Source organism: Microbacterium lacus, from assembly GCF_044794305.1.
Taxonomy (GTDB): Bacteria; Actinomycetota; Actinomycetes; order Actinomycetales; family Microbacteriaceae; genus Microbacterium; species Microbacterium lacus_B.
In genome coordinates this window covers 1,607,820-1,722,885 of the sequence record NZ_CP084996.1, presented here as the reverse complement: position 1 = coordinate 1,722,885, position 115,066 = coordinate 1,607,820, and the positions used below count along the sequence as shown (strand labels likewise).

Annotated in this window: 104 protein-coding genes and 2 tRNA genes (2 of these 106 only partly in view); 55 read left to right on the top strand and 51 right to left on the bottom strand. The window is 65.7% G+C overall.

What is annotated here, in order from left to right; genetic code table 11:
• A protein-coding gene (locus LG299_RS08375) for a helix-turn-helix domain-containing protein (RefSeq protein WP_404434684.1) crosses the window boundary here: on the bottom strand, positions 1-104 show its beginning. It extends 817 nt beyond the left edge of the window; 104 of the gene's 921 nt are visible here — the first part of the coding sequence; its start codon is at positions 102-104; its stop codon lies beyond the left edge, outside the window.
• Positions 105-139: 35 nt separating this feature from the next.
• Between LG299_RS08375 and LG299_RS08370 the strand changes: the two genes are divergently transcribed.
• Complete coding sequence (locus LG299_RS08370; RefSeq protein ID WP_404434682.1) at positions 140-3,400, top strand: DUF5107 domain-containing protein; 3,261 nt, start codon at positions 140-142, stop codon at positions 3,398-3,400.
• A complete protein-coding gene (locus LG299_RS08365) occupies positions 3,397-4,701 on the top strand; it encodes a cellulase-like family protein (protein WP_404434681.1) in 1,305 nt (434 codons plus the stop codon). Before LG299_RS08370 ends, LG299_RS08365 begins: the two co-directional genes overlap by 4 nt.
• A 1-nt stretch (position 4,702) precedes the next feature.
• On the opposite strand, the gene pgm is transcribed toward LG299_RS08365, so the two are convergent.
• Both pgm and LG299_RS08355 read right to left on the bottom strand, forming a co-directional pair.
• Complete coding sequence (pgm, locus tag LG299_RS08360) at positions 4,703-6,346, bottom strand: phosphoglucomutase (alpha-D-glucose-1,6-bisphosphate-dependent) (RefSeq protein ID WP_404434680.1); 1,644 nt, start codon at positions 6,344-6,346, stop codon at positions 4,703-4,705.
• 161 nt (positions 6,347-6,507) lie between these two features.
• Positions 6,508-7,143 carry a hypothetical protein gene (locus LG299_RS08355; protein WP_404434679.1) on the bottom strand — a complete coding sequence of 212 codons (636 nt, stop codon included), beginning with the start codon at positions 7,141-7,143 and terminating at the stop codon, positions 6,508-6,510.
• Between the two features lie 100 nt (positions 7,144-7,243).
• On the opposite strand from LG299_RS08355, the gene pheA reads away from it, so the two are divergent.
• Positions 7,244-8,203, top strand: a complete 960-nt coding sequence (gene pheA, locus LG299_RS08350; protein ID WP_404434678.1) for a prephenate dehydratase — start codon at positions 7,244-7,246, stop codon at positions 8,201-8,203.
• A gap of 9 nt (positions 8,204-8,212) precedes the next feature.
• Here pheA and LG299_RS08345 read toward each other — a convergent pair whose 3' ends face one another.
• Genes LG299_RS08345 through LG299_RS08335 form a run of 3 tightly spaced genes read right to left on the bottom strand, consistent with a single transcriptional unit; the run spans position 8,213 to position 11,701 of the window.
• Positions 8,213-9,265 carry an LLM class flavin-dependent oxidoreductase gene (locus LG299_RS08345; RefSeq protein ID WP_404434677.1) on the bottom strand — a complete coding sequence of 351 codons (1,053 nt, stop codon included), beginning with the start codon at positions 9,263-9,265 and terminating at the stop codon, positions 8,213-8,215.
• A 30-nt stretch (positions 9,266-9,295) separates the two neighbouring features.
• The gene (locus LG299_RS08340) at positions 9,296-10,645 is read right to left on the bottom strand and encodes a cryptochrome/photolyase family protein (RefSeq protein WP_404434676.1); all 1,350 of its coding nucleotides are present in this window, start codon (positions 10,643-10,645) and stop codon (positions 9,296-9,298) included.
• Between the two features lie 57 nt (positions 10,646-10,702).
• On the bottom strand, positions 10,703-11,701 hold the full coding sequence (locus LG299_RS08335) for a diacylglycerol/lipid kinase family protein (protein WP_404434674.1): 999 nt from the start codon (positions 11,699-11,701) through the stop codon (positions 10,703-10,705).
• A gap of 59 nt (positions 11,702-11,760) precedes the next feature.
• Here LG299_RS08335 and serS point away from each other — a divergent pair, with 59 nt between their 5' ends.
• The 10 genes from serS (at position 11,761) to LG299_RS08285 (ending at position 23,598) form a co-directional block, all read left to right on the top strand.
• Positions 11,761-13,044: a serine--tRNA ligase gene (serS, locus tag LG299_RS08330; protein WP_404434673.1), complete on the top strand. Its 1,284-nt coding sequence runs from the start codon at positions 11,761-11,763 to the stop codon at positions 13,042-13,044.
• Positions 13,041-13,844, top strand: a complete 804-nt coding sequence (locus LG299_RS08325; protein WP_404434671.1) for an HAD family hydrolase — start codon at positions 13,041-13,043, stop codon at positions 13,842-13,844. Before serS ends, LG299_RS08325 begins: the two co-directional genes overlap by 4 nt.
• A gap of 129 nt (positions 13,845-13,973) precedes the next feature.
• Positions 13,974-14,058: transfer RNA gene (locus LG299_RS08320), tRNA-Ser, on the top strand.
• Between the two features lie 121 nt (positions 14,059-14,179).
• On the top strand, positions 14,180-15,364 hold the full coding sequence (locus tag LG299_RS08315) for an LCP family protein (protein ID WP_404434670.1): 1,185 nt from the start codon (positions 14,180-14,182) through the stop codon (positions 15,362-15,364).
• Positions 15,364-16,659: an LCP family protein gene (locus tag LG299_RS08310; RefSeq protein ID WP_404434668.1), complete on the top strand. Its 1,296-nt coding sequence runs from the start codon at positions 15,364-15,366 to the stop codon at positions 16,657-16,659. The genes LG299_RS08315 and LG299_RS08310 overlap by 1 nt, the downstream gene beginning before the upstream one ends.
• A gap of 114 nt (positions 16,660-16,773) precedes the next feature.
• Positions 16,774-16,862, top strand: a tRNA-Ser gene (locus LG299_RS08305).
• Positions 16,863-17,396: 534 nt separating this feature from the next.
• Positions 17,397-18,749, top strand: a complete 1,353-nt coding sequence (locus tag LG299_RS08300; protein WP_404434667.1) for an MFS transporter — start codon at positions 17,397-17,399, stop codon at positions 18,747-18,749.
• A 41-nt stretch (positions 18,750-18,790) separates the two neighbouring features.
• A complete protein-coding gene (locus tag LG299_RS08295; protein WP_404434666.1) occupies positions 18,791-21,235 on the top strand; it encodes a glycoside hydrolase family 2 TIM barrel-domain containing protein in 2,445 nt (814 codons plus the stop codon).
• Positions 21,236-21,246: 11 nt separating this feature from the next.
• Positions 21,247-22,740, top strand: a complete 1,494-nt coding sequence (locus LG299_RS08290; RefSeq protein WP_404434664.1) for a family 43 glycosylhydrolase — start codon at positions 21,247-21,249, stop codon at positions 22,738-22,740.
• Between the two features lie 66 nt (positions 22,741-22,806).
• Positions 22,807-23,598 (top strand): coniferyl-alcohol dehydrogenase, encoded by a 792-nt coding sequence (locus tag LG299_RS08285; protein WP_404434663.1) that lies wholly within the window; start codon positions 22,807-22,809, stop codon positions 23,596-23,598.
• 66 nt (positions 23,599-23,664) lie between these two features.
• On the opposite strand, the gene LG299_RS08280 is transcribed toward LG299_RS08285, so the two are convergent.
• The 6 genes from LG299_RS08280 to LG299_RS08255 form a co-directional block, all read right to left on the bottom strand.
• Entirely contained in the window at positions 23,665-24,639 is a 975-nt protein-coding gene (locus LG299_RS08280) for an SDR family NAD(P)-dependent oxidoreductase (RefSeq protein WP_404434662.1), read from the bottom strand.
• A 50-nt stretch (positions 24,640-24,689) separates the two neighbouring features.
• On the bottom strand, positions 24,690-25,529 hold the full coding sequence (locus tag LG299_RS08275; RefSeq protein WP_404434660.1) for an ATP-binding cassette domain-containing protein: 840 nt from the start codon (positions 25,527-25,529) through the stop codon (positions 24,690-24,692).
• Entirely contained in the window at positions 25,526-27,352 is a 1,827-nt protein-coding gene (locus LG299_RS08270) for a dipeptide/oligopeptide/nickel ABC transporter permease/ATP-binding protein (protein ID WP_404434659.1), read from the bottom strand. The genes LG299_RS08275 and LG299_RS08270 overlap by 4 nt, the downstream gene beginning before the upstream one ends.
• On the bottom strand, positions 27,349-28,290 hold the full coding sequence (locus LG299_RS08265) for an ABC transporter permease (RefSeq protein ID WP_404434658.1): 942 nt from the start codon (positions 28,288-28,290) through the stop codon (positions 27,349-27,351). Before LG299_RS08265 ends, LG299_RS08270 begins: the two co-directional genes overlap by 4 nt.
• 59 nt (positions 28,291-28,349) lie before the next feature.
• On the bottom strand, positions 28,350-29,870 hold the full coding sequence (locus LG299_RS08260) for an ABC transporter substrate-binding protein (protein WP_404434656.1): 1,521 nt from the start codon (positions 29,868-29,870) through the stop codon (positions 28,350-28,352).
• 239 nt (positions 29,871-30,109) lie between these two features.
• Positions 30,110-31,066 (bottom strand): LacI family DNA-binding transcriptional regulator, encoded by a 957-nt coding sequence (locus LG299_RS08255; protein ID WP_404434655.1) that lies wholly within the window; start codon positions 31,064-31,066, stop codon positions 30,110-30,112.
• A 127-nt stretch (positions 31,067-31,193) separates the two neighbouring features.
• Between LG299_RS08255 and LG299_RS08250 the strand changes: the two genes are divergently transcribed.
• The 7 genes from LG299_RS08250 to LG299_RS08220 all read left to right on the top strand — a co-directional run bounded on the left by LG299_RS08250 (position 31,194) and on the right by LG299_RS08220 (position 38,973).
• Positions 31,194-33,473: a glycoside hydrolase family 3 N-terminal domain-containing protein gene (locus tag LG299_RS08250; protein ID WP_404434654.1), complete on the top strand. Its 2,280-nt coding sequence runs from the start codon at positions 31,194-31,196 to the stop codon at positions 33,471-33,473.
• The gene (locus LG299_RS08245; protein ID WP_404434653.1) at positions 33,470-34,726 is read left to right on the top strand and encodes a glycoside hydrolase family 1 protein; all 1,257 of its coding nucleotides are present in this window, start codon (positions 33,470-33,472) and stop codon (positions 34,724-34,726) included. Before LG299_RS08250 ends, LG299_RS08245 begins: the two co-directional genes overlap by 4 nt.
• 60 nt (positions 34,727-34,786) lie before the next feature.
• The gene (locus LG299_RS08240) at positions 34,787-35,770 is read left to right on the top strand and encodes a Gfo/Idh/MocA family protein (protein WP_404434652.1); all 984 of its coding nucleotides are present in this window, start codon (positions 34,787-34,789) and stop codon (positions 35,768-35,770) included.
• A 768-nt stretch (positions 35,771-36,538) separates the two neighbouring features.
• On the top strand, positions 36,539-37,315 hold the full coding sequence (locus LG299_RS08235; RefSeq protein ID WP_404434651.1) for a hypothetical protein: 777 nt from the start codon (positions 36,539-36,541) through the stop codon (positions 37,313-37,315).
• Positions 37,316-37,590: 275 nt separating this feature from the next.
• A complete protein-coding gene (locus LG299_RS08230) occupies positions 37,591-37,917 on the top strand; it encodes an ArsR/SmtB family transcription factor (RefSeq protein WP_404434650.1) in 327 nt (108 codons plus the stop codon).
• Positions 37,914-38,420 carry an SRPBCC domain-containing protein gene (locus LG299_RS08225; protein WP_404434649.1) on the top strand — a complete coding sequence of 169 codons (507 nt, stop codon included), beginning with the start codon at positions 37,914-37,916 and terminating at the stop codon, positions 38,418-38,420. Before LG299_RS08230 ends, LG299_RS08225 begins: the two co-directional genes overlap by 4 nt.
• Positions 38,421-38,436: 16 nt before the next feature.
• Positions 38,437-38,973 carry an RBBP9/YdeN family alpha/beta hydrolase gene (locus LG299_RS08220; RefSeq protein WP_404434648.1) on the top strand — a complete coding sequence of 179 codons (537 nt, stop codon included), beginning with the start codon at positions 38,437-38,439 and terminating at the stop codon, positions 38,971-38,973.
• 133 nt (positions 38,974-39,106) lie between these two features.
• Here LG299_RS08220 and LG299_RS08215 read toward each other — a convergent pair whose 3' ends face one another.
• Together LG299_RS08215 and LG299_RS08210 are read right to left on the bottom strand one after the other, a co-directional pair.
• Positions 39,107-39,877 (bottom strand): class I SAM-dependent methyltransferase, encoded by a 771-nt coding sequence (locus LG299_RS08215; protein WP_404434647.1) that lies wholly within the window; start codon positions 39,875-39,877, stop codon positions 39,107-39,109.
• Positions 39,878-40,167: 290 nt separating this feature from the next.
• Positions 40,168-41,373, bottom strand: a complete 1,206-nt coding sequence (locus LG299_RS08210) for an MFS transporter (RefSeq protein ID WP_404434645.1) — start codon at positions 41,371-41,373, stop codon at positions 40,168-40,170.
• 1,130 nt (positions 41,374-42,503) lie between these two features.
• Here LG299_RS08210 and LG299_RS08205 point away from each other — a divergent pair.
• A complete protein-coding gene (locus LG299_RS08205) occupies positions 42,504-43,280 on the top strand; it encodes an alpha/beta fold hydrolase (protein ID WP_404434644.1) in 777 nt (258 codons plus the stop codon).
• A gap of 352 nt (positions 43,281-43,632) precedes the next feature.
• Here LG299_RS08205 and LG299_RS08200 read toward each other — a convergent pair whose 3' ends face one another.
• The 5 genes from LG299_RS08200 to LG299_RS08180 all read right to left on the bottom strand — a co-directional run bounded on the left by LG299_RS08200 (position 43,633) and on the right by LG299_RS08180 (position 47,643).
• Complete coding sequence (locus tag LG299_RS08200) at positions 43,633-44,091, bottom strand: Lrp/AsnC family transcriptional regulator (RefSeq protein WP_404434642.1); 459 nt, start codon at positions 44,089-44,091, stop codon at positions 43,633-43,635.
• 88 nt (positions 44,092-44,179) lie between these two features.
• On the bottom strand, positions 44,180-45,175 hold the full coding sequence (locus LG299_RS08195) for an agmatinase family protein (RefSeq protein ID WP_404434641.1): 996 nt from the start codon (positions 45,173-45,175) through the stop codon (positions 44,180-44,182).
• Positions 45,172-46,644, bottom strand: coding sequence for an APC family permease (locus LG299_RS08190; protein WP_404434640.1), 1,473 nt, complete (start codon positions 46,642-46,644; stop codon positions 45,172-45,174). Before LG299_RS08190 ends, LG299_RS08195 begins: the two co-directional genes overlap by 4 nt.
• A 107-nt stretch (positions 46,645-46,751) precedes the next feature.
• Positions 46,752-47,144, bottom strand: a complete 393-nt coding sequence (locus LG299_RS08185; RefSeq protein WP_404434639.1) for a hypothetical protein — start codon at positions 47,142-47,144, stop codon at positions 46,752-46,754.
• 133 nt (positions 47,145-47,277) lie between these two features.
• Positions 47,278-47,643, bottom strand: coding sequence for a TraR/DksA family transcriptional regulator (locus tag LG299_RS08180; RefSeq protein ID WP_404434637.1), 366 nt, complete (start codon positions 47,641-47,643; stop codon positions 47,278-47,280).
• A gap of 107 nt (positions 47,644-47,750) precedes the next feature.
• On the opposite strand from LG299_RS08180, the gene LG299_RS08175 reads away from it, so the two are divergent.
• The 4 genes from LG299_RS08175 (at position 47,751) to LG299_RS08160 (ending at position 50,218) form a co-directional block, all read left to right on the top strand.
• Complete coding sequence (locus LG299_RS08175) at positions 47,751-48,368, top strand: nucleotidyltransferase domain-containing protein (protein WP_404434635.1); 618 nt, start codon at positions 47,751-47,753, stop codon at positions 48,366-48,368.
• The gene (locus LG299_RS08170) at positions 48,365-48,679 is read left to right on the top strand and encodes a DUF86 domain-containing protein (protein ID WP_404434633.1); all 315 of its coding nucleotides are present in this window, start codon (positions 48,365-48,367) and stop codon (positions 48,677-48,679) included. Before LG299_RS08175 ends, LG299_RS08170 begins: the two co-directional genes overlap by 4 nt.
• A gap of 125 nt (positions 48,680-48,804) precedes the next feature.
• Entirely contained in the window at positions 48,805-49,626 is an 822-nt protein-coding gene (locus LG299_RS08165; RefSeq protein ID WP_404434631.1) for an alpha/beta fold hydrolase, read from the top strand.
• Between the two features lie 43 nt (positions 49,627-49,669).
• Positions 49,670-50,218, top strand: coding sequence for a WHG domain-containing protein (locus LG299_RS08160; protein WP_404434630.1), 549 nt, complete (start codon positions 49,670-49,672; stop codon positions 50,216-50,218).
• A gap of 63 nt (positions 50,219-50,281) precedes the next feature.
• On the opposite strand, the gene LG299_RS08155 is transcribed toward LG299_RS08160, so the two are convergent.
• The 4 genes from LG299_RS08155 to LG299_RS08140 are packed head-to-tail and all read right to left on the bottom strand — an operon-like array spanning position 50,282 to position 57,084.
• Complete coding sequence (locus LG299_RS08155) at positions 50,282-53,044, bottom strand: TIM barrel protein (RefSeq protein ID WP_404434628.1); 2,763 nt, start codon at positions 53,042-53,044, stop codon at positions 50,282-50,284.
• Positions 53,028-54,791 (bottom strand): thiamine pyrophosphate-binding protein, encoded by a 1,764-nt coding sequence (locus tag LG299_RS08150; protein WP_404434627.1) that lies wholly within the window; start codon positions 54,789-54,791, stop codon positions 53,028-53,030. The genes LG299_RS08155 and LG299_RS08150 overlap by 17 nt, the downstream gene beginning before the upstream one ends.
• An 11-nt stretch (positions 54,792-54,802) precedes the next feature.
• Positions 54,803-55,648, bottom strand: a complete 846-nt coding sequence (locus LG299_RS08145) for a citryl-CoA lyase (protein ID WP_404434626.1) — start codon at positions 55,646-55,648, stop codon at positions 54,803-54,805.
• Positions 55,645-57,084, bottom strand: coding sequence for an aldehyde dehydrogenase family protein (locus tag LG299_RS08140; protein WP_404434624.1), 1,440 nt, complete (start codon positions 57,082-57,084; stop codon positions 55,645-55,647). Before LG299_RS08140 ends, LG299_RS08145 begins: the two co-directional genes overlap by 4 nt.
• 268 nt (positions 57,085-57,352) lie before the next feature.
• On the opposite strand from LG299_RS08140, the gene LG299_RS08135 reads away from it, so the two are divergent.
• From LG299_RS08135 to LG299_RS08125, 3 genes are all read left to right on the top strand, one after another.
• The gene (locus LG299_RS08135; protein ID WP_404434623.1) at positions 57,353-60,334 is read left to right on the top strand and encodes a PQQ-binding-like beta-propeller repeat protein; all 2,982 of its coding nucleotides are present in this window, start codon (positions 57,353-57,355) and stop codon (positions 60,332-60,334) included.
• A 131-nt stretch (positions 60,335-60,465) separates the two neighbouring features.
• Entirely contained in the window at positions 60,466-61,077 is a 612-nt protein-coding gene (locus tag LG299_RS08130) for a hypothetical protein (protein WP_404434621.1), read from the top strand.
• Positions 61,078-61,152: 75 nt separating this feature from the next.
• Positions 61,153-62,187: a hypothetical protein gene (locus tag LG299_RS08125; protein ID WP_404434620.1), complete on the top strand. Its 1,035-nt coding sequence runs from the start codon at positions 61,153-61,155 to the stop codon at positions 62,185-62,187.
• Here LG299_RS08125 and LG299_RS08120 read toward each other — a convergent pair.
• The 3 genes from LG299_RS08120 to LG299_RS08110 all read right to left on the bottom strand — a co-directional run bounded on the left by LG299_RS08120 (position 62,176) and on the right by LG299_RS08110 (position 65,859).
• Positions 62,176-62,940 carry an IclR family transcriptional regulator gene (locus LG299_RS08120; RefSeq protein WP_404434843.1) on the bottom strand — a complete coding sequence of 255 codons (765 nt, stop codon included), beginning with the start codon at positions 62,938-62,940 and terminating at the stop codon, positions 62,176-62,178. The genes LG299_RS08125 and LG299_RS08120 overlap by 12 nt on opposite strands.
• On the bottom strand, positions 62,940-63,683 hold the full coding sequence (locus LG299_RS08115) for an IclR family transcriptional regulator (RefSeq protein WP_404434618.1): 744 nt from the start codon (positions 63,681-63,683) through the stop codon (positions 62,940-62,942). Before LG299_RS08115 ends, LG299_RS08120 begins: the two co-directional genes overlap by 1 nt.
• A 127-nt stretch (positions 63,684-63,810) precedes the next feature.
• A complete protein-coding gene (locus LG299_RS08110) occupies positions 63,811-65,859 on the bottom strand; it encodes a ThuA domain-containing protein (protein WP_404434617.1) in 2,049 nt (682 codons plus the stop codon).
• A 290-nt stretch (positions 65,860-66,149) separates the two neighbouring features.
• Between LG299_RS08110 and LG299_RS08105 the strand changes: the two genes are divergently transcribed.
• The 3 genes from LG299_RS08105 to LG299_RS08095 are packed head-to-tail and all read left to right on the top strand — an operon-like array spanning position 66,150 to position 68,585.
• On the top strand, positions 66,150-66,818 hold the full coding sequence (locus LG299_RS08105) for a TRAP transporter small permease (protein WP_404434616.1): 669 nt from the start codon (positions 66,150-66,152) through the stop codon (positions 66,816-66,818).
• 3 nt (positions 66,819-66,821) lie between these two features.
• Positions 66,822-68,102 (top strand): TRAP transporter large permease, encoded by a 1,281-nt coding sequence (locus tag LG299_RS08100; protein WP_404434615.1) that lies wholly within the window; start codon positions 66,822-66,824, stop codon positions 68,100-68,102.
• Between the two features lie 33 nt (positions 68,103-68,135).
• Complete coding sequence (locus LG299_RS08095; RefSeq protein ID WP_404434613.1) at positions 68,136-68,585, top strand: type II 3-dehydroquinate dehydratase; 450 nt, start codon at positions 68,136-68,138, stop codon at positions 68,583-68,585.
• Here LG299_RS08095 and LG299_RS08090 read toward each other — a convergent pair.
• Positions 68,569-69,957, bottom strand: a complete 1,389-nt coding sequence (locus LG299_RS08090; RefSeq protein ID WP_404434612.1) for an FAD-dependent oxidoreductase — start codon at positions 69,955-69,957, stop codon at positions 68,569-68,571. The two genes, LG299_RS08095 and LG299_RS08090, sit on opposite strands and share 17 nt — an antisense overlap.
• Positions 69,954-71,039 (bottom strand): Gfo/Idh/MocA family protein, encoded by a 1,086-nt coding sequence (locus LG299_RS08085; RefSeq protein ID WP_404434611.1) that lies wholly within the window; start codon positions 71,037-71,039, stop codon positions 69,954-69,956. The genes LG299_RS08090 and LG299_RS08085 overlap by 4 nt, the downstream gene beginning before the upstream one ends.
• A gap of 318 nt (positions 71,040-71,357) precedes the next feature.
• Here LG299_RS08085 and dctP point away from each other — a divergent pair, with 318 nt between their 5' ends.
• Entirely contained in the window at positions 71,358-72,419 is a 1,062-nt protein-coding gene (dctP, locus tag LG299_RS08080; RefSeq protein ID WP_404434609.1) for a TRAP transporter substrate-binding protein DctP, read from the top strand.
• 62 nt (positions 72,420-72,481) lie between these two features.
• Here the strand turns inward: dctP and LG299_RS08075 are convergent, their stop codons facing one another.
• Both LG299_RS08075 and LG299_RS08070 read right to left on the bottom strand, forming a co-directional pair.
• Positions 72,482-73,246, bottom strand: a complete 765-nt coding sequence (locus tag LG299_RS08075; RefSeq protein WP_404434608.1) for an IclR family transcriptional regulator — start codon at positions 73,244-73,246, stop codon at positions 72,482-72,484.
• A 4-nt stretch (positions 73,247-73,250) separates the two neighbouring features.
• On the bottom strand, positions 73,251-74,009 hold the full coding sequence (locus tag LG299_RS08070) for an IclR family transcriptional regulator (RefSeq protein WP_404434607.1): 759 nt from the start codon (positions 74,007-74,009) through the stop codon (positions 73,251-73,253).
• 164 nt (positions 74,010-74,173) lie between these two features.
• Here LG299_RS08070 and LG299_RS08065 point away from each other — a divergent pair, with 164 nt between their 5' ends.
• The 3 genes from LG299_RS08065 to LG299_RS08055 are packed head-to-tail and all read left to right on the top strand — an operon-like array spanning position 74,174 to position 76,726.
• Complete coding sequence (locus tag LG299_RS08065; RefSeq protein ID WP_404434605.1) at positions 74,174-75,079, top strand: shikimate dehydrogenase; 906 nt, start codon at positions 74,174-74,176, stop codon at positions 75,077-75,079.
• On the top strand, positions 75,076-75,738 hold the full coding sequence (locus LG299_RS08060; protein WP_404434604.1) for a TetR family transcriptional regulator: 663 nt from the start codon (positions 75,076-75,078) through the stop codon (positions 75,736-75,738). The genes LG299_RS08065 and LG299_RS08060 overlap by 4 nt, the downstream gene beginning before the upstream one ends.
• Entirely contained in the window at positions 75,728-76,726 is a 999-nt protein-coding gene (locus LG299_RS08055; RefSeq protein WP_404434603.1) for a YncE family protein, read from the top strand. Before LG299_RS08060 ends, LG299_RS08055 begins: the two co-directional genes overlap by 11 nt.
• Before the next feature lie 2 nt (positions 76,727-76,728).
• On the opposite strand, the gene LG299_RS08050 is transcribed toward LG299_RS08055, so the two are convergent.
• A complete protein-coding gene (locus LG299_RS08050; RefSeq protein ID WP_404434602.1) occupies positions 76,729-77,631 on the bottom strand; it encodes a hypothetical protein in 903 nt (300 codons plus the stop codon).
• Between the two features lie 85 nt (positions 77,632-77,716).
• Here LG299_RS08050 and LG299_RS08045 point away from each other — a divergent pair, with 85 nt between their 5' ends.
• Complete coding sequence (locus LG299_RS08045; RefSeq protein ID WP_404434600.1) at positions 77,717-77,935, top strand: three-helix bundle dimerization domain-containing protein; 219 nt, start codon at positions 77,717-77,719, stop codon at positions 77,933-77,935.
• Positions 77,936-78,088: 153 nt separating this feature from the next.
• Complete coding sequence (locus LG299_RS08040) at positions 78,089-79,510, top strand: protein kinase (RefSeq protein WP_404434599.1); 1,422 nt, start codon at positions 78,089-78,091, stop codon at positions 79,508-79,510.
• 25 nt (positions 79,511-79,535) lie between these two features.
• On the opposite strand, the gene LG299_RS08035 is transcribed toward LG299_RS08040, so the two are convergent.
• A complete protein-coding gene (locus LG299_RS08035) occupies positions 79,536-80,693 on the bottom strand; it encodes an acyl-CoA dehydrogenase family protein (RefSeq protein WP_404434598.1) in 1,158 nt (385 codons plus the stop codon).
• 148 nt (positions 80,694-80,841) lie between these two features.
• On the opposite strand from LG299_RS08035, the gene LG299_RS08030 reads away from it, so the two are divergent.
• Entirely contained in the window at positions 80,842-81,981 is a 1,140-nt protein-coding gene (locus LG299_RS08030; protein WP_404434596.1) for a CaiB/BaiF CoA transferase family protein, read from the top strand.
• A gap of 10 nt (positions 81,982-81,991) precedes the next feature.
• Here LG299_RS08030 and LG299_RS08025 read toward each other — a convergent pair whose 3' ends face one another.
• On the bottom strand, positions 81,992-83,299 hold the full coding sequence (locus tag LG299_RS08025) for an ABC transporter permease (RefSeq protein ID WP_404434595.1): 1,308 nt from the start codon (positions 83,297-83,299) through the stop codon (positions 81,992-81,994).
• Positions 83,296-84,021, bottom strand: coding sequence for an ABC transporter ATP-binding protein (locus tag LG299_RS08020; RefSeq protein WP_404434593.1), 726 nt, complete (start codon positions 84,019-84,021; stop codon positions 83,296-83,298). The genes LG299_RS08025 and LG299_RS08020 overlap by 4 nt, the downstream gene beginning before the upstream one ends.
• Before the next feature lie 96 nt (positions 84,022-84,117).
• On the opposite strand from LG299_RS08020, the gene LG299_RS08015 reads away from it, so the two are divergent.
• From LG299_RS08015 to LG299_RS07980, 8 genes are all read left to right on the top strand, one after another.
• A complete protein-coding gene (locus tag LG299_RS08015) occupies positions 84,118-85,392 on the top strand; it encodes a sensor histidine kinase (protein ID WP_404434591.1) in 1,275 nt (424 codons plus the stop codon).
• The gene (locus LG299_RS08010; protein WP_404434589.1) at positions 85,389-86,069 is read left to right on the top strand and encodes a response regulator; all 681 of its coding nucleotides are present in this window, start codon (positions 85,389-85,391) and stop codon (positions 86,067-86,069) included. Before LG299_RS08015 ends, LG299_RS08010 begins: the two co-directional genes overlap by 4 nt.
• A 114-nt stretch (positions 86,070-86,183) precedes the next feature.
• On the top strand, positions 86,184-86,396 hold the full coding sequence (locus tag LG299_RS08005) for a hypothetical protein (protein WP_404434587.1): 213 nt from the start codon (positions 86,184-86,186) through the stop codon (positions 86,394-86,396).
• Positions 86,396-86,791, top strand: a complete 396-nt coding sequence (locus LG299_RS08000; protein ID WP_404434586.1) for a hypothetical protein — start codon at positions 86,396-86,398, stop codon at positions 86,789-86,791. The genes LG299_RS08005 and LG299_RS08000 overlap by 1 nt, the downstream gene beginning before the upstream one ends.
• Before the next feature lie 47 nt (positions 86,792-86,838).
• Positions 86,839-87,471, top strand: coding sequence for an NAD(P)-dependent oxidoreductase (locus tag LG299_RS07995; RefSeq protein WP_404434584.1), 633 nt, complete (start codon positions 86,839-86,841; stop codon positions 87,469-87,471).
• 7 nt (positions 87,472-87,478) lie between these two features.
• On the top strand, positions 87,479-87,922 hold the full coding sequence (locus LG299_RS07990) for a MarR family winged helix-turn-helix transcriptional regulator (RefSeq protein ID WP_404434582.1): 444 nt from the start codon (positions 87,479-87,481) through the stop codon (positions 87,920-87,922).
• 33 nt (positions 87,923-87,955) lie between these two features.
• Positions 87,956-88,189 (top strand): GMC family oxidoreductase N-terminal domain-containing protein, encoded by a 234-nt coding sequence (locus LG299_RS07985; RefSeq protein ID WP_404434842.1) that lies wholly within the window; start codon positions 87,956-87,958, stop codon positions 88,187-88,189.
• A gap of 38 nt (positions 88,190-88,227) precedes the next feature.
• The gene (locus tag LG299_RS07980; protein ID WP_404434580.1) at positions 88,228-88,440 is read left to right on the top strand and encodes a GMC oxidoreductase; all 213 of its coding nucleotides are present in this window, start codon (positions 88,228-88,230) and stop codon (positions 88,438-88,440) included.
• Here LG299_RS07980 and pdxH read toward each other — a convergent pair.
• Both pdxH and LG299_RS07970 read right to left on the bottom strand, forming a co-directional pair.
• Positions 88,420-89,079 (bottom strand): pyridoxamine 5'-phosphate oxidase, encoded by a 660-nt coding sequence (pdxH, locus tag LG299_RS07975; RefSeq protein WP_404434579.1) that lies wholly within the window; start codon positions 89,077-89,079, stop codon positions 88,420-88,422. The two genes, LG299_RS07980 and pdxH, sit on opposite strands and share 21 nt — an antisense overlap.
• Before the next feature lie 44 nt (positions 89,080-89,123).
• Entirely contained in the window at positions 89,124-91,271 is a 2,148-nt protein-coding gene (locus LG299_RS07970) for an MMPL family transporter (RefSeq protein WP_404434578.1), read from the bottom strand.
• A gap of 91 nt (positions 91,272-91,362) precedes the next feature.
• Between LG299_RS07970 and LG299_RS07965 the strand changes: the two genes are divergently transcribed.
• The gene (locus tag LG299_RS07965) at positions 91,363-91,839 is read left to right on the top strand and encodes a MarR family winged helix-turn-helix transcriptional regulator (RefSeq protein WP_404434576.1); all 477 of its coding nucleotides are present in this window, start codon (positions 91,363-91,365) and stop codon (positions 91,837-91,839) included.
• 12 nt (positions 91,840-91,851) lie between these two features.
• Here LG299_RS07965 and LG299_RS07960 read toward each other — a convergent pair whose 3' ends face one another.
• Complete coding sequence (locus tag LG299_RS07960) at positions 91,852-92,991, bottom strand: Gfo/Idh/MocA family protein (protein ID WP_404434575.1); 1,140 nt, start codon at positions 92,989-92,991, stop codon at positions 91,852-91,854.
• On the bottom strand, positions 92,991-93,806 hold the full coding sequence (locus LG299_RS07955) for a sugar phosphate isomerase/epimerase family protein (RefSeq protein WP_404434573.1): 816 nt from the start codon (positions 93,804-93,806) through the stop codon (positions 92,991-92,993). Before LG299_RS07955 ends, LG299_RS07960 begins: the two co-directional genes overlap by 1 nt.
• Positions 93,807-93,923: 117 nt before the next feature.
• Between LG299_RS07955 and LG299_RS07950 the strand changes: the two genes are divergently transcribed.
• The gene (locus LG299_RS07950; protein ID WP_404434572.1) at positions 93,924-94,580 is read left to right on the top strand and encodes a TetR/AcrR family transcriptional regulator; all 657 of its coding nucleotides are present in this window, start codon (positions 93,924-93,926) and stop codon (positions 94,578-94,580) included.
• A 1-nt stretch (position 94,581) separates the two neighbouring features.
• Here LG299_RS07950 and LG299_RS07945 read toward each other — a convergent pair whose 3' ends face one another.
• A complete protein-coding gene (locus LG299_RS07945; RefSeq protein ID WP_404434571.1) occupies positions 94,582-95,106 on the bottom strand; it encodes a ribonuclease H in 525 nt (174 codons plus the stop codon).
• Between the two features lie 110 nt (positions 95,107-95,216).
• Here LG299_RS07945 and LG299_RS07940 point away from each other — a divergent pair, with 110 nt between their 5' ends.
• A complete protein-coding gene (locus LG299_RS07940) occupies positions 95,217-96,131 on the top strand; it encodes an alpha/beta hydrolase (RefSeq protein ID WP_404434570.1) in 915 nt (304 codons plus the stop codon).
• 26 nt (positions 96,132-96,157) lie between these two features.
• On the opposite strand, the gene LG299_RS07935 is transcribed toward LG299_RS07940, so the two are convergent.
• From LG299_RS07935 to LG299_RS07925, 3 genes are read right to left on the bottom strand one after another with little or no spacing between them, the layout of a single operon-like run.
• The gene (locus tag LG299_RS07935) at positions 96,158-97,342 is read right to left on the bottom strand and encodes an acetyl-CoA C-acetyltransferase (protein ID WP_404434569.1); all 1,185 of its coding nucleotides are present in this window, start codon (positions 97,340-97,342) and stop codon (positions 96,158-96,160) included.
• Positions 97,339-97,992, bottom strand: a complete 654-nt coding sequence (locus tag LG299_RS07930; protein WP_404434568.1) for a CoA transferase subunit B — start codon at positions 97,990-97,992, stop codon at positions 97,339-97,341. Before LG299_RS07930 ends, LG299_RS07935 begins: the two co-directional genes overlap by 4 nt.
• A gap of 1 nt (position 97,993) precedes the next feature.
• Complete coding sequence (locus LG299_RS07925; RefSeq protein ID WP_404434567.1) at positions 97,994-98,812, bottom strand: CoA transferase subunit A; 819 nt, start codon at positions 98,810-98,812, stop codon at positions 97,994-97,996.
• A gap of 106 nt (positions 98,813-98,918) precedes the next feature.
• Here LG299_RS07925 and LG299_RS07920 point away from each other — a divergent pair, with 106 nt between their 5' ends.
• Positions 98,919-99,710 (top strand): IclR family transcriptional regulator, encoded by a 792-nt coding sequence (locus tag LG299_RS07920; RefSeq protein WP_404434565.1) that lies wholly within the window; start codon positions 98,919-98,921, stop codon positions 99,708-99,710.
• A 95-nt stretch (positions 99,711-99,805) separates the two neighbouring features.
• Here LG299_RS07920 and LG299_RS07915 read toward each other — a convergent pair whose 3' ends face one another.
• From LG299_RS07915 to LG299_RS07875, 9 genes are all read right to left on the bottom strand, one after another.
• Positions 99,806-100,159, bottom strand: a complete 354-nt coding sequence (locus LG299_RS07915) for a DUF2834 domain-containing protein (RefSeq protein ID WP_404434564.1) — start codon at positions 100,157-100,159, stop codon at positions 99,806-99,808.
• A gap of 22 nt (positions 100,160-100,181) precedes the next feature.
• Positions 100,182-101,219, bottom strand: coding sequence for a LacI family DNA-binding transcriptional regulator (locus LG299_RS07910; RefSeq protein WP_404434563.1), 1,038 nt, complete (start codon positions 101,217-101,219; stop codon positions 100,182-100,184).
• Positions 101,212-102,735, bottom strand: a complete 1,524-nt coding sequence (locus LG299_RS07905; RefSeq protein ID WP_404434561.1) for a sugar ABC transporter ATP-binding protein — start codon at positions 102,733-102,735, stop codon at positions 101,212-101,214. Before LG299_RS07905 ends, LG299_RS07910 begins: the two co-directional genes overlap by 8 nt.
• 61 nt (positions 102,736-102,796) lie before the next feature.
• Complete coding sequence (locus LG299_RS07900; RefSeq protein WP_404434560.1) at positions 102,797-103,822, bottom strand: sugar ABC transporter permease YjfF; 1,026 nt, start codon at positions 103,820-103,822, stop codon at positions 102,797-102,799.
• Positions 103,822-104,865, bottom strand: a complete 1,044-nt coding sequence (locus tag LG299_RS07895; RefSeq protein ID WP_404434559.1) for an ABC transporter permease — start codon at positions 104,863-104,865, stop codon at positions 103,822-103,824. Before LG299_RS07895 ends, LG299_RS07900 begins: the two co-directional genes overlap by 1 nt.
• Complete coding sequence (locus LG299_RS07890; protein WP_404434558.1) at positions 104,862-106,412, bottom strand: sugar ABC transporter ATP-binding protein; 1,551 nt, start codon at positions 106,410-106,412, stop codon at positions 104,862-104,864. The genes LG299_RS07895 and LG299_RS07890 overlap by 4 nt, the downstream gene beginning before the upstream one ends.
• Positions 106,413-106,506: 94 nt before the next feature.
• Positions 106,507-107,499, bottom strand: coding sequence for an ABC transporter substrate-binding protein (locus tag LG299_RS07885; RefSeq protein WP_404434557.1), 993 nt, complete (start codon positions 107,497-107,499; stop codon positions 106,507-106,509).
• A gap of 202 nt (positions 107,500-107,701) precedes the next feature.
• Positions 107,702-108,625, bottom strand: coding sequence for an oxygenase MpaB family protein (locus LG299_RS07880; protein ID WP_404434556.1), 924 nt, complete (start codon positions 108,623-108,625; stop codon positions 107,702-107,704).
• Positions 108,622-109,467 (bottom strand): NAD-dependent epimerase/dehydratase family protein, encoded by an 846-nt coding sequence (locus LG299_RS07875; protein WP_404434555.1) that lies wholly within the window; start codon positions 109,465-109,467, stop codon positions 108,622-108,624. The genes LG299_RS07880 and LG299_RS07875 overlap by 4 nt, the downstream gene beginning before the upstream one ends.
• Positions 109,468-109,524: 57 nt before the next feature.
• Between LG299_RS07875 and LG299_RS07870 the strand changes: the two genes are divergently transcribed.
• The 5 genes from LG299_RS07870 to LG299_RS07850 form a co-directional block, all read left to right on the top strand.
• Positions 109,525-110,544 carry a LacI family DNA-binding transcriptional regulator gene (locus LG299_RS07870; RefSeq protein ID WP_404434554.1) on the top strand — a complete coding sequence of 340 codons (1,020 nt, stop codon included), beginning with the start codon at positions 109,525-109,527 and terminating at the stop codon, positions 110,542-110,544.
• Positions 110,545-110,623: 79 nt separating this feature from the next.
• Positions 110,624-111,361, top strand: a complete 738-nt coding sequence (locus LG299_RS07865) for an L-ribulose-5-phosphate 4-epimerase (RefSeq protein WP_404434841.1) — start codon at positions 110,624-110,626, stop codon at positions 111,359-111,361.
• Complete coding sequence (locus tag LG299_RS07860; protein WP_404434552.1) at positions 111,358-112,938, top strand: xylulokinase; 1,581 nt, start codon at positions 111,358-111,360, stop codon at positions 112,936-112,938. Before LG299_RS07865 ends, LG299_RS07860 begins: the two co-directional genes overlap by 4 nt.
• A gap of 18 nt (positions 112,939-112,956) precedes the next feature.
• Positions 112,957-114,468, top strand: a complete 1,512-nt coding sequence (araA, locus tag LG299_RS07855; protein ID WP_404434551.1) for an L-arabinose isomerase — start codon at positions 112,957-112,959, stop codon at positions 114,466-114,468.
• 4 nt (positions 114,469-114,472) lie between these two features.
• Positions 114,473-115,066: the 5' portion of an aldose 1-epimerase family protein gene (locus LG299_RS07850; protein ID WP_404434549.1), read on the top strand. Its footprint extends 351 nt past the window's final position; the window shows 594 of its 945 coding nt (coding positions 1-594); it begins with the start codon at positions 114,473-114,475; the stop codon falls past the right edge of the window.

Sequence of the window (115,066 nt, the reverse complement as noted above, 5' to 3'; positions counted from 1 at the left end):
GGCACGACGGTGAGGCGCTGACGATCGAATCCGTCGGGTCGCTGCATCCGTCCATACTGCGGCAAGATCAGCGAATCGTCCAGGTGGATCGCGAGATCAGCCATGGTGACGGATGCCTCGATCTGTCAGTGTCTTTCTCGTGCCAAGAGACGCCGACATCCCGAGCCGCATCCAGCTGCCCGACGCGCCCGCCGGTCAGCAGGCGGTGCTCGATGCCGGCGGCGTCGCGTGCTGGTCCGAAGCCGTCACCATTGACACCTACGAGGTGGGACAGCCTGACAGATACCCGCTCTTTCTCGACCGGCGGGTCTACCAGGGCTCGAGCGGCCGCACGTACCCGATGCCGATGATCGACTCGGTCTCGCACGAGAAGAAGCCGCGGCAGTGGCGAGCGATCCACCTGGAGAACGCCTCCGTGCGCCTCATGCTGCTCCCCGAACTCGGGGGGCGCATCCACATCGGCTATGACAAGGTCGCCGGCTACGACTTCTTCTATCGCAACAACGTGATCAAGCCGGCTCTCGTTGGTCTCGCGGGTCCCTGGATCTCGGGCGGTGTGGAGTTCAACTGGCCTCAGCATCACCGGCCCGCGACATTCCTTCCGGTCGACACCCGTATCGAGCAGGAGGACGACGGCGCCGTCGTCGTGTGGCACAGCGATCTCGATCCGTTGCAGCGAATGCGCAGTGTCCACGGCGTGCGCCTTCGACCGGGCTCGTCGCTCATAGAGGCCGAAGTTCGTCTGCACAACCGCACCGACGTGCCGCAGACGTTCCTCTGGTGGGCCAACGTCGCGGCGCGCGCGCACGATGAGTATCAGTCGTTCTTTCCCGACGACGTCGCTTACGTCGCCGACCACGCTCGCCGCGCGATCACGGCGTTCCCGCGGGCTGATCGCCCCTACTACGGCGTCGACTACCCGGCCCTCGCGGCCGAGAATGCCCACGCCGATCGCATCGACTTCTACGCCAACATTCCCGTGCCGACGTCGTACATGATCACCGACACCGAAGATGCGTTCTTCGGTGGGTACGACCATGCAGCCGACGCCGGCTTCGTGCATTGGGCCGACCGAGCGGTCTCGCCGGGCAAGAAGCAGTGGACATGGGGAACGGGCGCGATCGGTACCGCGTGGGACGCTCAGCTCACCGATGAGGACGGCCCGTATGTCGAACTCATGGCTGGCGTCTACACAGACAATCAGCCCGACTTCGCCTGGCTCGCGCCCGGCGAGACGAAGCGCTTCAGCCAGTTCTGGTACCCGATCCACGCGATCGGCCCGGCGCGGCAGGCGACGACGGATGCCGCGATCTCGGTGTCACACGATGGATCGCGAGTGGGGGTCATTGCCACGAGCCGTCGCGAGGTGGCGATCGTCGCTCGCACCGATGAAGGCGAGGCCGTCGAGTGGACCGACACGGTCGGACCCGATCGGCCCTTCGCTCGGGTCGTCGATTCGGGGCGGATCGTGCAGGTCGACGTCGTGTCGGGGGAGCGTGTCATCGCGTCGTGGCGTGAGCGATCCCGTCTGAGTGATGAGCCCTGGGTTGCGACGGCCCCGCCCGCCCCGAGTGAGATCGACGGTACCGACGAGCTGTACCTCACCGCCACGCATCTCGAGCAGTATCGGCATCCGACCCGATCTGCCGTGCCGTACCTGCGCGAGGCGCTCGAGCGTGACCCGGCCGACGTGCGGGCGGCAACCGCGCTGGCCGCGACGCACCTGCGCCACGGGGAGTACGACACTGCCGCATCTCTGCTCGAGAGTGCGATCGAGCGTCTGACGCGCCGCAACCTCAACCCGCGCGACGGCGAGGCGCTGTACATGCTGGCCCTCGTGCGCGAACGTCAGGGCGCGACCGCCGATGCCGACAGTCGCTACTCTCGCGCTGCCTGGAACGCGGCGTGGGCAGTTCCGGCGAACCTCGCACGCGCCCGCCTCGCCCTGCGAGACGGGCGACCCGGCGACGCGCTCCGTCTCGCCGAAGATGCAGGGTCGGTCCCCGAGGCGCGGCGTCTGGGTGTGCTCGCCCTTCGTGCGCTCGGCCGAAGCAGCGAAGCGGATGCGGCTCTCGCCGCTCTGCGCGCCACCGACCCCCTCGACTCCGCCACCGCAGGGCTCGCGAGAGCGCTCGGAGAGAATGCGCCGCTTCCCGCCGATCCTCGCACCCTCCTCGACATCGGTGCCGAACTCGCGCGTGCCGGCGCGTACGCCGAGGCACTCGCCGTGACGGCGCAGCCCGCGCAGCGTGCCGCCCCCGCCTTCGGCAATGCCGAGCCGCTGCGCCATGTCCTGCGCTCGCAGTGGATGCAGGAATCCGGTGCCGTGGATGCCGCCGCGGGTGAACTTGCAGCCCTTGAGGGCCTTCCGCTCGACCTGGCCTTCCCGGCCGGGCTCGATCAGTTGGATGCGCTCATCGCGGCGGTATCTCGAGGGGCGGGCGCTGCTGTTCGCGCGCTGCTCGGCATGTGGTTGCTCGACGCCGGACGCGATCAAGATGCGCTCGCTGAGCTGTCTGCGGCGACGAGCGCCGGCATCCTCGATCCGGTCGCGTGGCGCAATCTGGCGCTGGCGATCATGCGCACGACGGCGGATGCCTCGGCCGCCGACGCCGCGTACGCACACGCTCTGTCGCTGAGCGCCGATGCCCGGCTCGTCTTCGAGCGGGATCTTCTGGCACGGCTCACCGGCACGTCGGCCGCTGACCGTCTCGCCCTGTGCGAGGAGCATTCGTCGCTGCTGGGCATACGCGACGACCTGGCGCTGGCGCACGTGAAGCTGCTTCTCGACGTCGGTCGCATCGACGAGGCGTGGGAGATCCTGGCGACGCGCGTGTTCCGCCCGTTCGAGGGAGGAGAGGGACAGGTCATCGCTGCCTACGACCGTGCCGCGTGCGCGCGTGCGCGCGCATTCCTCGCCGTGGGCGACGGCGAGAGTGCGATCGCGCTCCTGCGGTCGGGGGTCGATGCTCCCGCCAACCTCGGTGAAGGTCGGCATCCCGCGGTCCCGCTGGCCGAGCGGATGGTCCTGCTCGGTGACGCACTCGCTCTGGCCGGCGATGCGTCGGGTGCGTGCGAGGCCTGGGGCAGGGCGTGTGCGCCGACTCCGCTGGCCGTTGCAGAGCGCCCCGCCGAGGCATCCGACCGTTGGATCGGTGTTGCGTACCTGCGCCTCGATGACTACGCGGCCGCCGAACGCGTATGGCGCCGACTCGAGGCGCGAGCCGACGAACTCGGTCGCGCCCGAGACGCCGTCGACTACTTCACCACGTCGTTGCCTGAGCTTCTTGTCTTCGATACCGATACGGTCGCCGCTCGGCATGCCCTCGCGACCTCGCTGCGGGCTGCGGCGGCCGACGGGCGTGCGGCACAGACTGCCACCGAAAGGACGAACGAATGAATGAGCGCTATCGCGGTTCGGGGACGACGCCCGAGACGCACACGGGACTGACCGGCCCGGTGCCCGCACATCTTCCTCAGCGATTGACCATCACGCTCTGGGACTTCTCCTGGTACACACGAGCCGGCGACACAGAGCCCTACGCCGATCTTGACGCCGCCGTCGCGGACGCGGCATCGCTCGGCTACAACGCCATCCGCATCTGCGCGGCGCCCCTGCTTCTGTTCGGAGGGCTAGGGCTCGAAGAACTCGCCGGCGATCTCGAAATCGAAGGTCTCGGCCCAGCGCCCGGCGGTGGGTACTACGGGCAGCGCACACGGTGGTATGACACCCCCGGTGGCTATTCGATCGACCTGCGCGCGCGACTGATCGAGCTCTTCGATGCTGCCGCGCGGCACGGGCTGGTCATCATCCTGGCGAGCTGGGAGTACCAGCAGTCACCGTCGTTCGCCGCAACGCCTGCCTGGTTCGACGCGATCGATGCGGTGCCGCTAGACGATCGCTATCGTGTCCTCGCCGGAGCGTGGGACCGCATGATCGAGTTCCTCACCGCGCACGGCCATCGAGATCACATCGCCCTGGTCGAACTCCACAACGAGATCGATTTCTCGATTCTCCCCGCCCTGGCAGACGGCGGTACCGAGCAAGTGGGCTGGCTGGGGTCGAAGCATCCGGATCTTCTCATCACCGCCAGCTACGGCAAGCCGCCTCATCTCGCGATGCATCAGGTGCCCGGCGGTCTCGGCGCCGCGCAGTTCCACGTCTACAGCTACGGCGTGCTCGACGCCCTGCAACAGGTCGTCGACATTCGCTCGGAGGGCAACACCGGCTTTCCGAACGATGCGCTGCGCGCGATGCTGCGGCCCGATGCCCCCAGCATCGAGGAGTATGGCCGCGCCGCGGAATGGAAATACCAGGCGACGCTCGTCACCGACCGGATGCTCTACGGGTACGACTGGGTCGATGCGGATGCGTGGGATACCTGGCTCTTGGAGGAGTACGGCAGGTACCGCGAGGTCATGCGCCGAGAGATCGAGTCTCGAGTGATCGCGATCGCCGAGTGGGCTCGGTCGCAGGGCACACCTGCGCTGGTAGGCGAGGGATGGGTCGGCTACACACCGTTACACGGCACCTTCGAAGAGGGGCCGATCGGTCGCGCGCTCGCTGAGCACGGCATCGACACCGCCCTTGAGCGGGGGGTGTGGGGAGTGGTGTTGTGCTCGAATGCCGCGCCGCACCACCCGATGTGGCAGCTTCGTGACTGGCAACGGGCGCAGAACGCCCGCGTCCTGGCGTCGTGAGCTAGGAGCCGCCGAGCGCCTCCGCGACCACGGCGCGCGCCTCGGCCTGCACCTCGGCCAAGTGTTCAGGCCCGCGCAATGACTCAGCGTAGAGCTTGTAAACGTCTTCGGTTCCCGAGGGGCGCGCGGCGAACCAGGCGTGCTCGGTCTGCACCTTGAGCCCGCCGATGGCCGCTCCGTTGCCGGGGGCGTGCGAAAGCTTCGCGGTGATCGGCTCGCCGGCGAGCTCGGTCGCGGTCACCGCTTCGGGCGCGAGTCTGCCCAGCTGTGCCTTCTGCGCGGGAGTGGCCGGCGCATCCACTCGTTGGTAGGCGGATGCTCCGTACTCGGCCTCGAGCTCGGCGTAACGCTGTGACGGGGTCTTGCCGGTGACGGCGAGGATCTCGGCGGCGAGGAGGCACAGCAGGAGGCCGTCCTTGTCTGTGGTCCACACCGTGCCGTCCTTGCGGAGGAACGAGGCCCCGGCGGACTCTTCGCCGCCGAAGCCGACCGAGCCGTCCAGGAGTCCGGGAACGAACCACTTGAACCCGACCGGAACCTCCAGCAGAGTGCGGCCGAGTGCTTCCACGACTCGGTCGATGATCATCGACGAAACGAGGGTCTTGCCGACCGCGGCATCCTGCGGCCATCCGTCTCGGTGCGAGTACAGGTAGTCGATCGCGACCGCGAGGTAGTGGTTCGGGTTCATCAGCCCGGCGTCGGGGGTGACGATGCCGTGACGGTCGGCGTCGGCATCGTTTCCCGTGAGGATGTCATAGTCGTGGCGCTTGGCGACGAGCGATGCCATCGCCGAGGGCGAGGACGGATCCATCCGGATCTTCTCGTCCCAGTCCAGCGTCATGAACTTCCACGTCGGGTCGACGTCGGGATTGACCACCGTGAGGTTGAGGCCGTAGTGCTCGGCGATCAGCGCCCAGTATTCGACGGATGCCCCACCCAGCGGGTCGGCGCCGATACGCACGCCCGCGGAGCGGATCGCATCGATGTCGATGATGTTCTCGAGGTCGGCGACATAGCCCTGACGGAAGTCGTAGTTGCCCAGCGCGTCGATGTCGATGTCGGCCGAGGGGGTGCGCTGCACGCCCGCAAGGCCCGCCGCGATCAGCTCGTTCGCACGGTTCGCGATCCAGCCGGTTGCGTCCGTGTCGGCAGGTCCCCCGTTCGGCGGGTTGTACTTGAAGCCGCCGTCGCGCGGCGGGTTGTGGCTCGGGGTGATGACGATTCCGTCGGAGCGGCCCGGGTCATCAAGCGCGCGACCCCGGTTGTGGGCGAGGATCGCGTGGCTGAGCGCCGGAGTCGGCACCCACGAGTCGCGGGAATCCACTCGAACATCGATGCCGTTCGCGACGAGCACCTCGATCGCGGTGCGCTCGGCGGGGCGTGAAAGGCCGTGCGTATCGCGTCCGATGAAGAGCGGGCCAGTGATCCCCTCGCCGAGGCGATAGTCGACGATCGCCTGGGTCGTGGCAAGGATGTGGTCTTCGTTGAAGCTCGTGCTCAACGACGATCCGCGGTGACCGCTGGTGCCGAAGGCCACCCGCTGCTCGGGCACGCTCGCATCGGGTTTGAGGTCGTAGTAGGCGTTGATCAGTTCATCGATATCGATGAGGTCGGATGCTTCGGCTGGCTGTCCTGCGCGGCTCATGTCCTTAGTCTGCCCCGTTGGGGCGGTGAGCGGCAGTTGTTTCGGCAGGTTGTGCGCGCGGCGGAACATTCGAGGCGACGGGCGCCCCGCGGAAGCACCTGTCACAGGTTTCGCATCCGAGGTGCCGAAGCGACCAGACGCGACACTTTCTCGAGGCGTACTCAGCGGGTGAGCGACGTGGCGACGGATGCCCCGGCGACGGTCGTCGTCAACTCGAGTGTGGTCTCGCCGCAGACGTACTTCGAATCGCCGATCGGCGACATGCTGATCTGTGCGGCGACCGCACTCGGGTCGATCTCGACACCGCCTACGGTCGCGCTGATCTGCAGCTGATTGTCGATCTCAGGGTCGGTGAAGATGACGCCCGGTGAGGCCGTGTAGGTACCGCTCAGGATCCCGTTCATGGTGACGATCATCTCTTGGTCGGCGATGTTCGCCGTGGTCACGGTGGTGGGCATCCAGTCGTACGTTCCGGCCTCATCGATCACGAGTTGCGCCGAGCCTTCGGGCGTGAACTCGACCACCGCTCCCTGTGCGGCCATGATCTGGTTGATCTGGTCGAAGTACGACACAAGCCCTGCCTGGTCGAGCGTCCAGGTTCCATAGATGCATTCCAGGTCCTCGGTCGCGGTATCGGTCGTCGGCTCGGGAGCTGGGGTGGGCGTTCTCGACGCGGAGGAGCTGTCGGGCGACGAACTGGTGTCCGCATCGCCCCCGCCGCTGCATCCGGCGAGTGCGAAGACGGCGAGCGTGGCGGTCAGTACCAGGGCGGTGCGTGTGAAGCGACGGTCGTTCATGGTTTCCCCCCAGAACATGCATCGGATGCCTGAATCTAGCGCGGTCGCGGCCCGCGCACGAGAGGGTGTGGGTCACAGCTCGACAACTAGGCTGGCATCCGTGACTTTCGAGCCGGATTCCGTACCCCGCCGCACCTACAGCTACCTCGGTCCTGCCGGGACGTTCACCGAGGCTGCGCTGGCGCAGGTTCCGGAGGCGCGGGGGCAGGACTGGCGTCCGGTGCGCAACGTCGGCGAGGCACTCGCCGACGTCGTCGAAGGACGATCGGATGCCGCGATGATCGCGATCGAGAACTCGGTGGATGGCGGGGTTTCGACCGCGCAAGACGCGCTGGCGACGATGCCGGGCCTGCGCATCGTGGGGGAGTACCTCGTTCCGGTCGAGTTCGTGCTCGTCGGTCGTCCGGGCATGAAGCTCGAGGATGTCTCGGTCCTCACGGCGCACCCCGTCGCGTACGCGCAGTGTCTGGTGTGGCTGGGCGCGAACCTGCCGGCTCACGCGCACATTCCCGCTGCGAGCAACGTGGCAAGCGCCGTGTCTCTGATTGATGGGACGAGCGAGGCGGATGCTGCGATCGCACCCCCGGGAATTCTCGAGCACCACGACCTGCAGCTGCTCGCGAGCAACATCGGCGACAACGTCAACGCGATCACGAGGTTTGTGCTGGTCAGCCGTACCGTCGCGCCGCCGGCGCCCACCGGAGCCGACAAGACCTCGCTCATCGCCGAGTTGCCCGACGATCACCCGGGTGGCCTGCTCGAGATGCTCGAGCAGTTCGCGACCCGCGGCATAAACCTCTCGCTGTTGGCCTCGCGGCCGATCGGCGACGAACTCGGTCGGTACCGGTTCGTCATCGACGCGGACGGCCATATTCATGACGAGCGGATGGCCGATGCGCTGCTCGGCCTTCGCCGGTTCAGCCCGAAGGTGATCTTCTTGGGCTCGTACCCGCGAGCTGATCGGGCGGTCGTGCACTACCCCGAGCGTTACTCCGACGATGTGTTCGTCGAAGCCCGCGATTGGTTGCGAGCCCTCGTCAGCGGAGAACCCGAGGAATGATGTCCGCCCTCAGGCTGCGCTGAGCAGTTCGAGCGTCTGTACGCGGCCGGGGGAAGCATCCATCGGCTCTTCGTCGTACGAGCCCGCCACCGGCGAGATCATGATCTCGTCGACCCCGTGCTGCGCGGCGAATGCGGTGAGCCGTGCCGACACATCGGCGGCGGCGCCGATGAACCACTTGGCGCGCAGCGCGCCGATGAGTGGTGTCGCGAGAGTGTCGGATGCTTCGGCCGCTGCCGCTTGCTCGACGCTCTCGAGCGGGGTGAGCGGGAAGTTGCCGCGCAGCCGCGCCATCATGCGCGCCTGCGGCAGCGCACGGGCCTCGGCTTCCTCGGCTGTCGCGGCGGCAACCGCGTTCGCGGTGAGGAAAGTCCGCGGTTCAGCGAGGCCCTCGGAGGCGCGGAACTGCGAGCGATACAGATCGAGCGCGCGTTCGAGTCCCTCGCCCGAGAAGTGGTTCGCGAAGACGTAGGGCAGCCCCATCGACGCGGCGAGCTGTGCCGAGTAGTCGCTCGATCCGAGCAACCAGACCTCCGGTGCAGATGTCGCTGCGGGCGTTGCGTGTACGTCATACGAGCGCCCGGACGTGAACTGCAACGCAGCACCCTCGGGTGAGACGATCGCTCGGATGTCGCGCACATGATCGGGGAATCGTTCGACGTCGCTGGTCGTGCCGCTCTGGCGCAGCAGTTGGGTGATCACCGGGTCGGATCCGGGTGCGCGACCGAGGCCGAGGTCGATGCGGCCGGGCGCAATCGCCTCGAGGGCCGCGAACTGTTCGGCAACGACGAGTGGAGAGTGGTTGGGCAGCATGACGCCGCCCGAGCCCACCCGAATGCGGGAGGTGCGGCTTGCAGCCGCAGCGATGAGCACCGGCGGCGTGGTCGAGGCGACCGCGGGCATGTTGTGGTGTTCGGCGAACCAGAAGCGCGCGAAGCCCAGTTCATCCGCACGGACGGCGAGGGCGAGGGATGCGGCAATCGCCTGCGCACTCGATTGCCCCGCGCGCACCGGCACCAGGTCGAGGATGGACAGGGCCGGGGGAGAAGCAGTGGAGGACATCACAGGGAGCAACCCGTCGAGCATCCTCTCCTATTCCGCCCGGTTCTGCTTCACCTTCTCGTAGGCCTCCAGGGCGCGGTTGCGTGTGGCGTACAGATCGACGATCGGCTCGGGCGGTTCATCGCCCGCGTGCTCCGCCGCCCATCGACGGATGTATACCGCGTCGGGATCGAACTTCTTGGCCTGGAGCTCGGGATTGAAGATGCGGAAGTACGGGGCTGCGTCGGCGCCCGACCCCGCGACCCATTGCCAACTGAACGGGTTGCTCGCCGAGTCGGCGTCGACCAGGGTGTCCCAGAACCACTCCTCGCCCTGTCGCCAGTCGATCAGCAGGTTCTTGATCAGGTACGACGCGACGATCATCCGCACGCGGTTGTGCATGTAGCCGGTGTGCCAGAGCTCGCGCATACCGGCGTCCACGAGCGGGACGCCGGTGTTCCCTCTTTGCCACGCCGCGAGGTGATCTTCGTCCAGCTCTGGCCAGGGGAAGGCGTCGAAGTCGCTCCGCAGGTTCTTCGTCGCGAGGTCGGGAAAGTGAAAGAGCGTGTGCCAGGCGAACTCGCGCCACCCGACTTCTGAGAGGAACTTCGCCCCACGACCCGTCGCCACCGTTTCGTGCCAGATCGTGAAGGGACTGATCTCGCCCCACCGCAGTGACGGCGACAACCGCGACGTGGCCTCTTCGGACGGAACATCACGGCCGCGGTCGTACCGGTCGAGGTCTTCTGCGAGAAACTCCCGCAAACGTGCGCGGGCACCGGGTTCGCCCGGCTCCCAGTTCTCGCGCAACCCCTCAGCCCAGTCGGGGCGGGTGGGCAAGAGCCCCCAATCCTCGAGAGCGTCGGAAGCGATCGCCTGTGCAGGCCCCGGCACCTCGCGCGGCTCGGGGAGCGGTGCGCGAGGTGCAGGGAGCGCCAGGCATGCTCGCCAGAACGGCGTGAACACCGAGAAGTGAGTTCCGCCCCCGGTCTTCACCGTCCACGGCTCGAAGAGCAACGAACCAGCGAACGAGGCTACCGCGATGCTCTCTTCGCGAAGGGATGCTTTGAGCCCGGCGTCGATTTCACGCTCGGGGCCGGCGTACCGGCGGTTCCAGAAGATCGCGGTGGCCGAGGCATCCGCCAGTACCTCGCGGACAACTCGATCGGCTGGTCCCCGGCGCAAGATCAGCGTGCCGCCGCGCTCGCGTAAGCGCTCACCGAGCGACGCGAGCGAGTGGTGCAACCACCATCGCGCCGCTCCGCCGAGGCGGCGGATCCCCGGAGATTCCTCGTCGAGGACATAGAGTCCGACGACGGGTTCGGCGCGGTCAAGGGCGGCGCGTAGCGCGGGATTGTCGGCGAGGCGAAGGTCGTCGCGAAACCACACGATCGAGGTCATAGACCCAGTCTGCCGTCGGCGCACAGGCACCCGGGCCATCGGTGACCGGTCGGTCGGTCAGAGCTCAGAAGTCTTGTGGCCTCGGGGCACCGTGATCAGCAGGGCGGCCGCATCCACCCGCGCCACCACCGAAGTGGCCTCGCCGAACTGGTCGCCGTCCAGCTGAACCGGCTGCGGTTCGACCGCGGCGATCTCCATCCGGGTGCCGCGCGAATAGCGCACGGCATTGTCTTTCGTGCGCAGGGCGAGCACGCGTCGTCCTGCGCGGAATCGCCGCAACACGCTGTTGTCCCACGCGACGCGTCGCCAGACGAAGATCCACCCGAGCGGACCTTTGGGTTGGAAGATCACGATGTCGAGCGCGCCATCGGTGACGGATGCCTCGGGAATCAGTTCGAGTCCCGCGGGAAGCGACCCGCAATTGGCGAACAGTACGCTCTGCACTTTCGCCGAATGCAGGCGTCCGTGCGAGAGCTGATACATCACGCGGAAGGGCTTCGCATTCACGAGCGAGCGCGCGGCGCCATCGACGTAAGCGACCCATCCGACGGTTTTCTTCAGTTGAGGGTTCGTGTTCGCGATCATCGCGGCATCCAGCCCGATTCCGCCCATCACGACGAACGCGCGCTCTTGCGTCGTGCCGTCCTTGCGGGTGAGATTCGCCCACCCCACATCCATGGGCAACACGTCGCCGTCGAAGGTCGCTTGCACCATTCGCGCGGGTTCCGTGAGCGGGAGCTGCAGGTTACGTGCCAACAGGTTGCCGGTACCTGAGGGCACGATCGTCAGCGGAATGCCCGAACCACTCATCGCTTCAGAGACCGCGCGCACCGTGCCGTCGCCGCCCGCGACCAAGACGGCCTCGGCTCCGGTGGCCAGGGCTTCGCGCGCGACTTCGTCGCCCCAGTCGTCGACCGTTGTTTCGAAGAAAAGCGGATGCTGCCACCCGGCCTCGGCCGAAAGCTTTTCGACGGTGGCTCGAAGGTGCTTCGCGTCGACTTTGATCGGGTTGTAAACGAGCGCGGCGCGCTTCGCAGCGGCATCAGCGGTCGTCATGGGGCAACGATAGCCCCTCCGTCGGGGGGCCCCGACAGGGTGCGGACTAGACTCGACGGGTGATTGATCCCGTACTTCTTCGCGAAAACCCTGACCTGGTCAAGCGCTCGCAGGAGGCGCGCGGGGAGTCTGCTGACACGGTGGATGCTGCGCTCGCCGCCGACGCCGCACGGAGGGCCGCGATCACGGCTTTCGAAGAGCTCCGTGCTGCGCAGAACGCCCACGGAAAGCTCGTCGCACAAGCGCCCAAAGAAGAGAAGGCCGCGCTCGTTGCAGAGGCGAAGGAGCTGAGCGAGCGAGTCAAGCTTGCCCAGCACGCGGTCACCGCGGCGGAGGAGGCATCCGACCTCGCCCTTTCGGCAGTCGAGAACATCGTCATCGATGGAGTTCCTGCCGGTGGCGAGGATGACTTCGTCACCCTGCGCACGCACGGCGAGACGCCCACCTTCGACTTCGAGCCGCGTGACCACCTTGCCCTCGGAGAACTCCTCGGCGCTATCGACATGGAGCGCGGAGCGAAGGTCTCGGGGGCACGGTTCACCTTCCTCACCGGAATCGGCGCTCGCCTCGAGTTCGCCCTGATGAATCTCGGTCTCGAGCGCGCGCTCGGAGCCGGCTTCATCCCGATGATTCCGCCGACGCTGGTGCGCTCCGAGGTCATGCGCGGCACCGGCTTTCTCGGTCAGCACGCCGCCGAGGTCTACCACCTCGCCGACGACGACCTCTACCTCGTCGGCACCAGCGAAGTGCCGCTCGCGGGCTACCACATGGACGAGATCCTCTCGTTCGAGCACGGCCCGAAGCGGTACGCCGGGTGGTCGACCTGCTACCGCCGCGAGGCCGGGTCGGGCGGCAAAGACACGCGCGGCATCATCCGCCTGCACCAGTTCAACAAGCTCGAGATGTTCGTCTACACGACGCCGGAGGATGCCGAGGCTGAGCACCTTCGTCTTGTGGAAATGCAGGAACGGATGCTGCAGGACCTCGGTCTCAGCTACCGCGTCATCGACGTCGCCGCCGGAGACCTCGGGTCCAGCGCCGCGCGCAAGTACGACGTCGAAGCTTGGGTTCCGACGCAGGGCGCGTACCGTGAGCTCACGTCGACGTCGAACTGCACGACCTACCAGGCGCGCAGGCTCGACATCCGTCATCGCCTTCCTGCAGACCCCGGTGGTAAGCCGGGCAAGACTCAGCACGTGGCCACCCTGAACGGGACTCTGGCCACGACCCGCTGGATCGTCGCGCTCCTCGAGACCCACCAGCGCGCCGACGGCTCGGTCACCGTGCCCGAGGTGCTGCGGCCCTTCCTGGGCGGCCTCGAGGTCATCGAGCCGATCGCGTGAGTGTGAGCCCCGACGGTCTGCTCATCGCCCTCGACATCGATGGCACGGTGATTCTCGAGGACGAATCCTTCAGCCCCGGTGTCGTTGATGCGATCACCGACACCGTTGCCGGCGGGAACGAAGTGATGCTCGCGACGGGGCGGTCGTGGGAGGGCACGATCGACATCCTCGCTGCGATCGGTATCGCGCCGCAGTACGTGGTGTGTTCCAACGGCGCGGTGGTCCTCAAGCGCTCTGCGGAAGGCGTGTACGAGCGATTCGTCGTCGAGACCTTCGACGCGACCGAGGTGCTCACCCTGCTTCAGGCGCACTTGCCCGACGCGCACTACATGGTCGAACTCGCAAACGGCAGCCGACTCTTCACCGAGCACCTCGACTACTGGACGTTGACCAATGCCGAGCAGGTGCCGTTCGCGCGCCTCGCCGAGGAGCGTGTGTGCCGCGTCGTGGTCGTGCAGCCGGGCAAGAGTGAAGAAGAGTTCGTCGAACTCGTCTCGCGAATCGGACTCAACCATGTCTCCTACGCGGTCGGTTGGACGGCGTGGCTGGACATCGCTCCGCTCGGCATCGACAAGGGCACCGCTCTCGAGCGGGTGCGCGCCGAACTCGGGGTCGACGGGGGTCGCGTGATCGTCATCGGTGACGGACGTAACGACGTCGGCATGTTCGCCTGGGCTCAGGCCGGCGGTGGCCGAGCGATCGCTATGGAGCAGGGTCCGGATGAGGTTCGGGATGCCGCGGGCGAAGTGACCGCGTCGGTCGAAGCCGGCGGGGTCGCGGCGGTGTTGCGCGCGCTCTGAGCGCTCGATTTCGGTCGTTCGCGCGGGTCGCGGGCGGATACAGCACCTCTTCAGGCGACGCTGGGACAATGGAGAGATCGCTGTCGGATAGACTCGACGCCGTTCGACGTGGTGTTTGACACTGTGTCGGGAGGGTTGTCCGAGCGGCCGATGGACCTGGTCTTGAAAACCAGTGGGCAGAAATGTCCCGTGGGTTCGAATCCCACACCCTCCGCAGATGGCGGATCCACCCCGAGAGGACCCGAGTGACCCAGACGACCAAGCCCGCAAAGCGTGGCCGTCGCACTGTGGCGAGGCACGGACAGCTGGCGTCGCCGCATCCGTTCGCTTCACTCATGAAGGTCCTCGGAATCGTCCTCGCCGTCGTGCTCGTGTCGGGCGCCGGTGTTGCGGCGTATGCCGCAATCGACATCACCACCAGCTTCTCTGAGGGTGCGGTCCCTCTCGAAGGACAGTCCGCCGTCCCGCCCGACATCGGAGCGATCGAGGGTGGCGTCAACCTGTTCCTTGCCGGAACGGATGCGTGTGAGCCCGAGTATGCCGAAATCTTCGGTGACCGCTGCACTGGCCCCGATGCCGGCGGCGAGCTCAACGACGTCAACATGCTCGTCCACATCTCGGATGCCCCGCGTCGGGTCACCGTCATCTCCTTCCCGCGTGACCTGATGATCCCGATCCCTTCGTGCACGCGCGAAGACGGCTCTGTCACGAGCGAGATGAGCAAGCAGCCGATCAACTCGGCGTTCGACGTCGGCGGCCTCGCGTGCGTTGTGAAGACCGTGTCGGCGTTGAGTGGACAAAACATTCCGTTCGCCGCCAAGGTGACCTGGGGTGGCGTGATCGAGATCACGAACGCCGTCGGCCCCGTCGAAGTGTGCTTGGCCTCAGGCATCCGTGACAAGTACACCGGCATCGACTGGCCGGCAGGCAACCGCGAAGTCGTCGGTGTCGATGCGCTCCAGTTCTTGCGCACCCGCCACGGTGTCGGCGACGGCTCCGACCTTGGCCGTATCGCCAACCAGCAGCAGTACATGTCGCGCTTGGCCCGCAAGCTCGTGAGCGGCGACGTGCTGGGTAACCCTGCGACGCTGTACAAGCTCGCGACCACCGCGGTCGACAACGTGACGCCGAGCCAGAGCCTCACGAACCCCCTGACGCTCGCCCAGATCGCGCTCGCGGTCAAGGACGTGCCGTTCGACGAGATCGTCTTCGTGCAGTTTCCCGTCGCCGATGACCCGGCCGACCCCAACAAGGTCGTCCCGAACCAGCGACTCGCCGAGCAACTCTGGGCGGCGCTCGAGGCGAACAAGCCGCTGGTCCTCACCGGCGAAGCCGGATCTAACGGGGGAGTGGTCGTGGACCCGAACGCACCAGTGGTCACTCCTTCGCCTTCCGTCACGCCCGCACCGGGTGAGACCGCGGCTCCTGTTGACGAAGCCATCGAGCTCGACTCGGGCATCTCGGGCTCTACCGCGGCGGAAGCGACCTGCTCCAACGGAAACCTTCGAGGCAACGGCTGATGCCCGGGCGTTCACCGGCCACGAACGATGGCCGTAGCACCATCGCGCGCCACGCACACCGGCGGCCGCAGCATCCGTTCCTTCAGATCTTGGCAATGTTCGCGATCGCGGTCGGCGTCATCAGCGTGAGCGTGATCGGAGTCAGCGCATTCGCCGTCGTCGACGCTGCGCGAGCCGCGACCGAGAACTCCATCGCGCTCGGGGGCGAAGATCAGTTGCCCCCGACGCTCGGAGCGATCGAAGGTGGCGTGAACGTGCTGCTGGTCGGCACCGACTCGTGCGAAGGGCAAAGCCTCGCGCTCTTTCCTCGGTGCGCTGAAGACGAGGGCGGTGAGCGCAACGACGTCACGATGCTCGTGAACATCAGCGACAACCCTCGCCGAGTGACCGTCGTGTCGTTCCCGCGCGACATGATCGTGCCCATCCCCGAGTGCACCAACGCCGCCGGCGAGGTCTACTCGGCCAAGACCGCGCAGATGATCAATGCCTCCTATGTCGAGGGAGGGCTCGGATGCTCGGTCGCGACGGTGGAGGCGCTCACGGATGTCGACATTCAGTTCGCCGCAGCCATCCGCTGGACCGGCGTCATCAACATGTCGGATGCCATCGGCGGCGTTGACGTCTGCGTCAGCGGAGACATCAGCGACGGGCACACCGGCCTCTCGCTCACCGCGGGAACGCACACGCTCAAGGGTGAGCAGGCGCTGCAGTTCTTGCGCATCCGCCACGGAATCGGTGACGGCTCCGACCTGGGGCGTATCTCGAACCAGCAGCAGTTCATGTCCTCCATGGTGCGCAAGTTGCAGAGCGAAGCCGTGCTGTCGAACCCCGGCACCCTTTTCAACATCGCGACGACTGCCATCGCGCAGGTCAACCAGCAGCAGCTCGTGCTCACCCAGGGCCTCGCGAACCCCACGCGCATGGTGCAGATCGCGATGGCCGTCAAAGACGTCCCGTACGAAGACATCGTCTTCGTGCAGTACCCGACGGTCTACGGATCGGCTGCGCAGGGTGGCCGGGTCTACCCGGTGACCGATGACGCGGACGCTCTGTTCGCCGCGATCGCCGCGAACCAGCCGCTGACCCTCACCGGCGAAGCCAGCGGTGGGTACGGCGTCGAGGTCACGGGGGAGGCGTCCAAGCCGGCTCCTTCTGCGTCTGAGTCGCCCGACCCGACTGCATCGCCCTCTGCCTCGGCCTCTGCTTCGGCCGTGCCGGAGGTGCGGGTCGAACTGCCGTCGTCGATCACCGGCACCACGGCAGCTCAAGTCACCTGCACCGTTCCTGAGGGCTGAGGCTCTTAGGTTTACGGTTCGGGCGGTTCTGTGGTTCTGCGCGGGTTCGGCGCTCGGCGGCCGAGCGGTTATGATTGCTGGGCGCATCCGGTTGGTTTCGGTCGATGGATGCCTGGAGACGTCGCATAGTTCGGCCTAGTGCACCACCCTGCTAAGGTGGAGACCCCGTAAGGGGTCCGAGGGTTCAAATCCCTCCGTCTCCGCGTTTGACCTTTCCCGGGTGTGCACCACTTTCCCCGGCGGTGCTTGCTTACGCGTTTTGAGCGATCTGCTGATTCCCATCGTTTCTCACTGAGCACTATTCGTGCGCGGAGACGGAGGGATTTCGTTTCTCACATCAGCTCTCGCGCTCATGCTCCCGCGAGATCCCGCGGTTAATGGCGTTTCGATCAGCTGACGCCAGGCAAACGAGAAAGAAGTGAGAAAGGGACACCGAGGGATAAAGACCCTCGGTACGAGCTCGCCGGTTCTGGTCGGTCCACTTGGCCTCGGCCGCCAAGCTCGCAGACGCGTGGCGCCGCGCGAACAGCAAGCACCGGGTGTCTGGGCCGAGACGCCTGGCGTCGCGCTAAGGAAAAAGTCGAAGCGGGTGGACCAGTTCGTACTCATTGACACGCGACAATGGGTTGTGGTCTAATCGTTGTCGCGCGTCAATTCACTTTTGGATGTCAGACGAGCCGCCCATTCCAGGTCCTTCGCTCTCGCGATGCGACCTGACAGACGACAAAGGAGTCTTCATGTCAGACAACCCGATCGCGCCCGCGACACCCGGCGCTTCGATCTCGCCAGCTCAGCAAGCCTTGGCTGCCGACACGCAGGAAGAACTCACCCCGACCGGAACGATTCGTACGCCGGTCAAGGGGAAGTACATCACCTTCTTGCTGTTGGCCATGCTCGGTGCGTACGTGGCACTGGTCGCGCCCATTGGCTTCTCGCTGTCGTTGCGCGTTCAGGAACTGGCCCCGTCAAACGTCGAGGTCCTTGGCTACATCATCGGTATCGGTGCCATCGTCACGACGATCACCGGTCCGCTGATCGGTATGTGGAGTGACCGCACACGTTCCCGGTTGGGTCGGCGCCGACAGTTCGCGCTCGGTGGCGCAGTGGTCGGTCTGATCGGTCTCGCGGTCATCGCGACCGCCGGGACCGTCCCGATCGTCCTCGTCGGTTGGGTGATCACCTCTGTCGGGTGGGTCTCCACGATGAACTCGCTGATCCAGTCGCAGGCCGATCGCCTCCCGGAAGCGCAGTACGGCAAGGTCGCCGGCATGACGGGCTTCGTGCAGATGGCTGCACCTGTCGTCGGCGTCGGGCTCGCTGCATCCTTCGTCGGCAACAACTTCCTCGTTTTCCTCGTCCCTGGTGCCGTAGGCCTCATCCTGACTCTCTGCTGGTTCCTTTTCATTCCCGAACGCGACACACGCGACGCGCAGTTCACCGACGCGATGAGCGTCCGCCACGTGCTCAGCAACATGGTGTTCAACCCGCGCAAGTACCCCGACTTCGCATGGAACTGGCTCGCCCGCCTGCTCTTCATGATGGGTGTGACCTTCTCCACGACCTTCACCACCCTGTTCTTCGCCTCCCGACTGAGCGACGGGGGTCAGGTCTCCGACATCGGTGGAGTCATCGTGATCCTCTCCATGGTCAGTCTTGTCGTGACAGGCGTCGGCGCGCTCGCCGGCGGATTCCTCTCGGACAAACTCGGTCGTCGCAAGATCTTCGTGCTCGCGTCCGGCATCGTCTACACGATCGGCGCGCTCGTGCTGGCATTCGGCGGCAGCAACTTCGGGATCCTCATCGCCGGCTCCGCCCTGACCGGGCTTGCGCTCGGCGTCTTCTCGTCGGTCGACCAGGCTCTCGTGCTCACGGTCCTCCCCGAGAAGGACACCGCCGCAGGACGCTACCTGGGCATCAATGGCTACTCCACCTCGATCGCGCAGGCCGTCGCGCCGCTGATGGCTGCTCCGCTCATCTTGATCGGCGTGACCGGTGACGAGAAGAACTACGGACTGCTGTTCATCGTCGCGGCCGTGCTCACCATCGTCGCGGGCATCATCGTGCAGTTGAAGGTGCGCAGCGTCCGCTGAGCACCGCCCGCCGACCGCACACATCTTCTGGAGCTGAACTGATGACGACGACTCTCTTCACTGAGGGGTGGACCTTCCACCGCGGGGATGCGGAACCGGGCGCTCCGGTGCGACTCCCTCACGACGCAATGATCGGTGAGCCGCGATCCCCAGAGTCGGGCACCGACAACCACGGAGGATTCTTCTCCGGTGGCATATACGTGTACCGCAAGCAGTGGGCGGTTCCCCAGAACGCCCTCCGCCAGACTTATGCCCTGACATTCGAGGGGGTCTACGGGAAGACGCGCGTTCTGGTTAATGGGCGGGAGGTCGCACGTAACGACAGCCCCTACCGTGGGTTCGGCGTTCCGCTCGAGGGCGTAACGCCGGGAGGCACCGCGCTCATCGAAGTCGAAGTCGACAACCGCGATGTGCCGAACAGCCGCTGGTACACCGGCTCCGGAATCTACCGTCCGGTGTGGCTCGAGTCGGCTGGCGCGGTCAGGATCGCGCGCGATGGCGTGAGCCTCGTGTCGCGCAGCATCACTGCCGGACCCGCGCGAACAGATGCGACCGTGGATGTGGCGGTGCAGATAGACGGACCCGTCCCGGCGGGCGCGAAGGTTGTCGTGGAGTTCGCCTTCGATGGGCAGCCGGTGGCGCGCCGAAAGGCGGATGTCGACGCGGGCATTGCGCCTCTCGACATCTCTGTTTCTGGAGCGCAACTCTGGTCGGCGGAGCACCCCCACCTGTACGACGTGCGGGTAAGCCTGGTCGTGAACGACGAAACGGTGGACGAGCGGGATCTCCGCACGGGACTGCGGACTGTCGAGGTCGATGCTCGCAGGGGGTTGCGCGTCAACGGCGAAACCGTTCTCCTGCGCGGCACGGCCGTCCACCACGACAACGGGCCGCTCGGCGCGGCGACGTTCTCCGCGGCTGAGTGGCGACGGGCCCGCCTCCTCAAGGAAGCCGGCTACAACGCGATCCGCAGCGCCCACAATCCACTCTCTCGTGCGTTTCTGGACGCCTGCGATGAGCTGGGGCTCTACGTCATGGACGAACTGACCGATGTCTGGTTCGCCCGAAAGACACCCCACGATGGTGCCCCGCAGTTCCGCGACGAATGGCGTGAAGACGCTGCCGCGATGATCGCCGAGGATCGCAACCGGCCCTCGGTAATCATGTACTCGATCGGCAACGAGATCGCAGAGGCGGCTTCTGCGCCCGGTGTCGAACTGGCGCAGGAGATTCACGCGTTCTTCGCCGAGCTCGATCCGACTCGACCGACGACCATCGCCGTCAACCCGTTGCTTGCGATGATGGCTGCTCGCGCGAAGCCGTCAAAGAATGGTGACGACAGCCCTCCCGAGCGCACCTCGGCAACGAGCACGGCCGCGAACATGGTCACGGCCAAGCTTGGCCGGATGATGGTGCTTGCATCCACTTTGCCCGCTGCGGATAAGGCCACACGTGACATCTTCGCCAGCGTCGATATCGCCGGATACAACTACGGCTACGCCAGCTACGCGCGTGCTCGCAAGCGATACCCCGATCGTGTCATCGTGGGCACCGAGTCGATGCACGGTGACCTCCCCGCCATCTGGAAGCGCGTCACCTCCGTTCCCGGCGTCATCGGCGACTTCAGCTGGACAGGGTGGGACTACCTCGGTGAGGTCGGGCTCGGCTACTGGACCTACGGCACCGAGGCGGGCGGCATCGCCAAGCCCTACCCGGGCGTTCTCGCCGGGTGTGGCGCATTCGACATCACCGGTGCACCCGGCGCGACGGTCCTCCTTGCCCAGGCGGTCTGGGGCATCACCGGTGTTCCCGGGATTGCCGTCCGCCCCGTTGACCGTGCCGGTCAGCGGCCGAACAAGACCCCGTGGCTGTCGACGGATGCCGTCACGAGTTGGTCGTGGCGCGGACTCGAGGGCGTCGCAGACGTAGAGGTGTACTCGGCCGCCGAGAAAGTCGAGCTTCTCCTCAATGGGCGTTCGCTGGGCCGTCGAACGGCCGGCCCGAAGAAGGGCTTCGTTGCACGGTTCCGAGTGCCGTACGAGCCCGGCGAGCTGGTTGCCGTTGCGTACACCAACGGCATCGAGACCGGTCGCAGCTCCCTCCGTTCGGCCGCCGAGACCCGTCTGCGGCTCCGTGCCGAAACCGCAGTGCTACACGGCCCGGATGACCTTGCCTACGTCTGGGTGGAGCTTGCCGATGAAGACGGGATCGTGGATGCTGCGACCGACGATCGGGTCACCGTAAGTATCGACGGCCCTGGCACGATCGCCGCACTGGGGAGCGCAACGCCCTCCACCCTCGAGAGTTTCGTCGCCAGCACCCGCACCACATTCCGTGGCCGCGCGCTGGCGATCGTGCGCGGTGCAGACGCGAGCGGTCAGATCGTTGTCCGGGTGTCCTCGGAGCGGCACGGCGATGCCGAACTCATCCTCTCTGCAACGGGCTCCGCTGACGCCCCAGCGCCCAGCATCGCCACCGCACCCTGAAGGGACTCATCATGACCGAACTGGAACCGATCCTCGCCGGCTTCTACCCGGACCCATCCATATGTCGCGTGGGCGACACGTACTACCTCATCACGTCGAGCTTCGAGTACCTGCCCGGCATCCCCATCCACTCCAGCAACGACCTCGTCACCTGGACGCCTATAGGTAACGTGCTCACGCGGCCCAGCCAGATCGCCGAGCACGCCGGGTACCCCAGCGCGGGTATCTTCGCGCCCACGATCCGCCATCACGACGGCGAGTTCTGGGTCATCGGCACCGACGTCAACGGCATCCCGCTGGGCCAGGGTCACTTTCTCCTCAGGGCCGCGGATCCCGCCGGGCCGTGGTCGGACCCCGTCTACATCACCGGCGCCATCGGCATCGACCCCGACATCGCCTGGGACGACGACGGCACCGCGCACGTCACCTGGTGCTCACTGAACCCCGGTCAACCGGGCATCCTCTCCGCCCCCATAGACACCGCGACCGGCGAGTTCCTCGCACCACCGCGAGAGCTCTGGCAAGGCACCGGCCTGTCCTTTCCTGAGGGGCCGCATCTGTACCGGATCGACGGCTGGTGGTACCTCCTCCTTGCCGAGGGCGGGACCGAACGCGGACACGCAGCGACGATCGCTCGCTCACGCACTCTTGACGGACCGTTCGAATCCGCACCGCAGAACCCGTTCCTTAGCCACCGCAGCTTGCCGCACCCCGTGCAGAACACGGGGCACGCCGACTTGATCCAGCTCCCCGACGACACTTGGGCGGCGGTGCACCTCGGTGTTCGGCCCCGCGGGCAGTCTCCCGGGTTCCACGTGAACGGGCGTGAGTCCTTCCTCGTCGGTATTGACTGGGTCGACGGCTGGCCGGTTGTCGACGAGGGCCGCTTCAGCATTCCACCGACGAACGGCTCCTTTAAAGACCGATTTGACGCCCCCGATCTCGATCCCCGCTGGCTCGGCGTCGGGCGATTCCCCGCATCGTTCACACGCCATGAGGTTGGCGGCGGGCTCATCATCGACGCGGCGGCGGGGGAGGGTCGAGCTTTGCTCGTGGCTCGTTCAACCGATCTGGTGTGGAGTGCGACGACCACCTTCGACGCATCGTCGGGCACGGGCCGGCTGCTGGTGCGCATTGATGACCGGCACTGGTACGGCCTCACCTACGACGGAACATCAGTCGAGGCAACGCTCACCATCGGCCCTGTCGAGCACACAGTGGGAAGGTGGGATGCGCCGGCTCCCATCGCGCCGACACTCCGAATCCGCGCGAAGAAGCCCCGCCCACTCCCGCACGGCATCTCACTCGAGCCTGACCGCGTCGAGCTCTCGGTCTTGGCTGACGGTGCCGAGCACATCTTTGGCGAGTTCGACGGTCGCTACCTCTCCACGGAGGTCGCCGGCGGATTCACGGGCCGCGTATTCGGTATCGAAGCCGTATCGGGACAGATCAGAGTGCACGGAGTTCGGTACGACGCGAACGCGGAGGATGACTCGGCAGAGTGAGTGGTTGGTCTGTCGAGCTCGTGATCAGGGGCGGAGCAATACGCGCCAGTGCGACAGGAGAATGAAATGACCTTCACCGAATACGAGGGCAAGCGAGTCGTCGTCACGGGCTGCTCGTCTGGGGTCGGTTACGCCACCGCGCTCCGGCTTCTCGATCTCGGCGCCGAGGTGATCGGGATTAGCCGGCGAGAGCCAGCGATCGGTCTCACCGAGTTCCATTCCGTGGATCTAGCCTCATGCGACTCGATCAACTCCGCTGCGGTGCGCATTGCTGGCGATATAGATGCGCTTTTCAACTGCGCCGGCGCTCCGCCTGTGCTTCCGTCTCTCGAGATCCTCAAGGTCAACTTCTTGGGACCGAGGCTGCTGACCGAGTGCCTGGTCGACAGAATGCCGCCAGGCAGCGCGATCGTGAGCGTGTCTTCGAGCATCGCCGGGGCGTGGCGTCGGAACTTCGACCACGTCCGAGAGTTCGTCGCTACACCCGGCTACGACGGCGGTGTCTCCTGGTACGAACGGAACGCCGACCTGGCCGGACACGGATATCCCTTCAGTAAGGAGGCGCTGACGGTGTGGACCCTGGAGCAGTCGCGCAGACTCGTCAAGCGGGGGGTGCGCATCAACTCCACCAGTCCCGGAGCAGTGCAGACTCCGATGCTCGACATAAGTGAGCGCGCTTTTCCTCAGGAGTTGCTCGCCGCGACGCTGCAGCCGATCGGACGAGTTTCGACGGTTGACGAGCAGGTTCAGCCGCTGCTGTTCCTGAACAGCAAGGGCGCCTCCTACATCAATGGTGCCGATCTGGCCGTCGACGGCGGTCACGTCGCGATGATGTCCGGCGCCGGATCGACCTGGTGAGCGGAGGCGAGTCGGAGAGCGCAAACGGCTCAGATTCAGGGGTAGCCACTCGCCGCCCACACGCGGTCAGGTCGTCGCGATCGTTGATCGAGCAATGTCCAACTCTGACAGCAGCTCACCGGGCACCCGGTCCCGGAGCGTGTCGATGGTCCACACGCCGTCGTCGGCCATAATGTGACGGATGACCTCTGGGCTTGACCACACGCCGATCTCACCGTCGGCGGTCAGCCGGAACAAGCGCCCCGAGATCGCGGCGGCCTCGTCGGATGCCAAGTAGGCGAGAAAAGGGACCATACCCTCCGGGGTGCGCTTCATCGCGTCGGGAGCGCCGGCGTCGATCGCCTCAGAGCTCACTCCGCGGAGTCGATACGTCGCGGCCGCGTTCATCCACGATCGAGTTTTCGCCAACGGCGTGTAGGCGTTCACAGTGATCCCGGTGCCGCGGAGGTCCTCGGCTGCCGCTTTGGAGAGTGCCACGATCCCGGCGTTGGCCGCACTGTAGGCAGCCAGTCCCTCAAGGCCGAGGAAGGCGTCGGATGACGAGTTCAGGATGCGTCCGAAGCCCTGTTCTTTCATCTGCGGGAGTGCGTGGTGCATCAGGTTGAAGGCGCCTTTGAGCTTGGACGTCACGCTGATATCCCACAGTTCTTCGTCCATGTCTAGGATCGAGCCCGACCAGTTTGATGACGCGTTGTTGACGATGATGTCGACGCGCCCGAAGTTGTCGACAGCGGTGTCGATCATTCGACCAGCGGTGGCGAAGTCGCCGACATCGCCGAAGAAGGGGACTGCCCGACCGCCGTCTCGCAGGATCTGGTCTGCCGTGGTCTGCGCATCTCCGGTGACGGACTCGATGGCTTCGCGCTCTTCGTCAGTGAACTCAATGCGGGTCTTCTCGTACGCGTCTAGCGATGAGCCGGGCTTGCGATTGTTCGTGACGATCATCGCGCCGTGCCGGGCCATGCATAGTGCGACGTCGCGCCCGATGCCCTGCCCAGAGCCGGTGACGATTGCTACTTTTCCTTCGAGCAAAGCGGACATAGGGTTCTCTCTCCCTTGGTATCGGTGGTTGGAGCGCGGACAGCGACGGTCTACGCGGAAGCGGCGGCCGCTCTGCGCATTTCGCGCCGCAGCTCTCGTCGCTCACGCTGGCGATCTGGGTCGGACGTGGGGGCAGCGAGCAGAAGACTCTGCGTGTACTCGTGCTGCGGTTTCGACGTCACGTCGGCCGCAGTGCCGGTTTCGACGAGTTCGCCTCGGTACATGACGGCGACTCGATGGCTGATGTGGCGGACCACATGTAGGTCGTGGGTGATGAACAGGTACGCCACCCCGGTGCTGCGCTGGATCTCAATGAGAAGATCAAGCACCCGTGCTTGCGTGGTCAGGTCAAGGGCAGAGACGGGTTCGTCGCACACGATCAGCCGCGGTTTAAGCGCCAGTGCCCGCGCGATCGCGACACGCTGCCGCTGTCCGCCGCTGAACTCTCGCGGGTACCGCTCTGCGGAGTCCGCGGGAAGACCCACCTGGTCGAGCAGTGTTTTCACAGACCGGCGAGCGTCGGCCCGTGATGTGCCTTGCGCGAGGACAGGCTCGGTGAGGATGTCGGCGATCTGCATCGCCGGGTTGAGCGAGGAGTACGGGTCTTGGAAGATGACCTGGATCTGCTTCGCGAATGATCGACGTTTTTGGCCGGTCAGGTGGGTGATGTCTGCGCCGTCGAAAGTGATTTTCCCTGCTGTCGGCGCGGCCAGACCCAGGACTGCTCGGCCGAGCGTGGACTTGCCCGAACCGGACTCGCCGACCAGGCCCAGTGTCTCTCCTTCTGCGATCTCTAGGGAGACTCCGCGTAGCACCTCGGGCGCAGTCGATTTGAATCCCCGTCCGGGGTAGCGGAGCCGAAGGTCGGCAACCGTGAGTAGCGCAGTCATCGGGTTTCTCCCTCCAGCGTTGCGCGGGGAACCGTGGGCGGATCTGTTCGCACCGATTCCTCGTCGAGGATCGCGGCGATCAGTTCCTGGGTGTATTGCTCCGCGGGGGAGTGGAAGATCGCGCGCACGTTGCCGGTCTCCACCACTTTCCCTGAGCGCATCACGACGACGCGATCGCAGAGGTCAGCAACCACTCCGAAGTTGTGCGTGACCATCAGAACGCCCATTCCCAGTTCGTTCTGAAGATCACGGAGCAGGTCGAGGATCTCGGCTTGAACGGTCACGTCGAGCGCCGTCGTCGGTTCGTCGGCGATCAGCAGCTTGGGGCGGCTTGCCACGGCACCGGCGATCAGCACGCGCTGGGCCATCCCGCCAGAGATCTGATGGGGGTAGGAGGTGAACACCCGTGGCGGGTTCTCGATGCCCACGCGATCCAACAGCTCGAGGATCGTCCTTTTCGCCTCGCGGCGCGGCATGGCTGCTTTGAGCCCCTTCATGAGCTGGCTCCCGATCGTGTACGAGGGGTCCAGGTTCGACATGGGCTCCTGCGGGATGTAGGCGATCACCCCTCCCCGCAGGCGGCGAAGTTCGGTGGGACTGAGCCCCAGCAGGGAGTCGCCCGCCAGGGTCAGAGCGTCCGCGTCGACGGTCGCCTCGGGTGGGAGGAGACCGAGGATGGAGAACGCCGTCTGTGTCTTGCCCGAGCCGGACTCGCCGACGAGTCCCACAACTTCGCCAGTGGCGATGTCGAGCGACACGCCGTCGACAACCAGCTTCGTCGTGCCGTCCGTCTGCGGGTAGCCGACCTTCAGATTTCTCACGGAGAGCAGTGTCGAACGGTCCGCGGTTTCGCGAAGGTCTGGCGAGTCAACAGAGGCCACGGCTGTCTCGCCAGCGATCCTCACAGGCAGGTTCTCTGCCCGGTTCTTCTTCGACGCGGGAGTTTGGGGTCCGGCGAGTGCATCGCGGTAGGCGTTGCCCAGCAGGATGATCGAGCCGATGAGCAGCGCAAGCAGCAGGGACGGCCAGACGAGCTGCACGGGATGGAGATAGATGTTTGCGAAGGCGTCACTGGTCATTCCGCCGAAGCTCGGCACGAGCGGCGAGCCCAGACCGAGGAATGCGAGCCCTGCTTGAATGCCGATCGCGCTGCTTGCGAGGAAGGCCACCGAGATGATGATCGGGCCGCGGATGACGTAGAAGACGTGTCGCGACAGTATGCGCCAGTTCGAGAGTCCAGACACGCGGGCGGCGTCGACGTACAACTCGTTCCTGACACCGATCACCATGTTGCGGACGAGTCGGAAGGTGCCGGGGGCGAGGAACAAGCCGAAGATCACCATCATGGCTTGATACGAGCCGCCGGTGACGGGATAGAGCACGATGACCAGCACCAGAGCCGGAAACGTCATCAGCAGATTGAATGTCCAGGACGTCACCGCATCTGTCCTCTTGCCCACGTATCCCGCGAGCAAGCCGAACACGGTTCCGATGATGACGGCGACGCCGGCACCGATCGCACCGGAGATGAGTGAGACATTGATCGATGCGAGCAACCTCGCCCAGATGTCGCGACCGTACTGGTCGCCGCCGAGTGGGTACTCGGGACTGCCGACGGGCAGGTTGATCGCGTCGAGTGACGAGAAGTTTGGATCGTGCGCGCTCAGCAGTGGCGCCAGCTGGCCGAGTACCACGACGGCGAGGAAGACGATCAGCGCACTCAGGCCGAGCGGGTTTGTGAGGACGCGGCGCACCGCGCCGGCGCGCCTCCTGGTACCGGCGTCGGGCGCGGGGACAAGATTGTCAAGTTCGGTGGTGGTCATGACGTGCGCGCTTTCGGGTTGAGCCAGCCGCTGACGAGGTCGACGATCAGGTTCACGATGACGACGAGTACGACGCTGAACAGGGTGAGTCCGAGCATCACGGGCAGGTCGCCTTGAATCGTCGCGGTGAAGCCGTACGTCCCGAGCCCGGGGAGCGCGAAAATCTTCTCCACGAAAAGCGCGGCCCCGAAGAGACTGATGAACAGGAGCGAGAATGTCGTGAACGCCGGACCGGAGGCGTTGCGAAGGGCGTGGAGGGTCAGGATCTCGCGCTCGGCAACACCACGGCTGCGGAGGGTGCGGACGTAATCCTTGCCGAGCTCATCGATCATCGAACCGCGGATCTGGGCTGACAGAGACGCGATTCCGCCGATCGACAAGACCACGGCGGGGAGGATGACCGACGCGAACCAGTCCGAGGGCGATTCCGTCAGTGGTGTGTAGCCGATCGCGGGTACCCACCGCAGGGTGATCGCGAAGACGAAGACCATCACGATGCCCAGGATGATCGCGGGGAACACATACGAGATGGTCGAGATGGCCTGGATCACGACGTCGAGCGCACCCCGCCGCGACGCGGCAGCCACACCAAGGAACACGCTCACGAGAAGAGTGATGAGCATCGCAACGACGACGATCGACAAGGTCGGCGGGAGTCGGCTTGCCATCGCGTCCACAACGGGTTCGTTCGTAAAATACGACGTTCCGAGGTCCCCGGTAAGGGCCCCGCCCAGCCAACTGACGTACTGCTCGAAGATCGGCCGGTCAAGGCCCAGATCGGCGTTGATCGCGGCGATCTGCTCGGGAGTGGCGTTCGGCCCGGCCAGATTGATCGCGATGGGAATGCTTGCCGCGCTCGTGAGGAAGAAGGTGATGGCTGTGACGACGAAGATCAGAACGAGTCCTGATCCGAATCTCTTGATGATGAACGTGAACATTTGGTGCCTCCGTAGGGTGCGGGGTCCAAGACCCCGCACCCTGTCAGGGATGGGCTACGTCACTCGGCGGGTTGCCACGCGAGCAGGGAGCCTCCGTAGACGACCGGCGGCGTGTAGGTGATGGTGTTCGATGCCACCCACAGTCCGGTTGCGGCGTTGACGGGAGCGAACCAGGCCTCGTTGACGTAGTACGCGTTCACCGCGCCGAATGCTTGGCCCTGCTCGTCCAGCGGTGCAGCGTTCGCCGCGTCGAGGAGACCCTCCAGCTCAGGAGTCATCGTGGCCTGCGGGTTGACGGCACCCGAAAGGATCTGGTTCATATCCTTGGCGTCGCTGCCTCCGTAGCCGTTGTAGAACCAGAACATGCCGTACGCGCCGGCGTAGAGCTTGGCGTAGAGGTCCTGGAAGGGCACAGTTTCGTAGTTCACGGTGATCCCGATGTCGGCGAGCTGCTGCGCGATCGTCGCGTCGAATGTCTGCGACAGGACGGTGCTCGGCATCGTCAGGCTGAATCCATCCGCAAAGCCCGCATCCGCCATCAGTTCCTTCGCGGTGTCGACGTTGTACTCGTAGATGTCGTTCAGCGCCGCGTCGTACGCGTCACCGGCAGGGCTCGCCATTTGTGCTGTTGCTGCACCGACGCCGGGGGTGAGCTTTTCGGCGATGGTGTTGCGATCGATCGCGATGTTGAGCGCCTGGCGAACGCGAACGTCGGCGAGCGCGGGAACGACCAGACCCTCCCGGTCGACGATGAACAGACCGCCCACGGCGGTGGGCTTGGCTTCGCCAGTGGTGAAGTCACTCTCCGGGAACTGGGTAGCCAGGTCGGGCGAGGTGAGGTTGGCGAAGTCGAGCTGACCCGTCTTCATGGCGTTCTGGACAGCGGTCGGGTCGGCGATCACGGTGATCGTGACGGTCTCGAACGGGTATGCCTCTGCGTTCCAGTGGTCCGGGTTCCTCGTCAGTTCGTACACCGACCCGACTGTTCCGGCGTCGGGGTCGAGCACGTAGGGTCCTGATCCGATGGGTTCGAGCTTCGCGCTCTCCTCCGCAAGAACGCCGGGGGCGGAGATCGCGCCGTTGGAGCCCGCGAGCTGCCAGATCAGCGCACCGTCGGGCTGCGCCAGAGTGATCACAACGGTCGACGCGTCGGGCGCTTCGACGGAAGCGATCGAGGCAAGTTGCGCGGAGCTTGCCGGGCCGACGCGCTGGGCTTCGATCGAGGCGACGACGGCGTCTGCATCGAGGTCCTCTCCGTTGCTGAAGGTCTGACCCTCGCGGATTTTGAACGTGAGAACGGTGTTGTCTTCGGAGTACTCCCACGACTCGGCCGCCGAGGGGACGAGCGCGCCGTCGAGATCCTGAACGACCAGCCTGTCGTAGACCGCGAAGTAGATCGTCGTGTCGCCGCCGCCGAAGTTTCCGACCGACAGGTCGGCGGTGGGCGCTTGTACTGAGAGCTGAAGGTCGTCCTTCGTAGGCTCACTACTCTCGGGTGAGCTCTGGCTCGCGCATCCGGAGAGTGCGAGCACCCCCGCTAACGCGACGGCCGCAACGCGGATGCCAATTGCCTTCTTCATGTGGACTCCCTTGTCTGTGCTGTGTTGACCCGCCGGCTCCGACGGTTCCTGCCCTGTCGTCAGATCAAGTTCACGGATCTGACAGGCGATCCTGCCCTTGACGCGCGTTAAATTCGGGTTGTCGCGCGTCAATGGATGCTAAAGCATCAAGAGCGACCTTGTCTACCCTCAGGATGAGATCAGCACCGAGCGTGTTGACGCGTGACAACCGGCTCAGGCGGGCGCCGGTCGTGTCGTGCCTACGCGCTCGCTCGTTCGATGACTTCCACCCGCACGTCCACGCTCGTCCGAGCATCGTCGGACTTGTCGAGCCGAGAGAGCACTGACCGGACGGAGGCGGCGATCACCTCGGAGGCGTCGTAGCCGACGGTGGTCAGCGGTGGTGTGGTAAGTCGCGAAAGTGCGGTGTTGTCCATGCCGACCAAGGCGAGGTCGTCAGGCACCTTCCAGCCGCGCTGGGTTGCGGCGTGCAAGAGCGCTGTCGCGACGTCGTCGTTGTAGCAGGCGACAGCGAACCCTCGACCGCCTAGCTGGTCGAGCGCCGCATCCGCGGACTCGGGATTGATTCCGAGGTGGAGCACGCGCGGCTCCGGAAGTCCGCTCGATCGACATTCCTGGGCGAACATCAGCTCGCGCGGAGTTCCGAACGGATCATTGCGCTCGTCATGCAAGTGGGCGTACGCAAGACTTCGATATCCCTTGTCGATGAGGTAGCGCGCCTGCAACTCACCGATCTGCGCGTTGACGTCAGCGCCCGATGAGTTGTCGGGCTCGATGACCTCAATTCCACGGGTCGCGAGTGCAGCTTTCTGATCTTCGGGCATGGCCGTCAGCGTGATCACCGCTCGAGGCTTCAGCCCCATCGCGAGACGATCCAGCGACTCCGCGCTGTCTTGCGAAAGCCGTAGTACCAAGGTCAAGCCCCGCTGCGCCAGTTCATTCGTCAACGCACCGTAGATGTCCTGCAGATTGCTGCCGAACGTTGTGTTCGGGATCAGCGCAATCACGATGTCGCTCGAGCCGCGCGCGAGAGTGCGCCCCGCGGCGGAGGGCTGATAGCCGAGTTCCGCAACTGCATCGGCGACCCGCGCTCGCGTCTCGTCCGTGAACAGCTCGGCATGCCCGTTGAGAATCTGACTGACGGTCGATCTCGAGACCCCCGCCCGTTCGGCGACGTCTTTGCTGCGAGGGATCATGCGGGGTGCTTTCCTGTGTCGGATGCGGGAGATCAGACTATCCGAATTGACGCGCGACAGTCCGCATTGCATACTATTGACGCGCGACAATTGCGCTCAGTGCCGACAATGAGGTTCAAGGACGACGATGACCGACTTCGCTTTTCAGGATGCTTCCCTCTCGACTGACGCGCGCGTCGAGGACCTGCTCTCCCGTATGACGATTGAGGAGAAGGCCGGGCAACTGACCCAGTACTTCTGCTTCGGGGAGGTGCCGGAAGGGCTGGACGTCGACTCGTTGCCTCCGGAGCACCAGGCGTTCTTGCGCCAGCCGCAGATGGTCGAGGCTGCCGCAGCTCGTGGCGGCGTCGGGTCATTGCTGTTCATCAAGGATGCCGCGGTGGCCAACCGCTACCAGCGCAAAGTGATTGACGGGAGCCGTCACGGCATCCCTCTGCTGTTCGGGTTCGATGTGATCCATGGGTTGCGCACCGTGTTTCCGGTGCCTCTTGCCCAAGCGGCGTCCTGGGACCCGGCCATCATCGAAGCAGCACAACAGGTCGCGGCCCGAGAAGCACGTGCGTCCGGCATCCATTGGTCATTTGCACCCATGATCGACATCGCCCGCGACCCCCGCTGGGGCCGAATCGTGGAGAGCATCGGCGAAGACCCTCACCTCGGCTCTGCCGTCGCAGCCGCACAGGTCCGGGGATTCCAAGGCGACCTTGGGGCTGACAGAGTGCTCGCCGGCCCCAAGCACTTCGCCGGGTACGGAGCGGCCCGCGGTGGCCGTGACTACGAAGATGCTGACGTCTCCGACGCCGAGTTGCGCAACGTCTATCTGCCTCCGTTCAAGGCCGCGATCGATGCGGGCGCTGCCAACATCATGAGTGCCTACATGGACCTCAATGGCGTCCCCGCCAGCGGCAACGCCTGGCTCCTGACCGACGTCCTGCGGGACGAGCTCGAATTCACCGGGTTCGTCGTCTCGGACGCCAACGCCGTGAAGTCCATGGAGGCGCAGCACTTCGCCGAAGACAGTACCGACGCGGCGGCCCGGGCGATCCGCGCCGGCCTCGACATGGAAATGGCCGTCATGGACCCGGCCTTCGACACACTTCCGACCGCCCTCGAGAAGGGGCTCATCACCGAAGAGCAGCTCGACACCGCAGTGCGACGCGTGCTGTCCGCCAAGTTCCGACTTGGTCTGTTCGAGAACCCCTTCGTCGACGAGGACACCTCCGAGGCGATTCTCACCGCGACAAGTCACCGTGACCTCGCCCAGCATGTCGCTGAACGCTCGGTCGTCTTGCTCAAGAATGAAAGCGCACTTCCACTTCGCGATGCCGCGTCGATTGCCGTCGTAGGTCAGCTTGCCGACAGCAAACGCGACACCCTCGGCCCATGGGTGTTCGGACACGTCACCGAGGAGACCGTCAGCATCCTCGAAGGAATTCGCTCGCGCGCGGGTGACGGCATCCGCGTCGACTATGCGCCAGGTGTCGGCATCCCCGACCGCGTCTTTCCCTCGCCCTTCGACGCTCAGGACCCCGACCCCGGCGGTCAGGACATCGGGGTGGTCGACAACGATGACGCTGGCATCGAGAACGCGGCAACCGTCGCGGCCGCAGCTGACGTCGCGATCGTCGTCGTGGGGGAGCGGCAGAACCAGAGCGGCGAGACCGCGTCGCGGTCCACGCTCGACCTCCCCGGCCGCCAGCTCGAGCTCGTCCAGAAGCTCGTGGAAACCGGCACCCCCGTCGTTGTGGTCCTCATGTCGGGACGGCCGCTGGACCTGCAGTGGATCGCCGAGAACGCCTCCTCGATCATCCAAGCGTGGTACCCGGGCACCCGCGGTGGAGACGCGATCGCCAGCGTCTTGTTCGGCGACGTCTCACCCGCCGGACGACTCCCCGTCACCTGGCCCCGTCACGTCGGCCAGGTCCCCCTCATCTACTCCCACAACCGCACCTTCGCGCCAGAGAATCAGGGCAAGCGGTACTGGAATGAGGAGTCGACACCCCTCTACCCGTTCGGGTACGGCCTGAGCTACGCGTCGTTCGACTACACGAACCTGTCGCTCAGCAGCGACACGGTCGCGATCGGGGATCGGTTCGCGGTCTCGGTCGATGTCACGAACACGTCCGGCGTCGACGCAGACGACGTAGTCCAGCTCTACATCCACCAGAGATACGGGAGCTCGTCCCGACCGGTTCGCGAGCTGAAAGGCTTCGAACGAGTCGCACTGGCCGCAGGTGAGACACGCACCGTCACCTTCGGGCTCGGTCCCGATGAGCTGCGCCACTGGAGTGCGGCGACAAAGACCTGGGTGCAGGATGCCACCACGCTCGACATCTGGGTGGGCGCAGACTCGACGGCGCCCCTCGCCACCGTCCTCACCATCACGGCAAACGGAGACTCGAAATGACCGCGACCTCGAACGTGTTCCCGGACGGGTTTCTGTGGGGGGCATCGTCCGCGCCCCATCAGAACGAAGGCCACAACGTCAACAGCGACATGTGGGCGCTCGAGCACCTCGAAGGGTCGCCGTTCAGCGAGCCCAGCGGCGCCGGGGTGGATGCCTACAACCGTTGGAAGGAAGACATCGACCTGGTGAAGTCGCTCGGTCTCACCGCGTTCCGGTTCGGTATCGAATGGGCGCGCGTAGAGCCGTCCCGCGGGGCCTTCGACGCAGACGAGCTCGCTCACTACCGCCAGATCATCGACTACTGCCTCGCGCAGGGCGTGGAGCCGGTCATCACCCTCCACCACTTCTCGAGCCCGCTGTGGTTCGCGAAGGAGGGCGGATGGGGATCGCCCGAGGCCGCAGATCGATTCGGCGACTACGTCACGGCCGTGTCACAGATTCTGCACGGAGTCACCTGGGTCGCCACGATCAACGAGCCCAACATCTTCGCGGTGATGTACCAGATGTCTCTTCCCCTCCAGTACCCCGACCCGGCCGCAGTCTTCGCCCACCTCGCCGAGGCGCACGCCGTCGCAGATTCCGAGGCCGGACTCAACGCCTTCTCGATGCCTGCCCCCACCGAAGAAGCTGCGCAGATCATGCTCACCGCGCACGAGCGCGCGCGGACGATCCTCCACGAGAAGACGTCCGCGCGAGTCGGATGGACGATCGCGATCCAGGGTCTTGTCGCCCGCGAAGGCCACGAGGATCAGCTCGATCACTACCGCCGCATCTGGGAAGACATCTACCTCGAGGCATCCCGCGACGACGACTGGGTCGGCATCCAGTCGTACACCAGCCAACTCGTCGGCCCCAACGGCCTCGAAGGAGCACCCGCCGGCGAAGAAGTCACACAGGTCGGATGGGCCTACCGCCCGGATGCCCTCGAGATGGCACTCCGGCGCGCCTGGGAGGTCACCGGCGGAACCCCCATGATCGTCACCGAGAACGGCATCGCGACCGATGACGACTCGCGCCGGATCGACTACACCTCCGGGGCGCTCGCTGGTCTGGCCCGCACCCTCGAGGACGGACTCGACGTGCGCGGCTACCTGCACTGGACATTCATCGATAACTTCGAGTGGGTGCACGGCTACGCGATCACGTTCGGGCTCGTCGCGGTCGACCGCACGACGTTCGACCGCACTCCGAAGCCCAGCGCCTACTGGCTGGGTGAGGTCGCCCGCAGCAACGGGGCCGCGATCCCGGCGTGATCCTGCTGAAGGCGCGAGAAGTTCAGAGGTCCGGTGAGTCACTTGTCGTCCGATGACACTGTGAGAGTAGGTGTCCTCGGCGCGGCACGCATCGTCAAGGCCGCGCTATTGGAGCCTTCCCGCGGCATCGCGGGCGTCGAAGTCACGGCGATCGCCGCACGCGACCGCGACCGAGCGGTCGCTGGCGCCGAGCGGGGCGGCATCCCCCGAGTGCACGGCTCATACGTCGAGCTTCTCGCGGATCCCGACATCGACGCTGTCTACGTGCCGCTCCCTGCCGCTCTGCACGCGCGGTGGACGATCGCCGCGATCCAAGCCGGCAAGCACGTACTGTGTGAGAAGCCGTTCACGAGCAACTCAGAGGCTGCACAACGAGTCGCTCATGCCGCCGATGGCACGGACCGCAGGGTCATGGAGGCATACCACTCGCACTACCACCCCTTGTATGGGCGACTGCGAGAGATCCTCGGCTCAGGAGAGATCGGCGCCGTGCGATCAGCGCGCGCAACCTTCTGCATTCCGATCCCGCCGGGTCGCGACATCCGCTGGAATCCCGCGCTGGCAGGAGGCGGCCTGCTCGACGTCGGCTACTACCCCGTTCGAATCCTGACCGAGCTCTTCGGTTCTTCGCCAAAGGTCACACGCGCTCGATCGTGGCGACAGGGGGAGATCGACAGGCGGGTCGAAGCGACACTGCGCTTCGACGGGGAGGTCACGGGCGAGATCGTGTCGTCGATGTGGTCAAGCAGACTCTTCTCGATGGGGTTGAAGGTCGTCGGCGACGCGGGTGAGATGCGCGTCTCGTTCCCGTATCACCCCCAAATGGGCACCCGCATCCGCGTGAAGAGTGCCACCGGTCGCCGCACCGAACGCACCGACGCGCGCTCAACCTACTCGTACCAGCTCGAGCATTTTCGCGACGCCGTGCGCAGCGGTGGGCCAGTCGAAACGGATGCCGCGGCCGCCGTCCTGCAGATGCGAACGCTTGACCAGATTTACCTCGCCGCCGGTATGCGCCCGCGATCTGAGGCCGGCATCGACTAGCCCGCTCGGAGTGCGTGGCCCGTCTTGGCGAGTAGAACCGTGAGAAAAGAACCTGTCGCACTCCGCACCACCGCGCACGTCGACGAAATGTCGTCCAGTCGGAGTTCATATCCCTCCGTCTCCGCAGAAAATACCCCGGTCAACCAGGGTGTATCGCTTTGCGCTTCGCTTTGCGCTTCGCAATCGGACGCACCGTCGCCTAAGTCCCGCACCGTCCCGTCGGGCAACAACCTCGTGAAGCGTGGCAGCCCGTTGGAGCCGGGCCGGCGGAGGGCGGAATCCGACTACGGAGTGAGTCTTGGCGTTCGACGGCCGCTGCCCGGACGGGGACCGACTTGCGGGCGGCCGAGTCAAGGGCTGGATGCGCGGACTTGCTCTGCGCAAGAGCCGCCGGGCGGAGCGTCAACCTCGGTTGGTCGCTGCGGACGCTGCCCCCAGTGCGGCGCGTTGGCTGCGGGTGTACGTTGCAGCTGTGGATGAAATGTCCCCCGCATCGGACGTCGACCGCGAATCTTGGCAGCTTCGCGAGCCTGCGAGTGGGCTTGGAGGGCGAGGCGGTTCACGACGAGCCGGCGAGGACAGCCCTCCTCGCCCGATGCGAGACTCCCTGCACACAACCCACCTTGTTTCCCCGCGGATCACGCGCGCCGCCAACAGTGGTCCGCGCCGAGCGCGTTCGTGCTTGCGGGGTCCCGGGCGAGGACATCGTGGTTCTCTGGTGGCGACATTGCGGATGCCGATCATTCACGCCCCCAGTGAGGCCGACTGATGGAAGACCCCTCGACCGACCCGGACGCCGACCGCGAACTGACAGAACTGCGCGCGCGGGCGTACGGTCCGGATTCCGATATCCACACCGACCCTGCCGCGCACGCGAGACTGATCGAACTCGAAGCCGCACACCTCATGATCCCGGCCACCCCGCCGCGCACCGACCCGGGCCATGCCCCCGCCGCCGGTGCGGGGCAGAGCGCCGCAGCCACGAACGTTGTGGTTCTACCCGATCGTGCGGCGCTCACGGATGAACTACCGGCGATGACGGTTCCGACGATGCCGAGTCAACGAGACTGGCGCTCGCTCGTGCCCAATGCCACCTGGATGCGCCGCCTGGCCCTTGTTGCCGTGGCCTCTACGGCAGCCGCCACCGCCTTCTTTGCTCTCACCTGGCTGTTGGGGCCTCGACCCGATGCGACACAGCAGCCGATCCCCGCTGAAACCGAGATCTCAATTGTGGATCCGCTGATCAACCAGGGAGTGAACCCAGATATCCCGACGATTCACCAATATGAGTCCTACCGTGGCGTCAAGCTCTGGTCCGTCACGGACGACAGAGGGTATGTATGCCTGGCAGCCTGGGAACAAGGGTTGAGCGGCAGGTTCGCGTTCCAGTGCGCGCCACCGGGGATCGAGCCGCTCGTCGATCTCGCAGCGGAGCCCGAGATCGGCGACGGCTTCGGAGATTGGCTCCCGGAGGGCAGCTTCGTCCGCTTCCAGCTCCACGGGCCCGGGGTCGACGTCTACCTCCCCCCGGAATCAGAGCCCTGACCAAGCCTGTACTGACCCAGCAACTGACTTCTGCACAGCCACTATCCGCCGACGCGGAGAATCACCCTCGCCGAAGACTTCGCTGGACGACCGGCTATCGGTCGGGAAGATCACCCCAGGAAGCGATGCTCGCTCGGTCGAGTGCAACACGGTCGCCGAAGCGAGCAAAAAGACCACCGAGGCAACGCTACCCAACCGCAGCGATTCAACCGGGGGTGAGCCACAGCGCGAGATTACCCTTGTGGTTACGTACCCGTACAGGTACATTAATCGTCATGGACGCTGTTCTGCACGCATTGGCCGACAGTGGGCGCCGCACCGTCATCGAGGCTCTTCGCAACGGCGAGGTCAGCGCGGGCGAGCTTGCCGCGCTGTTGCCGATAGCTCGTCCCGGGGTTTCCCGGCACCTTCGAGTTCTGCGAGAAGCGGGACTTGTCGAGGTCCGTAGCGACGCCCAGCGCCGCATGTACCGACTGAAGACCGAGCCGCTGGTCGAACTCGACGACTGGCTTGATTCTTATCGCGGCTTGTGGCGCACACGCCTGGATGCCCTCCACACAGAAGTAGCGAGAGAGAGTACTGAGAAAGGAAACCTCACATGAACGACCTCGAACCCACCGGCGAGCTGCTGGTCGTCGACGGCAAAGGCACTGTTCGGATGGAGGATCTATATCGCACCGATATCGACAATCTATGGGCAGCCATTACAAGTCCGCACCGCGTTGCGCGCTGGCTCGGCTCGGTCAAAGGTGACCTCCGCGTCGGCGGTCTCGTTCACATGAGCCTTGTAAGCGGGTGGGACGGTCCCGCGCGCATTGACACCTGCGATCCCCCACACCACCTCTCGCTGACGAACAATCCCGGCGCTGCCGACGAGACTCGAATGGTGGCCACGCTTACCCGGGAAGGGCCATTGACCAGGCTTCGGATTGAGGAAGCAGGCTTTCCCCTCGACGCGACCCCGTTTCACGGCTCGGGATGGCAAGCGCACGTAGAGGATCTCCGCGCACACCTGGAAGGCCGTCCGGCGAGCGACTGGGAGACGCGGTGGAAGGCGCTCACACCCGGCTACCAGGAAATCGCTCGAACACGGCTGCTCACCTAGAACGGCCGGACGACCAGTGACCAGGCACGCGATCATCTTCCACGGCACGGGCGGCAACCCTGACGTCGCGTGGTACCCGTGGCTCGACCGCCAATTGACCGAGGGAGGCTATCGAGTCGAGCGTCCACGCCATCCCGGCATCAATATCGAACCGATCGCCGAGTTGCTGCCGAAGGTGCTCGACGCCCACGACTTCACTCCTGACACGGTGCTGGTCGGTCACTCCGGCGGTGCCGCGCTCCTGCTCGCGGTGCTCGAGAACCTCCAGGATTTTGTCGCCCAGACGATCTTGGTCGCTGGCTATTGCACACGGGTCAACGAATCGGAGGAGCCCGTACTCCAGGACACCTACGACTGGGACCGGATCCGCGCTCAGGGCGGAGACCTCTACTTCATCAACTCTGTCGAGGATCCGTATGGTTGCGACGCAGACCAGGGGCGGCTCCTGTTTGACCATCTCGGCGGCACCCAGATCATTCGCAATGATGGTCATTTCGGTGACCACGACCAGCCGTTCGAGACCTTCGAGCTCCTGAACCGATTGATCCGCTAACGGACGATGAACTCTGCTCGCACGACGATCGGCAGTTGCACATCCGTGTACGGCGTTGACCCTCAGGAGGATGGGCTCTGCGCTCTCCAGAGACTTCGGTGTCCCGCTTGCTGGAGCATCCTGAGTTGCGGCTCTACGGCTGCGCGGGCACGGTTCCCCGCGCTGTCCACGCTGACCCCGTGACTTCGAACGGGGCGGGCGGCATCTCGAACCGAAGCGTGTGTTCCAACCGCAGCCGTCCCGCGTCGTCAAGCGATGCGATGTACGCCCCGACCGGACCCACGCCGCGCACGTAGGGTTGCCACCAATCTTCGAAAGTCGGATGGAGCACGCGCACCGTCAGCACAGTCTCGGCGATCTCCTGGAGCCCGGCCGCAGCCAGGTAGCCACCGAGCTGTCCCCGTCGAGTACCCGGGCGCTCGGATTCGGAATGCGCGTCCGGATCGACCGTGCTGAGTACCTTCCAGAATTGACTAAGCGGGCTGGTACCCCCGGCGTGGTCCCATACGCACGCTGCAACGACACCGCCGGGGCGGACCACACGGGCCACTTCCCGAAGGTCGTGCACCGGGTCGCTCATGAAGTGGACCACCAGTTGCGCCAGCGCGACGTCGAACTCGGCATCTTCGAAGGGAAGATCGCCCGCTGCCGCCATCTCGATCCGTGCTCCCGGAAAGCGCTCCCGCGCCGCCGCTGAGTACGACGCCGAGGGCTCGACTCCGGTGACCGCCGCCGCTCCCAGTCGAGCGACGAGTTCAGCTGTCAGCGCCCCCGGCCCGCACCCCACATCGAGCACGCGCTGACCCTGCTGGACACCCGCGAAATCCGAAAATGGCGCGCTCAACTGCTCGGAATAACGTCCCATGAAGCGGTCGTAATCGACCGCTGCGCCCTCGAATCCCATGCGCACACCGTATGTCCCCTGACCCACCGGTGAAAGGGCCCGCCCGATCAGTGCAGGCAACGGAAGCATCCTCCCAAGATCGGTAAGCGCGAACAGTCCGGCGCACCACGAATCCACGTCGACCAGCACCGCCCATCCGCGCCCGTCGGCTGACGGGCACGGACGGGCTATAGCGAGCTGCCCGCACAGGGATCCGTTTTGTCCGTTTTGGCGTCGGGCTAGTCGGCTTCTCGACATCTCAGGCGGGTGATGCCCGACGTCCTCTTGACGGGCTCCGGAGCTTTGGCTCCTTACGTGACGGCGTGGCGGCGCATGATGGAGCCCGCTGCGACGGTCGCCGCCAGCACGGCTGCGGCGAAGACGAGCAGCACCGCCACTGGTGGCGCGAACGCGAGCGCGATCCCGACCGCGAGCACCGGGATGACTGGTCCGGCGTAGGCGATAAGGAACAGCAGCGCCAGCGTCTCGCCGGCGTGCCCCGGCTCGGCGATCGCGACCGCGGTTCCGATCGCACCGCGGAACAGCACGCCGACTCCCAGCCCCGCGACGATGCCGCCACCCAGGAACAGCGCGATCTGCGGCAGCACCGCGCCGACGGCGACAAGCGTCAGGCCAACGGCACAGCTGACGATCGCGATCGTCAGCTGTCTGCGCAGCGGGGCGCCGGCGAGCGCGAGTTGGCCGACCGCCGCCGAGGCGAAGATCGCGAAGACAGCAACTCCCGCGAGCAGGTGATCTCGATCCCCGAACGTGCCGGCCAGGAACGTCGGGATGAGCGAGCTGAAGAGGCCGAACACCGCGAATCCTGCGAAGGCGCCGAAAGCCGCGACGAGGAAAATGGAGCGGTGGGCGCGAGGCACCGAGAGCCTCTGAGGCCGATAGCGGTGCGGAGCGCTCTTACCGGCGACCGTCTCGGGCACGCTGAGCAACGCCATTCCGCCGGCCGTGAGCAGCACGAGGAAGACCACGTGGGGCAACACGAGCGGATCCGGCAGGAACTCGGCGCAGAGCCCGCCGATGAGCGCCCCCAGCGCGAGCCCGCCGAGGTTGGCCGCACCGGCGACCGATGTGGCCACGACTGGGTTCTCCGCGGGCCGGGCGATGGCCCTAAGCTCTCCGAGGTGAGCGGTCGCCGTCGCCGAGAGGATGCCGATGCTCACGCCGTTCACCAGCCGTGCACTGATCAGTCCAAGCAAATCCGGCCAGAGCAGGAACATCACCGCGGATGCGATAGAGATCAGCACGGCGACCATCAGCATCCGCCGCCGGCCCAGCCAGTCGCTTACGTGTCCAGCGAGGTACAAGCTGAGCATGACGCCGACCGCGTACGACGAGTAGATGACGGTGACGAGGCTCACGGGAAAGCCGTCGCGCTGCTCGTACAGCGGGTACAGCGGCGTCGGCACAGTCGAGTAAGCCATCGCCGTGAGGAAAACCGCCGCAACGATCCAAAAACCCGTGCCGTGGCTCGCGCCACCCAACGTCAGCCGGGCCATCGGCGGCCCGATGCAGCGGCAGCGGAAGACTCCACGCCGTTCAGCGTAGCCACTCAAGGGTCTGCTCACACGCAATGCCCGGATCAGGATCCCTAAGCGGGCGATTGGCGACCAAGTCGGTCACGATGCCCGGATGACGGCCGCTGAGCGACATGATTCGGGCGGGTAGTGGTCACGCAGGGGGCGCGCCGGTGGGCATGGCCCCCCCACGGGCGCATCGGATGACTGGTCAACATTGCAAGCACAACGCGGTTCTACACGGTCGGGAACAGAGGGGCTAAGGTCTCGGCCCGATGCATCGCGGTCTGCAACACGAAGTTCAGATCCTTGACCTTCTCCGATTGAAAGGGCCCCGGCAGCACTGCGAGGTGCAGTCCTTTCGACAGCTGTGCGCGGGGCGAGCAAGATGAGCCCGCCGGCCACGGGAAAGCCGGCCTGCACCATGCCCGTCGTCTCGTCGGGGGTGAGAATCCGCATGTCCTCTCCGGCGGTATGGCCGACACGAACTCTGCGAAGCCACTCGTTGGCGCGCTCGACTGTATATCCCGGACCGCGACTGGATCGGTGAGGAGTTCACGCGAGCTCCCCGGCTGCCTGGGGTCGTCGATGATCCTGACCGTGCCCCTGAGGAGCGACTCGACTCTCTCGAGCGAGCCGGGTGGACAGACCTCGGCGAGATAGCCGACGAGAGACTGCGTCACCCCGGGGTACGGACCGGCATCCGCCGACGTCGTCATGTGTCCGTCGAGGCTCTTCAGCCGTCGGGTGAAGTAGCTCTTCCATTCAATCGCACTGGGCACAACGAAGTTCTCGCGCGTGCACCGCGCAATACATGCTGGGGCCGGCGACCGTAGGTAAGCCGCAGCGCCGGTTGCCCGTCTGACTGCGCCACACGACGGTCGTGGCTCTAGCAATAGTCGAAGCGTCTCTGCTTTCGTACCTCCGTCGTCAGGTTTCTGGCGACGCTCACCCGAGAGGCTCGGTCTGCATTGAACCGTGTGATCTCGCCACCGTCCGCGTGCAGGCGGCGCGAGCGATGCACGGGTAGCGCAGGGGGACGGAAGATCCCACCAGCGAAGCGTTCCCTGGCGGGATTGTTCCGGAGTGGCGCGCGGCGTAACTTCGTGGGCATGCCGATCTTCGACGTGGGCTTCGGCCCGGCCTACTACGAGACCCGTGGAAACGGCGAACCGCTCGTTCTTATGCATGGCACCGCCTTCGGGTTCGGCGGTGGACTGCTCGCGCAGCAGATAACGGATCTTGCCGTCGCGGGGTTCACTGTCTATACCCCGGAACGGGTCGGACACGGCCGAACTCCGGACCGTGACGGCCCGTACTCGTACGAGGCGATGGCCGACGAAACAGCCGCTTTCATCGACACCGTCATCGGACAACCCGCGAACCTGGTCGCGGTGAGTGAGGGCATGACAGTGGGCATCCAAGTCCTGACCAGGCGACCGGATGTGGTGAAGCGCTTCGTCGGGGTCGGCGCGGCATTCAATTCCGCCGGCGACAGCACCGACCCGAAGGCGGGCGGCGATGCGATGAGAGCGAATCCCTGGCCGGCTCTCGTGGAGAGCTACACCGCTCGCTCCCCAGACGGACCGGACCACCTCAGCGTGTTCTTGGAGAAACTCACCGATATGTGGCTCAGGATTCCGGAGGTCGACCTCGACGAACTGTCCTCAGTGCAAGTACCGGTTCTATTGATACAAGGAGACGACGACGACGTCCGAGTCGAACACTCTGCCGCCGCCGCCCGCGCTCTGGGGAACGGGCGACTAGCGGTTCTTCCGGGAACTCACATGCTGCCCTTGGAATCACCGCATCTGCTGAACCCCATCATCGCCGCATTCCTGCGCGACACGCTGCCCCCGAAGGAAGCTGGCGCTGACCCGGATCGGTGACAGCCCACCCCCGGTAGCGCGCACCAACTCGTTCAGGCGCACGGGGGTCGATCGGCTTGGCGGCCTCTGCGAAGGACTCAGTGCGGACAGCGGGGCTCGCCGTCAGCGCCTGGTCCGGCTCGGTCCTTTCTGGCGAATGCCCTTTGTGAGGATCGTGGCCGCTCGTGCGAGGATCGTTCACCAGCCCACCAGGCCGGGCGATGATCTGCGTCGCGTAGGCAACAAGGACAAGATTGCGGCGATCGTGACGGCCACTCAGTAGCCTGACTCCACCTCGCGATTCGGGGACCGCACATGATCTCCATTGTCGCTGCGGACTCGAACGCGTACGTGCTTGGCGTGGCAGCGCAACCTAGCTGGACGGGCTCCGGTCAGTGGGATGGGCAATGCTGACCTCGCTGGCTGGCGCCGCAACGACCTGCGGGATGTCCCATTCGTAGCCGAACTTGGCGATACGAAGCACGTTGAACGTCTCGGACTTCCGGACACCGGGGAGCTTTCCCAGTGAGCTGAGGATGAAGTCGGCCATGTGCTCGCGCGAGCCGACGAACGCTTCAGCCAGAAGGTCCCAAGGACCGGTGGTGTGGGCAAGGTACCTGACCTCGGGCATACTCCGAACCGCCAGTGCGACGGCTTCGAGCTGCGCACGGTCAACCGACAGTCCCACGTAGATGCATGTGGACAGTCCGATGCTGTCCGGGTCGATGACAGGGACGACCTTGAGACCTCGGTACTTTTCGAGGTCGCGGATGCGGCGGCGTACGGTTCGGTCCGACAGTCCGACGCGTTCGGCGATCTTCGCGCTGGACATCCGGCCATCCTCACGGAGGCAGTCGAGAATGGCCCGGTCGCTTGCGTCGAGGGGCTGCCAGACAGAGGGTTCCGCCACACCCCACACCCTACGCAGGCTCGGCGGCTTGGGCGACCGTCGAGCGCTTCGCGTTGGCGTACAGCATCTGTGAAAGCACCTCCCACACGAGTCGTGCGGTGATGCCGCTGGGGTCGTAGATAGGACACAGCTCGACGTTGTCGACGGCCGAGATACCGCGTTCGCCGATCATCTGTCCCATGCGGATAATCTCGGGTCCCGTGAAGCCCCCTGGCTCCGGCCCAGTGGTCCCGGGTGCGTATGCAGAATCGATGACGTCAGTGTCGAATGAGACATAGACGCCATCGACACCGTCCCAGGCCCTGTCCAATGCCTCGCCGACTACTTCTTCGAATGGTCGAGAACGGATGTCGCGCATGGTGTAGACGGAGATCTCACGTCGCTTGACCGCCTCCCACCAGTCGGGGACGTTGATCGTGCCTCGCGCACCAATCGCCACAACGTTCTCCTTGCTGACGTTTGGCAGGTCGGCCGCGCGAACAAGCCCGCTGCAGTTGGTCTCGTACTCGCCGCCGATTTCTTCGCCGGCGTCGAGATGAGCGTCCAGATGCAGATACCCCATCTTCTTCTCTGGGCCGAGATACTCACTGAGTGCACGGGTGCCCGGGACACAAACGGAGTGGTCGCCTCCGATGATCATCGGAATGGTGCCCGCCGCAAGGATCGTCGCGATCTCGGCTTGGACAAGCTCGTGGGTGCGGACGGCGTTCCCGATCGCGATGGGGCTGTCCCCGCAGTCGACAAGGTTGTACGCCTCGAAGAGATCGATGTCCCATTCGAAAGACCACGGGAAGCACATGTTGGACGCGATCCGCAGTCCGCGTGGACCGTTGGCGGACCCGGGGCGCTCGATCGCAGCGTTCGCCCCGTCGAATGGGAATCCTAGGAAGGCGGCCTTCGCACCGAATTCCTTGAGTTCGCTCGGCGGAACGTGGGGTGCGCCGAGAACGGAAAGTACCCCGCTCGTGATGGCCGCAAAGTTCCGTGAAGATGCGTGGGAAGTCATGAAATGTCCTCTACTCTCTGAGTCTCCAAGGTGGGGGTCGATTCGTCGTCAGCGCTGTCGACTGGGAGGGCTATGCGAGCGCGAACCCTCACGTATACGACCGCACCGACAATCGCGAGGATTGCGATCATCAGCAGCACGGCATAGTTGATGAACCACGGCGCCTCGGGCGTTCGGGGCCAAGCGATGTTCACGAACTCAAACACCGACCAAAGAGCGGCGACGATGGTCACCGGCCACCCGAGCCTCCCAAGGCTGAACGGCCCAGGACTCCACACTCGACGACCCCGCGCCCATACCGTTGCGCACATCACCAGTGCGAAGGTTGCGAAGAATCCACCGACGGTGAACCCGATCAGCATGCTGTAGACGTCGCCTACGAGGCTCGTCAGCAAAACGATCCCAGCGGCGACAGCCACCACGATCACGGCGGCGACCGGCATCCGATCCCGCACCCTCAGCATCTTCAGGGTGCTCGCGAAAGGCAGCGCACCATCGCGAGCAAGCGCGAACACCATGCGTGATGCTGACGTTTGTACAGCGATCAGGGTGGCGAGGAACGCGACCAGGAAGAGGATGAAGATCGGCTGCGCAAGTCCCGGACCAAGTTGCACGAGCAACGTCTCCACGACCGGATCCGCGACTTCTCCAGCGGCTACGGCGTCCAGATCCGGGATGGCAAGAATCACCGCAAGGGCGGAAAAAGCCACTACGCCTCCAACAGCGACAACCGACACGATCATTGCCTTCGGAATAGCGCGTCGAGGATTCTGTACTTCCTCACCGATCGAGCCGGCGGACTCAAAGCCCACAAAGGACCAACCGACGAAAGCAATGGCTGCTGCCATTGCGGGCCAGGTCAGATCCCATCCGTCGCCGGGGAGAGTGAAAAGGACGTCGATCGAGTTCACACGATGGAATATCAGCAAGTACACGGCGACGGCGATGCTGCCAACAAGTTCCGCGACGAGGGCAGCGCCCACGACGTACTTGATCCAGCGACGGCCCGCGGTGTTTATCACTGTCGCGATCACGAGGACGACGAAAGCGAGCACCAACGTGGTCGTCCCATCTAGCGCACCTAGGCCAAGCGCTGGTCCGATGAAAAGCGCCGCACCGTAGGAAACGGCGGCCGTCGAGATGGCCAGCGTCCATGCGTAGAGCCAGCCCGTCATCCAGCCGAGGCCCTGCGGTGCGAGCCTGCGAACCCATTGGTACACGCTGCCCTCGAGCGGCCATCGCGACGCGAGCTCAGCGAAGACCAAGGCGACCAAGAATTGCCCGACGAGGACGATCGGAAAGGCCCACCAACCGGCAGGCCCCGCCGATGAAAGCACAAGCCCAAAGATCGAGTAGAGCGCAACGATGGGAGAAATGAACGCGAACGCGACGGCGCCGGCCGACCACACCGTGAACTCTCGCTTGAGCGCGACTGTGGACGCGGTCTCGGGGGTTGTTGTGGAAACCATTCGATGCTCCTTCGGGTGATGCAGCGAGACTAAATCCGCCCCGACACCGGCGCGAGCCGGTTTTCGCCATTGCGCACCAACAGAGTGGCAATGATCACCAGATTCGCTTAAAAATGTGCCGGATTCCGGAAATTGACGACGAGGTCTTCATCACTTCTCCGGACACCGATCGCGCCCCCGGCTATCGTCGATTCAGCAACGGGTCCAGATTCTTCTCTCTGGACGACGTCATGCGACATCCGCGCCGCCCTTCGCAACTCCACCAGCGCCGCAGCCCGCGAATCCTCAACCGACACCTCCGGCACCCCGCGCATCATGCTGTCGGCGATCGCGGTGACCGCAGCATCCGGAGTTCGCGCGATCGCGATCGCCTCGTTGTGCACGCGACCGCGGGTCATACCGACGTAAAGGCCCGAGGCATCAACGCCGGGGCCGACGATAGAGGCATCGGTCGTCTCGCCCTGGATGCCGTGAACCGTCGAAGCGTAGGCGAGGTGCACGTGCTCGGCCCCGACACGGCCGCGGTCCGCTGGAAGATCCCGCCGCGCACGCCTTCGCGCATGGTCCGCAGGAGGACCCTGCCGGGCGGTGCGAGGACGCTCTACCCGGTCTAGCGGCGCGGCGGGCGGGAGGTCAGCCGCCGACCCGCTCCGCGCAGGGCACGCAGCGTTTCGCCGCTGGCCGCACACGCAGCCTTTCCATCGGGATGGGCCTCCCGCATCCCTCGCACCGGCCGTAGTCATCGGAACCCAAACGGGTGAGTGCCTCGTCGACCTCGGCGAGGTCGCGCTCAGCGGCCAGGCGGAGCCCCTCGATGCGCTCCCACTCCATCGACAGTGTGACGCCCTCGGGATCGTGCTCGTCATCCGCAGTCTCGGCACCGCGATCGCGCCGCAGCTCAGCAGCCGCCGCCGACAGCCCATCCCGCCGCGCGATTGCCCCGGCCCGAACGCCAGCGAGGAGCGCACCATAGGACGCCCGAGAAGAAACGGTGCTCATTTCCTTTGAGCCTACGAGGCCCCGGCATAGCAGGGGCCGCCCGGAGCATTCCGCATGCAGCGCGCACGGATAGGGACCGCGTTGCGCGCAGCCTGAAGGAGTGCGTCGTGGGCTCGGACCATGGAGCAAGGGTTCGCGGATGGTTGGTTGCCGGGAGCGCGCTTGTCGCACTCGTTGGGGCGATAGTCACGGTCGTCTACTTCTTCCAGCCGTGGCGCAGTTGCGAGTACGAGGACACGTCGGCGGGATGCGCGATGCTCCCCGTCGACGCAACCGTGATGGCCGTGGCAGCGGTAGTGACTCTCGCGGCGGTTGGCGATCCTGGGCGCGACTCTGAACAAAGCGATTGGCGCGCCAAATCCGACCGTTCGCGCGTCGCGCTCGCCCGGTACCCTGAACTTATGGGTGTCGTGACCAGGTCGAGTCTCGCGTTGCGCGAGGTCATCGACGCGCGCCGCGGCGAACTTGACGCCCTCCTTGCGAAGTACGCGGCGAGGAACCCGCGGCTCTTCGGGTCCGTCGCTCGCGGCGATGCTGACGACAGTAGTGATATCGACATTCTGGTCGAAATGGATCCCGCGGACGGGAACCTGCTCATGAGGGCGAGCGGGCTGCTCGAAGAGACCCGGGAACTGTTTGGCCGAGACGACATCGACATCTTTCCGGTGCAATTACTCAAACGTCCGATCTCAGAGTCCGCGCTCGTCGACGCCGTAGCGCTGTGACTCGCGGAACCCAGCAAAGGATCGCCGACATCCTCCAGGCGATCAACCGATGCAGCCGCTACCTCACGTCTCTGACCAGCGAGGATCGCGACCTCGTCGACATGGCCGAAGACGCCGTCGAAAGAAACCTTCAGATCATCGGCGAAGCCGTCGTCCACCTCCCTGCGGAGATCACCGACACGCATCCAGAGATCGCGTGGCCGCAGATCCGCGGGCTCCGAAACATCCTTGTGCACCAATACTTCGGAGTGGATCCTGACACCGTTCGGGACGTGATCGAGTCGCATCTGCCTGCGCTGGAAGCAGCCTGAGCCCGATGTGATCACGCTCGAGACATTCGGGCGCGACATCCCCGAAGCGTGACCTCCGAGCAGCCGTCGCTGGGAACACGGCTAAAGCTATTGACAATAGCTAAAAAGGGATGCACTATAGCTAAATGACAACGACAACCCCCGCCACGCGATACATCACCCGCCCAGACGGGCGCGTCGCCTACGACATCCGGGGTGCGGGGCCCCTCGTCGTTCTGGTTCCTGGCATGGGCGAGCTGCGCTCGTCCTACCGCCAACTGATTCCGGAGTTGGTCGCCGCAGGCTTCACGGTAGCCACGACCGATCTTCGTGGTCACGGTGACAGCGATACGTCGTTCGCTTCGTACGGTGACGTCGAGACCGCGGGGGATGTGCAGGCCCTGATCGCTGAACTCGGCGAGTCGGCGGTGATCGTCGGCAACTCTCTGGCTGCGGGTGCGGCCGTGATCGTCGCCGCGGATCACCCAGCTCAGGTCGACGGGCTTGTTCTCGTCGGCCCCTTCGTGCGCAACCCGCCGTCGAACGCCTTCACCCGCGGCATGTTCCGCGTGATGATGGCGCCGCTGTGGATCGCGCCCGTCTGGAAGGCGTACATGCCGACGCTGTATGCCGGAAAGAAACCGGCCGACTTCGAGGAGTACCGCACCACCGTGATCGACAGCCTGAAGCGCAAGCCGTACGGCAAGGCATTCTCACTCACCACCCAGCAGACGACGCACGACCCTGCCGAGGCGAAGCTCGGGGCTGTCACCGCGCCAATTCTCGTCATCATGGGTGAAAAGGACCCCGACTTCAAGGATCCCGCTGCCGAAGCTCGATTCGTCGGGGAGGCACTCAATGGAAAGGTCGTCATGGTTCCAGATGCCGGACACTACCCGCAGGCGCAACAGCCTGAGATCACGGCAGCGGCGGTTCTCGACTTCTTGACGGCGGTACATGGTGCCTAGGGCCGGCCTCTCGCGCGATCGGGTCACCAACGAGGCGGCCGTCATGGCCGACGAAGTCGGGCTCGACAAGGTGACGCTGGCGGCGCTTGCCGAACGCCTCGGCGTGCGACAGCCCTCGTTGTACAAGCACATGGACTCCCTGGCCGGTCTCCACCGCAGTGTTGCGATCCAGTCGCAGCGCGAACTCGGCGAAGTGCTCGCTCGCGCGACGGTCGGTCGCTCGGGTGCGGGTGCTATCCATGCGATGTCTCACGCGTACCGCAACTGGGCTCTCGTGCACCCGGGCCGATATGTGGCGTCGAATGCGGTGCCCGAACCAGGCGATATCGAGAACGAGGCAGTGGCGCTGGAGGTCGTCCAGATCGTCGCCGACGTTCTCACTTCGTACAGGCTGGGCGGCGATGACGCGATCGACGCGATCCGTGCGTTCCGCTCTGCGCTCCACGGATTCGTTTCGTACGAAGCATCCGGCGGTTTCGCGCTCAGTGCGGACATCGACCGGAGCTTCGAGAGGCTCATAAACGGCTTCATCATCGCTCTGGCACACTGGAGCGAAGTCGTGGACGCGACGTCAGCCGATTCGTCTGAGTGATTCGGAAGCACCACCGCAATGCAGTGATCGAGGTGCGACAAGCGGTGATGCGGCATCCGCCGCTCACTTGGTGGGCGACTCCCGCGGCGCGGAAACCGCGACGGCATCGAGGTGACGACGCGCGGCGGCGATTGCGAGGCGAGAGTGTTCCTTGCCCCCGACCTGGGCGACGAGCTTTGCGCGCGGAATCTCCAGTGCGTAGGGGATGCCGGCAGGCAATGCGTCGAGGATGCTGAGCATGTCGATCTCGCCGTCTCCGGGAAACAGCCTCTCGAAGCGCGCGGTGTGAATCAGATCAGCCGTGCTCGTGGGGATTTCGCCGGGCGCATCACACACGTGGGCATAGTGGAACCACTCGGGAGGCAACGCTCGGAGCTCATCGAGGCTGGATCGCGACCGTGTGAAGTGCAGCAGGTCGATGAGGAGGCCGGCGTTGGGCTGGTCGGCTGCCCGGAGTACGCGGGTGGCCTCTGTCAGATTGGGTGTCTCCGTCCACGACGGAAACTCGAGGTCGATCGTCAGACCGAGGGGCAGCGCCAGTTGGCACAGCTCGGCGAACCGGTCGGTCTTGCGGGCGAAATCCGCATCCGGCAGCTGGGTGATCACGTGCCGAGCGCCGAGCTCGGCGCCGGCTTCGAGAAAGCGCAGGTAGTCACGCGGGTTGTCTCCAGAAGTGATCCGGGCAAGCTCGATGTCCAACACTTCCACCCCGGTGGCCGCGAGGTGCGTCTTGGTGGCGCGCATGAGCGCTGGGTCGTAGGTCAGGGGGTAGTGGGGCTCCTCCATGGTGACCTTGGTCATTCGCAGGCCAACGTAGCGGTAGCCCGCCGCGGCCGCAGCATCCACCAATTCCGGGGGCGAAAGGCTCAGCGCCGTCAGGTGCGCGAGCGAGTACTGGTGTCGGTCGTCGGCGGAGGCGAAGGTCGGCGCGCTCGCGAGCGTGCTCATTCGTTGCCTGCGGTGCGCGGCCATCCTCAGGGGGGTGCTGTGGGGAGCGCCGAAGCCGCGGTAGCCGCCGACACGTTGGACGACCTCGAAGAACACCCGTGAGCCGAGCATCTCGGTGAAGAAGTGGAGGAACTCACCCTGCTCGTCACGGTCGTACAGAATCGAGTGCTCGCGCAGACTCTGGATGAAGTCAGTGGGCAACGACAAACGGGCGTCGAGGTCGTCGTAGTAGTTGTCGGGCATCTTCAGAATCGGAGCGCCGCGCTCTCGCATGACCTGCGCGGTGGCGATGGCGTCTTCGGTGGCGAAGCCGACGAGTTGGGGATTCGAGACGCCCGGAGCCCAGTCGCCCCGGCGAAGTGGCGTGGTGCTCAGGGTGATGCGAACGCGACCACCGGGGTCGCTGGCCGACCAACTGCGGACCATTCCGAACGGCGCGGTGATCTCAGTGGACTGCCCAGGGATCAGGCCGAGAACCGTGCGAAAGAACAGCGCGGTCTGATCGAAGTCATCGATCGATTCGGTGATCGAGACGTGGTCGATTTCGCTGAGGAGCGGTGAAGAGACGGCGGATGCTTGGGTCCGTTCGAAGTCATCCATCCAGTGGCGTTCGCGGCCGGTGTCGCAGAAGAACAGAGCCGTGCCATCCGGCATCGCGACGGAGTTGAGGTCGCTCTCATCGGGCTTGCGCGGGCGGGGGAGTTTCGGCGCCAGGAGGCGATCCGCCCGTCGAGCCGACGCGGCAGGGTCGACGCTCTCGACTCCAAGCGCGGCGATCGACGCGGTGGCGGCGTCGATCGACCGTTGGGGTGCGAGGTTCAACACGATCCGAGCCTCACCCTGCTCCCAGAGCTGGACTGGCATAGAACGATGCTGACCGGCGTGCACGAAACCCAACGCCGTCAGTGCTCGCGAAACGAGCGGAGCCGACACCCCATCGACGGCCAGTTCGGCGAACGCGATCGCGCCGAGGTCGGGGGCCGGAGGAAGCTCGATCGCTGAGGAGTCCTGCCGACTCGAGAACGCCCCCCGCAGGCCCACGGATTCAGCGAGCGCGAGAAGGGAGCGCATCGCGTCGGTGGCTGTGTGCCGCGGGTCTTCCTGCTGATAGATGTCGTTGAACACCTCGAGCGCCATCGGACCGGTGTAGCCAGCGGCGAGGACGGTGCGAAGGAACCCGGTGACATCGAGCACGCCTTGGCCAGGGAACATCCGGTGGTGGAGGCTCCACTCGCGGGTATCCATGTTGGTGCGCGGCGCGTCGGCGAGCTGCACGTGAAAGACCTTGTCGGCCGGGATGTGCGCAACCACCGTGGGGTCGTTGTTCTGGGTGAGCACATGGAAGCTGTCGAGACACAGTCCGAGAGCCGGGTGGTCGACGCGCTGGATCAGACGCAACGCCTCCTCGTGTGTGCGCACGCGCCCCCAGGGCACTGCCTCATAGGCGAGCCGGATGCCGTGTTGCTGCGCCCGGTCAGCCAAGGCGCGCATCTGCCGGGCGGCGAGGTCGTCGTCGTCGAGCCCATCCACGGTCTTCGTCGAGCAGCAGACGAGCACCGCGGCGCCGAGTTCGGCCAGCAGAGCGAACTTGCGCTCGGCGTGGCGCATGCTCTTCTCGAACAGAGCCGGCGGGATGGTCTCGACGTGAATCGGTTGATAGACGTCGATTGACAGGCCGAGATCTGCGGCGACATCCGCGATCTCGCGCGGCGACCACGCCGACATCACCAGGTCGTATTCGAGCAGTTCGACACCGACGAATCCGGCCTCGGCGGCGGCCCGCAGCTTATCTTCGAGCGTGCCGGAGAGGCACACCGTTGAGATCGAGAGCCGCGGGGCGCCCGCCGAGTTCATGTCAGGGTCAGTCTGTCGCGACATGGTGAACCGTCTCACCGGGGGAGTAGATGTCCATGATGTTCCAGTGGCCAGCCGTCGGTGTCGGTACGTTCACCATCGACACGTCGATCACGACCGGTGCGCCCAGCGCGATCGCGCGCTCGAGAGCGGGTCGGAACTCTGCCGCCGAGTCGACCTTGACGCCGGTCACGCCGTACGCTTCGGCGATCGCGGCGAAGTTCGTGTACATCGGGTCATCGCCCTTGCCGAACACGGTCCCGTAGGTGGTGTCGAACGCTGCCTTCTCGAGCCCGGCGATGGTGCCGAAGGCGTTGTTGTTCATGACGACCCACACGACGGCGACATTCTCTTCGCGCGCAGTGGCGAGAACGGCAGGGTTCTGGCCGAACCCGCCATCGCCGACCAATGAGACCACAACCCGATCGGGGTGGGCGATCTTCGCGCCGACGGCTGCCGGAGCGCCGAATCCCATCGTGGCGAACCCGCCCGGGGTGAGGAAGGTTCCGGGGGTGAGGATGTCGAACTGTTGCCCGACGCCGTTCTTGTTCCAACCGACATCGGTGGTGATAATCGCGTCGGCCGGGAGGACGGCGCGGGTCTCGGAGAGGATCCGCTCGGGTCGCATCGGCCATGCGTCGGATGCCTGTGCTTGCGCATTCTGGCTCTTCAGCGTCGCCCGGTTCTCTGCGACCTTCGCAAGCAGTTCGTCGCGCTGCACGCCGGATGGCAGCATCCGTCGCGCGACGCGTATCAACACGGTCAGGGCCGACTTGAGGTCGGCGAGTGCCCCGATCTCGAGCGGGTAGTTGCGTCCGAGTTCGGCCGGATCGATGTCGATCTGCATGAGCTTGGTGGCGGGGATATCGAACGTGTACTCGGAGTACCACGAGCTCGAATCGGCCTCGGCGAACCGGGTTCCGAGCGCCAGGATCCAATCGGCGGTCCGGGTGGTGTCGTTCACGAACGCCGTCCCCCAGAAACCCGTCATTCCGAGCACCAGGGGGCTGTCGTCGGGGAGGGCGCCCTTGCCCATCAGGCTGTGAGCGACGGGGAGCGACAGGATTTCGGCAAACTCTTTGAGCTCGGCGGCGGCGTCGGCGGCGACGATTCCGCCGCCCACGTAAAGCACGGGTCGATCGGCGTCGATGAGGTTCTGCACGATCTGCTCGGCGACTGCCTCCTCGATGGTCGGCTTCGCCAGCGACCGCGTGTTGCTGATCACCTTGTCAAACAACGCCACGTCGACTTCGGCCGAGAACACATCCATGGGCACGTCGACGAGGACCGGCCCGGGGCGCCCACTTTCGGCGAGGGTGAAGGCCTTGTCGAGCACTTCTGCGATGAGGTGGGCTTGGTCTACGCGCCACGCGCGCTTGACGAAGGGACGATAGATCTCCCACTGCGCGGCATCCGCGTGAAGGTTGATTTCTTGATGCGGATGCTTGCCGTAATAGTGGCTCGGAACGTCGCCCGCGATCACCACCATCGGAATCGAGTCAAGCGCCGCGTTCGCCACACCGGTAGCTGCATTCGTCAAGCCCGGCCCCAAGTGGGTCAACACGACGCCCGTGCGCTTGGACGCGCGCGCATACCCATCCGCCGCATGCGCGGCGATCTGTTCGTGGCGAACGTTGATGAACGAGATGCTCGCGCTCTTTTCGAGCGCGGCGAGCAGAGCGATGTTCGTGTGCCCGCACAATCCGAAGATGTGCTCGACCTCGCGTGCCTCCAGGTAGCGGACGATCTGGTTGGAGACCAGGTCCTTCATGTCGTTCTCCTTCACTTGTGCCGCTCTTCGGGCACGGATCGTCGGGTGGGTCCGGTGTAGGTGTACCCGATGGACTTCGGCATCGGGCCCTTGATGCGGCCCCCCTGCTGTGACTGCTCGTGGGCGTGCGCGAGGATTCCGACCGAGCGAGAGAGGATGAAGACTCCTCGCCCGAGTTCGGGAGTCATGCCGAGCTCGCAGTAGATGATGGCTGTGACTCCGTCGATGTTCATCGGGATAGTCTTCGGCTTGCCTTCACTGATGGCCTCTTCGACAGCGCGACCGATGGTGGCGAACCGACCGCTGACCGAACCGTCGGCGGTCGCGGCATCCACCAGCGCAAGCAGGCGCGGGGTACGCGGATCCAACGGATGCCAACGGTGCCCGAACCCGGGGACGTACTTCTCGCCTTCGGCGCGCCGGCGTTCGAGCACGACGCGGGTCGCCGCGGCGACATCACCGGAGCGCTGCGCTTCTTCGTCGATCTCGAGGTACAGCTCCATGCACTGTTGGCCAGGGCCGCCGTGGACGTCGTCCAGCACGTTGATTGCCGAGGCCATCGCGCCGTTGATGCGCGCGCCGCAGGTCGTCGCCATCCGCGCAATGGCGATCGAGGGCGCGTGGGGTCCGTGATCGACCGAGGCCACGAGGGCCGCCTCCAGGAGCGCGGCCTGCGCGCGCGAGGGCAGTTCGCCGCGAAGCATGAGGTAGATCGTGTCGACGAAGCTGACGTTTCCGATCAATTCCTGCACGGGGTAGCCGCGCAGGTCGATCTCGCCCGGGCGCACGTCGATGATCTCGGTCGACCACCACCGGCGCGCTTCGTCCAGAATCTCGTCGGGGGAGGACTCGGTCATCGGACAGATCCCGTCTCTTCGAGGGTGGCGTCGTAGAAGTCGCCGAACAACTCCTCGTCAGTCGGGCGGTCCTCGGCGATCGTCCGCGAGACCCACGTCGTGTTCATGTAGTGCCGCAGGGCGACGTTCTCAGAGGTGATGTTGCCGCCCCACGTCCCGCATCCCATCGACGATGTCATCGGCATCCCGTTGGTGAACGAGCCGGCGTTCGCTTTGGAATTGGGCTGGCGGACCATGATGCGAGAGACGGGCATGTGCCGCGCGAAGTAGTCGATGTGCGCGTCGTCGGTCGACGCGATGCCGCACGAGTGGCCCTTGCCGCCGATGTCATAGAGTCGCTTGGCGAGTTCGACGCCGTCTTCGAAGCTGCCCTCGTACTGGTGGACGGCCATCAGAGTGGTGAGCTTCTCTTTGCAGAACTGCTTGTCTTCGCCGATCCCGTCGCCTTCGACGAGGATGAAGCGACGGTCGTCGGGGATGCTGAAGCCCGCTGCCGCAGCCAGCGCCTGCGGCGAGACCGCCACCGTGTCGGCAAGCCGGTGTCCTTCGTCGTCCCACATCACTCGCTGCAGCGCATCGCGCTGATCGGTGGTGGCGAGATAGCCCCCCTCGCTCTGGAGAGCGTCGAGCATTCCCTGATACCGACTGGACGGGACGAGAACGTTTCCGTCCGCCGAGCAGCCCGAGCCGAAGTCTGAGGTCTTGGAGAGCATGCAGTTGCGTGCTGTTTCTTGCAGGTCAGCGGTTTCGTCGACGAACTCGGTCGCGTTGCCGGCGCCCACCCCGTACGCGGGGGTGCCCGAGCTGTACGCGGCGCGGACGAGTCCCTGGCCGCCGGTGGCGATGACGAGGTCGGAGCGACTCATGATCTCTTGCGATGCAGTGAGACTCGGAAGAGTGATGCACTGGAGGATGTCGGCGGGTGCCCCCTCGGCGACGAGCGCCTCGCGCATCAGGCGTACAGTCTCGAGCGTCGTGTGCTGGGAACGCGGGTGCGGGGAGAAGACGACGACGTTGCGCGCCTTGATCGCGTAGATCGCGTTGCCCGCAGGGGTCAGGTCAGGGTTTGTGGTCGGGACGACGCAGCCGATGACCCCCACCGGCTTTCCGTACTTGACCAGACCACGTTCGCGGTCCTCCTCGATGATGCCTACGGAGGGGCTTCTGAGTGCGTCGCGGAGAACGCCGCGGATCTTCATCCGCTTGTTCATTCGGCTGCCGAAGTCGCCGAGCCCGGACTCTTCGATGCCCATCTCGACCAGGCGATGGAACGCGGAGCGATTCGCCACCGCCCACGCGACCGCGCGAATCAGGCGATCGACCCGCTCCTGGTCGTACGTCTCGATGATTGCAAACGCCGCACGAGCCCGCGCGAACACGTCATCGAGCTCCTCCGCTTGCGCGGCCGAGAGCGGCTTGCTCGCTGATGAAGCCATCACTTTCTCCGTCCATGGGAAGGCACATGCTGCCTGCCGAATGCTATTCAGGCTCGCTCCCTTCGACCAAGGGCTGTCCCACTCAGCGGGGGAGTACCACTCGGTGGGCCATTCGGTTGCTCGCAAACGAAGGCGCGGTCTAGCCTCCGGGGAGCTGACCGGAGGCTCTGATCCCCCAGTTTCGGAGTGCGGTCGGCGACATCCCCAGAGACGTGAGGCGGGCACGCACCGCCTTTGCATCTGATCGATGACGATCAAGGAGAGAGCAGTGCGCAGATCATTCAGGACAGGACTAGGAATTGCCGGGGTCAGCGCACTTGCGCTATCTCTGGCGGTCGCAGCTTCGCCCGCCACGGCGCTGGGAACGGGATCCGAACCGGTGCCCCCCGCAGGGCTCACAGGGCTCGAGCCAACCGGCGCCGACATGCCGACAGTCGGCGGCAATCTCGGCAACCAGCACTACTCCGGCTTGACGCAGATCGCGAAGGAGAATCTCGCGCAGCTCGCACCGACATGGCGTACGCATGTGTCGGCAGTTGAACCGGCAAGCGACGACACCGGCCAGCAGACGACCCCCATCGTCGTGGAGGGCGTGATCTACCTGGATACGCCCAGCGGCGGGGTAATCGCCGTTGACGGCGCATCGGGCGACGCGATCTGGAAGTGGGAGGGTGGCAGCTACGGGCTCTCCGGAACCCGCCGAGGCGTCTCGGCCGGCGACGGCATGATCTTCACGCTGGCAGGTGGCAGCCGCGTCGTCGCGCTCGACCAGGAAACGGGCGACGAAGTGTGGGCGGTCCAGGCGAGAGGCCCCGAGGGTGAGAGTCTCGGCGGGTTCGGCAAAGTAGCCACGGTGTACAACGACGGGATCGTTTACGGCCATGCAGCGGATGGAAACCGCGGCGCGGTCGTGGCACTCGATGCCGATGATGGAGCGTACCTCTGGCACTTCTTCGGTGGGCCGCAGCGCGGGGAGGAGTTCACCGGTGTCGACGGAGTGACATTTGACGCGTCTGAGACCTGGGGTCCCGTCCTGGACAACGGCACGGACTGCGCGCTCGTGGCCGGCGCCGCCCCCTGGATGCATGGTGCAGTGGATCCCGAATTGAACATGTACTACATGACCTTCGGCAACGCGCGCAGCTGCACGTCGTCGCAGAACGGTTCGCTGCGACCCGGCGACAACCTGTTCTCCAGCACCATGGTCGCCGTCGACGCCGCGACCGGCGACTACAAGTGGCACTACCAGTCCATCCGACATGACGTGTGGGACATGGACAATGTGCACCCGCCGACGCTCGCCGACATCGAGGTCGATGGCGTGGAGCGCAAGGTGGCGTTCTACGGCAGCAAGTCGGGTCACCAGTTCGTGCTCGATCGCACCAACGGTCAGCCGGTTCTCCCGGTGATCGACAAGCCGATGATCACAGACTCCCGTCAGGTCCAGCCCGACACTCAGCCGTTCCCCGCCGAGCGTCTGTTGCCGGACTGCGTCGTGTGGGAGAAGCTCGACGCCGACAACATCCCGGGAAATCCGTGGCGTGCGGTGCCGAACTACAACGGCTACCAGCCTGATGCCGAAGGCAACCTCGTGTTCAACCCCGACAGCTACGTCGCCGTCGACGAGCCGTACCTCACGTATCCCGAGGGATCCTCCGGGCACCGCGAAGGCTGCATGTACGACCCCCAGTGGGATGTGCCGATCCTGTCGACGACGAGCCAGAACGGCGGCGGCGACTGGTCGAACAACTCGTACAGTCACAGCACGAACCTCGTGTACTTCCCGTACGGCACCAACCCGGTGGCGCACTGGAACGGCGCCTCGGCCAACGGCCAGCGGGCGATCGGGCAGTACCAGACCGGCGGAATCCTGGCCTACAACGCCTCGACCGGCGCTGTGGCCTGGGAGAACCACCTCGGTACCGACATGTCGCACGGACAAGGACCGCTGACCACAGCATCCGACCTGCTCTTCGTTGGTCAGATCGACGGACGACTGCTGACGATGGATGCCGCGAGCGGCGATGTGCTGTGGGACTTCCAAACCGGTTCGGGCATCGCCTCGGCGCCGATCACGTATGAGGTCGACGGGGAGCAGTACGTCGCGGTCTTCGCCGCCGGTGCGACCAACCCCTACGGCGGCTCGGTCACCCAGGGCGACTCTCTGTGGGCCTTCAAACTCGGTGGCACGTACACGACCGAGTCGGGCAGCCAAGAAGGTCCTGACACGGCACCACTGTCCATCCGACGCCCTGTCAGTGGCGGGGCCGTTGCGGGCGAGACCGTGCAAAACACGGTGCTGCTCGCCCGGAGCAGCCGCACCGCCGACACCGCAGCCGCGCAAGACAGCGTGTCAGCGAACGCAGTGCAGCCGACGCACCTGCGGGTACCGGTCGGAGCGACGGTGACCTTCCGCAACCCCGGTGCAGAGACGTTCCCGAACTTCCCCAACCTCAAGCCGCACTGCGCAACGCAATACTTCGAGGGCGAGTTCAACGTCAAGCTGCAGCCGGGCGAGACGTACGAGCACACGTTCGATCGTGCGGGCGAGTACTTCTTCAACGACTGCACCGACCCGCGTCCCACGGGAAAGATCGAGGTCTACCTCGACCCGCAGGACACAGCCGGCGCGCTGACGTTCCGACCTGACGTGCTCGACCTGAGTTCTCCGTCCGGGCTGTTCACGGACGTGACCGGCAAGCTCACTGCGCACTTCGAACTGCCGGCCGGGTACACCTATGAAAGCGGAGCGGTACTCATCGCCCCGCTGTCGACGACGCCCATCGAACCCTCGAGGGTGACGGCGAACAGGAACCGTCTCATCCTCCAGTTCGAGAAGGCGGATATCGACAACAACGTTCCTTCCGGCGAGGTCGCACTGACGGTGCGGGCGAACGTGCTGGGCGCTACGGGGGTGCAGGAGCAACTGAGCTCTACCGCAACCGTGACGGTCATCAAGGACACGCTGAATGTCTCGGCAACGCCGCGGCTGCTCGGGAGCAAGGTGTTTCTCTCGGTGTCGGCCACAAACAACGCGTCGGTGCCCGCAGACATCGTGATCTCGACGCAATTCGGTGGCAAGACGTTCACCGCTGTTGCTCCGGGAGAGACGGTCACGGCATCGATCAACACACGTGGGTCCTCAATAACACCCGGTGAGGCCACGATCACGGCGACGACGGTAGTCGTCGGCGAGACGCAGACGCGAACGAAGACCGCTCCGTTCGGAGCGTTCCCCGCGAGCGGCTAGCACTCGGCGTGCGAGGCGGCGACTCAGGTCTGCCGCCTCGCACGTCACACGTGTTCTGGTCGGAGACTGCATCCGCAGGTCGGGCAGTCTCGCGACCGGGGCGAACCACTGAAACAGAAGGAGATTCAATGATGAACAAGACGATTATCACCCGTGTAGGTGCGGTGGCGTTCGGTGCACTGCTGGTGGCTGCGGCGGGCACGTCGGCGGCCGGGGCAGAGGAGGTCGACGGCGCGGATGTCGACATCACTGTCGCGGTCACCGAACGGTACCCGTCTGGGGTGCTCGCTCTCACCGTCGACGCAGACCAGACAGCGCTGACCGAGATCGACAGCGGTGATCCGCTGGTGCGTGAGTTCACCGGCACTCTGCCGAACGTGACGGTCACCGACACCCGGTCGGAAGTTCCCGACGATCCCTGGTACGTGCTCGGCACCGCGAGCGACTTCGTCAGCGGCGTCGACGCGATCACCGCCGACCACCTCGGTTGGACCCCCGCGCTCGCGGGCAACTACGGTCCCTCGATCGAACCCGGTGGCGACATCGAGACCGTCGTGGACGACCCCGGTAGCGAGGGCCTGGCCTACGCCGACGGGGAGCTGCTCTATGCGAACTACGACCAAGCGGAGACCTACGAACAGGGCTCGTGGAGTGCGACGGCCGGACTGCAGTTGAAGGTCGACGCCACAGATGCGGCGACCGGCGACTACACCTCCGTCCTCACCCTCTCGCTGTTCGAATAACACCAAACCCCGATGCGGGGGCGCCGCACACCCGTTGGTGCAGCGCCCCCGCCCCACCCCGGTCCGAAGGCTCACATGACCCGCCTCCTTAGTCGTGCCGCTATTGCTGTCGTCGCTCTCGCGGCACTCTTCTTCTCGTCGGTGCCGGCCGCGTACGCCGCCGACCAACCCGAGGGCGAGATCACCTGGATGGTGCGGCCGAGCGATGGCGCCCGCGAAGACGGTCGGTCGTGGGTCGAACTCGAACTTGACCCGGGGGAGTCCGTCGACGAGTACCTCCTCGTGCGCAACCTCAGTCCCTCGACCGTGACCTTCCACCTGTCCGCGGCCGACGGATACTTCACCGACACCGGCCGATTCAACATGCTGACCTCCGATCAGACGTCGGTCGACGCCGGCACTTGGATCGACATCCAAGACACGGTCGAAGTGCCATCAGGTGGTGACGTGATCGTCCCGTTCACCCTCACCGTCCCCGAAAACGCGACCCCCGGCGATCATCCGGCGGGAATTGCGGCCGGAATCCGTTCTGGCGGAGACGACCAAGTCGGCATCGAATCCCGTATCGGGTTTCGGGTGATGACCCGTGTCACGGGTGAACTCGCTCCGAGCCTCGTTACGGATGTCTCCGGTGCGTACGCGGGATCGTGGAATCCCTTCGATCCTGGGCGCCTCGACGTCGACTACATGGTCGAGAACAGGGGCAACACCCGGCTGTCCGTCGAGCCGCAGATCACGGTGAGTGCTCTGTTCGGCCTGGTCTCGTTCACCCTCGCGGGCGAGTCGATTGTGGAAATTGCGCCGGGCGAGACGCGATCAGAAACCGTGTCGTTCCCGCCGGCCTGGCCGTTGTTCGCCTACTCAGCCCAAGTGATTGCGGTCGCGGAGCCCGTGACGGATGAGCTCGCCCCCGGAGCCGTCGCCCCCGTCGAGGCCACGTCATTGGTGGTGGCGATGCCCTGGCCGCAATTGGTCACGCTCACGATCGCCCTCCTGCTGCTGTGGTTGCTCTGGCGCGACCGCCGCCGCCGTGAGGAAATGATCGAGACTCGCATCGAACAGGCGCGTCAGGACGAGCGGGCGATGTTGGTGGGTGCGTCAGCGCGCTGATGTTATCGCGGCCAAGCGATCCGTCACCGCTCTGCCTGCGGCGCGAAGCGCTGGCGTGACCTTTCCGACGGCGAAGCCGTCAGCACGCCCCGACACCGACAGTGCCCCCGCAAACGTGCCGCGGGTGGTGAAGACCGCGCTCGCCGCGCACGCCACGTCCGGCTCGAACTCTTCGAACTCCGAGGCGAGCGCGCCCGCGCGAATGTCATTCAGCTGCCGGTGGAGCCGCACCTCGTCGGTGATCGTCATCGGCGTCCACGCCTCCAATCCAGCGTCGACCGCGGCATCCAGTGCCGACCCGGGGGAGTGGGCCAGCATGGTCTTGCCGAGTGCCGTCGCGTGCGCGGGAAGCCGGTCGCCCACCCGCACTCGAGACGTCGTTCCCGAACGGCCGCGCAGGACTGCGACACAGACCATCTCCCGGTCATCCCGGATCGCGAGGTGGACGCTCTCCTGCGTCCTGTCGCGCAGCTGCAGCATCACCGGGAGCGCTACCGACCGAAGCTCACGGGGCTTTCGAGTGAGTTGACCGAGCTCGAACACACGCATTCCAAGGTGAATCAGCCGGCCGTCACGTTCCAGGTAGTGATGCCGCACCAATGTCCCCACAAGCCGCGATACCGTCGACTTCGGTAAACCAGATCGCCGGGCGAGTTCCGAGAGCCCGAGTCCGCGGTCGTTCTGTTGGATCGCCTGAAGGATCCGGGTCATGCGGTCAAGCATCCCCATCGACTCGTCGACATCCTCCTCCATCACCTTGGTGGCTCCGCAGCCAGGCGGCGAGTCAGCACGAGAGCGGCGTGACGCACGAGGGGAGCGATCCGTTCCGGGTTCATGTCGTCCATCGGCCCTGCGGCCGAGATCGCCGCAACGGGCACACGATCAGCGGAGAGCACCGGGCTTGCCACTCCCACGACACCCGGGAAGGTATCGCCGCGATCGAGGGCGACTCCGTGGGACCGAATGCTGTGAAACTCTTGCTCGAGAATGTCCCGTTGGCGCGAATCGAGCTCGGCGATCGCCTGAGTCTGCACAGCATCATCTTCAGCGAAAGCGAGAACAGCTTTGCCAAGGGCTGTGGTCATTGACGGCACACGCACTCCTGCGCGGGACGGTGCAGGGCATAGCCTGCCCTGGACGGAGAAGACGGAGAGCATGTCTTCCCCTTCTTGCACGGCGAGATTGAGATGCTCGCCCGTTGCGTTGTACAACTCCGCCAGCACGGGCATCGCCACCACGCCGAGACGACGAGGCATGTCGGCCCGCGCTCCCAGCTCGAACAGTCGCAAGCCGATCTCGACATTCCCGTCTTCGCGCGTGAGATATCGCTGCCGAACGAGGTCTCCGACGAGGCGCGACACGGTGGACTTCGGGATGCCGGTGGCAATGGCGAGGCCGGTGATGTTGGACGATCCGTCGGCCGCGCGTACCGCGTCGACCACCGCAAGAAGGCGGTCGAGCACTGATACGCGGTCGTTTCCGGGGGCAGAACGCATGAAAGAAGTATCCGTCGGGGTTCCGGCGTCGGGTCGAGATTTCTACTGAGTGGGACGGGCCGAAGGTCCGGGCAGTCGGTGGACGTGCCCGGACCTTCGGTGCTTCAGCGGACGATCCGCTTCGGCATCAGTTGCTGCAGAAGGTCTTGGTGCCCATGGCGCTTTCGATGCCTTCTTGTACGTGCTGCTTGAAGTACTCCTCTCCGGGGAGCGGGGCGTCGGTCCACCCTGCAACATCGTGACCGAGTGTCGTCAGCCATGACCGGCCACCGTCGTAGTACTGGCACCAGCTCACGGGGTGCTCTTCGCCATGACCGTCGGGGCGCATCTCGCTTGTTGCCTGGTCGATCTCGAGCAGTACGTTGACATTGGTCGGGTACGGGCGAAGGTTGTACCACTCGTCCTTGAAGAGCCACGTCTCGGGCATGAACGACGTAGAGACGTCCTTGTTGTTGATGACCTCGACTGTTCCCTCACGGTTCGGACCGTGGTTGAGGAAGTTCGCTCCACCGAGCAGGCCCTCGTAGTACGGCCAGTCGTATTCAGCGCCGAACGCGTTGTGGATGCCGACGAAGCCGCCGCCTCCGCGGATGTACTCCACCAGGCGGTCCTGAGCGGCGACGTCGAACGTGTCACGGTTGCCACTGAGGTTGATGACCGCCTGATACCGGTCAAGGTTGGTGAACTGCGTCAGGTCCTCGGTGTAGTCCACCGCGATCCCGCGCTCCTCCACCCACGCCTTGAGCGCAGCCTGCGCGACGTTGTTCGCACCCAGCGTCGGGTTCAGTCCCGGCGGTAGCGCAGTGCCCAGGTGTGCATGGCGAGGACCAGCGGTACGGCTCCAGATGAGCACACGCTTCTCTTCACCCTCAACCCACCCATTGCTGCCCTCGTCGTTGTAGCACTCAGGATCAATCCCACGACACACCCCGTAGTACGACCCGTACTCGGCCGTTACCGTCTCGGTGAATGTTTCGCCATCGCGCTCTCCCGTCGAGGTAACGGTGAGTTCACCCGCGGGCAGTGGCATCACCCTCGTGTTGAGCGAGACCGACACCGTCTCTCCGGGCTTGAGGTTCCGGAAGGACTTCGACCCGAACGAGGCCTCGACCTTTACCGCTACCGTCACGTCCGAAGGGTTGCGCACGGCGACCGAAACAAAGGCCTTCGACCCGAGGGTGCGTGGAGTGACCGTCACTTCTGGGGCGTCTGTTGCAGGAGCGCAGAAGGTCTTGGTGCCCATGGCGCTTTCGATGCCTTCTTGTACGTGCTGCTTGAAGTACTCCTCTCCGGGGAGCGGGGCGTCGGTCCACCCTGCAACATCGTGACCGAGTGTCGTCAGCCATGATCGGCCACCGTCGTAGTACTGGCACCAGCTCACGGGGTGCTCTTCGCCATGACCGTCGGGGCGCATCTCGCTTGTTGCCTGGTCGATCTCGAGCAGTACGTTGACATTGGTCGGGTACGGGCGAAGGTTGTACCACTCGTCCTTGAAGAGCCACGTCTCGGGCATGAACGACGTCGAGACGTCCTTGTTGTTGATGACCTCGACTGTTCCCTCACGGTTCGGACCGTGGTTGAGGAAGTTCGCTCCACCGAGCAGGCCCTCGTAGTACGGCCAGTCGTATTCAGCGCCGAACGCGTTGTGGATGCCGACGAAGCCGCCGCCTCCGCGGATGTACTCCACCAGGCGGTCCTGAGCGGCGACGTCGAACGTGTCACGGTTGCCACTGAGGTTGATGACCGCCTGATACCGGTCAAGGTTGGTGAACTGCGTCAGGTCCTCGGTGTAGTCCACCGCGATCCCGCGCTCCTCCACCCACGCCTTGAGCGCAGCCTGCGCGACGTTGTTCGCACCCAGCGTCGGGTTCAGTCCCGGCGGTAGCGCAGTGCCCAGGTGTGCATGGCGAGGACCAGCGGTACGGCTCCAGATGAGCACACGCTTCTCTTCACCCTCAACCCACCCATTGCTGCCCTCGTCGTTGTAGCACTCAGGATCAATCCCACGACACACCCCGTAGAGAGGATCTGAAGTGGGCTGGGCGGCCATCACCTTCGCAGCGGCGCCTCCGCCGATGCTGCTCGCACTGCTGACGGCCGCACCACCCGTCAGCATGCCGATCCCGAGGGCCGCTGCAGCAGCGAGCGTGACCCCCGAGCGAATCATGGACTTCATCTGATCTCCTTTGATCGATCGTGCCGAGGCCCGGGCACGGTCCGCGCAATGGAAGCCCAAGCTCGGCAGGAATCTATGCCGCGCCGCACAGGCGGGGCAAAGGACGTTCCACCCAGTAAGCCGTGTGCGCGCGCGCACGTCACCGACAGGTGTCCCATTCGGCGAGACTGGGCTTTGCAGACTCGGCGTGAGGACTCAGAGTCACAGAGGCGGTCGTGTTCGAGCGCAGATGCGCTCGCGCACCAACAGGGAGGTTGGCACATGCACCGGTACACCGATTTGGTGACATCGTGAGCACGAACGACCCTGGTCAGGAGCCAGAGAACGAGCCCGTCGCGGAGCCGGTGGGCGAACGTCGCGTTGGGCCTGCCTCGGCCACCGAGGGGAGGCTTGGGGAGTCGATTTACGGTCACACCGACACCTTCTACACAGCTCCGAAGCTCAATCAAGGCGTCCCGCGGGATCCGCGATTCATCAAGATTCTCTCGGCGATCGAGATCACCATCGGTGTCGTTCTCTTCTCCTTCATCATCTTCGGAGTGATGTACCAGGTTCTGGGGCGATATTTTCCCGCCGTCAGTTGGGTCGGCTCAGGAGAGCTCGCTCTGATGTCGATGGTGGCGATGACCTTCATCACTACCGGCTATCTCGTCGGACGAAACGGTCACATCGTGCTCCAGGTGTTCGATGCTCTCTTGGCGGGCAGAAAGCTGTTCGTCGCGCTCCGGGTCACCTCCGCCGTCATCATGGCCGTCACCTGTCTGGCGCTCGCCTATGAGGCGTTTGTGAAGATCGACACCGAATGGGGCAGACTCAGCGCCGCCATGAGCATTCCCATCGGCGTGCTGTATGTCTTCGCCCTGATCGGGTTCGTGTCGGCGGCCATTCACTCCAGCATGAAGATCCCGTATGCGAATCGCCCCGAGCACCAGCTCGACATCGGCGAGATGGAGGCCTGACCCGTGGATCTTTGGCTCTACGTCCTGCTGCTCGTCGTCCTCCTGCTGATTCGTGTGCCCGTCGCGTTCGCGATGATCGCCGCGAGCATGCTCTACTTCTACAGCCAAGGGCTCTCGGCCGGGTACGCGATCTCGTCGATCGTGAACGGCGTCAACAGCTTCCCGCTGCTCGCAGTGCCGTTGTTCATCTTCGTCGGCACGATCGCCAATCATCTCGGCATCGCGACGCGGATGTACGACTTCGCGAAGGCGCTCCTGCCCCGACTCCCCGGCAACCTCGCCTACGTCAACCTCGGCACTGCGGTCGGGTTCTCGTGGATCAGCGGGTCTGCGTTGGCGGATGCTGCATCCACGAGCAAGGTACAGATCCCCCAAATGCTGAAGGCCGGCTATCCCTACGGCTTCTCGGCTGGGTTGACCGCTTCGGGTTCGTTGATGAGCACTGTCATGCCTCCGAGCATCCCGGCGGTTCTCTTCGCCGCGACCGCCTCGATTTCGACCGGAGCGCTGTTCGCCGGGTCGATCATTCCGGCTGGTCTGATGGCGGTCGGGCTCGCGTTGTACATCTTCATCTGGGTGCGATTCCACCCCAAGGTCGCGACGACCCGTCCGTTCGATGGCTCCATGCTCGGCAAGGCCACCGCACGCGTTCTCGGCCCGGCACTGCTGCCCGTGATCATCCTCGGTGGCATTTTCAGCGGATGGTTCACACCCACCGAGAGTGCGGGCATTGCCGCGCTCTACATGCTCATCCTCGGCGTGATCTATCGGACACTGACACTGCAGGTCTTCTGGAAGGCCGCCAAAGAGACGGTCATCATCTCGGCCGGCATCCTGCTCATCCTCGGAGCATCCAACCTCATGGGTCAGGTGCTGGCCCGCGAGCAGGTCTCACGCAACCTGGGTGAGTGGTTGACCGGACTGACAGACAACCCGCTCGTTTTCCTGTTGCTGCTGAACGTGCTGCTCATTCTGCTCGGCATCTTCCTCGAGGCGCCGCCCGTGATCCTCGTGCTCGTGCCGATTCTCATGCCGATCATCGGAGAGTACGGTATCGACCCCGTTCAGCTGGGTGTCATCATGATCCTGAACCTGATGCTGGGGTCGTTGACGCCACCGGTCGGAGCAGTGCTGTTCGTGGTCGGGTCCATCACCCGCAGACCCATGGGTGAGCTGTTCCGAGGCATCCTTCCGTTCCTCATTCCTCTCGGTGTCGTCCTGCTGCTGCTGACATTCATCCCGCCGATCGTCACGTTCCTGCCGAACCTGCTCGGTTTGATGTGATCCCGGGCAGCCACCACGGCGGAGGACCAACCCGTGCCTAGAAAGCTCTACGTTCTCAACGGGCCGAACTTGAACATGCTCGGACTGCGCGAGCCGGAGGTTTACGGCACGACAACGCTCGACGAAATCCACGCCGACTGCGCTCGAATCGCGGACGAGCTGGGCATGGCGTTGGTCTTCGCCCAATCCAACGCCGAACACGAGGTCGTCGAGTGGGTTCATGAAGCGTTCCGCGAGAACGCGTCCGTCGTGATCAATCCGGCGGGGTTCAGCTTCGGGTCGGTTCCCCTGCTGGACGCGCTCAAAATGTTGACCACGCCGATAGTCGAGGTGCACATCACGAACATCCACGCCCGTGACGCTCTGCACGAGCGCTCGATCATCTCGTCGGCAGCACGGGTGGTCATCGTTGGTGCGGGCGCGTACGGGTACGAGTTGGCGCTTCGCGCCGTCGACCGCTTGATGATCAGTTCGACCGACTGACAACGAGGTGTCCGCTGCCGGCGATCGTGTGGGCGGCTTCGATTCCGAACACGAGAGCCTTCGTCAGCGCGGTTCCCGTCATGTACGACGCCCCGTGGAAGCCTCCCACCAGCTCCCCGGCGGCATAGAGTCCCTCGATGCGTGTGCCGTCCACACGAGTGACTGCCGTGTCGGGCGTCACGCTGAGTCCGCCGTAGGTCGAGGTCAGCGCTGTGACGGCGCTGTACGCGAAGAACGGCGCGGTCGCGATCGGAACGAGCGCGCCCACACCGTTCACCAGACCAGTCCGCCCGAAGGAGTCGTCGCGGCGCCCTGCCACACCCTCGTTGTAGGCGTCGACGGTGCGCACGAGGCGCCCCGGCGGGATTCCGAGCTTTTCTTCGAGGTCGATGAGGGTCGGCGCACGCACCAGGTGTCCCAGCTCGTCGATGCGCTCCATATCGGAGAGCGGAACGCCTGGACGTGACCGGGCTCGAACAACGGCGTCAAAAATCTGGTGAGCCAATCGTTGCGGTCGCTTCAGGACGGCGGTGCCCAGAATCTTGTAAGACGCCGACTCGTCCGTGAAGCGATCACCGTCGGCATCGACCAAGATCGCGCCGAGGTAGTTCGCGGTGAGCAGTTCGTGCTCTTCATCGGTCGTCTCTGCATGTTGACCGTAGGTGCCGCCGACATGTCCGATATCAGCAAACCCGGCACCCAGCATCCATGCCATGCGAAGTCCGTCACCCGAGTTGCCCGCGCCTCCGTACGGCATCGCTCCCGATTGATTCGGCACGAAGAGCTCTATCAGTTCTTGTGAGCGCGAGAACCCGCCGGTAGTGAGAACGACCCCTGCGCGCGCGTGGAACTCGGCGTGCTCCGTTCGCACGCCGACCACGCGGCTTCCGTCCCAGGCGAGGGAGGTCGCTGCATTCGCACGCCATACAGTCGCGCCATGCTGCGTCGCCTGCTGTTCCAGAAAAGCCAGCAGCTCGGGGATGCGGACCAGGTGGGCGCGCGCGACCCGCATCCCCGCGCTGACTTTGAGTTCGTCCGTCCACGCGCGGGCGCGTTCGATCGTCTCGATCGCGTGCCCCTCACGTTCCACGAGACGCCGCAACAACTTCTCATCGGCGAAGCCGCCGCCGGATTCCACCATGTCAGCCAGGAACGTGTCGGATGTATCGTCGACGCCGGCGCGGCGCTGGACCGCCGTGCCCGAAAGCGCGAACCACCCTCCACTCATCGCCGAGCTGCCACCCAAGCGATCGCGCTTCTCGACGAGCGCGACGCGTGCCCCGCGCTCGGCCAGCCGGTAAGTCGCCGCCAGACCCGCGAGTCCGCCACCGACGACAACGGCATCAACGTGGTGGGCATCGTGCGTGGTCACGACGGGACCGTCGACTCGATCTCGGCGCGGAAGTGGGCGACGTCAACCGTCGTACCCGTGTGGGCCGCGCGCTGTGCCGCCTCGATGAGACCGAGGGTGAGCGCGGCGTCCGCAGCCGAGACGAGAGGGGGCGCCTCGTCCCGTGCGACATCTAAGAAGTGCTCGAGCTGGGCCTGGAACGACCCGCGCTGCGGAAACGACAGATACGTGCGCGACAGCGGAGAGTGCCAATCAGGAGAGACGGATCGGTCGTACCTGTACATCGCAAGATTGGGAACAGAGAGCGCGCCACGAGTGCCGACCAATTGATACGCAAAGCTGTCGGGCAGAAAGGGGAAGGAGGCTGTCTCTTCGGTCGACTGATCCCAGCCCCACGGCGAGACGCCCGCATCTGAGGCGACGAAGCTACCGACGGCGCCGCTGTCGAACCTCAGATTCAGCGACACGGTGTCTTCGACCTCCCATCCGCGAGCGTGCGAGCTTCGCAACGCCTGAACTTGGGCAACCTCACCACAGAGGTGGCGCAAGAGGTCGAGGTCGTGCACGGCGTTGATCAGCAGGACGCCCGCGCCGGCCTCGCGATGCCACGGCGCCTCCGTGAAGTAGGAATCCTCTTTGCGCGCCGACCAGATTCCGTTGACGGCGACAATCTGCCCCAGGTCGCCGTCAGCTACTGCCGCACGTGCCCGGCGGATCGCCGGGTGGTGACGTCGGTGGTGACCGACGAGCAGGCGGCCGTCGTATTCGGTCACGGCCGCGACGAGCCGCAGTGCCTGCGCATAGTCGACGGCGACCGGCTTTTCGAGCAGGACTGCCACGCCCGAGGCGAGGCAGTCGATAGCGGTGTCGACGTGCATCGCGTTGGGATTCGCGACGATCACCGCATCGAGCTGCTCGGCCTTGAGCATGGACGTCGCGCCGTCGTGCGTCGGCACGCCGAAGGCGCCTGACGGTGCCGCGGGGTCGGCGACGGCAACGACCTCCGCTCTGGAAGAGGCCCGAACGAACTCGATGTGCTGGCGACCCATGAACCCGCAACCGATGATGCCGATACGGGTGGGCCGAACCTCGCTTCGTGCCACAAAGCCTCCTCCGACGACACGGTGACCATAGTCATGCCCGAGCGTATGACACGATGAAATTGCGCGCCGAGCGCGTTCCATTCAGCGGTGAACGCCGCGCGGGGCTCACACCAACCCCCTGTTCCACTCGACGGGACATCGCTATGCGAAGCAAGCGAAGTCAGTCAGAGTCAGCACTGCCACCGGGCCGTTTCTCGAGCAGCGTGGTCGACGATTTCATCCGCAACAGTGGACGCGCCGACCGATAGTCGGGATTCAGCCACCGAATGTCACGTCGGCGCATGCACGAAGACGTGCACGAAGCAAGAGGAGAGTCCCATGGGCGCAGCCCGATCGACACGCAGAGGCATCATTTCCGCCTCGGCGCTCGCAGCATTCACCCTCGTCATCGCCGGCTGTTCCGGCGGCGGCGACGCACCAGATAGCACGGCCTCAGAACCGGCCGCCGAGGCCAACGAGGAAGTCACGATCTCGGTCGCCACCAGTCAGAACGAAGAGACGCCGAACTACTACTGCGGTGTCGAGCTCCTCCAGGAGCGCCTCGAGGGTGCCGACATCGGCTTCACCGTCGAGCTCTACCCCGCGAGCCAGCTCGGCCCGGACGCCGACCGCTTCCCGCTCGTTCAGGCCGGAGACATCGACATCGACCTGCAGGGAGCTTCGGCGCTCAGCTCGACGTTCGCGCCGATCGGTGTGGTCGACGCGACCTACGCGTTCGACAACGTCGAGCACGCCTTCGACTGGATCGACAACGGATCCGAAGACCTGTTCACCGCCTTCCACGACGCTACCGGCGTCCGGGTGGTTGACGGATGGTTCTTCGGTTCTCGCACCTTCACCACGAAGGACGTCGAGGTCCGCAGCCCCGATGACCTCGACGGCGTTCCGATCCGCTTCCCCAACTCGCCGCAGTTCTTGGCGAACGCAGAGGCGCTGGGTGTCACGAGCCCCGTTTCGGTGGCCGTCGAAGAGGTGTACTCCGCTCTGCAGCAGGGCATCGCGGTCGGCCAGGAGAACCCGATTGTCGCGACGCACTCGTCCAGCTACGACGAAGTGCTGAACACGATCGTTCTCAATGATCACAACGTCGGCATTCACTGGATCATCGTGAGTGATGCGACCTACGCCAAGCTGAGTGAAGAGCAGGCGACTCTGCTGGATGAGACCATCCACGAGATCCGTCCCGAGAACCGCGACTGCGTCGACGAGGCCACCGAAGAGATCCTCGATGAGTACCGTGGCGACGACGCCTTCACGGTGATCGAGCAGGACGACATCGACATGGATGCGTTCATCTCGAAGTCTGAGGCATTCTTCGAGGGCTACTTCACCGACGAGAGCCTCGAGGCCTACCAGGCCATCCGCGAGCTCGCTGAATAACCCCCTGCAAGGGAACGGGGAGGGTGCGATTCGCGCCCCTCCCCGTTTCTTGCGGTGTGGACTCACGCGCTGCGACCGGTGGTCACCCGTCGGGTCAGTGAGAGCGCCGCGGCACGCACCGCCGGTGCACCGCGGTCGGGCCAGAGTTCGGTGACCGGACCGCTCACCGAAATCGCTGCCCAGGGAGCGCCGCCATGGCCGAGGATAGGGCTTGCGACGCAGACCTGATCGGCCACGCACTCCTCGCGCTCGACTGACAGGCCGGTGCGCCTGATCTCGACGAGCTCCTGGTGCAGGTGAACCGGATCGCAGATTGTCTGTGGTGTACGCGGCACGAGGCCAGCGCTGGAAATCCCTACGACGGTCTCGTGCGGCGAATACGCCAGCAGAGCCTTGCCGAGCGCGGTCGCGTGGGCGGGGAGGCGTTGGCCCACCCGTGCGGGCGGCTTCGTGGTGGGCTCGCCGCGCACGATGGCGATCATCACCACGTCTGCGCCGTCGAGGACCGCGAGATGCACGGTCTGGCCGGTCAGATTGCGCAGTTCGGTCATGACGGGAAGAGCGAGGCGGCGAAGTCTGCGAGGCTGCTCGACGGTCTGGCCGAGCTCGAAGAGGCGGATGCCGAGGTAGACCTTGTCTCCATCGCGGTCGAGCAAACGCTGGCCCACGAGTTCGGCAACGATCCGCGAAACCGTAGATTTTGGCAGGTTTGCTCGACGGGCCAACTCCGAAACTCCGAGCCCGTCGTCCTGTGGTCCGAACGCTTCGAAGACGGCGGTCACTCGATCGAGGACGCTGACCGACGTGGTCCAGTCTGCTGTGCGCACGTTGCTAGGCCGCAGTCAAGCGCCGCGTGAGGGCCTTGCCGGCAGCGCGCACGAGAGGCGCGATGTGATCGGGATCCATCGCACCGCTCGGCCCGGCGATCGAGATGGCGCCGAGCACGACGCGGTCGGCCGAAAGAACTGGACTCGCGACGGCGAGGATGCCGGGGTAGGAGACCTCCATGTCTGTAGCCACCACAGCGGTGCGGACGTGGCTGAGTTCGTCCCGGAAGTGGTCTGCCGCCTCGTCGAAGAGAGGTGCGCTGACACGGTTGACGACACTCTGATCAGCACAGAAGGCGAGGTACGCCTTGCCGCTTGCCGTCGTCAACGCGGGCGAACGCATTCCCGCCCGCGTGGGAAGCATCGGCAACCTGCCGCCGACCGCGGCGATGGACATCATGTCGGTTCCCTGCTGGACCCAGAGTCCGACGCGTTCTCCGGTCATCTCGCGGAGACTGCGGATCACCGGCGCAGCGGCGGTCAGCAGACGACGGGGCATGCTGGCTCGCGAGCCCAGTTCGAACAGCCGAAGCCCGAGCCGCACACCCTCGTCGGTACGCTCGAGATACCGCTGAGCAGTCAACTCCGCGGCCAGGCGAGACACGGTAGATTTGGGAAGAGTCGTCAGCTCGGCTAGTTCGGTGATGGTCAACGACGCATCGGATTCCTTCACCGCATCGATGATGGCAATGATGCGGTCGAGCACGGAGGCAGGGCCGCCCGTCGGAACGGGGGGTGTGTTCCATTCGGCGAGACTCGTCATCGAGTATCACTTCCCAACCGGTTGAATCGTCGTCGATCGCCCTGTGATTACCGAACGTACTAGTTCGTACGTTTCTATGCAATGCTGTTGTCGAATCGCGCGGACACCAATGCCGGTGAACGCAGGAAGGCTCCATGCGCACCTCGAATGATGGAGGCTGACCAGTGACCGCGCACAGACACCGCGAGCACTACCTCGTCGGCCTCGTCGGCGAGGGAATCACCGTGTCGCTCACGCCGCCGATGCACGAGGCCGAGGCCGCCGCCCTCGGGCTCGACTACGAGTACCGCACCTTCGACCTCATCGAGCTGGGCCTGCGAGCCGAAGACGTCGGTCGCGTACTCGACGAGGCCAAGCGCGACGGCTTCGCCGCGATGAACATCACCCACCCGTGCAAGCAACTCGTGCTCGACCTCGTCGATGAGTTGGACGCGGATGCCGCGCGCTTGCAGGCGGCCAATCTGGTGGTCTTCGACGACGGTCATCTCATCGGGTACAACACCGATTGGATCGGATTCCGCGACGGGCTCACCGTCGGGTTGCCGGATGCATCCTTCGACCGCGTCCTGCAGATCGGTTGTGGTGGTGCCGGAGCGGCCACCGCCTACGCGCTGCTCTCGCACGGCACCACACGGCTCGGCCTGTGTGATGTCGACTACCAACGCGCACAAAATCTCGCTGGCCGAATGCAGGCTCTTTTCCCCGATCAATCGATTGTCGCGGTTCCTCGTGCCGCTCTCGATGGCGGGATTGCGGGAGCGAACGGCGTCGTGCATGCCACGCCGATGGGGATGAGTCATCACCCGGGTGTCGCATTCGATCTCTCACTCCTGCGCGCCGGCGCGTGGGTGTCGGAGGTCGTGTACCGCCCGCTTCAGACCGAGCTGCTCCGGCGTGCAGAGGAGAGAGGGCACCCGGTACTCGACGGGGGCAGGATGGCTGTAGGCCAGGCCTACGCCAGTCTCCAGATCATCACGGGCACGGTGCCGGATCGAGCCCGGATGGAGCGCCACTTCCGCGCACTCGTCGGTGCCGAGGGTCGGTCCCACTCGGGAGGGAGTTCTCGATGAGCGATCTTCACGACCGCGCCGTGACCGACCGCGCGATCCGTGCCCAGAGCGACATCCTCGAGGTGGCGACCGCCGAGTTCGCGGCCAATGGTTACGCGGGAGCACGGGTGGATGAGATCGCCGCGCGAACACGCACGACGAAGCGAATGATCTACTACTACTACGGGTCGAAAGAGGGCCTATACCTGGCGGTCCTCGAGCGAGCGTACGCGCAGATCCGCACCGTGGAGCGAGGCATTCGGATCGATGCGCTGGCGCCGGACGAGGCGTTGCGCAAGATCGCCGAAGTGACGTACGACCATCACACGACTCACGAAGCGTTCATCCAACTCGTCAGCATCGAGAACATCCATCGCGCAGAGCATCTGCGGCAGTCCGAGACGATCCTGCGCGAAAACGTCACAGCGATCACCCTTCTGCAGGAAGTCATCGAGCGAGGAGTGAGTGCCGGAATCTTCCGTTCCGACGTCGACGCGGTCGATGTGCACATGATCATCAGCGCGTATGCCTGCTTTCACGTTGCCAACCGCCACACGTTTGCTGCGATCTTCCATCGAGACATGCTGGAACCTGCCCTCCAAGATCCGCACCGGCGACTGATCGGCGACATGATTGTGGCCACCATGACCGATCGTCACCGGGCTCCAGATGCCCACTGATCTCGCGGTGATGACGATGGAAGAAAGCGGAGTGGCGGACGGAAGGCTGCTGGTGGTCTGCAAGGACGACCGATCGCTCGACCTCCTTGATCTTCGGGGCGGACGTTCCCTCGGGGTCGTCCTCTCGTCGGGTGTCAGCCCTCACGAAGTGATCGCATCGCTCGATGGCACGATTGCCTACCTGCCGGTGTACAGCGACGCCCCCGTTGGTCACGCAGGTTCTGATGGGCGAGCAATCGACATCGTCGATCTTGTCGAGCCGGCGCTGGTCCGCACCGAGCGCATTCCTTTCGCGGCGCGTCCACACCTTCCGCAGTTGGGCTCGGACGGGATGCTGTACGTGAGCGCCGAGCTCGATGAGTCGATCTGTGTGTTCGATCCGCACGGGATGCGGCTGGCGGGGCGTCTTCCCACCGGGGCACCCCAATCCCACATGTTCGCCATCTCAGCCGACGGCACCAGCATCGCCGTCGCCAACGTGCAACCAGGCTCTGTCAGCATCATCGACCTCCGCGAGGGATCGCTGAGAGGAGTCGTGAACGTTGCGGCCAAGATCAACCGCATCTCCTTCGACGCTGAAAGCCGGATGGCTTTCACGGCGGATCAGGACACGCCCCGTCTAGCTGTGATCGACACCCGCGATCTGCGGGTGGTCGACTGGATCGCGCTCCCGGGCTTGGGCTTCGGTAGTGCGGTCACCGCCGACGGGGAACGCCTCGTGATCGCCCTTCGTTCGACCTCGCAGGTTGCGGTCGTCGACCTGAGAACGCGCTCGGTCGTCGGCGTTGTGGATGTGCCGCCGCGCCCGCAGTCGATCGTCCTTGAACCGACGGGGCGCTACGCGTACTCGGCGTGCAGCGAGGTCGATCTGGTCGTCGAAGTCGATCTGGAACGGCTGTGCGTGCAGCGATTGATCCCCACCGGGAGGAATCCGGATGGACTGGCGTGGGCGCCGGTTCCTCCCTCCGTCGCGGCGCAGACTCACTAAACCTACGAGGCGATCTGCGCCCGGACCGCAGCCTCGAGTGATCGCTGGTCGCGGATCGGGCGCGACTCCGGATAGCTGGTGGTGAGGAAGTGCTGCGCGAAGGGGAAGACAGCCACCGAGAAGGGAACGTCATCCCGGAACGCGGTGCCGAAGCTGTTGGCGGTGACCTCGACCGACTCCAGCGGGATGCGCAGTGCCTGGGTCATCTCGGCCGGGTCGAAGATGAGCCCGAACGGCTCCGAGCCATCGTGGGCGAGGCGCCCACCGTAGTCGACCGAAAGGTTCCCGTCGATCCACAGCCGCTGGTCGAGCGCGCACATCGACCCGGCAGGCACCGGGGCCGCCACGGTCAGGGTGTGTGGACGCTCCTTGCTCTGAACATCGACGATCACCTCGCCGGCGTGCGAGGTCGTGATGATCGCGCGGTTGGTGGTCGCTGCCGAGAACCCCTCACCGGGGTCGTAGTTGATCGTGTTGGACTCGTAATCGCAGATGACCCACGTGAGCATGCCGGTCTGGGTGTTCTCGGCGATGAGGTACAGCTCGACCCGGGCTCCCCAGAAGAAGGAGGCACGTACGTTGAAGGCGCCCAGGATCGCGCACAGGCGGGGTGTCTCGTCGGCGAACATCGCCGTCGGGATGAGCCGGTAGCCCGGCGGCAACAGCGTGCTCGCAGCATCCGCGTCGTGAATTTCGTAAGCGAGAAAGACGCAGTACGGGTCGACGACGAACCCCATGTATTCCTCGCCCGACGCGTGGGCGACGATCCACCGCTGCAGAGACATCGGCATTTTCGCCAGCATTTCGGCTCGACCGTAGAGGTTCGCGGATGTCTTCGGTGAGATCTTGCTCTCGGTGTGTGTGACGAAGCTGCGCAGCTCTGCCGGCTCAATTGTCGATCCCATGCCTGCCAGCGTAGAGCGCGGCAGGAGAGTCGGCCGCGCGGCAGAAACACGGCCGCACAGCGACGATCTGCGCGAGAATTGAGGGGTGACCTGCACGCACCCCGAAAACGAGTTCGAGGCGCTCGTCTATCTGGCCGAGCGTCTGCGTCAGCGTTTCCCGGAGGTGACCGAAGACGCCGTCTTCGCGCTCATTGCCGACGAACTCGAGTCGTTCGACGGTGCTCGCCTGCGCGATTACGTCCCCGTGCTCGTCGAGCACAACGTGCTTCGTCGGCTTCGCTCTGAGCACGGACGCGCGGCCTAGAACTGAGGGCGCTCAGCGCATTGCCGACGTCCGCTGACTCAGGGTGGTATCACGCTCGGACGGCGAAGTCCACGGGGTGGCCGAAAACGCGGTCGAGCATAGGCTCGTTCCTCGGTGCCCGAATAGGCGGCGCCACGGGAAGGAGGAACGACGATGGATGTCACCAACGGCACAGCTCTCGCCAACGCGGGCACGTCGCTCCTCGGTGGCCGTTACGAGCTCGGAACCCGCCTCGGAGAGGGCGGAATGGGTGTCGTGTACCAGGCGCGCGACACGGTGTTGGGCCGCACGGTCGCGGTGAAGGTCTTTCGTGACGGAGCGGCCGCGATCGCGCGGACCACATCGGAAGTTCGCCTTCTCGCCGGGCTGAACCATCCTGCGCTCGTGACGCTCTTCGACGCCCAGGTGGGCGAGAACGAACCTCTCTTCCTCGTCATGGAATACGTTGACGGACCCTCTCTTGACGACCGCCTTACGCAGGGTGCGCTCTCGCACGCGAGCGTGTCCCGAATCGGTCGAGATCTCGCTGAGGCGCTCCATGTCGTGCACCAGGCAGGCATCGTCCACCGCGATATCAAGCCCGCCAACGTCCTGTTGCGGGCATCGAGCGTTCCTGGTGAAGAGTTTCACGCCAAGCTCGCCGACTTCGGAATCGCGTACCTCGTCGACTCCACCCGCCTGACCACGCCGGGAACCGTCATCGGCTCGGTGGCGTATCTCAGTCCCGAGCAGGTCACGGGCTCCGCGCCCCTGCTCGCGTCCGACATCTACTCGCTCGGACTTCTCCTGCTTGAGGCGCTCACCGGGCAACGCGCCTTTCCTCAGATCGCGGCGCACGAGGCCGCGCTCGCGCGACTCTCGCAGGAGCCGATCATTCCGTCGACCGTGGGACCCGGCTGGGCGGCGCTGTTGTCGGCCATGACCGCACGTGAACCTTCTGCCCGCCCCACTGCTCTTGAGGCCGTGGTCGCGATCACGCGCCTGGGTTCTGCTTCCGCTATTGGCCCGGCGGGAGGGAATGACGCCACAATCGGCGACGGCGCTCCGGCAACGCACCGTACCGTCGACGCGCCAACCCTCGTTGTGCCGGCAACGGTCGGGGCGGTCGCGCCTCGGGCGGCGTTGCAGACTGCTGCGCACCTTCCTGTCGAAGCCGATTCACAGGCCTCGAACACCGTCACAACTCGACGCAGGCAGTGGAGGAGGCCGCTCGTGGTGCTCGCGATCGGCGCGGGGATCGCGTCAGTCGTTGGTGTCGGCGGAGCGATGCTCTCGGCTCCCGCGATCGTGCCCGCACAGCCCGCAATCGAAGAGCCGCTCGTTCCCGAGCCGGTGCAGGAGCCTGCGCTCGCTCCCGAGAACCCGGCCCCCGAGAACCCGGCCCCCGAGAACCCGGCCCCCGAGAATCCGGCCCCCGAGAATCCGGCCCCCGAGAATCCCGCGCCCGAGAATCCCGCTCCTGAAAGCAACAACAGCGGCAACGGGAACAGTAATAACGGCAACGGCAACGGGAACAACGACAGCGGCAAGGGGAACAGCGGCAAGGGCAACGAAGGTAAGGGCAAGAACGACTGACGACCTCGCCTCCGCTCGCGACGGACTACGCGAACGCGGGGATGCCCGTGATCTGCGCGCCGAGAATCAGGGTGTGCATCTCGTCGGTGCCTTCGTAGGTGCGCACTGATTCGAGGTTGTTCGCGTGACGGAGCGGTGAGTAGTCGAGCGTGACCCCGTTTCCGCCGAGGACCGTGCGGGCGGTGCGGGCAACCTCGATCGCCGCGCGGGCGTTGCTGAGCTTGCCGACCGAGATCTGGTGGTGGGCGAGTGTGCCGGCATCTTTCAGCCGCCCGAGATGCAGCGCGAGAAGAAAGCCCTTGTCGATCTCGATCGCCATATTGACGAGTTTCTGCTGGGTGAGTTGAAAAGCTGCGAGAGGCTTGCCGAACTGTCGACGCTCGAGGGCATAGCCCAGGGCCGCTTCGTAGCTGTCGCGGGCCGCGCCCATCACGCCCCAGGCGATCCCGTACCGGGCTTCGTTCAGGCACGCGAACGGGCCGCCGAGCCCCCGGGCGTGCGGGAGCATCGCCTCTGCCGGAACCCGCACGTCGTCAAGAGTGATGTCGCACTGCACCGATGCGCGAATCGACAGTTTCGGGGCGATCGGCGTCGCGGTGAAGCCCTGGCTGGTCGTCGGGACGAGAAACCCGCGCACGCCGTCGTCGGTCTGCGCCCAGATGACCGCGACCTCGGCGAGGGTCGCCAGGCCGATCCAGCGCTTGCCGCCCGTGATCACCCAGTCGGTGCCGTCGCGCTGCGCGAATGTGGTCATGCTGGCGGGGTCGGATCCTGCGCCCGCCTCGGTCAGGCCGAAGCATCCGATCACTTCGCCCGCCGCCATTCGCGGCAACCACTCCAGCTTCTGCTCCTCAGAGCCATGTCGGTGGATCGCGGTCATCGCGAGCGACCCCTGCACCGAGACGAAGGTGCGCAGGCCCGAGTCGCCCGCCTCGAGTTCGGCGGCGGCGAGCCCGTACTCCACGGCTGAGCGCCCGGCGCAGCCGTAGCCGTCGAGGTGCAGGCCGAGGAGGCCCAGCTCGGCCATCGGCGCGACGATCTCGCGCGGAAACACCGCCCGCTCGTACCAGTCCGCGATGTTCGGCCGGATCGCCTCGTCGACGAACCCGCGCACGCGCTCGCGGAACGCGATCTCGTCGGCGGTCAACGCCGTGTCGAAAGAGATGAGATCTGACGGATGCATCGGCGGTGGCTTTCTCGAGCGTCATTGCGGGCACTCCCACCCTAAGCAGTGATGGCAGCGCAGGGCAGTGCGGGCAGCCTGTATGCAGTGCAGGCGGCTCGGGGGCGACCGATCGATAGGATGGCACACCCACGGTCGAAGGAGCCCCATGACCTCAGGACTTCCCCTCGACGGCATCCTCGTCGCTGATCTCAGCCGGGTGCTCGCGGGCCCGTCGGCCACGATGATGCTCGCCGACCTCGGCGCGCGCGTGGTGAAGGTCGAGCGGCCGGGCCTCGGGGACGATACCCGTCAGTGGGGTCCGCCCTGGGCGGGTTCGAGCAGTTCGTACTTCGAAAGCGCGAACCGGTCGAAGGAGTCGGTGGCGCTGGATTTCACGGATGCTGCTGACCTCGCGGTCGCGCACGCGCTGACAGGTCGCGCCGACGTTGTGGTGGAGAACTACCGCACAGGGTCACTCGCCCGGTTCGAGCTGGACCCCGCGTCGGTGCGGGAGCGGAACCCGCGCGCCGTCTATGTCTCGGTCACAGGCTTCGGCTCCGCGGGGGGAGCGGGGATGCCCGGCTACGACTTCCTCGTCCAGGCGCTCGGCGGCCTGATGTCGATCACCGGAGACCCGGACGGACCGCCGCAGAAAGTGGGCGTCGCCGTCGTCGACCTGCTGACGGCGAAAGACGCCGTGATCGGCACGCTCGCCGCACTCCGCCACCGCGACCAGACCGGCGAGGGTCAACACGTAGAGGTCAACCTGCTGTCGAGCCTGCTCGCGTCGCTCGCCAACCAGGCGTCGGGCTACCTTGCAACGGGGGTGGCTCCTGAGCGGCTGGGCAACCGGCATCCGTCGATCGCCCCATACGATGCGGTGCGCTGCGGCGACGGATTTCTCGCCATCACGACCGGCAACGACCGGCAGTGGGCCGCTCTCGTGGGCGTGCTAGGCGCACCGGAATTGGCGGACGACCCACGGTTCGCAACCAATGCCGACCGGGTTGCACACCACCCTGAGATGATCGCCGAGATCGAGAGGCTTCTCATCGGCGACTCCATCGACGGGTGGGCGCAGCGGATGCTTCTGGCCGGGGTTCCTGCCGGAAAGGTGAACAGCATCGACGAGGCGCTCGCGCTCGCCGAAGATCTCGGGCTGGCTCCTACGGTGTCGGTCGGAGCGGGGCACCCGGCGCAGGTCCGAAACCCGATCACGTACTCGGCGTTTGAACCTCGCACCCCCGGGCATCCACCCGCGCTCGATGAGCACGGCCCGCGGATCAGGGGGTGGCTCGCCCCCTGACCCGCGTGCACTACTCGTACCGCAGCGCCTCGATCGGGTTCTGACGTGCGGCGCGACGCGCGGGCAGCGTACCCGCGACGAACGCCAGGCCCATCACCACGAAGATGACCGTCGCGACCGAACCGGGCGCGTACTGCAGGACGTTCAGCCCCGGCAGGCCCGAAAGCACGGTCTGCGAGAGCACCCCGCTGAGCGGCACGCCGATCGCTATCGATGCGAGCGCACCGAGCGCGCTTCCCAAGAACCCGAGGAAGACAGCTTCGAGGCTGAAGAGAGCGAACACCCGTCCTCCGCTCATGCCCATGGCCTTCATCAGACCGATCTCGCGGGTGCGCTCTTGCACGCTCATGAGCAGGGTGTTGACGATTCCGAAACCGGCCGCCAGCAGGGCGATGACGGCAAAGGCATTGAGCACACCGACGATTCCGTTGATCACGAGCTGGAAAGTTCCCAATTGGTCTTCGAGGGTCTGAGCCGCGAAGCCGTCCTCTGCCAGTCGATCCTGCAGGTCGGCGATATCTGCGCTGCTCATTCCTTCGGTGATCTGCACCGTCGCCTGGGCGAAGGTCGTCTCGATGGTCGACGGTTTGCCGGTCGACCCGATCTCTTCCATCTCGTTCGACAGCGCCGAGTTGAGGCTCACGCCGCTGCCGAGCAGAGACTCGTTCTGTATGCCCACAACGGTCGCCGAGACCTCTGAGCGCTCGCCGAGGTAGTCATCGACGCCGAACACCACTGTCTCGCCGATGGCGGACTCTGCGCTGCCGAATCCGAGGTTCTCGAGGTAGCTCGTCGGCAGCAGCACCTCGAAGTCAGAAGTGTCGTTGTTCAGGGCCGTACCTGCAGCCAGGTCGGCCGGGCTGACACCCGCGGCGACGTTGACACTCACCTCGAACCGGCCATTGTCGCCGTACTCGATCCACGCCGGCGAGATGCTGCTCAGCGGAGTCACCGCGACGACCCCGTCGGTCGCTCGGAGCGCATCGATGTCGGCCACGGTGAGGGGCGCGCCCTGCCCGGGCAGAGCGACCGGACCCGAGGGTCCGCCCCCGCCCGCCACAGCATCGGGGTCGTACGGTTGCGGGCCGTCGCCGGCGTCGACAGGCGTACCTTCTGCGGCTTTCGTGACCAGCAGCACGTCGTCGGCGCCGATCGCGGCGACCTGGGCGGTGATGTAGGTCGACACGCCCGTACCGATGGCCGACGTCGTCGTCAGGGTGAATGCGCCGATGAAGATCGCGATCACGGTGAGGGTCGTGCGCAGCTTGCTGCGGAACGTGCTCTGCACCGCTGTTCCGATGATGTCGCGGGCGTTCATGCTGCCACCTCCTCGACGAGCAGGCCGTCGTGGATCTGGATGCGCCGATCGCACCGGGCGGCGAGGTCACGCTCGTGGGTCACGATCACCAGCGTGATGCCGCGATTTCTGTTGAGGTCGAACAGGATGTCTTCGACGATCGCGCCGGTGGCGGAGTCGAGATTGCCCGTGGGCTCATCCGCGAAGATGATGCTCGGATCGTTCACCAGTGCGCGGGCGATCACGACCCGCTGCTTCTGACCGCCCGACAGGTCGGTTGCCTTGTTCTTTGCTTTGTCGGCCATATCGAGCGCTTCGAGCGCCTCCATTCCGCGACGGCGACGCGCGCGCGGAGAGACGCCGGCGATTTTCAGCGGAAGAATCACGTTCTCTAGCACCGTCGCGTTCGGAATGAGGAAGAACTGCTGGAACACGAAACCGAAAGTGGCGTTGCGCACCTTGTTCACCGCGGGCGAGGAGAGCGTGCTGACGCTCTCGCCCTTCATGAGCACGTCGCCGGATGTCGGTGCGTCGAGGAGGGCGAGGATGTGCATGAGCGTGGACTTTCCGGATCCGCTCTTACCGGTGATCGCGACGCTCTGTCCGTCCTCGATGCGCAGCGACACCCCGCGGAGCGCGTCGAACCGGGTCGATCCGCGCCCGTAGGTCTTGGTCAGGTCACGGGTCTCGAACACGCGCGCTTTCGTCGGCGGTGGGGCCGTAGCTGAAGTGATGGTGGTCATGCTTCCAGCGTCGTTCGCCGGGCGGGCAGCAGCATCCGCCCGCTGTCGACACTTGCGTACCGCAGGCGCAGTACGAACGAACACTGCGAATGACGGATGCCGCGGTCCGGTCGGGTGTGGCACGCTCGATGCATCCGCTTCGAGGAGGTCACCATCGCCTGCATCGCCGAGTCGTCCTCCACCCCTGCGGCGGTGGAGCCCTCGGCGCGCATGCGGATGCCCGCGTGGGTGTCCGACGTCCTGCTCGGGTTGCCTGTCGCGCTCGGGGCACTGGCCACGATGCCCTTCGCTGATGCCTCGCAGAACCAATCACCGTGGGCGGGGCTCGCGGTCGGCATCGCCGTCGCCGCGGCGCTGCCGCTGGCGCGACGGTTTCCGCGCACGTTGCTCGCGGTCACCACCCTGATCGCGGCGGCAGCTCCGCTGTGGTCGACCGCGAATCTGGGTCTGGTCTTGGCCTGCGCGATCTGCCTGTACCGACTCGCAGCGGTCACCGCCGACCGACGCGTCGTGTTGTTCGCGCTTCTCGCTTCCGCAGGTCTGCTCGTCGCGAGTGTCGCACTCTTCGGCCCCGAGGATCGCTACGTGGCATGGATGCTGCAGCCCGTGGCCGTGCTCGTCGGGGCTGCCGCGTTGGGCGAGGCCACCCGCAGCAGGCGGGCGTACATCGATGCGATCACCGAACGTGCCGAGCGAGCCGAGCGCACGCGTGAGCTCGAAGCCGAGCGCAGGGTGACGGAGGAGCGCCTCCGCATCGCGCGTGATCTACACGACGCCGCCGGTCACCAGATGGCGGCCATCAACCTCAATGCCGGCGTCGCCAAGAACGCCCTGCCGAACGACCCCGAACGTGCGACCGCTCTGCTGACCAGCATCCAGCACTCCGCCCGAATCGTGCTCGACGAGATCGGTGCGCTGCTGCACCTTCTTCGCGGGGTGGCCGATGATGGCGAGGCGCTGGCGCCGGTCGCAACCTGGGCGAACATCCCGCTCGTCGTCGAGTCCTTTCGCTCGACCGGGCTCGAGGTGACCGCCGACCTCGCCACCGACATCGACGGTTTGCGGGGGGCTGCGGACGTCGTGGCGTACAAGGTGATGCAGGAAGGGCTCGCCAACGCGCTGAAGCACGGTGACGGGGCCGCTACTGCCTCTGCCAGGGTGGTCGACGGCGGATTGGTGCTCCGCGTCGAGAATCTCGTCGGCACCTCACTCGCATCCGCGCCGTCGGGGCGATACGGGCTCATCGGGATGCGCGAGCGTGTCGAGCCGGTCGAGGGGTCGGTGCACGCGCGCCGCGAAGCCCGACGTGACGGAACGGCATTCGTGCTCGAAGTACTGATTCCGCTACCGCCCGAAGAGGGCTCGACATGACGAAGGTTTCTGTGCTGGTGGTCGATGATCAGCCGGTGATCCGTGCGGCAGTGGCGGGACTCATCGCGCACGAGGCAGACCTCGACGTCGTCGGCGAAGCGTCGACGGGCGAGGATGCCCTGCGTAAAGCTCAGAGGCTCCGGCCCGACGTGGTGGTCATGGACGTGCGGATGCCCGAGCGGGACGGCATCTGGGCCACTCGGCAGATCTGCGCCGATACCGACCTGTCGGGGACCCGCGTGCTGATCCTCACCACGTTCGAAGACGAGGCGTACGTCGTCCAGGCGCTCCGAGCCGGGGCGAGCGGATTCATCGGAAAGGGCGCGGACCCCGAAGAGATCGTCGCGGCCGTGCGCACCGTGCACGTCGGCGAAGCGTTGCTGTCGCCCCGCGCGACACGCGCGCTCATCGACCGGTACTCACGCACCGATCAATCGGCGGCGTTCTCGTCGGCGCCTCCGGTCGACCTCGGTGCGCTCACCGAACGCGAGACCGAGGTGCTCGTGATGGTGGCCCAAGGCCTCAGCAACGCGCAGATCGCCGAGGCCCTGGTCATCTCGCCCCTGACGGCGAAGACGCACGTCAACCGCATCATGACCAAGGTCTCGGCCCACGACCGCGCCCAACTGGTGATCGCTGCCTACGAGAACGGGCTCGTTCGACCGGGCGTCGAGTAAGCCGACAGCGTCAGCGTCTTGACGACCTCTGCACGCGAAGGCTGTGCTGGTCAACCCCCTGTGCGCGCGGGCTCGGGTCAGCGAGTCTGGGGTCATCGACGAAAGGATGTCGCAATGGACGACAAGCGAACTTCTGAAGACTTTCCCACTGATGCGCCGGTAGAAGCCGACGCGCCCATCGAGTCCGCCACCCCTGGTCAGGTAGCAGATCCGGACATGAGCGCGGACGAAGAGGGTGTCTCCGGGGGAACCGAGAGAGTCGTCGATGATGCGCTGGACGGCGGGTTGGATCCCGACGCCACGGTCACCTCGAGAGACGCGCTGTGATGAGCGACTCGAGCACCGCCGACACGTTCGACGAGCCGGGTGGCAACTACCCCGACAAGGGGGAGGGGCACCCCAACGCCGACGGCAGCGGCCCTGATGAGGGCGGTGAGTGGTCGGGACCGGTCTCTTCTGGCGACAATGAACCGAGCCCGCAGACCGAGCCCGCGCAGGACATGAATGACACCACGGCCGACGAGCGTCTCGAGGGGGTGATCGTGCAGACCCGCGGCGATATCGTCGTGCAGGGCATCGATGATCGCGCCACGGCCAGTCGACTGCTCGCCCAGCGCCTCGCGGACATCGGTGTCGTCGTCGAGGGAGATGAACTCGACGACCTGGTCGCACGCACGATGTCGTGGGACGACGACGCGCGGATCGATCCTGGAGTTCACTGATTCGGTCGCGAGGCGCCATCACTTCGTTTAGTCGCTAAAATAGTTGCATGACCACTATTGCCCTTTTCGGTGCGACGGGCAAGACCGGTCGGCGCGTGCTCGAAAGAGCGCTCGCCGTCGGCTACACCGTGCGCGTCCTCGTCCGCGACCCGGCCAAGCTCTCGATCTCGTCGCCGAACCTCACCGTCATTCGGGGTGACGTCCAGGATCCCGCTGCCGTCGACCGGGCCGTTGCGGGGGCGGATGCTGTGCTCAGCCTCTTCGGTCAGGTGAAGGGCTCATCACCGACGCTGCAGACCGACGGCACGAGACACATCGTCGACGCGATGAAGCACGCCGGACTGACGCGCATTGTGACTCTTTCGGGCGGCGGTCTTTCCGCGCCGCCCGACAAGCCCGGGGTTGCCGACAAGATGATCCGCGTTCTGCTCAAGACGCTCGCGGGTCACGTGCTCGCCGATGCCGAGAGCCACCTCGCAGTGCTCCAGGCCTCGGGACTGGACTGGACGGTCGTGCGCGGCCCGCGCTTGACCGAGAAGCCCGGTGTCAGCAACTACCGGGTCGGCTGGGTCGGCGTGAACGCGAGCACGCAGATCAGTCGGGATGACCTCGCCGACTTCATCCTCACGCAAGTCGATGACCGCACCTTTGTCGGGCAGATGCCCTTCGTGAGCGCGTGAGCCTCGGATGACGGCTCTCACCACCTCGCGGGCGACGCAGATCGGAGCCGTTCTCGAGGCGGTAGTGGCGCTCTCACGCGAGCTCGCTGCTCCGAGGCAGACTCCCTTCGGTGACGCGGTCCTTACGCGAACGCAGCTCGACATCCTGTTCGTCCTCGCTCACTCCGCCGAGCGGATCACGCCCGGGCACCTCGCATCCCTTCTTCGCGTGACGCCTGGAGCCATCACCCAGACCGTCGATCAGCTGCGCGAACAGGGGCTCGTCGAACAGACGATCTCCGACGAAGACGGCCGTTCACGCGTGCTCATGCTGACCGCCTCCGCGCGGGCGGATGTCGCAGCCTTCGAGGCGGCGAGCGTCCTGCGGGTGGCGCCGTGGTTCGCCGAACTGACCGACGACGAACTCGACGGGCTCGCAGCATCCCTCAGCAAAGTATCGAGTGGCGCGTAGGCGTCGTTCGCGAGCGCGCAATCAGGAAGGCCGATCGAAGTACGCAGCAATTGTCGGGCGCTGCGGGTCGTCGTCGAGGACGGCCGCGCGATCGGTGTCGAAGTCGCGAACGCCGATGGCTGGCGCGGAGTGATCGAGGCAGACGAAGTCGTCATCGCCTCCGGCGGATTCGGCACTCCTAGGCTCCTGCTCGCGTCGGGCATTGGCCCGGCCGATCAGCTGCTGGCCTCGGCGACGACGATGACCGCGTCGCGCCCTTTGGGCTGATCGTCGGACTCCAGCGCCCGTATTCACGGGGGACGGTGGTGGCAGCATCCGCCAACCCGCTTGCCGCCCCGAGGATCACCTACGGCTACGCGGTGGTCGACGGCGCCGGCCGGGTGCGCGGCATCCGGAATCTGCGTATCGCCGACACCTCGATCCTGCCGGTCGTACCTTCGCGGGGTCCCGCGTCGGCGGCTATGGCGATTGGTGCGATCCTCGCCGAGCAGTTGCTGTCAGGGCTGGAGTCGCTCTAGCTTCCATTCGCCCCGCGCGGATCCGTCGCGGGTGAAGACGAGCCTGTCGTGCAACCGGGACGTTCTACCCTGCCAGAACTCGATCCGCCACGGTGTCACGCGGTACCCACCCCACCTCCCGGGGCGGGGGACAGGACTGCCCTCGGGGTGTTCGGCCTCGAGCTCGCGCACACGGGCCTCCAGCTCGTCCCGGGAAGCGATCGGCTCGGATTGTCGACTGGCCGTGCCCGCGAGGCGCGACCCGTGCGGTCTTGTGCGCCAATAGGCATCCGATTCGTCGTCGCCGACCGGCGCGACATCTCCGGTCACGATCACCTGGCGGTGCAGCGAATACCAGGGAAAGAGAAGTGTCGCCACCGGATGGGCAGCCAGCGCACGACCCTTGCGCGAAGACCGATCGGTATAGAACACGAAGCCGCGTTCGTCGTGGGCGCGCAGCAACACCGTGCGGCTGGAGGGCACGCCGTCGGCATCGATCGTGCCGACGACCATGGCGTTCGGCTCGTAAACACCTCGCTCGGCAGCGTCGGCAAGCCAGCGATCGAACTGCGGCGACGGATCCGCCGCGAGGTCGGCCTCGTCGAGACGTTCGGCGCCGTAGTCGGTGTGCTGCGAGAGCGGAAGGCCCGGATCAGTCATGCTCTGAGACTAATCCGGACCTCCGCGCGCGGCTCTGGTACGCGTCAGACGGTGACCTTTTCGCGGGCATCGGCACCGGATGCCTCGACCGCCGGTGCCACCGACACCTCGGCCAACGCATCCGCGCCACGGGCTTGCGCTTCGGCATCGGTGAGCGTGGGCTTGCGCGGCCACCAGAAAGTGTCTTTCGTGATGAAGGCGAGCGCGGGAACGATGACCGTGCGCACCAGCAGGGTGTCGATGAGCACACCGATGCACACGATGATGCCGATCTGAGTGAGGGTGATGAGCGGCAGCACTCCCAGGACCGCGAAGACTGCGGCGAGCAGAATGCCTGCGCTCGTGATCACCGCACCGGTGGCAGCCAGCGCCCGGATCATTCCCTGGGTGATACCCAGGTGCTCGGCCTCTTCTTTCGCACGGGTGACCAAGAAGATGCTGTAGTCCACACCCAGCGCCACGAGGAACAAGAAGCTGAACAGCAGCACGTTCGTGTCGATTGCGGGGAACCCGAAGAGCGGCGTCTGGAACAGCCACCAGCTGAGTCCGATCGCCGAGAAGAAGCTGGCGACCACCGCGAGCAGCAAGAGAAGCGGCGCCACGAGGGCGCGCAGCAGGACCACCAGGACGATGAAGACGAGCGCGAGGATCAGCGGAATGAGGAGCGCCTGGTCGCGCTCCTGCGCGTTGGTGACATCCAGGGCCTGTGCATCGAGTCCGCCGACGAGTCCCGCACCCGACCCGATGTCATCGAGTGCCGCACGCATCGCTTCGATGGTGGCGAAGGACTCCGGAGTCTCGGCCGCCGCGTTCAGCGTGACACTGATCTGCGCGAAGTCGTCGGTGCTCGCGCCGACGGTCGCAGCATCCACCCCATCGATGTCGGCGAGCGCGCTCGCGGTCTCTTCTGCCTCGTCCAGCGGGACGATCACGACGGCGGGGGAGGTCGTGCCCGCAGAGAACGCCTCGGCGAGAACCTCCTGGCCCTGCACGGCTTCAGGCTTCTGCAGGAAGCGATCGTTCTGCGACAGGCCGGTTTCGACGAAGAACATGCCGCTGGCCATCGCGCCGAGCACGACGAAGCCGCCGGTCGCGACGATGACCGGACGCTTCGAGACGGCGCGGCCGAGCTTGCCCCAGACGCTGCGTGAGATCGCATCGCGCGAACCGAACTTCGGTACGTACGGCCAGAACAGTCCGCGACCGAAAAGGAGGAGGGCTGCCGGGAGTACGAACAGGGCGAAGATCATCGCGACCACGATGCCGACCGCGCAGGCGAGGCCGAGCGCACGGTTGCCGGCGAGTTCGGCGAACAACAGGGTGGCGAGCGCCAAGGCGACGGTCGATCCGCTCGCGATGATCGCGGGTCCTGCGCCACGCAGCGCGTACTGCATGGCGACGCGTCGGTTCTCGTGCAGACGCAGTTCATCGCGATAGCGGGCGATGAGGAGAAGTGCGTAGTTCGTGCCGGCACCGAAGACGAGCACCGACAGGATGCCGGTGATCGAAGCATCCAGCGCAATGCCCGCGACTTCGGCAACCTGTCGGGCGACGATGCCTGCGAGAGCGTCCGCGACACCGATGACGATCAGCGGGACCAGCCACAGCCACGGGCTGCGGTACGTGATGAGCAGGAGGATCGCCACGACGATCACCGTCGTCAGCAGCAGGGTGAAGTCTGCACCGGCGAACACCGCGGCCACGTCGACCTCGAACCCTTCAGCTCCGGTGAGATACACGCGGACGTCGTCGAGGTCGGCGGCCGCGGCATCCCGAATCTCTTGCGCACGCTCTGCCTGCGCCGCGACGTCCGTCTCTGGCTCGAGGGGCACGACGAGAAGGGCGACGGTGCCGTCTTCTGACACCTGCGCGGGCGGAACGAAGCCCTCGCTGGAGAGCTCGGCGAGTTCGCCGAACGCCTTCGCATCGATCGTCGCGAGTGCCTCAGTGCTGAGTTCGCCGTCCTCGGCCGCGAAGACGAGCAATGCCGACGTGCCGTCGGCGCTGGGGAAGTCCTCTTGCAACTTCTGTACCTGGACTGACTCCGCTGAGTCGGGCAGGCCCACGGACGGTGCGGTTTCTCCTTCTTCGCTGCCGCTCAGGGCGAAGAGGGCGCCGGCCGCCAGGGCGGCGAGGACGAGAACGATCCATGACGTCTGGGCAGACGTGATGAAGCGGAGCAGACGGGTCATCGGGGATCCTCTGTGAGTGTCGAGTGGAGACAATTCGCTAGTTTATCTAATTATCAGGTTCGCTAGGGATATTAGCGCTATTGTGGTGCCCATGCAACCGACCACGGATGCTCCTTCACCGCCGCGCGGCGCTCCCCGTTTCCGGGAAGCGACGCAGCTTTTGCGCGACTTCCTCGAGGTGAGCGAGCTGTTCGAGAAGTCGCTCGGCGCTGAGCTGAACGTCAACCAGACCGACCTCGAGGCGATGGAACACCTGCTCATGAGTGGTCCGCTGGGCCCGAGCGAACTAGCCCGCAGGCTCGGTATCTCAACCGCGTCGACGACCACGGCGATCGACCGCCTCGTTGCGGTCGGACACGTCACGCGTGAACCCAATCCCGACGATCGTCGTGGCGTTCTCGTCGTTCCACAGCCAGCATCGCGCGAGCGCGCGATGGCCCGCCTCATGCCGATGATCATGGGGCTGGATGCCGAGCTTGACCACTTCTCAGAAGACGAGCAAGAGGCCATCACCCGGTACCTGCGCCGGGTGGTCGATCTGTACCGGCAGCACGCCACCGGCGTGTGACGGTCCGTCGTTTCAGAGCGTGACGGCCAAGGGGTCGAACCCGTCGGGCAGCGAGCCCACCGCATCCACCGTGCTCTGTACCGGCACGAACGTGCCCGACTCGACGGAATCCTCGATCGACAGCAACGTATCGAGCACGTGGTAGCCGAAGCGTCCGGTCGCCACATGTGGACGCCCTGCGCGGATCGCACGGCCCATGTCGAGAAGGCCGAGTCCGCGCCCCACCAGCACACCCTCCTGCGGGACGTCGACGGTTTTATGAACGACGGGCGCGGGTGGAGTGACGGCTTCTGTGAGCGGGCGGATGATCGTGACCGCGCCGCCGAATGTGTTCGGGTCGGGAATCACAAGGGTGCCTTCGGTGCCCGTGATCTCGACCACGCCATGGCGCAGCAGCGGTGAATCGGTCGAGTAGAGGCTCTGGGCCTGGCCGCCCTGTTCGAACTGCATCAGCACCGAGACCGTCGAAGGGATCTCGATCGGAAACTCTTCGCCGGCCAGCGGGCCGACCTGCACACGGCGTGTTTCGCTGCCACGCAGGCCGAGCGCGGCGACGGTCGCGACCGGACCGAAGACGTGCACCAGGGTCGAGACATAGTACGGACCCATGTCGAGCAGCGGTCCGCCGCCGTGGGCGTAGAGGAACGCAGGGTTGGGGTGGAAGAGCTCGGGGCCTTGCCACTGGAACTGCGTCTGAGCGAACAGCGGCCGGCCGATGTCTCCACGGGCGATGGAGCGCTTCGCGGTCTGCACTCCCGGGCCCAGTACGGTGTCGGGGGCGACGCCGACACGCAGGCCCGCAGCATCCGCCTTCTCCAGCAGACCGAGCGACTCTTCGCGGTTCACACCGATCGGTTTCTCGGTCCACACGTGCTTACCGGCGGCGATGATCGCCTCAGAGACTTCGACATGCACTGCCGGGATCGTGAGGTTCACCACGATCTCAATATCGGGGTCGTTCAGCACCGTGTCGATTCCGCCGGCACGGGCAATGCCATACTTCGCCGCCTGGTCGCGGGCGCGGTCTTCGATGAGGTCGCCGATCGCGAGGACCCGCACATCAGGAAAGCTCGTGAGCTGGGTCAAGTACTGGTCGCTGATATTGCCCGCGCCGATGATGCCGACGCCGAGGGGTGCGCTCGCGGTAGCCATCACTGAACTGCCTTTTCCGTGCGCTGGTCGAGGTAGACGCGGCTCTGCTCGACAGCGTCGAACAGGTCGCCGTCGTAGTGGTCGAACTCGACAATGGCGACTTCGAGGGCGGATGCTGCGGCCAGCGCCTCATCGAGCGGCACGACGCCGAGCCCTGCCGGAACCTGATCGGCAGGCGGATAGGCGGCCAACTTCTCGGGGTCCAGCGTTCCGTCCTTGACGTGGACGGCGATCACGCGGTCGCCCAGCGTCCGCAGAAGCTCAGCGGAATCAACGCCCCCGCGCGCAACCCAGTACAGGTCGACTTCGAGCACCACGCGGGGGTCGAGGAGGTCGGCGAGAAGTTCGAGTCCGGTCTTACCGTCGAAGGTCGCCTCGATCTCGTGTGCGTGGTTGTGGTAGCCGACACGGATGCCGCGTGCGGCGCCGATCTCGGCTGCGGCGTTCAGCAACTCGGCCGTCTCGGCGATCTGTTCGCGGGTGCTCCAACGCTCCGGTGCGGTGTACGGGTCGATGACGGTGCCCATTCCGAGGATCTCGGCGGCATCGAAGACGACGTCGGGCGGGGGAACGGGGAGGGTCGTGCCGCTGCCGTCGGGGTTCACGAATGAGGTCGAGGCGAGGAAGGCGTGACCGGTCGGTGCCTGCAGCTTGTGGGCAGCGAGCGAGTCGGCCATCGGCTGAGCGCGGCGCACGAAGTCGTAGGGCTCGACGGCGGTGAAGCCCCGTCGAGATAGCTCGGCGAGCGTACCGTCGAGGTCAGCCTCGAGGGCCTCCCGGACTGTGAACAGCTGGATGGATGTGAGGACCGTCATCGGTCTGCTCCTTCGAGATTGGTGCTTCGCGTGCGGGGCGGAGCCCTCGATCGCGCTGGTGAAGAAGCTAGCACACAAAACCTCCATGCGGAGGTTTTTGCGAGATAGGGTGTCGCTATGGCTTCCGCATCCGACTCCGCACCGCAAGATCACGCGGTCGAGCCCGCGCGATCGCGCGGTGGGTACGCCAAGGGCATCGCCCGCCGCCAAGAGATCCTTGATCGAGCCATCGAGGTGTTCGCGTCCCGCGGCTCGGAACGGACGAGCCTGCGATCGATCGCGCAAGAGGTCGGAGTCACTCACGGTGCGCTCTCGCACTACTTCGGCTCGCTGGAAGAACTGCTCGTCGAGGTCTACCGGGAATCGGATCGGCAGGTCGAGCGACGGCATCCTGAACCCGTCGATGTGACGCCCGTCGAACTCATGCGGGAATCTGCGCAGCGCAACCGCGGCGTGCCCGGTCTTGTCGCGCTGTACTCCACTCTCGTCGCCTCGGCGCTGGAGGAGGGCCACTTTGCTGCACGCGAGTTCGCCACCACGCGCTTCGCACACCTCCGTGCCGATCTCGCGGAGCGTGTGCGGCAGAACCAGCAGAGCGGACGTATGCGCGCCGACGTCGATCCCGATGCGGTAGCGGCTCTGGTGATCGCGGCGTCGGACGGTCTGCAGACTCAGTGGCTACTCGAGCCTGCCGTGGATGAGCAGGGCGCTCTGACTCTTTTGGATGATCTGCTGCGACCTCATGCCGCAGGGCGTATGTCTTCTGACGACTGAACTACCGTCGCTTCTTCGGAGCGGCACTCACGTCGATGAGGTCTTGACCGCCGTGCGACGACCACGAGCTTTCGAGCCCGCGCTCGGCGTGCTGGGACGCACGCACCGCGCGCTCGTCGGCCCACTCGTTCAGCACGTGCCCCGAGTGCCCGCGCACGTGTTCGAGCACCACATCCGGAAGGCCAGCGGCCCGTCGCGCATCGCGCGCCACGATCAAGTCTTCGAGAATCTCGCGGTTCTTCACAGGGGCGCCGGCCGCCGTCTTCCACCCGCGCCGTTCGTGCCCGGACATCCACTTCTCATAGGTGTCGATCGCGTACTTCGAGTCGGCCTGAATCACGAGGTCTGCGACCGACGCGTGGTCGGTGAGGGCGGCAAGCAGCGCGAGCAGCTCACCGATGTTGTTCGTGCCCACAGGAAGCGACCCTGCAGCCCAGTGGCCGTCGGCGGCCACCCAGGCCCATCCCGTCGGCCCGGGATTGCCCTTGCAGGCTCCGTCGGTTGCCACCACATATCCATCGGTCATCGCGTATTCCTCACCTCTCCATCCAACACGGTCGGGGCGGTGCCTGCGCGCGCCGGATCCTCGCACGCCCGTGGCATCCTGAATCGACACCACAGCCTGACGGAGAGCCCATGGACATCAGCCGAGTTGACCCGAGCCTGCGCGCCGCCACGAAGCGCGCCCCTCAGCTGAAGATCGAGAACCGCGTCGTTCTCGCGCTCATCTCGAACCTCACGAAATTCATCCCCGGTTTCCGCACGAACGGGGTGGAGCGTCGCGTGATCCGCGACGGCGACGTGCGAGTTCGGCTGTTCATCCCTCCTGCTCCCACTGGCGCAGGGCTTCTGTGGATCCACGGCGGGGGACTCGTGCTCGGCGCGGCGGCGATGAGTGACCAGTTCTGCGGCGAGACTGCTCGCGACACGGGTGTGACGATCGTCTCGGTGGAGTACCGGGTGGCGCCGAAGCATCCGTTCCCCGCCGCGCTCGATGACGTCTACGCGGGATGGCACTGGATGCGGCAGCACGCCGCCGAACTCGGGTTCGACGCGAACCGGCTCGCGGTGGGCGGACAGAGCGCCGGGGGAGGGCTGGCCGCGTGCCTCGCCCAGAGGCTGCACGACGAGGGCCAGCCGCCAGCGGCGCAGTGGTTGTTCTGTCCGATGCTCGATGACCACACGGCTGCTGATCGTGCGCGCGATGCCGACGACAACTTCGTGTGGAACAACCGCGCCAACCTCGTCGGCTGGCGGTCGTACCTCGGCGGCGACCCGGGTGGCGCGGTCGTGTCGCCGTACGCGGTCGCCGCTCGACGAGAGGACCTCACCGGTCTGCCGCCGACCTGGCTGTACGTGTCGGACATCGAACTCTTCCACGACGAGTGCGTGACGTATGCCGAGCGGCTCGCCGCCGCGGGTGTCGACGTCACATTCCGGCTCGAGCATGGTGCTGCGCATGGTTTCGAGGCCTGGGACTCGGACTCGGCTCTTGCGCGCGAGTTGCTTGCGAACGCGCGGACATGGCTAGGTGCGCGGCTCGCGGCCTGAACCGCGCTGCCGCTAGCGCATGAGAATCAGCGCGTGAGCACGAGCGCGTCGCCCTGACCGCCGCCGCCGCAGAGCGCGACGACCGCGGTGCCCGAACCGCGACGCACCAGTTCGTGGACCGCGTGCACGACGAGGCGGTTGCCCGACGCGCCGATCGGGTGACCGATGGCGATGCCGCCGCCGTGCGGATTGACGATCTCGTCCGATAGGCCCAACTCTGCCTGTGACTGAGCGACGACTGCGCCGAAGGCTTCGTTGATCTCGACGAGGTCGAGGTCGGCAGTGGTGATGCCCTGCTTTGCGAGGGCCTTCTCGATCGCCCGTGCCGGCTGGGCCTGCAGTGAGTTGTCGGGGCCGGCGACCTGGCCGGACGCACCCACGACTGCGAGCACCGCCCAGCCGTTCTCGTCGGCGTGCGAGCGAGTGGTGAGCACAACGGCCGAGGCGCCGTCCGAGATCTGCGACGCGTTGCCCGCGGTGATCGTGCCGCCTTCGGCGAAGGCCGGGCGCAAGCCCGCGAGGGTCAGGGCGGTGGTGTCGGGGCGGATGCCTTCGTCCTTGGTGAGGACGACCGGGTCGCCCTTGCGCTGCGGAATCTCGACCGGGATGATCTCTGCGTCGAAGAGTCCGTCGGCCTGAGCGGCCGCCGCACGCTGGTGCGAGCGGGCGGCCACGGCATCCTGTGCCTCACGCGTGATGCCGAGGCGCGGGTTGTGCCGCTCGGTCGAGGCGCCCATGCTCTCGCGATCGAACGCGTCGGTGAGGCCGTCGTGGGCCATGTGGTCGAGCACCTCGACCGAGCCGTAGGCCCAGCCGTCGCGTGAGCCCATCAGGAGGTGCGGTGATCGAGTCATCGACTCCATGCCGGCGGCCACGACCACGGTCGCGTCGCCGACGCGCAGCATCCGTGCCCCGTCGATAATCGCCGTGAGGCCCGAGAGGCAGACCTTGTTGACGCTGCCGGCGTGGACGTCCCAGCCGATCCCTGCGCCGATCGAGGCCTGCCGAGCGGGGTTCTGTCCCGAGCCTGCGGGCAGCACTTGCCCGACGAGAACGGCGTCGACCGCCGATGCCGGGATCCCACCCTTATCGAGGGCGCCCTTGATGGCGAGTGCTCCCAGTTGGGGTGCGGTGAGCGGTGCCAACTGGCCTTTCAAGCGCCCCTGCGGGGTGCGGCCGGCGGCAACAATGACGACGTCGTCGTGGTTCATGCTTCGATTCTCTCTCCGACAGCCACGATGAGGGTGGGTTCGGTCGCGGCGACGACTTCTTCGATCGTCACTCCCGGTGCGGTTTCGACCAGCACGAGTCCGTTGTCGGTGACGTCGATCACGGCGAGGTCGGTGATGATGCGATCGACCACTCCGCGCCCGGTGAGCGGAAGAGAGCACTCATTCACGATCTTGGCCGAGCCGTCGCGGGCGACGTGCTCCATCAGCACGATGACTTTCGCGGCGCCGTGGACGAGGTCCATTGCGCCACCCGGACCCTTGACCATCTTGCCGGGGATCATCCAGTTGGCGAGGTCTCCCGAGGCAGAGACCTGCATCGCACCGAGGATCGCGGCATCGATCTTGCCGCCGCGGATCATGCCGAAACTTGTCGCCGAGTCGAAGAACGCCGAACCGGGCAGGGTCGTGACGGTCTCCTTGCCGGCGTTGATCAGGTCGGGGTCGACGTTCTCTTCGGTCGGGTAGGGCCCGACACCGAGGATGCCGTTCTCGGACTGCAGCACGACCGTCATGTCATCGGGCACGTAGTTCGGCACCAGGGTCGGCAGGCCGATGCCGAGGTTCACGTATGAGCCGTCGGTGAGTTCGGTGGCCGCGCGGGCGGCCATTTCGTTGCGAGTGAGGGCCATTTCATGCTCCTTCGGGGATGTCGCGGGGGGTGCCGTCGGGGTTCGTCAGCGCCTCGGCGACCGAGACGGTGCGCCGTTCGATGCGCTTCTGGATGTTGTGGCCGACCTCGACGAGGCGGTGGACGTACACGCCGGGAAGGTGGATGCTGTCGGCGTCGAGTTCGCCGGGTTCGACCAGCTCTTCGACCTGCGCGATGCAGACCTTGCCGGCCATCGCCGCGAGGGGGTTGAAGTTGCGGGCTGCCTTGTTGAAGACGAGGTTGCCGTGCCGGTCGCCCTTGGCCGCGTGCACAAGTGCGAAGTCGGTGACGATCGCCTCTTCGAGGACGTACTCTCCGTCACGCCCGCCGAACGAGAAGGTGCGGACGTCTTTGACCGGGGACGCGACGGCAATGCCGCCGTTGCCGTCATACCGGCGGGGGAGCCCACCTTCTGCGACCTGCGTGCCGACGCCGGTCTGGGTGTAGAACGCGGCGATTCCCGATCCGCCCGCGCGGAGCTTCTCGGCGAGGGTGCCCTGTGGTGTGAGTTCGAGTTCGAGTTCGCCGGAAAGGAACTGGCGCTCGAACTCCTTGTTCTCGCCCACGTACGACGAGGTCATCTTGCGGATGCGCTTCGCGTTGAGCAGGATGCCGAGACCCCAGTCATCCACGCCGCAGTTGTTGCTCACGATGCTGAGCTCGCTCGTGCCCTGCACCAGCAGCGCTTCGATGAGGGCGATGGGGTTGCCCGACAGGCCGAACCCGCCGACGGCGAGGCTCGCGCCATCCGGAATGTCGGCGACAGCCTCGGCGGCTGACCCCCAAGTCTTGTCGATCACGTGGACTCCTTCGTCGGAAAAGCTCTTCGACCATCGTCCGCCACTGCACGAGCGGTGTCACGGACGCGGTTGCGATGTGGAACCTCGACCGCCTATCGTCCATATTGTGGACACCCTCGCCAAGACCGTCATCCCCGGAGCGCAGTCCGTGGCGCGCGCCGCGCGCCTGCTCCGGCTGGTGACGCAGGCGGGAGATGAGGGCATGCCGGTGTCCGATCTGGCCCGAATGGCCGAGCTCACCCGTCCCACCGCGCACCGGCTGCTCACCGCTCTGGCTCACGAGGGACTCGTCGATCAGGATGAGCGCACCGGACGGTGGATGCCCGGCCCTGAGCTGTACCTGATGGGCCAGGTCGCGGCATCCCGTTACGACATCACCGGAATCGCGCGTGACATCGTGCGATCGCTGGCGGTGCGCACGGAGGAGAGCGCATTTCTCTCGGTGCGCCGTGGTGACGAGACCGTATGTTTGCTCCGCGAGGAGGGAAGCTTTCCGATTCGCTCGTTCGTGCTGTCGGAGGGTGTGCGCTTTCCGCTCGGGGTGGCCTCGGCGGGGCTCGCGATCCTCTCGTTCCTGCCGCCTCACGATGTGGACGCTTATCTTGAGCGCCACCCGGAACTTCCTCAGCAGTGGGGCGCGGCACACGGTGAGAAGCGCCTGCGCGCTCGACTTCGCGAGACGAAAGAGCGCGGGTACGCGATCAACGCCGGGCTCATCGTCGAGGGGTCTTACGGAATCGGCGCCGCGGTCTTCACCCGCGAGGGTCACCCGCAGTGGGCGCTGAGCCTCACGGGCGTGCAGTTCCGCTTCGGACCCGACCGGCAGGCTGAGCTCGGTCGGACCCTGCTCGCGCACGCGCACCAACTGAGCTCGCGCATCGCGGCCGCCGGCCGGTAGGCCCATAGGGATCTGTCGAGTGTCCAAAACACGCGGGCACCGGCGTGAGCCGTCCGCGTGTTATGGACACTCAACAGGGGGGGAGGGGGCGGCCATCACTCGACCGCGCGGGCGAGCAGGGTGAGCCTGCGCTCGCGCATCGCGAGGAACAGCGGGAACGTGAAGGCGAACGCCGTGAGGCCGGATGCTGCGACATAGAGCCACCCGAAGCGCATGCGCAGGCGCCGGGCCTCGACGATGATGAAGACGCACCCCGCGATCGCCACGACCAACAGGTCGACGGTGATTGACGAGACCGCCGGGCCGCTCGAGACCAGATCGCCGATGAAGTTGTTCATCTGCGTGATCGCCAGGGCGTTGAACCACCACGTGCCGATGAGCCCCGCGACCGCCAGACTCAGATAGATGATCGCAAGCGGAGTCCAGTGGCGCGTCCAGGTTCGGGTCATGCGCCGATTCTCGCAGGAGCGGTCAGGGTGCAGGCGCGCTCGTGGACTGCCGCACGACGAGATGCGTCGGAATCGGGGTGTCTTCGGTCTTGACGTCGGGCTCCTCGACCGCGATGAGCACCTTCTGCATCATCAATACACCCAAGCTCGCAAAATCTTGACGGACCGTCGTCAGCGGGGGGTAGAGGTACCCGGCCTCGGGCACATCATCGAATCCGACGACGCTGACATCGGCAGGAATGCTCAAACCGCGCTCGCGCAGTGCCGACAGCAGCCCGATCGCCATGTGGTCATTGGCGGCGAAGATCGCCGAACCCGGTTCGATGTCGAGGGTCTTGCCTATCTCGTAGCCACTGGCGGCCGACCAGTCCCCGACGCGCGGATCGGTGACCTCGAGCTGGTGGGCGGCGAGCTCATCGCGCCATCCCCGCACACGTTCCAGCGCATCCGAGGCGCGGAGTGGCCCCGCCACATGAAGAATGCGGGTGTGGCCGAGTTCAGCGAGGTGCCGCACCGCTGACCGTGCACCACGGTACTGGTCAATCGACACGATCAGCGGGCTTCGCCGGGCGCTGGATGCCGAGGCCACAACCGGCACGCTTAGGTCGAGCCCGCGCACCACCTCGAGAACGTCTTCGTCGACAACAACGAGCACGATCGCATCGACGCGCTGACGCAGTAGACCTTCGATCACCGCGCGGACACCGGCCTGGTCGCCCTCGAGCGCGCTGACGGTCTCGACGTTGTAGCGGCCCGCGTGCGCGGCGAAGTTGAAGTGCATCGCGATCGAGGTCGGTCCGTAGTCCGAGACTCCCGGAGTCACGAGCCCAATCGTCCGGGTGCGCCGGGTGACCAGTGCGCGCGCTGCGGGGGACGGGCTGTAGCGCAGTTGCGCGATCGCCTGCTCAACCCGAGCGCGGGTGGCCGGCCGCACATTGGGCAGGTCGTTGATGACTCTCGAGACGGTCTGGTGCGAGACCCCCGCGAGACGCGCAACGTCGAAGATGTTCGCCGTCCGGGTCGAACCGTCGCCGTCCGAGACGCCGCCGACCTCACTCATCGAGCTCATCCGGACGCGCAACGAGGGCCATGAGTGAGTCGACCGTGAGGGTTTCGGCATCCATCACATCAACGACGATGCCGTCGCGCAGAATCATCACGCGTTGCGCGACGCGGAGAACCTCTTCAAGCTCTGCCGAGATGAACATGACCGAAAGACCGTTCGCGGCCATCTCGCCGACGAGGTTCTGAATCTCAACCTTTGCGCCCACGTCGATACCGCGCGTGGGTTCGTCGAGGATCAGCACGCGGGGGGCGAGCGCCAGCAGCCTCGCGAGAAGGACTTTCTGCTGATTGCCGCCCGAGAGGGTGCCGGCGGGGCGATCGAGGTCGGGAGGGCGGATGTCGAGCGCCTCGACCCAGCTGGCAGCCAACTCGCGGCGGCGGCCGAGCGGGATCTGGCGGAACACTCCGCGGTCTGCCTGCAGCGCGAGGGTGATGTTGTCGAGCACGCTCAGGTCGCTGATGATGCCTTCGGTTCGACGGTTCTCGGAGGAGTACACGACGCCCTTCGACATCCCCGAGCGTGGCCCGGTGATCTTCACATCCTTCCCCTCGATACGGATCACGCCGGTGTCGAGCCGGTCGATGCCCGAGATCGCGCGCGCCAGCTCGGTGCGTCCCGAGCCGAGCAGGCCGGCGACGCCGAGCACGTCAGCCTTCACCAGGTCGACGTCGGCGCGGGTGATTCCGGGGCCAGCGGTGATCTCTCTCGCCGAGAGGTAGGGGTTTTCGACGGCCGCCGCGGTCGGGGCCGAGGCATCCGTTCGCGCGGTGAGCTCGGCTGCGTTGCGACCGAGCATCGCTTGTACGAGGTCGATGCGCAGAAGTTCTTGCGTGAGGTACTCGCCGATCAGTTTGCCGTCACGCAGCACCGTGACCCGATCGCACAGCTCGTACACCTGATCGAGGAAGTGCGAGACGAACATGATCGCGACGCCGCGCTCCTTCAGGTCGCGGATCACGCGAAAGAGTTCAGCCACTTCATCGAGATCGAGGCTCGAGGTCGGTTCGTCGAGGATGAGCACGCGAACGTCGATCGAGATCGCGCGGGCGATCGCGACGAGTTGTTGCACCGCGAGGGAGTGGGTGCCCAGCATCGACGCGGGGTCGATGTCGAGCCCGAGGTCCGCGAGGGTCGCGCGCGCGTTCCCGCGCATCGTCTTCCAGTCGATGCCGATTCCGCGACGGGGTTCTCTGCCCAGCGCGATGTTCTCGGCGACCGACAGGTTCGGCAGTAGATCGATCTCTTGGTAGACCGTGCTGACTCCGGCGCCGAGCGCATCGTGCGGCGAAGTGAAATGCATCCGCTCGCCGTCGATGCTCAAGACACCGACGTCCAAGGGGAGTGCGCCGGTGATCGCCTTGATGAGCGTCGACTTGCCCGCACCGTTCTCGCCCATGAGCGAGTGCACCTCGCCAGGGAACAGTCGAAAGTCCACATCTTCGATGGCTGCGTCGCGCCCGAAGCGCACGGTCGCACCCGTGAGCTCCAGGAGCGGCCGCGCTCTATCCATCCCGCCATTATCGCGTGCGAGATGCCATCGCCCCGGCATTAGCGCCGCCGCCCCGACCGCACTACCTTCGTTGTCGTGCCGAGCGGGCCACGATCACACGCTGCACCACGATGAACAGCAGGAGCAGGATGCCGATGATGATCTGGGTCCAGGACTGCTCTGCGCCCATGAACGAGATGATCTTCTTGATCGTGCCGTACACCAGCACACCGATCAGCGAACCGATGACGTACCCGGTTCCGCCCGTCAGCAGCGTGCCGCCGATGACGACCGCGGCGATCGCATCGAGTTCGGTGCCGATGCCGTTGCGGGGGTAACCAGCACCGGAGTACGCGGTCAGGAGTAGCCCGGCAAGCCCTCCGCACACGCCGCTGATCACGTAAACGAGAATCTTCGTGCGTGCCACCGCGAGGCCCATCAGCCGCGCGGACTGTTCTCCGCCGCCAATGGCATAGACGGTTCGACCGAACCGCGTCCAGTGCAGGACGTAGACGGCCAGTGCAACGACGAGCAAAGCGATGATGCCGGTCGGGGTGATGTAGAAATCGCCAACGCTAAAGCGGGTGCGCTGCAGCCACAGCACCGCCGGCTCTTCGACCCTGATCGAGGAGAGGCTGACCACGAACGCCAGACCGCGAGCGAGAAAGAGGCCGGCGAGCGAGGCGATGAACGGCTGCACGTTGAAGTACTGCACCAGCACGCCGATCAGGAGGCCGATCGCGGCACCGCCCAGCAGCACCGCAGGAATCGCGATGATCGCTGGCACACCCTGGGCGAGCAGACTCGCCAGCAGGATGCCGGTGAAGGCCATGACCGAACCGACCGACAGGTCGATGCCGCCGGTCAGGATGACGAAGGTCATGCCGACCGCGAGCACTACGAGATAGGCGTTGTCGAGCAGCAGCGCTGACATGTTGCCCGGGGTGAGGAAGTTGCCGAACTGCACCTGCGCACCAATGAGCAGCACGACGAGGATCACCACCGCGGCGAAGGTCGGCATCAACGAGGAGTGCCGACTCATGAACGTGCTGTAGCGGGCACCGAAGCCCGGATCGGTCTGCGGGCGGGTCTCTAGGCTCGTAGCCATCACGCCACCTCCACCTTGGTCTTGGCATCCGACGTCGGGCGCTCATTCGATGCGAATCTGCGTCTGAACCAGCGATGCAGTTGCGGCGCTTGCACAACAACCACGACGATCACGACGACAGCGAAGAACACCGGGCTCTGTGCCGGCGGCACCCCGAGGAAGAGGATCGTCGCCTCGAGGGTCTGGATGATCAGGACCCCGACGACCGTGCCGGCGATGGTGAACTTGCCGCCCATGAGCGACGTACCACCGAGCACGACCGCGAGGATCGCGTAGAGCTCGATGAAAAGCCCCGCTGCGTTCGCATCGGCCGCGCGGATGTTCGCGCTGTAGATGATGCCGGCGATACCCGCGAGCAGACCGCTGGTCACGTACGCGCCGAAGATGATGCCGCGCGAGCGGACACCGGCGAGCCGGCTGGCCTCCGGGTTGATGCCGACAGCTTCGGTCAACACGCCGAGTGCCGTGCGTCGCTCCAAGAGAGCCACGATCCCGATCGCGGCGAGTGCGATCAAGAACGCCACGGGCAGGAACAGCAGATACCCGGTTGCGATGAACGAGTAGGGCTCGCTGTTGACCGTTGTGATGAAGCCGTCGGTGATGAGCAGCGCGACACCGCGACCGGCGAGCATCAGCACGAGGGTGGCAATGATCGGTTGGATGCCGACGACCGACACGAGGAACCCGTTCCATACGCCGAGCATGAGCGAGACCCCGAGGGCGGCGGCGAGGGCGACGATCACCGTGCCGATGTTGCCCGGGTCATCGGATCCGCCGATGATCGTCAGCGCCACCGCGCCAGAGACGGCCATGATCGCCCCGACCGAGAGGTCGATTCCCCGCGTCGCGATCACGATCGTCATACCGAGCGCGACGAGCATGAGGGGAGCGCTGTTTCGCAGGATGTCGATCAACGCGCCGTACAACTGCCCGTCACGCACAGTGATGGCGATGAACTGAGGGCGGGCGATCGTATTGACGACGATCAGCGTGAGCAGGGCTGCAATCGGCCAGAAGAGCCGATGTTTCACGAGTCGCTTCATGCTGCCGTCTCCTCGCCCTTGTTGGCGATGTAGTCGATCAGTCCGTCCAGGTCGATCTCGCTTGAGGAGACCTCACCGATTCGGCGGCGGTCGCGCATCACGACGACGCGTTGCGCAAGTCTGAGCACTTCTTCGAGCTCTGACGAGATGAAGATTACCGATAGCCCCTTCGCGCTGAGCTCAGCGACCTTCTTCTGAATGTCAGCTTTCGCCCCGACGTCGATGCCTCGAGTGGGTTCGTCGAGGATGATCAGCTCGGGCGCGGTCGCCAACCACCGACCCAGCAGCACCTTCTGTTGGTTGCCGCCCGAAAGGTTGCCGGCGATCATATTCGGGTCGGCGGGGCGCACACCGAGCGCTGCGATGTACTCAGCCACCACAGCATCCTGTTCCGCACGCCCGATCTTGCGGAGCGCTCCGCGCTGGGCCTGGATGCCGAGCACGATGTTCTCGGCGACGGTGAGGTCACCGATGATTCCCTCAGCGCGGCGGTCTTCAGAAGAAAAGGCGATGCGCCTGTCGATGGCGTGACGTGGGGAGGTGACCTTGACCGGCGTGCCGTGCACGTCGATCTGACCGGAGTCGGCGCGGTCGGCCCCGTACAGCAGTCGGACGAGTTCGGTGCGGCCTGACCCCAAGAGGCCGGCGATGCCGACCACTTCGCCGGGGTAGACACTCAGGTCGGCGGGTTCGAGGGCCCCGCGGCGGCCGACCTCCTGTGCCTGCAGGACGGGGGTGCCCGAACGGTCGATCGACCGGGTTGCGACGGATGACAGCGCCGAGAGTTCGTCGAGCTCGCGGCCGATCATCTTGGTAACGAGTTCGCCGCGGGGCAGGTCACCCACCGCGTACTCCCCGATGAGCGTGCCATTGCGGAGCACCGTGATGCGGTCAGAGATTTCGTAGACCTGATCGAGAAAGTGGCTGACGAACAGGATGGCGACGCCCTTGTCGCGCAGGTCGCGAATCACTGCGAAAAGCTGCTCGACCTCATCCCGGTCAAGGCTGGAGGTCGGTTCGTCGAGGATGAGGACTTTGGCATCGAGCACCATAGCTCTGCTGATCGCGACGAGTTGCTGGATGGCGATGGAGTGGTGCGCGAGCATCGAGCGAGTGTCGATGTCTTGCCCGAGGCTGGTGAGGTGCTCGGCAGCCTCGCGATGCGCGGCTTTCCAGTCGATCGACGTACCGCGGCGGGGCTCGTGGCCGAGCATGATGTTTTCGCCGACCGAGAGGTTGGCGCAGAGGTTGACCTCTTGGTAGACGGTGGAGATTCCGGATGCTTGGGCGTCGGCCGTGCTCGTGAACACTCGTTGCTCGCCAGCGACGACGACGGTTCCATCGTCGACCTGGTAAACCCCCGTCAAGGCCTTGATGAGCGTCGACTTGCCGGCGCCGTTCTCGCCCATAAGCGAGTGGACTTCGCCCGGGCGGAGCGTGAAGTCCACTCCATCCAGCGCCAGAACGCCAGGAAAGCGGATCGTGATGCCGGTCATCGTAACGACGGGCGTGGGAGGTGCGGGGGTGTCCGCGGACATGGGCGACATCGGCCTTTCCACCTTCGGTTCGGCACGTCCGCCGGGGACCGATTCGGTCCCCGGCGGAGTGTGCACAGATTGCTGCGGGTCGTTCGGTCGAGGCTCAGTAGAGCCGCGAGTCGATGACCTCCGCGGCCTGCTCGGGCGTGAAGCTCTCGTCGGTGACGAAGTAGGTCTTCTCGACCGTGTCGCCGGCGAGAACATCCTTGACGATGCCCGCAGCAAGCTCACCCAGGAGCGGGTTGCACTCGACGATGAAGTTGATCTTGTTGTCGATCAGGGCGAGCATGCCGTCCTTGACAGCGTCGATCGAGATGATCTTGATGTCTTCGCCGGGCGTTGCACCGGCCGCTTCGATCGCCTCGATGGCGCCGAGCGCCATGTCGTCGTTGTGTGCGTAGACGAGGTCGATGCCGTCGACTCCGTACTTCTGGAGGAAGCCCTCCATGACGGTCTTTCCGCCGTCGCGCGTAAAGTCACCGGTCTGCGAATCGATCTTCTCGATGGACGTGCCCTCCACGGCTTCGTCAAAGCCCTCGGCACGTTCGTTGGCCGGAGCAGAGCCCGTTGTGCCCTCGAGCACTACCATGTTCGTGGCTTCGCTGCCGAAGTTCTCGGCCGCCCACTCGCCGGCCATGACGCCTTCCTGGCGGAAGTCGAGACCGACCCAGCTTGCGTACAGATCGTCGGGTGCGGTGACCGTGCGGTCTTCGAGAACGACGGGGATGTCAGCATCCTTCGCCTCTTGCAGAACGTCGTCCCAGCCGTCTTCGACAATCGGGGCGATGACGATGGCGTCGACACCCTGGTTGATGAAGTCACGCACGGCGGCGATCTGTGCAGCCGGGTCGTTATCGGCCGCGTTGAAGGTCAGCTTGAAGCCGTTCTCTTCGGAGAACGCCGTCTTCATCGATTCGGTGTTCGCCGAGCGCCAGCCCGACTCTGAACCGGTCTGGGCGAATCCGACGGTGATGAGTTCATCTCCGCCGTCTCCACCGTCCGCGCCGTCGCCACCGCTAGTGCCTGCACAGCCGGTCGCGGTGAGAGCAAGTGCTCCCATCAGTGCGAACCCGGCAAGAAGTGTCTTCTTCCTCATTGCCAAAACCTCCTTGTTCTGGGCCGGCATCGCTGCCGGGTTGTCGTTCTCTGCGGCGACCTCAGATGATCGCCATGACCTGAATGTTAGCCCTCACATTCCGGCCTGATGCAAGATGTTAGCGGTAACAAGTTGGTAACGCAATGCGCTGATTGCCGCGGATTCGCGGTCGTTCACCTGCGGAAGGCTTGAAAGTGAGGGATCACATTTCGCCGGCGGAGAGCCGCTGCAGGCGCTCGCGCGCGAAATCCTGGGCGCGCGGACCGGCGCCAAGCGCCCGTTGAGACACCGCGAGCACCACACGCGTCATAGTCACGACGGGCAGTACCGTCCGGCGAAGGCCGAGGAGCTTGCGGTAACTGCGCGGGAGGCTCGCCACCGCAGCCGCGAAGAGCACGCGGTAGGCGATGCGCATGCTCCCGGTGAACGGAATGTCGCGCAAGAACCGCACGACGTCATCGACGCGCTCGTCGCGGCGCAGTTCGCCGCGCTCGAGAAAACCGTCCAGACGCGCGCGCAATTCGGCCTCGGTCTCGGGTGGGTGCGCAAAGTGCATGAGCCGACCGGCCGTCGCCCATTCACGCACGTAGGCGTCGGCCCCGCCGGGAATCGCGCCGCCCCAGCGCTGGTGGGCGCCGAGGAACGCCTCGGTGAACGCCAGATGGACCCACTCCACGAGATCGGCATCCGCTGCCGAGTACTCCCGAGCGCCGTCGTGGGCATCGAACGTGCCTGACACCCGCTTGTGCAGTTGCGCGACGCGGCCCGTCTCGCGCTTTGCCTGCTCGGTCGACCCGTAGGTGACGCAGATGATCCAACGTACGGTGCCGGTGAGCCTGCCGATCGGATCCTCGCGATAGCGCGAGTGATCGTGGACGCCCGCCAGAGCTCCGGGGTGAAGCGCCTGGATCAAGAGAGCCCGGATGCCGGCGACGAACGAACCCGTCCCGGCGTGCACTGTCCACACAGCGCCGTTGTCGGCGAAGTAGCCGGGGTCATCGCCCTCGGCCAGAGCACGCACCCACGGAGGAGTGCCGTCGGGGTGGCCCGAGAGTGCGGTGAGCAGCCGCGCGCGCAGCGTCTTCTCACGTGCCTTCGGATCGCGCGCCGTGGCGGCCTCGGTCATTGGTCGTCGCGCCACGAATGCTGCGGCTCGAAACCGAGCAGGCGCCGGGCCTTGTCGATCGAGAGCAGGGTCTCGTGGTCGCCGAACTCGCGTGCGATTGGAGTGTTCGGGAACACCTCTGCGACGAGCTCAGCGTTCGGGCGCGACATCACGGTGTCGGCCGCAGCGATGATGAACTGGTCGAACCCCGCTGGGGCGACTTTGAGCGCCCGCTGGACCGCTCGGGCACCGTCGCGGCTGTCGATGTAGCCCCAGAGGTTCCATTTTCGCAGCATCGCATCGGCGTCGTACGACGGGAACGCGGCATAGTCTTCGGGGTTCATCACGTTCGAGAACCGCAACGCGGTGATCGATAGGTCGGGGTACCAGCGCACCAGTTCGACGGCCAGCTGCTCTTCGAGCGTCTTCACGAGCGAGTACACCGACTCGGGACGCGGCGCGTACTCCTCATCAACGGGAATGTACGGCGGCGGTACGTCGAATGGCAGACCCAGGACGGTCTCGCTGGACGCGTAGACGATGCGACGGATGCCGAGTCTCACGGCCGCCCAGAACACGTTGAACGTCGCCGTCATGTTGTTGTGGAAGGTCGCGACGTCGCTGCGGATACCCGGTGCGGGGATGGCGCCCAAGTGCACGACGGCGTCGACGCCGTCGTGCCGATCGTTGACAGCGCCGAGCGCATCGACCACCTGGCCGTAGTCGGTGAGATCCACCTCGACGAAGTGGGGGCCACGCGCACCCGTAAGGTCGAGGCCGATGACCTCGTAGCCGTTCGCTCGAAGCTCGCGTGCGACGACGGTGCCGAGTTTTCCGGACGAGCCGGTGAGGGCGATACGCATGTATCCAGCGTGCCATGCGCCACGGTGACCGGCGCCGCTGTGGGTAGGGTGAGCGCGATGGAGCCGAATACGCCGAACGAGATCGCCGCCCCGCCCGCGCGGGTCGGCGTGCGCGAGGTCGCGCTCGCGGCCGGCGTGTCCACCCAGACCGTTTCGCGGGTGCTCAATGACCATCCGAACATCCGGCCCGAGACCCGCGCTCGCGTTGTCGAGACCATGGCGACCCTTGGCTACCGCGTGAACAACGCGGCCCGCGCGCTCGGCACCCGCACCACTCGCACGCTCGGGGTGATCGCGTCCGACGCGACCCTGTACGGCCCCGCGGTGGGGATCGCCGCGCTCGAGGCGGCGGCGCGGGCCGCATCGCGATGGATCGCGACGGCGTATGCGGATGCTGCGGACGAAGCATCCGTCATCGATGCTGCCGACCGGCTGCTCGCGCAGGGTGTCGACGGCATCATCGTTTTGGCTCCGCACGCTGCCACCCTCGCGGCGTTGTCTTCGATCCACCCCGCAGTGCCGCTCACCGCTCTGCATTCCGAGGCCGGCGCGCAGCGACAGGCGGAGGGCGCCGCGCTGGCCGTGCGTCACCTCGCCGAACTCGGCCACCGCCGAATCGCCGTGATCTCTGGCCCGCAGGATTGGCTCGAAGCCGGAGCCCGGGATGAGGGATACACGCGAGAGGTCGAGGCATCCGGGGTCCGAACCGGCGCGCACTGGCGCGGAGACTGGACCGCGTCGGCGGGCCACGCACTCGCCGTCGAAGTCGCGGCCGCTGTGCGCGAAGCGGGTGGGCCGACGGCGGTAGCGGTGGCAAACGATCAGATGGCGCTCGGGCTGATCGCCGGGCTGCGCGCGCTCGGAATCAGCGTGCCCGACGACGTCAGCGTGGTCGGGTTCGACGACAACCCCGACGCCGCGTTCTTCGCTCCACCGCTGACGACCGTGCGACTCGACATCGCGGGCGAGGCTCGACGTGTCGTCGCCGCAGTGACAGGGCTACACCCCGTGGCGATGGCCGGGCCGCCCGCCCTGGTTGCGCGGGCCTCGACCGCACCGCCCGCGAGCGGCGCTTGAATTGGGCTGTACCTCAGGCGTTGTTACCGGTAACATCTAGAAACACGACGTGCAGAGTGACACGACTCGCAGCACACCAATGGAGGACACCGTGACGACCCCCGCACAGACGCCGAGGTTTACCGCCGAGGTCGAGGCATCCATCGCCTCTCTCCGCGAGGAGGTCGCGAAACTCCACGCCGAATTGGTCCGCTACGGACTTGTGATCTGGACCGGTGGCAACGTTTCGGGCCGAGTGCCCGGTGCTGACCTCTTCGTGATCAAGCCGTCGGGTGTGTCGTACGACGACTTGGCTCCCGAGAACATGATCCTGTGCGATCTCGACGGAAACGTGATCAAGGGCACGCCCGGCAGCGACCGCAGTCCGTCCAGCGACACGGCCGCCCACGCGTACGTCTACCGGAACATGCCCGAGGTCGGGGGAGTCGTGCACACGCACTCGACCTACGCCGTCGCCTGGGCCGCGCGCGGCGAAGAGATTCCGTGCGTGATCACCGGAATGGCCGACGAGTTCGGCGGGCCGATCCCTGTCGGCCCGTTCGCGATCATCGGCGACGACTCGATCGGTCGCGGAATCGTCGAGACTCTCACTGGTCACCGCAGCCGCGCGGTCCTGATGCAGAACCACGGCCCCTTCACGATCGGGGTCACTGCGAAAGACGCGGTCAAGGCTGCCGTCATGTGCGAAGACGCGGCCCGCACGGTGCACATCGCCCGTGAGGCCGGCCCCCTGATTCCGATCCCGCAGGACAGGATCGACAGCCTGTACAACCGGTATCAGAACGTCTACGGGCAGAGCGGGGACGAGCGCCGATGAGTGCCGCACAAGCAATCACCGACGGCCGCACAGCGCTCGGTATCGAGTTCGGCTCGACCCGCATCAAGGCCTGCCTCATCGCAGAGGATGCGACCGTGCTGGCCGTCGGCAGCCACGAGTGGGAGAACGCGTTCGAGGATCGCACCTGGACCTACGCGCTCGAACACGTGTGGACCGGTGTGCAGTCCGCGTATGCTGCCCTCGTCACGAACGCCGAAGAACGCCACGGCGTCGTGCCCGACTCGTTCGGGGCCATCGGCATCTCGGCGATGATGCACGGCTACCTCGCCTTCGACGCAGAGGGCGACCTGCTCGTACCGTTCCGCACGTGGCGCAACACTTCGACCGGTGCCGCCGCGGCAGAACTGACCGAGCTGTTCGGCGTGAACATTCCGCTGCGGTGGTCGATCGCTCATCTGCACCAGGCCGTACTCGATGGCGAAGCGCACGTGCCTCAGCTGGCGTCGATCACGACCCTCGCCGGATACGTGCATGAGCGGCTGACCGGCCGGCATGCGCTGGGAGTGGGGGATGCCTCGGGCGTGTTCCCCATCGATTCGGCCACCGGTGACTACGACGACGACCTGATCGCGCGGTACGACGGCCTCGCCGCGGACCGACTCCCGTCGACTCTGCGGCGGCTCCTTCCCGAGGTGCTCCTCGCCGGAGACGACGCGGGCACGCTCACCGCCGAAGGCGCCGCGCTGCTCGACCCGAGCAGAACACTGCGGCCCGGCATCCGTCTCTGTCCTCCTGAAGGCGACGCCGGCACGGGCATGGTCGCCACCAACGCGGTCACCCCGCGCACGGGCAACGTGAGCGCAGGCACGAGCATCTTCGCGATGGTCGTCCTCGAGCGCGCGCTCGAGAAGCTGCACCACGAGATCGACCTCGTGACCACGCCTTCGGGTGACCCCGTGGCGATGGTGCACTGCAACAACGGAGCGAGCGAATTGGCGGCGTGGGTGGCGATGTTCGCCCGGTTCGCCGAGGCATCCGGCACTCCGCTCGACCAGGACGCTGTGTACGACACGCTCTTCCGCGAGGCTCTCGTGGGGAGCGCGGACGCCGGCGGGCTCCTCGCCTACAACTACCTCGCGGGTGAGCCGATCGCGGGTCTGGACGAGGGACGTCCGCTGTTCGTCCGCACTCCGGACAGTGAGTTCTCGCTCGCCAACGTCATGCGCTCCCACCTGTATGGCGTCTTCGGCACCCTCGCCCTCGGCATGGAAGTGCTCGAGGGTGAAGGCGTGGGCCTGGACCGGATGTTCGCGCACGGAGGCATGTTCCGCACCGCCGGCGTCGCGCAGCGGTTCCTCGCCGCGGCGCTCAAGGCTCCCGTCAGCGTGGGTGAAACCGCCTCCGAAGGCGGAGCCTGGGGGATGGCCGTGCTCGCCGGGTACGCGGCATCCGAAACCGAACTCTCCCTCGGCGACTACCTCACCCAGCGCATCTTCGCCGATGCCGAGATCGTCACCGCTGAACCCGATGCCACCGATGCTGCCGGCTTCGCCACTTACCTGGGCCGCTACCGCGCCGGACTCGCCATCGAGTCGGCCGCGGTCGCTGCCCTCTGAAACACCGAAGGAAAAGTCATGACCCGCACTCCTCTTCCCACCACCCTCGACAGCTACGAGGTCTGGTTCGTCACCGGCAGCCAGAACCTCTACGGCGAAGAGACGCTGCAGCAGGTCGCCGAGCAGTCCCAAGCCGTGGCCGATGGCCTCGGCGGGCTGCCGGTGAAGGTCGTCTGGAAGCCCGTTCTCAAGGACTCCGACTCGATCCGCCGGCTGGCCCTCGAAGTGAATGCCCGCGATGACGTCATCGGCGTGATCGCCTGGATGCACACCTTCAGCCCCGCCAAGATGTGGATCGCCGGCCTCGACGCCCTGCAGAAGCCGCTGCTGCACCTGCACACCCAGGCCAACGTCGAGCTGCCCTGGGCCGACATCGACTTCGACTTCATGAACCTGAACCAGGCCGCGCACGGCGACCGCGAGTTCGGCTACATCCAGACCCGCCTGGGGGTCGCGCGCAAGACGGTCGTCGGGCACGTCTCGAACCCGACTGTCCTGCAGCAGATCGAGGACTGGGAGCGCGCCGCCGCGGGTTGGACCGCCTCGCGCACCCTCAAGCTCGCCCGCTTCGGCGACAACATGCGCTACGTCGCGGTCACCGAGGGCGACAAGACCGAGGCGGAGCTGCGCTTCGGCGTGCAGGTCAACACGTGGGGCGTGAACGAACTCGTCGACGCTGTCGAGAAGGCGACGGATGCCGAGATCGATGCTCTCGTCTCTGTCTACGTCGACGAGTACGACGTGGCCGAAGAACTGCTCCCCGGCGCCGACCGCCACCAATCGTTGCGCGACGGCGCCGCGATTGAGATCGGGCTGCGCTCGTTCCTCGAGCAAGGCGGCTTCGGTGCCTTCACGACGTCGTTCGAAGACCTCGGTGCGCTCAAGCAGCTGCCGGGCCTCGCCGTGCAGCGGCTCATGGCCGAGGGCTACGGCTTCGGCGCCGAAGGCGACTGGAAGACCGCGATCCTCGTGCGCGTCGCGAACGTCATGGGCGCGGGTCTGCCCGGCGGCGCGAGTCTCATGGAGGACTACACGTACGACCTGGTCCCCGGGGCGGAGCGTATCCTCGGCGCGCACATGCTCGAGGTCTCGCCGTCGCTCACCACCGCCAAGCCGCGCCTCGAAGTGCACCCGCTCGGAATCGGCGGCAAGGATGACCCTGTGCGCCTGGTCTTCACCGCTGACCCCGGGCCTGCGCTCGTGGTCGCGATGAGCGACATGCGCGACCGTTTCCGCCTTGTCGCGAATGTCGTCGAGAACGTCGACGCTCCCGATCTGCCCAAGCTGCCGGTCGGTCGAGCCGTGTGGAAGCCAGCGCCCGATTTCGCGACGAGCGCCGGATGCTGGCTCGCCGCGGGCGCCGCACACCATACTGTGATGACGACCGCCGTCGGCATCGATGTGTTCCGCGACTTCGCGGAAATCGCGAAAACCGAACTCGTCGTCATCGACGAAGACACCACGGTTCGCGACTTCCAGCGCGAGCTGCGGTGGAACCAGGCGTATTACCGACTCGCTCAGGGGATCTGAATTCATGGCACGTACTCCGCTTTCGGGCGTCCAGCACACACTTCGCGCAGGGGCCTATGAGGCCGTCATCGCGAGCGTCGGCGGGACTGTGCGCTCGCTCACTTCTGACGGACGCGACCTGATCGTGCCGTTCGAGGCCGACGAGGTGCGCCCGGCACACCGCGGTGCATTACTGGCGCCCTGGCCGAACCGTGTGGTCGACGGGACGTACTCTTTCGACGGTCGCGACCTTCAGGTCGCCATCAACGAGATCGCCCGGAACCATGCTCTGCACGGCCTCGCCAGCTGGCTCGACTTCGTGCTCGTCGACGCTAACGCCAGCACGGCGACGCTCACGGCCACCATCGAGCCGCAGGGCGCGTACCCGTGGCGTGTGGTGGTAGAGCTGCTGTTCACGCTCGACGCCCACGGTCTCACGCAGACCGTCACCGCGACCAACGAAAGTGCGGAGGCCGCGCCCTGGGGCACCGGCCCCCACCCCTACCTCGTCGCGGGTGCGGGAACGGTCGATGACTGGACTCTGACGCTCCCAGCCGTCGAGGTGCTCGCGGTCACTCCGGACCGGTTGATCCCGACGGGTCTTCGCCCGGTCGAGGCC

Excerpts from the sequence above, each read along its gene's own strand:
- LG299_RS08365 (WP_404434681.1), top strand. The coding sequence starts at position 3,397 with ATGAATGAGCGCTATCGCGGTTCGGGGACGACGCCCGAGACGCACACG.
- pgm (WP_404434680.1), bottom strand. The coding sequence starts at position 6,346 with ATGAGCCGCGCAGGACAGCCAGCCGAAGCATCCGACCTCATCGATATC.
- LG299_RS08355 (WP_404434679.1), bottom strand. The coding sequence starts at position 7,143 with ATGAACGACCGTCGCTTCACACGCACCGCCCTGGTACTGACCGCCACG.
- LG299_RS08345 (WP_404434677.1), bottom strand. The coding sequence starts at position 9,265 with ATGTCCTCCACTGCTTCTCCCCCGGCCCTGTCCATCCTCGACCTGGTG.
- LG299_RS08340 (WP_404434676.1), bottom strand. The coding sequence starts at position 10,645 with ATGACCTCGATCGTGTGGTTTCGCGACGACCTTCGCCTCGCCGACAAT.
- LG299_RS08335 (WP_404434674.1), bottom strand. The coding sequence starts at position 11,701 with ATGACGACCGCTGATGCCGCTGCGAAGCGCGCCGCGCTCGTTTACAAC.
- LG299_RS08315 (WP_404434670.1), top strand. The coding sequence starts at position 14,180 with ATGAAGGTCCTCGGAATCGTCCTCGCCGTCGTGCTCGTGTCGGGCGCC.
- LG299_RS08310 (WP_404434668.1), top strand. The coding sequence starts at position 15,364 with ATGCCCGGGCGTTCACCGGCCACGAACGATGGCCGTAGCACCATCGCG.
- LG299_RS08300 (WP_404434667.1), top strand. The coding sequence starts at position 17,397 with ATGTCAGACAACCCGATCGCGCCCGCGACACCCGGCGCTTCGATCTCG.
- LG299_RS08295 (WP_404434666.1), top strand. The coding sequence starts at position 18,791 with ATGACGACGACTCTCTTCACTGAGGGGTGGACCTTCCACCGCGGGGAT.
- LG299_RS08290 (WP_404434664.1), top strand. The coding sequence starts at position 21,247 with ATGACCGAACTGGAACCGATCCTCGCCGGCTTCTACCCGGACCCATCC.
- LG299_RS08285 (WP_404434663.1), top strand. The coding sequence starts at position 22,807 with ATGACCTTCACCGAATACGAGGGCAAGCGAGTCGTCGTCACGGGCTGC.
- LG299_RS08280 (WP_404434662.1), bottom strand. The coding sequence starts at position 24,639 with ATGTCCGCTTTGCTCGAAGGAAAAGTAGCAATCGTCACCGGCTCTGGG.
- LG299_RS08275 (WP_404434660.1), bottom strand. The coding sequence starts at position 25,529 with ATGACTGCGCTACTCACGGTTGCCGACCTTCGGCTCCGCTACCCCGGA.
- LG299_RS08270 (WP_404434659.1), bottom strand. The coding sequence starts at position 27,352 with ATGACCACCACCGAACTTGACAATCTTGTCCCCGCGCCCGACGCCGGT.
- LG299_RS08265 (WP_404434658.1), bottom strand. The coding sequence starts at position 28,290 with ATGTTCACGTTCATCATCAAGAGATTCGGATCAGGACTCGTTCTGATC.
- LG299_RS08260 (WP_404434656.1), bottom strand. The coding sequence starts at position 29,870 with ATGAAGAAGGCAATTGGCATCCGCGTTGCGGCCGTCGCGTTAGCGGGG.
- LG299_RS08255 (WP_404434655.1), bottom strand. The coding sequence starts at position 31,066 with ATGATCCCTCGCAGCAAAGACGTCGCCGAACGGGCGGGGGTCTCGAGA.
- LG299_RS08250 (WP_404434654.1), top strand. The coding sequence starts at position 31,194 with ATGACCGACTTCGCTTTTCAGGATGCTTCCCTCTCGACTGACGCGCGC.
- LG299_RS08245 (WP_404434653.1), top strand. The coding sequence starts at position 33,470 with ATGACCGCGACCTCGAACGTGTTCCCGGACGGGTTTCTGTGGGGGGCA.
- LG299_RS08235 (WP_404434651.1), top strand. The coding sequence starts at position 36,539 with ATGGAAGACCCCTCGACCGACCCGGACGCCGACCGCGAACTGACAGAA.
- LG299_RS08230 (WP_404434650.1), top strand. The coding sequence starts at position 37,591 with ATGGACGCTGTTCTGCACGCATTGGCCGACAGTGGGCGCCGCACCGTC.
- LG299_RS08225 (WP_404434649.1), top strand. The coding sequence starts at position 37,914 with ATGAACGACCTCGAACCCACCGGCGAGCTGCTGGTCGTCGACGGCAAA.
- LG299_RS08215 (WP_404434647.1), bottom strand. The coding sequence starts at position 39,877 with ATGGGATTCGAGGGCGCAGCGGTCGATTACGACCGCTTCATGGGACGT.
- LG299_RS08210 (WP_404434645.1), bottom strand. The coding sequence starts at position 41,373 with ATGGCCCGGCTGACGTTGGGTGGCGCGAGCCACGGCACGGGTTTTTGG.
- LG299_RS08205 (WP_404434644.1), top strand. The coding sequence starts at position 42,504 with ATGCCGATCTTCGACGTGGGCTTCGGCCCGGCCTACTACGAGACCCGT.
- LG299_RS08200 (WP_404434642.1), bottom strand. The coding sequence starts at position 44,091 with ATGTCCAGCGCGAAGATCGCCGAACGCGTCGGACTGTCGGACCGAACC.
- LG299_RS08195 (WP_404434641.1), bottom strand. The coding sequence starts at position 45,175 with ATGACTTCCCACGCATCTTCACGGAACTTTGCGGCCATCACGAGCGGG.
- LG299_RS08190 (WP_404434640.1), bottom strand. The coding sequence starts at position 46,644 with ATGGTTTCCACAACAACCCCCGAGACCGCGTCCACAGTCGCGCTCAAG.
- LG299_RS08180 (WP_404434637.1), bottom strand. The coding sequence starts at position 47,643 with ATGAGCACCGTTTCTTCTCGGGCGTCCTATGGTGCGCTCCTCGCTGGC.
- LG299_RS08165 (WP_404434631.1), top strand. The coding sequence starts at position 48,805 with ATGACAACGACAACCCCCGCCACGCGATACATCACCCGCCCAGACGGG.
- LG299_RS08160 (WP_404434630.1), top strand. The coding sequence starts at position 49,670 with ATGGCCGACGAAGTCGGGCTCGACAAGGTGACGCTGGCGGCGCTTGCC.
- LG299_RS08155 (WP_404434628.1), bottom strand. The coding sequence starts at position 53,044 with ATGTCGCGACAGACTGACCCTGACATGAACTCGGCGGGCGCCCCGCGG.
- LG299_RS08150 (WP_404434627.1), bottom strand. The coding sequence starts at position 54,791 with ATGAAGGACCTGGTCTCCAACCAGATCGTCCGCTACCTGGAGGCACGC.
- LG299_RS08145 (WP_404434626.1), bottom strand. The coding sequence starts at position 55,648 with ATGACCGAGTCCTCCCCCGACGAGATTCTGGACGAAGCGCGCCGGTGG.
- LG299_RS08140 (WP_404434624.1), bottom strand. The coding sequence starts at position 57,084 with ATGGCTTCATCAGCGAGCAAGCCGCTCTCGGCCGCGCAAGCGGAGGAG.
- LG299_RS08130 (WP_404434621.1), top strand. The coding sequence starts at position 60,466 with ATGAACAAGACGATTATCACCCGTGTAGGTGCGGTGGCGTTCGGTGCA.
- LG299_RS08125 (WP_404434620.1), top strand. The coding sequence starts at position 61,153 with ATGACCCGCCTCCTTAGTCGTGCCGCTATTGCTGTCGTCGCTCTCGCG.
- LG299_RS08120 (WP_404434843.1), bottom strand. The coding sequence starts at position 62,940 with ATGGAGGAGGATGTCGACGAGTCGATGGGGATGCTTGACCGCATGACC.
- LG299_RS08115 (WP_404434618.1), bottom strand. The coding sequence starts at position 63,683 with ATGCGTTCTGCCCCCGGAAACGACCGCGTATCAGTGCTCGACCGCCTT.
- LG299_RS08110 (WP_404434617.1), bottom strand. The coding sequence starts at position 65,859 with ATGAAGTCCATGATTCGCTCGGGGGTCACGCTCGCTGCTGCAGCGGCC.
- dctP (WP_404434609.1), top strand. The coding sequence starts at position 71,358 with ATGGGCGCAGCCCGATCGACACGCAGAGGCATCATTTCCGCCTCGGCG.
- LG299_RS08070 (WP_404434607.1), bottom strand. The coding sequence starts at position 74,009 with ATGACGAGTCTCGCCGAATGGAACACACCCCCCGTTCCGACGGGCGGC.
- LG299_RS08060 (WP_404434604.1), top strand. The coding sequence starts at position 75,076 with ATGAGCGATCTTCACGACCGCGCCGTGACCGACCGCGCGATCCGTGCC.
- LG299_RS08055 (WP_404434603.1), top strand. The coding sequence starts at position 75,728 with ATGCCCACTGATCTCGCGGTGATGACGATGGAAGAAAGCGGAGTGGCG.
- LG299_RS08050 (WP_404434602.1), bottom strand. The coding sequence starts at position 77,631 with ATGGGATCGACAATTGAGCCGGCAGAGCTGCGCAGCTTCGTCACACAC.
- LG299_RS08040 (WP_404434599.1), top strand. The coding sequence starts at position 78,089 with ATGGATGTCACCAACGGCACAGCTCTCGCCAACGCGGGCACGTCGCTC.
- LG299_RS08035 (WP_404434598.1), bottom strand. The coding sequence starts at position 80,693 with ATGCATCCGTCAGATCTCATCTCTTTCGACACGGCGTTGACCGCCGAC.
- LG299_RS08030 (WP_404434596.1), top strand. The coding sequence starts at position 80,842 with ATGACCTCAGGACTTCCCCTCGACGGCATCCTCGTCGCTGATCTCAGC.
- LG299_RS08025 (WP_404434595.1), bottom strand. The coding sequence starts at position 83,299 with ATGAACGCCCGCGACATCATCGGAACAGCGGTGCAGAGCACGTTCCGC.
- LG299_RS08020 (WP_404434593.1), bottom strand. The coding sequence starts at position 84,021 with ATGACCACCATCACTTCAGCTACGGCCCCACCGCCGACGAAAGCGCGC.
- LG299_RS08015 (WP_404434591.1), top strand. The coding sequence starts at position 84,118 with ATGCCGCGGTCCGGTCGGGTGTGGCACGCTCGATGCATCCGCTTCGAG.
- LG299_RS08010 (WP_404434589.1), top strand. The coding sequence starts at position 85,389 with ATGACGAAGGTTTCTGTGCTGGTGGTCGATGATCAGCCGGTGATCCGT.
- LG299_RS08005 (WP_404434587.1), top strand. The coding sequence starts at position 86,184 with ATGGACGACAAGCGAACTTCTGAAGACTTTCCCACTGATGCGCCGGTA.
- LG299_RS08000 (WP_404434586.1), top strand. The coding sequence starts at position 86,396 with ATGAGCGACTCGAGCACCGCCGACACGTTCGACGAGCCGGGTGGCAAC.
- LG299_RS07995 (WP_404434584.1), top strand. The coding sequence starts at position 86,839 with ATGACCACTATTGCCCTTTTCGGTGCGACGGGCAAGACCGGTCGGCGC.
- LG299_RS07990 (WP_404434582.1), top strand. The coding sequence starts at position 87,479 with ATGACGGCTCTCACCACCTCGCGGGCGACGCAGATCGGAGCCGTTCTC.
- pdxH (WP_404434579.1), bottom strand. The coding sequence starts at position 89,079 with ATGACTGATCCGGGCCTTCCGCTCTCGCAGCACACCGACTACGGCGCC.
- LG299_RS07970 (WP_404434578.1), bottom strand. The coding sequence starts at position 91,271 with ATGACCCGTCTGCTCCGCTTCATCACGTCTGCCCAGACGTCATGGATC.
- LG299_RS07965 (WP_404434576.1), top strand. The coding sequence starts at position 91,363 with ATGCAACCGACCACGGATGCTCCTTCACCGCCGCGCGGCGCTCCCCGT.
- LG299_RS07960 (WP_404434575.1), bottom strand. The coding sequence starts at position 92,991 with ATGGCTACCGCGAGCGCACCCCTCGGCGTCGGCATCATCGGCGCGGGC.
- LG299_RS07955 (WP_404434573.1), bottom strand. The coding sequence starts at position 93,806 with ATGACGGTCCTCACATCCATCCAGCTGTTCACAGTCCGGGAGGCCCTC.
- LG299_RS07950 (WP_404434572.1), top strand. The coding sequence starts at position 93,924 with ATGGCTTCCGCATCCGACTCCGCACCGCAAGATCACGCGGTCGAGCCC.
- LG299_RS07945 (WP_404434571.1), bottom strand. The coding sequence starts at position 95,106 with ATGACCGATGGATATGTGGTGGCAACCGACGGAGCCTGCAAGGGCAAT.
- LG299_RS07940 (WP_404434570.1), top strand. The coding sequence starts at position 95,217 with ATGGACATCAGCCGAGTTGACCCGAGCCTGCGCGCCGCCACGAAGCGC.
- LG299_RS07935 (WP_404434569.1), bottom strand. The coding sequence starts at position 97,342 with ATGAACCACGACGACGTCGTCATTGTTGCCGCCGGCCGCACCCCGCAG.
- LG299_RS07930 (WP_404434568.1), bottom strand. The coding sequence starts at position 97,992 with ATGGCCCTCACTCGCAACGAAATGGCCGCCCGCGCGGCCACCGAACTC.
- LG299_RS07915 (WP_404434564.1), bottom strand. The coding sequence starts at position 100,159 with ATGACCCGAACCTGGACGCGCCACTGGACTCCGCTTGCGATCATCTAT.
- LG299_RS07910 (WP_404434563.1), bottom strand. The coding sequence starts at position 101,219 with ATGAGTGAGGTCGGCGGCGTCTCGGACGGCGACGGTTCGACCCGGACG.
- LG299_RS07905 (WP_404434561.1), bottom strand. The coding sequence starts at position 102,735 with ATGGATAGAGCGCGGCCGCTCCTGGAGCTCACGGGTGCGACCGTGCGC.
- LG299_RS07900 (WP_404434560.1), bottom strand. The coding sequence starts at position 103,822 with ATGGCTACGAGCCTAGAGACCCGCCCGCAGACCGATCCGGGCTTCGGT.
- LG299_RS07895 (WP_404434559.1), bottom strand. The coding sequence starts at position 104,865 with ATGAAGCGACTCGTGAAACATCGGCTCTTCTGGCCGATTGCAGCCCTG.
- LG299_RS07890 (WP_404434558.1), bottom strand. The coding sequence starts at position 106,412 with ATGTCGCCCATGTCCGCGGACACCCCCGCACCTCCCACGCCCGTCGTT.
- LG299_RS07885 (WP_404434557.1), bottom strand. The coding sequence starts at position 107,499 with ATGAGGAAGAAGACACTTCTTGCCGGGTTCGCACTGATGGGAGCACTT.
- LG299_RS07880 (WP_404434556.1), bottom strand. The coding sequence starts at position 108,625 with ATGACCGAGGCCGCCACGGCGCGCGATCCGAAGGCACGTGAGAAGACG.
- LG299_RS07875 (WP_404434555.1), bottom strand. The coding sequence starts at position 109,467 with ATGCGTATCGCCCTCACCGGCTCGTCCGGAAAACTCGGCACCGTCGTC.
- LG299_RS07870 (WP_404434554.1), top strand. The coding sequence starts at position 109,525 with ATGGAGCCGAATACGCCGAACGAGATCGCCGCCCCGCCCGCGCGGGTC.
- LG299_RS07865 (WP_404434841.1), top strand. The coding sequence starts at position 110,624 with ATGGAGGACACCGTGACGACCCCCGCACAGACGCCGAGGTTTACCGCC.
- LG299_RS07860 (WP_404434552.1), top strand. The coding sequence starts at position 111,358 with ATGAGTGCCGCACAAGCAATCACCGACGGCCGCACAGCGCTCGGTATC.
- araA (WP_404434551.1), top strand. The coding sequence starts at position 112,957 with ATGACCCGCACTCCTCTTCCCACCACCCTCGACAGCTACGAGGTCTGG.